Source organism: Candidatus Contubernalis alkalaceticus, assembly GCF_022558445.1.
Classification (GTDB): domain Bacteria; phylum Bacillota; class Dethiobacteria; order SKNC01; family SKNC01; genus Contubernalis; species Contubernalis alkaliaceticus.
Genome location: NZ_CP054699.1, coordinates 403,699 through 519,041, shown reverse-complemented (window position 1 = coordinate 519,041; position 115,343 = coordinate 403,699). Strand labels below are relative to the sequence as shown.

At 42.5% G+C, this 115,343-nt stretch carries 117 protein-coding genes, 1 pseudogene, 2 riboswitches and 1 other annotated feature (2 of these 121 only partly in view); of the genes and pseudogenes, 25 read left to right on the top strand and 93 right to left on the bottom strand.

The features are described 5' to 3' along the window. On the top strand, window positions 1-1,313 hold the 3' portion of the coding sequence (locus tag HUE98_RS02480; RefSeq protein ID WP_241422311.1) for a hypothetical protein. 802 nt of this gene lie to the left of the window's left edge; 1,313 of the gene's 2,115 nt are visible here — the last part of the coding sequence; the start codon falls outside the window, past its left edge; its stop codon occupies window positions 1,311-1,313. After that, complete coding sequence (locus HUE98_RS02475) at window positions 1,300-2,154, top strand: ATP-binding cassette domain-containing protein (RefSeq protein WP_241422310.1); 855 nt, start codon at window positions 1,300-1,302, stop codon at window positions 2,152-2,154. Before HUE98_RS02480 ends, HUE98_RS02475 begins: the two co-directional genes overlap by 14 nt. A gap of 725 nt (window positions 2,155-2,879) precedes the next feature. Here the strand turns inward: HUE98_RS02475 and HUE98_RS02470 are convergent. Then, on the bottom strand, window positions 2,880-3,026 hold the full coding sequence (locus HUE98_RS02470) for a hypothetical protein (RefSeq protein ID WP_241422309.1): 147 nt from the start codon (window positions 3,024-3,026) through the stop codon (window positions 2,880-2,882). A 100-nt stretch (window positions 3,027-3,126) separates the two neighbouring features. Then, a riboswitch (TPP riboswitch) is annotated at window positions 3,127-3,233 on the top strand. 49 nt (window positions 3,234-3,282) lie between these two features. On the opposite strand from HUE98_RS02470, the gene HUE98_RS02465 reads away from it, so the two are divergent. Next, window positions 3,283-4,887, top strand: coding sequence for a thiamine-phosphate synthase family protein (locus HUE98_RS02465; protein WP_241422308.1), 1,605 nt, complete (start codon window positions 3,283-3,285; stop codon window positions 4,885-4,887). A gap of 26 nt (window positions 4,888-4,913) precedes the next feature. Here the strand turns inward: HUE98_RS02465 and HUE98_RS02460 are convergent, their stop codons facing one another. The 9 genes from HUE98_RS02460 to HUE98_RS02420 form a co-directional block, all read right to left on the bottom strand. Beyond that, window positions 4,914-6,365, bottom strand: coding sequence for a sensor histidine kinase (locus HUE98_RS02460; protein WP_241422307.1), 1,452 nt, complete (start codon window positions 6,363-6,365; stop codon window positions 4,914-4,916). Window positions 6,366-6,417: 52 nt separating this feature from the next. Then, entirely contained in the window at window positions 6,418-7,089 is a 672-nt protein-coding gene (locus tag HUE98_RS02455; protein ID WP_241422306.1) for a response regulator transcription factor, read from the bottom strand. A gap of 149 nt (window positions 7,090-7,238) precedes the next feature. After that, window positions 7,239-7,718 (bottom strand): DUF2680 domain-containing protein, encoded by a 480-nt coding sequence (locus HUE98_RS02450; protein ID WP_241422305.1) that lies wholly within the window; start codon window positions 7,716-7,718, stop codon window positions 7,239-7,241. A gap of 231 nt (window positions 7,719-7,949) precedes the next feature. Further along, a complete protein-coding gene (locus tag HUE98_RS02445; protein WP_241422304.1) occupies window positions 7,950-8,615 on the bottom strand; it encodes an ABC transporter ATP-binding protein in 666 nt (221 codons plus the stop codon). A gap of 15 nt (window positions 8,616-8,630) precedes the next feature. Next, entirely contained in the window at window positions 8,631-10,166 is a 1,536-nt protein-coding gene (locus HUE98_RS02440) for an ABC transporter permease (RefSeq protein WP_241422303.1), read from the bottom strand. Window positions 10,167-10,497: 331 nt separating this feature from the next. After that, window positions 10,498-12,042 (bottom strand): ATP-binding protein, encoded by a 1,545-nt coding sequence (locus HUE98_RS02435; RefSeq protein WP_241422302.1) that lies wholly within the window; start codon window positions 12,040-12,042, stop codon window positions 10,498-10,500. A 109-nt stretch (window positions 12,043-12,151) separates the two neighbouring features. After that, on the bottom strand, window positions 12,152-12,697 hold the full coding sequence (locus HUE98_RS02430; protein WP_241422301.1) for a hypothetical protein: 546 nt from the start codon (window positions 12,695-12,697) through the stop codon (window positions 12,152-12,154). A 198-nt stretch (window positions 12,698-12,895) separates the two neighbouring features. Then, entirely contained in the window at window positions 12,896-15,031 is a 2,136-nt protein-coding gene (locus HUE98_RS02425) for a Tex family protein (RefSeq protein ID WP_277623699.1), read from the bottom strand. An 83-nt stretch (window positions 15,032-15,114) separates the two neighbouring features. Next, entirely contained in the window at window positions 15,115-15,519 is a 405-nt protein-coding gene (locus HUE98_RS02420; RefSeq protein WP_241422299.1) for a hypothetical protein, read from the bottom strand. A 326-nt stretch (window positions 15,520-15,845) separates the two neighbouring features. On the opposite strand from HUE98_RS02420, the gene HUE98_RS02415 reads away from it, so the two are divergent. The 6 genes from HUE98_RS02415 (at window position 15,846) to HUE98_RS02390 (ending at window position 19,479) form a co-directional block, all read left to right on the top strand. Beyond that, a complete protein-coding gene (locus HUE98_RS02415) occupies window positions 15,846-16,517 on the top strand; it encodes a hypothetical protein (RefSeq protein ID WP_241422298.1) in 672 nt (223 codons plus the stop codon). 4 nt (window positions 16,518-16,521) lie between these two features. Next, the gene (locus HUE98_RS02410) at window positions 16,522-16,887 is read left to right on the top strand and encodes a winged helix-turn-helix domain-containing protein (protein WP_241422297.1); all 366 of its coding nucleotides are present in this window, start codon (window positions 16,522-16,524) and stop codon (window positions 16,885-16,887) included. 81 nt (window positions 16,888-16,968) lie between these two features. Then, complete coding sequence (locus HUE98_RS02405; RefSeq protein ID WP_241422296.1) at window positions 16,969-17,820, top strand: ABC transporter ATP-binding protein; 852 nt, start codon at window positions 16,969-16,971, stop codon at window positions 17,818-17,820. Continuing rightward, window positions 17,813-18,538, top strand: coding sequence for a fluoroquinolone export ABC transporter permease subunit (locus tag HUE98_RS02400; protein WP_241422295.1), 726 nt, complete (start codon window positions 17,813-17,815; stop codon window positions 18,536-18,538). Before HUE98_RS02405 ends, HUE98_RS02400 begins: the two co-directional genes overlap by 8 nt. A 2-nt stretch (window positions 18,539-18,540) precedes the next feature. Further along, entirely contained in the window at window positions 18,541-19,266 is a 726-nt protein-coding gene (locus tag HUE98_RS02395) for a hypothetical protein (protein ID WP_241422294.1), read from the top strand. A gap of 18 nt (window positions 19,267-19,284) precedes the next feature. Next, complete coding sequence (locus HUE98_RS02390) at window positions 19,285-19,479, top strand: hypothetical protein (RefSeq protein WP_241422293.1); 195 nt, start codon at window positions 19,285-19,287, stop codon at window positions 19,477-19,479. A 260-nt stretch (window positions 19,480-19,739) separates the two neighbouring features. Here HUE98_RS02390 and HUE98_RS02385 read toward each other — a convergent pair whose 3' ends face one another. Genes HUE98_RS02385 through HUE98_RS02375 form a run of 3 tightly spaced genes read right to left on the bottom strand, consistent with a single transcriptional unit; the run spans window position 19,740 to window position 22,522 of the window. Continuing rightward, on the bottom strand, window positions 19,740-21,218 hold the full coding sequence (locus HUE98_RS02385) for a sensor histidine kinase (RefSeq protein WP_241422292.1): 1,479 nt from the start codon (window positions 21,216-21,218) through the stop codon (window positions 19,740-19,742). After that, a complete protein-coding gene (locus tag HUE98_RS02380; RefSeq protein WP_241422291.1) occupies window positions 21,211-21,894 on the bottom strand; it encodes a response regulator transcription factor in 684 nt (227 codons plus the stop codon). The genes HUE98_RS02385 and HUE98_RS02380 overlap by 8 nt, the downstream gene beginning before the upstream one ends. After that, window positions 21,872-22,522 carry a DUF4342 domain-containing protein gene (locus HUE98_RS02375; RefSeq protein WP_241422290.1) on the bottom strand — a complete coding sequence of 217 codons (651 nt, stop codon included), beginning with the start codon at window positions 22,520-22,522 and terminating at the stop codon, window positions 21,872-21,874. The genes HUE98_RS02380 and HUE98_RS02375 overlap by 23 nt, the downstream gene beginning before the upstream one ends. A gap of 253 nt (window positions 22,523-22,775) precedes the next feature. Here HUE98_RS02375 and HUE98_RS02370 point away from each other — a divergent pair, with 253 nt between their 5' ends. Further along, window positions 22,776-23,351: a biotin transporter BioY gene (locus HUE98_RS02370; RefSeq protein ID WP_241422289.1), complete on the top strand. Its 576-nt coding sequence runs from the start codon at window positions 22,776-22,778 to the stop codon at window positions 23,349-23,351. A 175-nt stretch (window positions 23,352-23,526) separates the two neighbouring features. Here HUE98_RS02370 and HUE98_RS02365 read toward each other — a convergent pair whose 3' ends face one another. Then, window positions 23,527-24,240: a LolA family protein gene (locus HUE98_RS02365; RefSeq protein ID WP_241422288.1), complete on the bottom strand. Its 714-nt coding sequence runs from the start codon at window positions 24,238-24,240 to the stop codon at window positions 23,527-23,529. A gap of 436 nt (window positions 24,241-24,676) precedes the next feature. Here HUE98_RS02365 and HUE98_RS02360 point away from each other — a divergent pair, with 436 nt between their 5' ends. The 3 genes from HUE98_RS02360 to HUE98_RS02350 all read left to right on the top strand — a co-directional run bounded on the left by HUE98_RS02360 (window position 24,677) and on the right by HUE98_RS02350 (window position 30,681). Continuing rightward, window positions 24,677-25,456: a metallophosphoesterase gene (locus HUE98_RS02360; RefSeq protein WP_241423488.1), complete on the top strand. Its 780-nt coding sequence runs from the start codon at window positions 24,677-24,679 to the stop codon at window positions 25,454-25,456. A gap of 139 nt (window positions 25,457-25,595) precedes the next feature. Further along, window positions 25,596-28,838, top strand: coding sequence for an SNF2 helicase associated domain-containing protein (locus HUE98_RS02355; protein ID WP_241422287.1), 3,243 nt, complete (start codon window positions 25,596-25,598; stop codon window positions 28,836-28,838). Between the two features lie 28 nt (window positions 28,839-28,866). Then, window positions 28,867-30,681: a MutS family DNA mismatch repair protein gene (locus HUE98_RS02350; RefSeq protein WP_241422286.1), complete on the top strand. Its 1,815-nt coding sequence runs from the start codon at window positions 28,867-28,869 to the stop codon at window positions 30,679-30,681. A gap of 107 nt (window positions 30,682-30,788) precedes the next feature. On the opposite strand, the gene HUE98_RS02345 is transcribed toward HUE98_RS02350, so the two are convergent. Genes HUE98_RS02345 through HUE98_RS02320 form a run of 6 tightly spaced genes read right to left on the bottom strand, consistent with a single transcriptional unit; the run spans window position 30,789 to window position 36,195 of the window. Beyond that, window positions 30,789-31,715: a thiamine pyrophosphate-dependent enzyme gene (locus HUE98_RS02345; protein ID WP_241422285.1), complete on the bottom strand. Its 927-nt coding sequence runs from the start codon at window positions 31,713-31,715 to the stop codon at window positions 30,789-30,791. A 1-nt stretch (window position 31,716) separates the two neighbouring features. After that, window positions 31,717-32,847 (bottom strand): pyruvate ferredoxin oxidoreductase, encoded by a 1,131-nt coding sequence (gene porA / locus HUE98_RS02340; protein ID WP_241422284.1) that lies wholly within the window; start codon window positions 32,845-32,847, stop codon window positions 31,717-31,719. Beyond that, window positions 32,844-33,101 (bottom strand): 4Fe-4S binding protein, encoded by a 258-nt coding sequence (locus tag HUE98_RS02335; protein WP_241422283.1) that lies wholly within the window; start codon window positions 33,099-33,101, stop codon window positions 32,844-32,846. Before HUE98_RS02335 ends, porA begins: the two co-directional genes overlap by 4 nt. After that, window positions 33,094-33,654, bottom strand: coding sequence for a 2-oxoacid:acceptor oxidoreductase family protein (locus HUE98_RS02330; protein ID WP_241422282.1), 561 nt, complete (start codon window positions 33,652-33,654; stop codon window positions 33,094-33,096). The genes HUE98_RS02335 and HUE98_RS02330 overlap by 8 nt, the downstream gene beginning before the upstream one ends. Window positions 33,655-33,691: 37 nt before the next feature. Then, window positions 33,692-34,507: a sugar phosphate isomerase/epimerase family protein gene (locus tag HUE98_RS02325; RefSeq protein WP_241422281.1), complete on the bottom strand. Its 816-nt coding sequence runs from the start codon at window positions 34,505-34,507 to the stop codon at window positions 33,692-33,694. A 23-nt stretch (window positions 34,508-34,530) separates the two neighbouring features. Then, window positions 34,531-36,195 (bottom strand): AMP-binding protein, encoded by a 1,665-nt coding sequence (locus HUE98_RS02320; RefSeq protein WP_241422280.1) that lies wholly within the window; start codon window positions 36,193-36,195, stop codon window positions 34,531-34,533. A gap of 275 nt (window positions 36,196-36,470) precedes the next feature. Between HUE98_RS02320 and HUE98_RS02315 the strand changes: the two genes are divergently transcribed. Continuing rightward, window positions 36,471-36,875: a hypothetical protein gene (locus tag HUE98_RS02315; protein ID WP_241422279.1), complete on the top strand. Its 405-nt coding sequence runs from the start codon at window positions 36,471-36,473 to the stop codon at window positions 36,873-36,875. Between the two features lie 87 nt (window positions 36,876-36,962). Here HUE98_RS02315 and HUE98_RS02310 read toward each other — a convergent pair whose 3' ends face one another. The 4 genes from HUE98_RS02310 to HUE98_RS02300 are packed head-to-tail and all read right to left on the bottom strand — an operon-like array spanning window position 36,963 to window position 39,388. Beyond that, on the bottom strand, window positions 36,963-37,493 hold the full coding sequence (locus tag HUE98_RS02310; protein WP_241422278.1) for an RDD family protein: 531 nt from the start codon (window positions 37,491-37,493) through the stop codon (window positions 36,963-36,965). A gap of 29 nt (window positions 37,494-37,522) precedes the next feature. Further along, a complete protein-coding gene (locus tag HUE98_RS02305) occupies window positions 37,523-38,632 on the bottom strand; it encodes a zinc ribbon domain-containing protein (protein ID WP_241422277.1) in 1,110 nt (369 codons plus the stop codon). A 45-nt stretch (window positions 38,633-38,677) separates the two neighbouring features. Beyond that, complete coding sequence (locus HUE98_RS17535; RefSeq protein WP_277623698.1) at window positions 38,678-38,806, bottom strand: hypothetical protein; 129 nt, start codon at window positions 38,804-38,806, stop codon at window positions 38,678-38,680. A gap of 18 nt (window positions 38,807-38,824) precedes the next feature. Further along, window positions 38,825-39,388: a hypothetical protein gene (locus tag HUE98_RS02300; protein ID WP_241422276.1), complete on the bottom strand. Its 564-nt coding sequence runs from the start codon at window positions 39,386-39,388 to the stop codon at window positions 38,825-38,827. A gap of 435 nt (window positions 39,389-39,823) precedes the next feature. On the opposite strand from HUE98_RS02300, the gene HUE98_RS02295 reads away from it, so the two are divergent. Then, window positions 39,824-40,516: a glycosyltransferase family 2 protein gene (locus HUE98_RS02295; RefSeq protein WP_241422275.1), complete on the top strand. Its 693-nt coding sequence runs from the start codon at window positions 39,824-39,826 to the stop codon at window positions 40,514-40,516. 110 nt (window positions 40,517-40,626) lie between these two features. On the opposite strand, the gene HUE98_RS02290 is transcribed toward HUE98_RS02295, so the two are convergent. The 9 genes and pseudogenes from HUE98_RS02290 to HUE98_RS02250 all read right to left on the bottom strand — a co-directional run bounded on the left by HUE98_RS02290 (window position 40,627) and on the right by HUE98_RS02250 (window position 51,225). After that, window positions 40,627-41,718, bottom strand: a complete 1,092-nt coding sequence (locus HUE98_RS02290) for an AI-2E family transporter (protein ID WP_241422274.1) — start codon at window positions 41,716-41,718, stop codon at window positions 40,627-40,629. Window positions 41,719-42,039: 321 nt separating this feature from the next. After that, window positions 42,040-42,858 (bottom strand): HesA/MoeB/ThiF family protein, encoded by an 819-nt coding sequence (locus HUE98_RS02285; RefSeq protein ID WP_241422273.1) that lies wholly within the window; start codon window positions 42,856-42,858, stop codon window positions 42,040-42,042. Window positions 42,859-42,860: 2 nt separating this feature from the next. Then, a complete protein-coding gene (locus HUE98_RS02280; protein ID WP_241422272.1) occupies window positions 42,861-43,085 on the bottom strand; it encodes a MoaD/ThiS family protein in 225 nt (74 codons plus the stop codon). Window positions 43,086-43,186: 101 nt separating this feature from the next. Next, complete coding sequence (locus HUE98_RS02275) at window positions 43,187-44,326, bottom strand: Ger(x)C family spore germination protein (RefSeq protein WP_241422271.1); 1,140 nt, start codon at window positions 44,324-44,326, stop codon at window positions 43,187-43,189. After that, window positions 44,323-45,423 (bottom strand): GerAB/ArcD/ProY family transporter, encoded by a 1,101-nt coding sequence (locus HUE98_RS02270; protein ID WP_241422270.1) that lies wholly within the window; start codon window positions 45,421-45,423, stop codon window positions 44,323-44,325. The genes HUE98_RS02275 and HUE98_RS02270 overlap by 4 nt, the downstream gene beginning before the upstream one ends. Next, window positions 45,407-46,966, bottom strand: a pseudogene (locus tag HUE98_RS02265) (spore germination protein). The gene HUE98_RS02270 and the pseudogene HUE98_RS02265 overlap by 17 nt, the downstream one beginning before the upstream one ends. 318 nt (window positions 46,967-47,284) lie before the next feature. Further along, a complete protein-coding gene (locus tag HUE98_RS02260; protein WP_241422269.1) occupies window positions 47,285-49,081 on the bottom strand; it encodes an aldehyde ferredoxin oxidoreductase family protein in 1,797 nt (598 codons plus the stop codon). Window positions 49,082-49,682: 601 nt separating this feature from the next. Then, window positions 49,683-50,174 (bottom strand): nitroreductase family protein, encoded by a 492-nt coding sequence (locus HUE98_RS02255; protein ID WP_241422268.1) that lies wholly within the window; start codon window positions 50,172-50,174, stop codon window positions 49,683-49,685. Window positions 50,175-50,196: 22 nt separating this feature from the next. After that, on the bottom strand, window positions 50,197-51,225 hold the full coding sequence (locus HUE98_RS02250; RefSeq protein WP_241422267.1) for a phosphoribosylaminoimidazolesuccinocarboxamide synthase: 1,029 nt from the start codon (window positions 51,223-51,225) through the stop codon (window positions 50,197-50,199). A 309-nt stretch (window positions 51,226-51,534) separates the two neighbouring features. Here HUE98_RS02250 and HUE98_RS02245 point away from each other — a divergent pair, with 309 nt between their 5' ends. Then, window positions 51,535-53,778, top strand: coding sequence for an alpha-amylase family glycosyl hydrolase (locus HUE98_RS02245; RefSeq protein ID WP_241422266.1), 2,244 nt, complete (start codon window positions 51,535-51,537; stop codon window positions 53,776-53,778). Between the two features lie 182 nt (window positions 53,779-53,960). Further along, on the top strand, window positions 53,961-55,901 hold the full coding sequence (locus HUE98_RS02240; RefSeq protein ID WP_241422265.1) for a polysaccharide deacetylase family protein: 1,941 nt from the start codon (window positions 53,961-53,963) through the stop codon (window positions 55,899-55,901). Here the strand turns inward: HUE98_RS02240 and treZ are convergent. Continuing rightward, window positions 55,885-57,696, bottom strand: a complete 1,812-nt coding sequence (gene treZ, locus HUE98_RS02235) for a malto-oligosyltrehalose trehalohydrolase (protein WP_241422264.1) — start codon at window positions 57,694-57,696, stop codon at window positions 55,885-55,887. The genes HUE98_RS02240 and treZ overlap by 17 nt on opposite strands. Window positions 57,697-57,899: 203 nt before the next feature. Here treZ and HUE98_RS02230 point away from each other — a divergent pair, with 203 nt between their 5' ends. Next, window positions 57,900-59,135, top strand: coding sequence for a glycosyltransferase (locus HUE98_RS02230; protein ID WP_241422263.1), 1,236 nt, complete (start codon window positions 57,900-57,902; stop codon window positions 59,133-59,135). Between the two features lie 235 nt (window positions 59,136-59,370). After that, window positions 59,371-60,681: a glucose-6-phosphate isomerase gene (locus HUE98_RS02225; protein WP_241422262.1), complete on the top strand. Its 1,311-nt coding sequence runs from the start codon at window positions 59,371-59,373 to the stop codon at window positions 60,679-60,681. A gap of 30 nt (window positions 60,682-60,711) precedes the next feature. Here the strand turns inward: HUE98_RS02225 and lepA are convergent, their stop codons facing one another. The 7 genes from lepA to HUE98_RS02190 all read right to left on the bottom strand — a co-directional run bounded on the left by lepA (window position 60,712) and on the right by HUE98_RS02190 (window position 69,289). After that, window positions 60,712-62,511, bottom strand: a complete 1,800-nt coding sequence (gene lepA / locus HUE98_RS02220) for a translation elongation factor 4 (RefSeq protein WP_241422261.1) — start codon at window positions 62,509-62,511, stop codon at window positions 60,712-60,714. Beyond that, window positions 62,501-63,883, bottom strand: coding sequence for an MATE family efflux transporter (locus tag HUE98_RS02215; protein ID WP_241422260.1), 1,383 nt, complete (start codon window positions 63,881-63,883; stop codon window positions 62,501-62,503). The genes lepA and HUE98_RS02215 overlap by 11 nt, the downstream gene beginning before the upstream one ends. Before the next feature lie 30 nt (window positions 63,884-63,913). After that, window positions 63,914-64,162, bottom strand: a complete 249-nt coding sequence (locus HUE98_RS02210; RefSeq protein ID WP_241422259.1) for a DUF4321 domain-containing protein — start codon at window positions 64,160-64,162, stop codon at window positions 63,914-63,916. 229 nt (window positions 64,163-64,391) lie between these two features. Further along, window positions 64,392-64,994 carry an SOS response-associated peptidase gene (locus HUE98_RS02205; RefSeq protein ID WP_241422258.1) on the bottom strand — a complete coding sequence of 201 codons (603 nt, stop codon included), beginning with the start codon at window positions 64,992-64,994 and terminating at the stop codon, window positions 64,392-64,394. A 170-nt stretch (window positions 64,995-65,164) separates the two neighbouring features. Then, entirely contained in the window at window positions 65,165-65,680 is a 516-nt protein-coding gene (locus tag HUE98_RS02200; RefSeq protein ID WP_241422257.1) for a ferritin-like domain-containing protein, read from the bottom strand. 154 nt (window positions 65,681-65,834) lie between these two features. Then, window positions 65,835-67,688 (bottom strand): MutS-related protein, encoded by a 1,854-nt coding sequence (locus tag HUE98_RS02195; protein ID WP_241422256.1) that lies wholly within the window; start codon window positions 67,686-67,688, stop codon window positions 65,835-65,837. An 80-nt stretch (window positions 67,689-67,768) separates the two neighbouring features. Continuing rightward, entirely contained in the window at window positions 67,769-69,289 is a 1,521-nt protein-coding gene (locus tag HUE98_RS02190; protein ID WP_241422255.1) for a 2-isopropylmalate synthase, read from the bottom strand. Window positions 69,290-69,431: 142 nt separating this feature from the next. Beyond that, window positions 69,432-69,688: a binding site (T-box leader), on the bottom strand. Window positions 69,689-69,890: 202 nt separating this feature from the next. Here HUE98_RS02190 and HUE98_RS02185 point away from each other — a divergent pair. Further along, window positions 69,891-70,322: a hypothetical protein gene (locus HUE98_RS02185; RefSeq protein WP_241422254.1), complete on the top strand. Its 432-nt coding sequence runs from the start codon at window positions 69,891-69,893 to the stop codon at window positions 70,320-70,322. A 205-nt stretch (window positions 70,323-70,527) separates the two neighbouring features. Here the strand turns inward: HUE98_RS02185 and HUE98_RS02180 are convergent, their stop codons facing one another. From HUE98_RS02180 to HUE98_RS02145, 8 genes are all read right to left on the bottom strand, one after another. Continuing rightward, window positions 70,528-71,211 carry a TIGR00266 family protein gene (locus HUE98_RS02180; RefSeq protein ID WP_241422253.1) on the bottom strand — a complete coding sequence of 228 codons (684 nt, stop codon included), beginning with the start codon at window positions 71,209-71,211 and terminating at the stop codon, window positions 70,528-70,530. A 139-nt stretch (window positions 71,212-71,350) separates the two neighbouring features. Then, window positions 71,351-72,850 carry a B12-binding domain-containing radical SAM protein gene (locus HUE98_RS02175; RefSeq protein WP_241422252.1) on the bottom strand — a complete coding sequence of 500 codons (1,500 nt, stop codon included), beginning with the start codon at window positions 72,848-72,850 and terminating at the stop codon, window positions 71,351-71,353. A 1-nt stretch (window position 72,851) separates the two neighbouring features. Beyond that, a complete protein-coding gene (gene bzaD, locus HUE98_RS02170) occupies window positions 72,852-74,186 on the bottom strand; it encodes a B12 lower ligand biosynthesis radical SAM protein BzaD (RefSeq protein WP_241422251.1) in 1,335 nt (444 codons plus the stop codon). A 5-nt stretch (window positions 74,187-74,191) separates the two neighbouring features. Next, the gene (locus tag HUE98_RS02165) at window positions 74,192-75,742 is read right to left on the bottom strand and encodes a DUF2284 domain-containing protein (protein ID WP_241422250.1); all 1,551 of its coding nucleotides are present in this window, start codon (window positions 75,740-75,742) and stop codon (window positions 74,192-74,194) included. Then, on the bottom strand, window positions 75,739-75,957 hold the full coding sequence (locus HUE98_RS02160; protein WP_241422249.1) for a hypothetical protein: 219 nt from the start codon (window positions 75,955-75,957) through the stop codon (window positions 75,739-75,741). Before HUE98_RS02160 ends, HUE98_RS02165 begins: the two co-directional genes overlap by 4 nt. Further along, a complete protein-coding gene (gene bzaB, locus HUE98_RS02155) occupies window positions 75,958-77,250 on the bottom strand; it encodes a B12 lower ligand biosynthesis ThiC-like protein BzaB (protein WP_241422248.1) in 1,293 nt (430 codons plus the stop codon). It lies immediately after the preceding gene. A 15-nt stretch (window positions 77,251-77,265) separates the two neighbouring features. Beyond that, complete coding sequence (thiC, locus tag HUE98_RS02150) at window positions 77,266-78,564, bottom strand: phosphomethylpyrimidine synthase ThiC (protein ID WP_241422247.1); 1,299 nt, start codon at window positions 78,562-78,564, stop codon at window positions 77,266-77,268. A 171-nt stretch (window positions 78,565-78,735) separates the two neighbouring features. Then, window positions 78,736-78,928: riboswitch (cobalamin riboswitch) on the bottom strand. Window positions 78,929-79,118: 190 nt separating this feature from the next. Continuing rightward, the gene (locus tag HUE98_RS02145; RefSeq protein ID WP_318036515.1) at window positions 79,119-80,285 is read right to left on the bottom strand and encodes a TraB/GumN family protein; all 1,167 of its coding nucleotides are present in this window, start codon (window positions 80,283-80,285) and stop codon (window positions 79,119-79,121) included. A 422-nt stretch (window positions 80,286-80,707) separates the two neighbouring features. Here HUE98_RS02145 and HUE98_RS02140 point away from each other — a divergent pair, with 422 nt between their 5' ends. Beyond that, entirely contained in the window at window positions 80,708-80,983 is a 276-nt protein-coding gene (locus HUE98_RS02140) for a metal-sensing transcriptional repressor (RefSeq protein WP_407080290.1), read from the top strand. A 35-nt stretch (window positions 80,984-81,018) separates the two neighbouring features. Then, a complete protein-coding gene (locus tag HUE98_RS02135) occupies window positions 81,019-81,366 on the top strand; it encodes a DUF3147 family protein (protein WP_241422246.1) in 348 nt (115 codons plus the stop codon). A gap of 7 nt (window positions 81,367-81,373) precedes the next feature. On the opposite strand, the gene HUE98_RS02130 is transcribed toward HUE98_RS02135, so the two are convergent. The 12 genes from HUE98_RS02130 to HUE98_RS02075 all read right to left on the bottom strand — a co-directional run bounded on the left by HUE98_RS02130 (window position 81,374) and on the right by HUE98_RS02075 (window position 97,416). After that, a complete protein-coding gene (locus HUE98_RS02130) occupies window positions 81,374-82,003 on the bottom strand; it encodes a class I SAM-dependent methyltransferase (protein WP_241422245.1) in 630 nt (209 codons plus the stop codon). A gap of 118 nt (window positions 82,004-82,121) precedes the next feature. Further along, a complete protein-coding gene (gene asnS, locus HUE98_RS02125) occupies window positions 82,122-83,516 on the bottom strand; it encodes an asparagine--tRNA ligase (RefSeq protein ID WP_241422244.1) in 1,395 nt (464 codons plus the stop codon). A 289-nt stretch (window positions 83,517-83,805) separates the two neighbouring features. Further along, window positions 83,806-85,146, bottom strand: a complete 1,341-nt coding sequence (locus tag HUE98_RS02120; RefSeq protein WP_241422243.1) for an ATP-binding protein — start codon at window positions 85,144-85,146, stop codon at window positions 83,806-83,808. A 626-nt stretch (window positions 85,147-85,772) separates the two neighbouring features. Next, window positions 85,773-86,675, bottom strand: a complete 903-nt coding sequence (locus HUE98_RS02115) for a DUF1002 domain-containing protein (protein WP_241422242.1) — start codon at window positions 86,673-86,675, stop codon at window positions 85,773-85,775. A gap of 162 nt (window positions 86,676-86,837) precedes the next feature. Next, entirely contained in the window at window positions 86,838-88,670 is a 1,833-nt protein-coding gene (gene glmS, locus HUE98_RS02110; RefSeq protein ID WP_241422241.1) for a glutamine--fructose-6-phosphate transaminase (isomerizing), read from the bottom strand. Between the two features lie 601 nt (window positions 88,671-89,271). Further along, the gene (gene glmM / locus HUE98_RS02105; RefSeq protein ID WP_241422240.1) at window positions 89,272-90,615 is read right to left on the bottom strand and encodes a phosphoglucosamine mutase; all 1,344 of its coding nucleotides are present in this window, start codon (window positions 90,613-90,615) and stop codon (window positions 89,272-89,274) included. Between the two features lie 40 nt (window positions 90,616-90,655). Beyond that, entirely contained in the window at window positions 90,656-91,594 is a 939-nt protein-coding gene (locus HUE98_RS02100; protein ID WP_241422239.1) for a CdaR family protein, read from the bottom strand. Continuing rightward, window positions 91,595-92,410, bottom strand: coding sequence for a diadenylate cyclase CdaA (gene cdaA, locus HUE98_RS02095; RefSeq protein WP_241422238.1), 816 nt, complete (start codon window positions 92,408-92,410; stop codon window positions 91,595-91,597). A gap of 120 nt (window positions 92,411-92,530) precedes the next feature. Next, a complete protein-coding gene (locus HUE98_RS02090; RefSeq protein WP_241422237.1) occupies window positions 92,531-93,889 on the bottom strand; it encodes an alanine/glycine:cation symporter family protein in 1,359 nt (452 codons plus the stop codon). 121 nt (window positions 93,890-94,010) lie between these two features. Beyond that, window positions 94,011-95,036: an AmmeMemoRadiSam system radical SAM enzyme gene (gene amrS / locus HUE98_RS02085; RefSeq protein ID WP_241422236.1), complete on the bottom strand. Its 1,026-nt coding sequence runs from the start codon at window positions 95,034-95,036 to the stop codon at window positions 94,011-94,013. Window positions 95,037-95,067: 31 nt separating this feature from the next. Then, window positions 95,068-96,474, bottom strand: a complete 1,407-nt coding sequence (gene amrA / locus HUE98_RS02080; RefSeq protein WP_241422235.1) for an AmmeMemoRadiSam system protein A — start codon at window positions 96,472-96,474, stop codon at window positions 95,068-95,070. Window positions 96,475-96,699: 225 nt separating this feature from the next. Further along, a complete protein-coding gene (locus HUE98_RS02075) occupies window positions 96,700-97,416 on the bottom strand; it encodes an N-acetylmuramoyl-L-alanine amidase (protein WP_241422234.1) in 717 nt (238 codons plus the stop codon). Window positions 97,417-97,663: 247 nt separating this feature from the next. Between HUE98_RS02075 and HUE98_RS02070 the strand changes: the two genes are divergently transcribed. From HUE98_RS02070 to HUE98_RS02060, 3 genes are all read left to right on the top strand, one after another. Further along, complete coding sequence (locus HUE98_RS02070) at window positions 97,664-98,248, top strand: chromate transporter (RefSeq protein ID WP_241422233.1); 585 nt, start codon at window positions 97,664-97,666, stop codon at window positions 98,246-98,248. Window positions 98,249-98,263: 15 nt separating this feature from the next. Beyond that, entirely contained in the window at window positions 98,264-98,791 is a 528-nt protein-coding gene (locus HUE98_RS02065) for a chromate transporter (protein WP_241422232.1), read from the top strand. A 134-nt stretch (window positions 98,792-98,925) separates the two neighbouring features. Continuing rightward, complete coding sequence (locus HUE98_RS02060) at window positions 98,926-99,132, top strand: hypothetical protein (RefSeq protein WP_241422231.1); 207 nt, start codon at window positions 98,926-98,928, stop codon at window positions 99,130-99,132. 55 nt (window positions 99,133-99,187) lie between these two features. Here HUE98_RS02060 and rpsI read toward each other — a convergent pair whose 3' ends face one another. From rpsI to rpsS, 32 genes are all read right to left on the bottom strand, one after another. Beyond that, the gene (gene rpsI / locus HUE98_RS02055) at window positions 99,188-99,580 is read right to left on the bottom strand and encodes a 30S ribosomal protein S9 (RefSeq protein ID WP_241422230.1); all 393 of its coding nucleotides are present in this window, start codon (window positions 99,578-99,580) and stop codon (window positions 99,188-99,190) included. Window positions 99,581-99,616: 36 nt separating this feature from the next. After that, entirely contained in the window at window positions 99,617-100,048 is a 432-nt protein-coding gene (rplM, locus tag HUE98_RS02050; RefSeq protein ID WP_241422229.1) for a 50S ribosomal protein L13, read from the bottom strand. 143 nt (window positions 100,049-100,191) lie between these two features. Further along, window positions 100,192-100,926, bottom strand: coding sequence for a tRNA pseudouridine(38-40) synthase TruA (gene truA / locus HUE98_RS02045; RefSeq protein WP_241422228.1), 735 nt, complete (start codon window positions 100,924-100,926; stop codon window positions 100,192-100,194). Window positions 100,927-100,981: 55 nt separating this feature from the next. After that, complete coding sequence (locus HUE98_RS02040; protein ID WP_241422227.1) at window positions 100,982-101,779, bottom strand: energy-coupling factor transporter transmembrane component T family protein; 798 nt, start codon at window positions 101,777-101,779, stop codon at window positions 100,982-100,984. Next, entirely contained in the window at window positions 101,776-102,648 is an 873-nt protein-coding gene (locus tag HUE98_RS02035; RefSeq protein WP_241422226.1) for an energy-coupling factor transporter ATPase, read from the bottom strand. Before HUE98_RS02035 ends, HUE98_RS02040 begins: the two co-directional genes overlap by 4 nt. After that, entirely contained in the window at window positions 102,633-103,478 is an 846-nt protein-coding gene (locus HUE98_RS02030; protein WP_241422225.1) for an energy-coupling factor transporter ATPase, read from the bottom strand. Before HUE98_RS02030 ends, HUE98_RS02035 begins: the two co-directional genes overlap by 16 nt. 31 nt (window positions 103,479-103,509) lie before the next feature. Then, window positions 103,510-103,848 carry a 50S ribosomal protein L17 gene (gene rplQ / locus HUE98_RS02025; protein ID WP_241422224.1) on the bottom strand — a complete coding sequence of 113 codons (339 nt, stop codon included), beginning with the start codon at window positions 103,846-103,848 and terminating at the stop codon, window positions 103,510-103,512. Window positions 103,849-103,865: 17 nt separating this feature from the next. After that, window positions 103,866-104,813: a DNA-directed RNA polymerase subunit alpha gene (locus HUE98_RS02020; RefSeq protein ID WP_241422223.1), complete on the bottom strand. Its 948-nt coding sequence runs from the start codon at window positions 104,811-104,813 to the stop codon at window positions 103,866-103,868. A gap of 52 nt (window positions 104,814-104,865) precedes the next feature. After that, a complete protein-coding gene (gene rpsD, locus HUE98_RS02015; RefSeq protein ID WP_241422222.1) occupies window positions 104,866-105,495 on the bottom strand; it encodes a 30S ribosomal protein S4 in 630 nt (209 codons plus the stop codon). 33 nt (window positions 105,496-105,528) lie between these two features. After that, on the bottom strand, window positions 105,529-105,921 hold the full coding sequence (gene rpsK / locus HUE98_RS02010) for a 30S ribosomal protein S11 (protein WP_241422221.1): 393 nt from the start codon (window positions 105,919-105,921) through the stop codon (window positions 105,529-105,531). Window positions 105,922-105,935: 14 nt separating this feature from the next. Continuing rightward, the gene (gene rpsM / locus HUE98_RS02005; RefSeq protein WP_241422220.1) at window positions 105,936-106,310 is read right to left on the bottom strand and encodes a 30S ribosomal protein S13; all 375 of its coding nucleotides are present in this window, start codon (window positions 106,308-106,310) and stop codon (window positions 105,936-105,938) included. 83 nt (window positions 106,311-106,393) lie between these two features. Beyond that, complete coding sequence (gene rpmJ, locus HUE98_RS02000) at window positions 106,394-106,507, bottom strand: 50S ribosomal protein L36 (RefSeq protein ID WP_241422219.1); 114 nt, start codon at window positions 106,505-106,507, stop codon at window positions 106,394-106,396. A 12-nt stretch (window positions 106,508-106,519) separates the two neighbouring features. Continuing rightward, window positions 106,520-106,738 (bottom strand): translation initiation factor IF-1, encoded by a 219-nt coding sequence (infA, locus tag HUE98_RS01995; RefSeq protein ID WP_241422218.1) that lies wholly within the window; start codon window positions 106,736-106,738, stop codon window positions 106,520-106,522. 22 nt (window positions 106,739-106,760) lie between these two features. Then, window positions 106,761-107,045, bottom strand: a complete 285-nt coding sequence (locus HUE98_RS01990) for a KOW domain-containing RNA-binding protein (protein WP_241422217.1) — start codon at window positions 107,043-107,045, stop codon at window positions 106,761-106,763. A 31-nt stretch (window positions 107,046-107,076) separates the two neighbouring features. Then, entirely contained in the window at window positions 107,077-107,832 is a 756-nt protein-coding gene (gene map / locus HUE98_RS01985) for a type I methionyl aminopeptidase (RefSeq protein WP_241422216.1), read from the bottom strand. Between the two features lie 15 nt (window positions 107,833-107,847). After that, a complete protein-coding gene (secY, locus tag HUE98_RS01980; RefSeq protein ID WP_241422215.1) occupies window positions 107,848-109,104 on the bottom strand; it encodes a preprotein translocase subunit SecY in 1,257 nt (418 codons plus the stop codon). 3 nt (window positions 109,105-109,107) lie between these two features. After that, window positions 109,108-109,548, bottom strand: a complete 441-nt coding sequence (rplO, locus tag HUE98_RS01975) for a 50S ribosomal protein L15 (protein WP_241422214.1) — start codon at window positions 109,546-109,548, stop codon at window positions 109,108-109,110. 35 nt (window positions 109,549-109,583) lie between these two features. Continuing rightward, the gene (gene rpmD / locus HUE98_RS01970) at window positions 109,584-109,766 is read right to left on the bottom strand and encodes a 50S ribosomal protein L30 (protein ID WP_241422213.1); all 183 of its coding nucleotides are present in this window, start codon (window positions 109,764-109,766) and stop codon (window positions 109,584-109,586) included. A gap of 10 nt (window positions 109,767-109,776) precedes the next feature. Further along, window positions 109,777-110,289 (bottom strand): 30S ribosomal protein S5, encoded by a 513-nt coding sequence (gene rpsE, locus HUE98_RS01965; protein WP_241422212.1) that lies wholly within the window; start codon window positions 110,287-110,289, stop codon window positions 109,777-109,779. Window positions 110,290-110,341: 52 nt separating this feature from the next. Further along, a complete protein-coding gene (gene rplR, locus HUE98_RS01960; protein WP_277623697.1) occupies window positions 110,342-110,710 on the bottom strand; it encodes a 50S ribosomal protein L18 in 369 nt (122 codons plus the stop codon). 23 nt (window positions 110,711-110,733) lie between these two features. Further along, a complete protein-coding gene (gene rplF / locus HUE98_RS01955) occupies window positions 110,734-111,270 on the bottom strand; it encodes a 50S ribosomal protein L6 (protein WP_241422211.1) in 537 nt (178 codons plus the stop codon). 31 nt (window positions 111,271-111,301) lie between these two features. Continuing rightward, on the bottom strand, window positions 111,302-111,700 hold the full coding sequence (gene rpsH, locus HUE98_RS01950; RefSeq protein ID WP_241422210.1) for a 30S ribosomal protein S8: 399 nt from the start codon (window positions 111,698-111,700) through the stop codon (window positions 111,302-111,304). A gap of 29 nt (window positions 111,701-111,729) precedes the next feature. Next, window positions 111,730-111,915 carry a type Z 30S ribosomal protein S14 gene (locus HUE98_RS01945; protein WP_241422209.1) on the bottom strand — a complete coding sequence of 62 codons (186 nt, stop codon included), beginning with the start codon at window positions 111,913-111,915 and terminating at the stop codon, window positions 111,730-111,732. Between the two features lie 27 nt (window positions 111,916-111,942). Further along, window positions 111,943-112,482: a 50S ribosomal protein L5 gene (rplE, locus tag HUE98_RS01940; RefSeq protein ID WP_241422208.1), complete on the bottom strand. Its 540-nt coding sequence runs from the start codon at window positions 112,480-112,482 to the stop codon at window positions 111,943-111,945. A 31-nt stretch (window positions 112,483-112,513) separates the two neighbouring features. Further along, entirely contained in the window at window positions 112,514-112,837 is a 324-nt protein-coding gene (rplX, locus tag HUE98_RS01935) for a 50S ribosomal protein L24 (protein WP_241422207.1), read from the bottom strand. A 44-nt stretch (window positions 112,838-112,881) separates the two neighbouring features. Next, a complete protein-coding gene (rplN, locus tag HUE98_RS01930; protein ID WP_241422206.1) occupies window positions 112,882-113,250 on the bottom strand; it encodes a 50S ribosomal protein L14 in 369 nt (122 codons plus the stop codon). A gap of 31 nt (window positions 113,251-113,281) precedes the next feature. After that, complete coding sequence (rpsQ, locus tag HUE98_RS01925) at window positions 113,282-113,539, bottom strand: 30S ribosomal protein S17 (RefSeq protein ID WP_277623696.1); 258 nt, start codon at window positions 113,537-113,539, stop codon at window positions 113,282-113,284. A gap of 39 nt (window positions 113,540-113,578) precedes the next feature. Beyond that, window positions 113,579-113,773, bottom strand: coding sequence for a 50S ribosomal protein L29 (gene rpmC, locus HUE98_RS01920; RefSeq protein WP_241423483.1), 195 nt, complete (start codon window positions 113,771-113,773; stop codon window positions 113,579-113,581). After that, window positions 113,763-114,197, bottom strand: a complete 435-nt coding sequence (gene rplP / locus HUE98_RS01915; protein WP_241422205.1) for a 50S ribosomal protein L16 — start codon at window positions 114,195-114,197, stop codon at window positions 113,763-113,765. Before rplP ends, rpmC begins: the two co-directional genes overlap by 11 nt. 1 nt (window position 114,198) lies before the next feature. Continuing rightward, window positions 114,199-114,873, bottom strand: a complete 675-nt coding sequence (gene rpsC / locus HUE98_RS01910) for a 30S ribosomal protein S3 (protein WP_241422204.1) — start codon at window positions 114,871-114,873, stop codon at window positions 114,199-114,201. A 6-nt stretch (window positions 114,874-114,879) separates the two neighbouring features. After that, window positions 114,880-115,218, bottom strand: coding sequence for a 50S ribosomal protein L22 (gene rplV, locus HUE98_RS01905; protein WP_241422203.1), 339 nt, complete (start codon window positions 115,216-115,218; stop codon window positions 114,880-114,882). A gap of 22 nt (window positions 115,219-115,240) precedes the next feature. Then, window positions 115,241-115,343, bottom strand: the 3' portion of a protein-coding gene (gene rpsS, locus HUE98_RS01900) for a 30S ribosomal protein S19 (RefSeq protein ID WP_241422202.1). 182 nt of this gene lie beyond the right edge of the window; only the last 103 of its 285 coding nucleotides appear in the window; its start codon lies beyond the right edge, outside the window; the stop codon is at window positions 115,241-115,243.

Genomic DNA, 115,343 nt, shown 5'->3' with positions numbered 1-115,343 from the left:
GCTTCATTTTACTGTCGGGGATCGGTTTGTTTTCTGTTAGAGGCTCAACATTATTAAGGGACATGAGAGTTGATTCTTATCCTTACGCTGATCCCCATTATTACATGGTTAGACCCAGAGAAGATTACGATGGATATCAAGCCGGTTTCATAATTGAGGAGTATCAAATGGATTTCACCATTAGCAATGAGCTGCACGCTGAAGTGGAAGTCAAAATTGACAATCTTTGTTTGGATAACTATGAATTCACCCTTTATCACGGGTATATTCTGAAAAGTATTCGCACACAAAACGGGGAAATACCTTTCAACCGTGAGGGTGATTACGTAAGTATTGGAAATCTTAACGGTGCGGACAAACTCATTTTCAACTATTACGGTAAATCACCGAAATACTATGCCAACAGGCAAGCAATTACCTTACCCGGGTATTTCGCCTATTATCCCAAGGCCGGCAGAGCTAATATATGGGAGTCGGATCAGTATGGCTATGTTATCAATACCTCTCCAAATGAAAGCAATTACACGGTGAATATCCTATCTAATCTGGAGATAATCTGTAATCTTGCAGGTGGTGATAACTCTTTTCATGGAAAGTCAAACGGTGTTTCGCTATTTGCCGGTATGTATGATGAGGTTGCTGATAATATATTCGCTGAGCCGATGCGAGTGGACTTACCGAAAATAGAGTATATTGGTGAAGCTGAAGAAATATTAACAGACATATTCAATCGATTGGACCGGCCGGATTATTTCATCCATATCTCAGACAAGAAATTCTTTCAAGTACCACGAAACTTTGCGCTTAACTCTAACACTGAGGACACTGTGGTCATGAGCGACCACATTACATCTACTTACTGTAACAATGGGCAAGAATTAGCCGAGGGGATAATGAAATCGATCACTAATCCCAAGTCAGCCAGTTGGTTCCTGTGGAGCTATTTTACTTATCTTTTTAACAGGCAAGATGAAACTGACCTGATATTTCAAGGCACAGTGGACCTGAATCTTCTACTGAAAGAGATAGACGAATTGCGATTTCTAGATGAAAAGCATCAAAATATGAATAGTGAAAAATATTTAAAAATGAATGAACAGGAAAGAGAAGCATTCGAAGCTGATGAAAAACGAACATTTGAATTAAACAATATTGTTAGTGAGAAGGCAGCAAAATATTTATTCTATGAATCCCCCCGCAGAGATGAGAACATGAGCATCTTCCTTGATTATTTTATGTCGGAAATTGAGGAAGACTATTTAGAATTGGTGAAAAAAATTGTAAGGGAGGACCTGAAACATGATTACCGTTAAAAATCTGAGCAAAAGCTTTAAAAATAATGATGTCCTTCATTGTGTTAATCTGCAATTAAACACCAAGGTTTATGGATTATTAGGTGCTAACGGTGCCGGCAAAACCACGTTAATACGGTGCATAGCGGGACTATATGAACCCCAAAAAGGGGAGATATTATATAACAATGAACCAATACGTAAATCTAAAAGTTTTCATCAAGGCCTCGGTTACCTGCCCCAAGTCTTTGGAATGTTCCAGGAGCTCACGTTATATGAAATGATGGACTACATTTGCTCTTTAAAGGGCATAGAAAAAAACAAATGCACCGACGAAATAACAAAAGCACTTACTAGAGTTAACCTAGAAGATAAGGCCGGGGACAAGGTAAAAACATTGTCAGGAGGTATGGTAAGAAGGGCTGGAATCGCACAAGCTATCTTAGGGGACACAAAAATAATGCTATTGGATGAGCCGACAGCGGGGCTTGATCCTGGCGAGAGAGCCAATTTTAAAAACACTATAAGTGAGCTTAAAAAAAACAAAATTATACTGATTTCCACTCACATTGTGGAGGATGTGGATGCCTGCTGCAATAGTGTTATCGTTATTGACAAGGGAAATGTATTGTTTAAAGGATCTTGTGAAGAATTAAGAAATATTGCAATAAACAAAGTATATCAAATCAATGAAGCTGAAGCTGATGCCAATAGTATCGTTGGGGATAAATATAAACTTAAGGTTAACGAGATAGAAGGCAAGATTTATCATCGGATACTGGCAAAGGAAAAACAAGATTATCAAAGCGAAAAGCCTACCCTGGAAGACGGATACATGTGTTTGGTAAAGGGGTTAGCATAGTGCGGAGGTTATATCTTGAACTTAAGAATCAGCAATTTTACTATTATGTGCCGCCCATCATTCTTTTTTTATTAGTACCTTTTACAGTTCTTTCAACTATAAAAAGTGGATCCGGCAGCAATTTCCCGGAATGCTGCACAATATCTCAGTTGTTTATCCCCAGTTTTGCCGCTTGGTGGCCGTTATTTATTTTAAAAGAGTATCTTAATTCACCGGGGAAGGAATTGCTTTTTGTACATAAATTTGACAGGGACAGCCTTTTATTTAAAATGATAATCTTATGGGCATTCTTTGTCTTGCATGTTATGATTGTATTTATCTATTTCACCTTTTTATTTGATTTTGTTTGGTTTTTGTTTATAGCTATAATAATTCAAAGTATGTTTATGATTGCCTTAGCATATCTTCTTTCCCTATTATTTCAAAATACATTTATCCCTCTTATAATAAATTTTTCTTATAGTTTAATTTTTATGCTGGTCTTATTTTATTCCCCGCTAAGCATTTTTGAAGTTGGACCCTTTAATAATGCTGGCAGCTTGATTAAATCTACAATTGTAATTATCATAGCGTTTTTTCTTTTCTACGGAGGTTATAAGATTGAAAAATCGTTATACAAACAAAGTATTTAATAGTTATATGATGCAAAGGACAAAAATCCTTAAATTCTCTAATTGGTTAAAATCTAATAGAATGGATCAATAGCTTTTCAGAAAGCAAACTATTTATTCGAAAAGAGCTTTTTTATTTTCTGTTCTATTTGATACTGACTCTTTGATGTTAACACTGCTGCAGCCGATAAACACCATGCAGATAATAATCAATACCCCGCCATACCAGAATATGTAGGCCAGGGCTGTCACAAAAACCATAATCTTCCTGAAAACAAAACTTTTACCACAGACTCTTAAAAAAACCAAGAGACTGTTGCAAAACCATTTCTACCGGATTATAATAAATATAAGAAAATAGAGTTCCGTCCCGGGGAGCCCAAAATGGGCTGAGAAAGGGCTGAAGTACCTGACCCGTTGAACCTGATTAGGATAATTCCTGCGCAGGGAGAGATACGATTGATAATTAATCCGCACCTTTCCCCCAGGCGGATTCTTTTGTTTGGAGGGAATAATTATGATAGGCAAAATAAACGATGACTTATTCAAAGCTGCTGTGGAGCATCACACGGGAGCAAAACACCCATCGGTGGTAATTGGCCCTCAGATGGGTGTAGATGCGGCCATACTTGATGTCGGAGGCCGCTACATGGCTGTGGCGGAAGACCCGATTTTCCCCGGCCCCACCACATCCCCCGATGATTTTGGTTGGGTGACCATACATATCGGCGCCAGTGATGTAGCAGTAATGGGGATTAAACCGCAGTTTATGACCTATTCTCTGCTGCTGCCCCCCGGCACTCCAGAAGATTATATCACAGAATTAATTCAAAGTATCAGTAAATACGCCAAAGAACTGGGCATCACCATCGTGGGAGGGCATACCGGTTACTACAGTGCCGTTACTGTCCCCATTATCGGTGGGATTACCGTCTGGGGCATGGGTGATGATTATGTAGCTCCTACCGGGGCACTTCCCGGTGACACCATTATCATTACCAAAGGGGCCGCCATCGAAGCTGCCGCCATCCTGGCCTGTGAACTGAGAGAAAGGCTGCTGGCATCAGGTATGGACCCGCAGCTTGTAGCAAGGGCCTGCAGCCGCTGGCGGGAAATGACAGTGGTAAAAGACGCAGAAATAGCAATGTCCACAGCTGGAATCCATGCCATGCATGATGCAACGGAAGGAGGCTTGACCAGGGGCCTCTGGGAGGTTGCCGAAGCCTCGGGAACCGGTCTTCTCATCAATTACAGCCAGGTTCCGGTCCCCCCGGACGTAGACGCTGTCTGTCGGCATTTTGACATGGACCCCTACACCGCCATCAGTGAAGGAACTCTGATTATCTGCTGCGAACCCGAAAAAGCAGAAAAGCTGCTGGACGCCTATGCAGAAGTCGGCATTGAAGCAGCTATCATCGGAAAGGTCCTCCCCCGCCCGGCAGGAAGGAACTGGATTTTAAATGACGGTTCTACAAAACCTCTGGTACCGCCTGAGGTAGACCCCTTCTGGGAGGTTTTTTTCAATGCCCTGGCGGTGAAAGAAGACAAAAGAACTGCAGCAGAAGCAGCTTTATGTAATGAACTCAACGACACCATCACCAGACTTAAGGAAATGAATATCGCTCCAATGATACCGGAAGTAGGCGCCAACCTGGCCTATGCCGGCCCGGAAGCAAAAGACAAATCTGATATAATCGCTATCCCCGGCAGGCTGCTGCGGTTTAAAAACAATGTGGCCATGCTGGGACAACCTGAGCCGGGCTGTTCCAGGTACATGAGCTCTACCCTGCTCACCGCCCGAAAATATTTCCCCGAAACCCGCTGTGTGCTTAACCTTGCCTGCAGGCCCGGGATAGAGGAAATCTGCCGGGAACTAGGCCTTTCCATCGCTGTTATGCCGGCACCTGCTGACTTCCGCCAGAATGATGAAGAATACGAAACTGCCCTTACCCATCTTCTGAAACAACAACAGTTCTGCCCCGACGTTGTCCTTCTGCCGGACAGAATTAACCTGGAGAAAATGATTCTGGTCTTCAGCAAAAAACTGGACAACCTAATAGACAAAGTGAACCGTATCACAAAAAAATGTTCTTATAACGTTATACGAAAGAATAATTGCTAAAATAATAAAAACCAAAGTTTTTAGTTTCACTTCTCATATTGCAGTGCAAACCAGAACACACTGCCCTCCCTGGGTTTCGAGAAAACGCCATATTCTCCTCCATGCAGTTGGATGATAGATCTCACAATGGAAAGCCCCAACCCAGTCCCCGTTACCGCACGCCGATGAGTCTTGTCTACCTTGAAGTACCTATCCCAAATATGGGGCAGGAATTCCTCTTCAATTCCCTCCCCGTTGTCGATTACCTGGATCTTCACCCATGTATCCGCCAAGGTTTGCTTTACTGTTACCATCTTGTCGCTGCCCACGTAGTTGATTCCATTGATTAACAGATTATAGAACGCCTGAGAAATCAGTGACTCATCGGCGTAAACCGTCACCTCTGCATCCCGTAAAAATTCGATAGTATAGCCATCTTTTTTCAAAAGGGCATTTAACCTGTTCACTATATTGCCAATACTTTCTGTCAAACCATAGCGGGCGGGATTGATCTGCTGCATACCGGACTGCAGTTTCGAGATATCCAACACATCGTTGACCAGGGTTGTCAGACGTTTGGTCTCTCCCACAATGATCTGCGCATTCTCCTCGCTCATTTCACCGGGCAAGTCACACATTGCCTCCGCATAACCGCTGATCAAGGTAAGAGGTGTCCGCAGGTCGTGAGAAATGTTTGCGATCAGCTCCTGTCTTAGTTTTTCCACCTTAGACAGTTCCTTTGCAGTATGGTTAAGGGTATCCGCAAGCTCATCGATTTCCCGATAGCCACCTCCGGAAAAAAAAGTGCCATAATCTCCTTTCGCCAGGGTCTTTGCGCTTTCGTTTATTTTTTCAATGGGCGTTGACACCCTTTTTGCAATGATAAAGGCCAAAATAATAGAGAACACCAGCATGAAACCCGTAATATAATATAACTGGATCCGAAGCGTATTCACCGTCGCATCCACAGGAGCGATTACGGAATTAATCAACACCGCCACCGTATTTCCATCTCCATCAGCCATAATTTTTGCATAGATTAAAGAACTCTGTCTCCCGATATCAATGGAAGGAATTCGCCTGGTTGATTCAGCGTTGGGGAATAAAGATTCACGAAGGCTCTCCCGATTGTAGTAAACCATAAGCTCTCCGCCATGTTCCTGTGCGCTGGCCAACAGCCGAACCTTCTCAAAGGGTAACATAGTAAGTATGACACTGTCCCGCAACGTGCCGGAGGAATACAATGCGTTTCCGTTTTCGGATAAGATTTCGATACAAACATCGTTATCTATTGCGATCCGCTCCACCAGTTCCTCCAAATTAGTGCTGTCCAGACTCTTCTCAACGGACGCCGCGCTGCTTTTGATTTCGCCAATCTTAACAAACCTGTAAAACTGATCCAAAAATACAACCTGGGACAGCCATAAGATCAGCAGCAATAAAGCACAGAAACCCAGCAGAAAGAAATAAATTTTCCATTTTATACTGATACTTTTCATGTTTCACCTCTTCCAGCCTCGGTCCCTTACAATCAGGCAGACAATCCATCCATTATCCTTCGAATCGATACCCCACACCACGCAGCGTAGTTATCAAGTTGGCATATTGGCCCAAGGATTTACGCAGCAGCTTGATATGGGTGTCCAGTGTCCGATCATCGCCGCAATATTCATATCCCCACACTTCTGTAATGAGCTTTTCCCTGGTGAGTGCAATATTTTGGTTACGAATCATATAAAAGATGAGATCAAATGCTTTGGGAGGCAGCTCTATGTTGCTGCCGTCAATCATAATCCTCCGGGCGGTAAAATCAGCTTTCAGTCCTTCTTTGACAAAGAGTTCATGCCTGAATTGACTCCCTTTTGTTGTCCGTTTCATAATAGCTTCCAAGCGCATCATCAGTTCCTTAGGTGAAAATGGCTTCACCACATAGTCATCCGCACCCAGTTCAAAACCATGGATCTTATCGTATTCCTCCCCTCGGGCAGACAGCATCAGAACCGGTGTGTCCTGGCTCTTTCTAATCTCTCTGACCGCAGAAAAACCGTCCAGTTCCGGCATCATTATGTCCATAATAATGATGTCGAACTTCTGCTTCTTGCACATCTCCACAGCATCCATACCATTAGACGCCTCAAAAACCTGGTGCCCCTCAAAAAGTGCGTATTTTCTAATCAGCATTCTGATCTTTTCCTCGTCATCGGTTATTAATATCCTATACATATCCATACCTCGCAGATTAATTTATACGAATCAATTATACACTAAAGAAGAATCTCAAACCAACTATACTATCCCCAAAAAGAGCTAAAGCCCTATGCAAACGGGGCATGCCCGTTCACATAGAGCCTGGTTTCAACCATTAAACGGTATCATTCTGTTGTAGCTTCGGCTGGAGGAGCACCCTTAAATCCCCCTCTTCCATGGGCTCCTCTGCCGCCGGGCATGGGCATTCTATCGTTTTCCCGCATCATGAACATACCTTCGGACAGTCGTTCCTTCATCAGTGCTGCCATTTCCTCATCCAAAAGATCCCATTGCAAGTATTTATCAATGATTTGACTGTCAATATCTGCAGCTTTTTCTCTCAGGGCATAAATTTCCTCTTTCTGCTTATCTGTTAATTGTGTCCACTTCTCCTGAGTAGCTTCCATGCTGGCTTTCCTTGCTTCCATTTCCTCCCTCTGCTCATCTGTTAAAGCAGTGCGTTCCCATTTTGCCATTCTGTCACATATAACAGATTCTGTGGTGTCGATTGTGCTTTCAGCAGGTGCAGCAAAGGCAGCGCCAACTCCTAAAATTGCCACAAGAACCACTACACAAATACTTCCGAGAACTTTGTTTGTTTTCATTTGATTCATTCTCCCATTTCTTTGTTTTGTTTGTTTTATTTGTTTGTTTTGTTTGTTCGGTTATCAAGGTCCCTTACACATCACCCTTTCTTTATCCTAGTATAACCAATGTATGTGATGGCTGCATGATGACTGTCTGAATATTTCCCCCCTTGGTATGGTCTCACTGCACCAAGGTATGTGATTTTTAATTAACAAAAAGGCGATCATTAGTTCACCATAAAACAAATATTATACATTAATCAAAGACTCAGATTTTTTCAACTCATAAACAACATCTGACATTCTCGCAACTTCTGGAGAGTGTGTCACAATGATAACACACTTTTGTTCTACCACCACTAGCTTGCGAAATATTTCCATAATGTTTTTTTCAGTTTCTCCATCCACATTGCCTGTAGGTTCATCAGCTAATATTACCTTTGGATCATAAGACAGAGTTCTTGCAATGGCAACTCTTTGCTGCTCTCCTCCAGACAACTTTAAAATACGTCTATTTGCAGTCACTTCATCTATTCCCACAGATTCTAACAGTTCCAATGCTTTCATCTTTTTATTTTCAATTTTCTTTCCAGATACATCTATTGATAAAACAACATTTTCTGCTGCGGTTAGATGAGGAAGCAAATTATAGCTCTGAAAGATTACCCCTACAAATTGGCTTCTATATTTGTATGAATTAATCCGGGTGATATTTGTTTCATCAAATTGTATTGTACCCTTTGTCGGTTTAGTCAGGCCCGAAAGCAAAGAGAGCAAAGTCGTCTTGCCGGCACCGGATTTTCCTACAATTGCATAGATCTTTCCTTCTTCAAATTTATAATTTAAATCGCTTAGGACTTCTTTCGCTTTATTGCCATACGCATAACTGATATTGCTTAAAGTAAATATACTCATATATAAACCTCCCCCTTATGACCTATTGCTTAATATTTCTAAAGGCTCATATCTTAGAATGGATATTACAGCGGAGGCACTGGAGATTAATGCCAGCAGAAAGCCTATAGCCAGAAGCTGCATCATCACAAGCATGTCCACACTGGCGGTAATGTCTGAGACATATTCTGTCGTTTCACTTGTTAATGCATTAATATCGCCAAATCTTCCTTGAAATCCACCCCCAAAATTTTCATTTGTCGTTTCTACACTAGCTATTACCGAGGTAACTTGGCTTTCCAGTAGTACGTCTGCTACCGGAACAGAAACTGCCGAGCCAACAGCTGCTCCAATGACAATTGCAACAAACATCACAAAAAAAGTTTCCATTATGAACTGCAAAGATATTTTAGGTTTATCCATTCCTATTGCCGCTAATACACCGATTTCATATTTTCTTTCCCGGATTGCAAAGACATTGAATACAACTAGGATTATTGCTCCTATTAACAGTACCACTACTAAAAAGGACGCAGCATATTTACTTAAGTTTTCTAATGGCAGCATACTCTGTTCATAAGCAGAAATATCGGAAGATGTAATTGTATACATGGCATCATCCAATCCCATGGATACTGCATCCACTTTAAACTTCTCGTAATCTTCTATAGCTGAAAAAACATATGTTCCAGATATCTGTGTTCTTAGCGCCGTAGTAAATTCAAATCCTGTATCTTCATTTACTTCTACAGTCGCGATTGCTAATGACTTCTCTAAAATAGCACCTACTGCCGCACTGCTCATATAAATCTGGTTAGCAGGGTCGGATGCAGCATTAAATCCAATCATCATATCGCTCTGGTTCACAGAAGATTCACTGTTGTTATAGATTCCAATAATTGTTATTTCGTATGTTTCTTCATCATCGTTGGGATTTGCTAATGTGATTGTATCTCCCACTTCTAAATCATTTAACAAAGCAAGTTCATCGCTTATTACACCTTGCAGCTCCTCAGATGATTCATCAAACACCGTTCCTTCAGTTATTTTAGATGTGCCATTAATAAAGGCTGTCATTGCGTTATGATGGCTATAGCCAATGACTGTAAAATCTCCTTGAACACCCATACGGTTAAAATTTCTGTTTCCCCCTGGCATTTCAAAAGGCTGAGTTTCATCAGTAGTCTCTTCGGTTATGAGTGATATATCTACCGGCTCCAAGGAATCACTTCCATCTAGTGTGGAAGTATTCGTATAGTAAAATTCCTTGACATACTCAGAACCTGCATAATAGGCCATTTCTTCTATGGATAACCCTTCTAAACTGCCTAATGCTTGATTCCTGGCTGCTTGAGTTAGCTCTCTGTCCCCCAAAACCCCTTGCCGGTTTATTCCAATTTGGGCTGTAATCTGCATCAAATCCAAGGAAGCAACTTTTGCTGAGTCCGCACCATTTCTAATGCTAAGAGAAACACAGGCAGATACTGCAATTACAAAAGCGATAATCAGTATTAGAAAATTTCTTCCCTTAGCTCTGCTGATACTTTTAAAAGCATTTTTAACAATGTACATTGAACAATTCCTCTCTATCTATAAATTTATAACAAGTTTCAAACAGTTTTAAAATAATCATACCCTCCCTCCAGTTTCTTCTTATTCTCTCCTTTTTTAAGATAGTTTATTATAACAAGGGTCTGTGAATTCTAGTTGACTAAAAGGTGAATTCCTGCCGAAAAATGTCCAGCTTTACTGTCCCCGGCATAAATATTCTTAAAATAAAAAAAACATAACTTTTCAGCTATGTTTTTCATTTTAAAAACTTCCTGGGCAGTATCTTCAGCAAAATAATGTGAGCTCCCCTCTTAACCAGAGAATCCAACATCAAAAAGGCTGCGTTGACTCTTTAGTTTCCTCCTTCTAACGGATCATTTTGGCGGATATAGGTCAACATATCCCGGACCTTTTCTGATGCCAAAATTATTTGATCATAATCAATCACTATTCCATTAAAGTACTGCATGATTAATAAATCGCCATCAGTGGTTCCCGGTATTATACCCGTAACCAGGAAACCAATTTCTTCCAGTATTTCTGCTGCTTCCGGCGTGGCAGGATCTTTCAAACTCAAAAAAAGCTCAGCTACCTGCAGTTTCTCTTTTTTTATTTGGTAGAGAATTTTATGTATGCAGCTTTTAAAGTCTGCCCCGATTTGTTTAAATCTAATGATAGCGGACATCCTGCGGGGGTTTATGGTAAATTCCTCCATGGTAGCCTGCATTTTTTTCTTTTCCAGTTCTTCTTTAGCAGAATTATGGCCTTTAACACTTATCCCTTCTTCGGCTAATACGGCCGTTACTCCTAAGTTTTCATATATTTTTTTAATAAAGTCCCAATGTTTTAAAGGAGCAAAAACACTTATGGGGTCAGAACTGGGATCATTAACAAACATAAAGGAAACTAATACTGTACCCCTCTGTTCAGTTTTCTCTGTTATACCTTTAAATACAGTATTTTCAGGAGAATGAGCCAGCAAAAACCCACATTCCCTATAACCGAATTTTTTTAATACATGCTGAGAGTAAACATGTTTTGTAACAGCGTTGGCAAATGATCCTGAGAGGCCTCTATTAAGAGCTTCCATGGTAATATTGGGTTGTAGTTTGCTGATTAATGACTGCCCCCTGTATTTAGCTTTAGTAGCTAACATAGCAAATTCGCTAATGCCGGGAAATGCTTTATGATATACCAGGGCCGCATGTGAAGCCACTTCTCCCCAGGGGCTCACCGCAACTGCCGAGTAAATGTCTCCGCTCTGATTTAATGCAGCCAATCTTTCAGGGTAATAGACATTATCATGGACATAAGAATAACCGTAAGCATCAAAAAAACACCTGGACACCTCTACTGCCTCCGTTGATAACATCTGCCGCACATCCACCTTAACCTTTTTATCCTCCGGAACTTTATCCGGTTTTTCATCAGGCGGTGTCTCTCGATCAGCATCATCCATAACTGAATCTGCCGGATAATATTTTTTCATTATGGTTGACTTGCCCTCAGTCCCTAAGTTGCAGTATTCTACTTCATCCATCAATTTTTTTATCATGTAGCTGCCCAGGCCTGTAATCTCCTGAGTTTCCAAATCTCCTGTAAGCTGATATTCTGGGGTTAAGTTTGGGTCAAAAGGAATCCCCTGATCATGGATACTGATTTTTAAACCTGTGGGAGTTTCTTCACAGTTAATATCCAGACTTGCTGTTTCTCCCGGCAGGAAGGCATGTTCAATTACATTGCTGACTGCCTCCTCCGCCGCCAGTTCAATATCCCTGAGTTCTTTCTGACTGAAATTAAAAAGATTTGCAACTGATTTTATATAATTTAAAGCAACAGACAGGTACTGAAAATCATTAGGAATGGTAAGATTACTGCTCAAAAAAATTTTCGTCATACTAAAGGTCAGCTCCTAAATAAATATTTTTAATCATGCTCCCTCTAAACTTTTGAATACTTAAGGCCTGCCTCCTGGTTTTTCTGGGGCAGGCCTTTACTGTCTTCTATTATTTCTTTAATTCTTTTAAATTTGCCAGCTGCTCATTAAGCTTCCTTATTTCACTCATTAATTCCGACACATAATCCTTGTCTTCAATTATAGATATATGGGGTGCGCCTGTTCTAGTATCATGTAATTCTTTATGTACAGACAAGATTTCCTTAGCCTTTGTAAATAAATCAGCCTTAGACCAGGGGAAATTGACCACATTTGGAGCTGGATCCGGTCCAAAATCCGGTTCTTTGCTCTCATCAGGTAACCTGACCTTTCCCTTCCCCTTCAATGGTATTTCAAATCTACCCCTTCTATACACTCTAGAGACATTTCTTCCCACCAGCATCTCATCATAAGAAAAAAAATTGCATTTACCTTTTTTTATAATATAAGCACCTTTATCTGTTACTAATAAAGTTTCATCATTCATTCCCACTACCGCTGCTCTGATATCTTCAGAAATTTTGATATTTTTGTCAATGATGTTTCCAATTTTTTTAGGGATATAATCAAACACTAAGGAATCCGCAACAGAACATATTGTCCTCTTATCCGGCATTGCTCTCATCACTCCTTCATTTTTGTGAAATAGTCAGGGCTTTCACACTTTCAAAAATTATTGAAAAAATTATTAGCAGAAACTGATTCCACCACCTAAATGATAACTCATCTTCCAATAACTATTATAATAAAAAAACATTCTAAAAACTAGTGCTTTTAATAATTTGGTTGGACATGATGCCTTCAGGGCAGCAAATCAAATAGAAGATATTTCCTTCATGGAGAGAGAGATACGCTTTTTTTTCGTATCTACACTCAGCACCCTTACATTCACAATATCCCCTACCTTCACCACATCCAGGGGGTGTTTGACAAAACGATTACAAAGTTCGGATATATGCACAAGGCCGTCCACATGAACACCGATATCCACGAAGGCCCCAAAATCCACGACATTACGAATCACGCCCTGGATTTCCATATTTTCTTTTAAATCCTCCATATTCAAAATCCCTTTTTTGAAAACAGGCTGGGGAAGATCATCCCGGGGATCCCGGCCGGGCTTTTTAAATTCTTCCAAAATATCTTTTAAGGTTGGTTCTCCTACCTGCAATACTGCCGCCAGTTCTGGAATTTGAACCTCAGGAATCTTTCCTCCCTGTCCCAACACTTCTGACCCAATCCCAATCTGGTGCATTAATTTTTCCGCCGTGTCATAGGATTCGGGATGAACGGCAGTGCGGTCCAAGTAGTTTTGAGCAGTAGGAATACGTAAAAATCCCGCACCCTGCTTAAAAGCTGCCGGTCCCAGCTTGGGCACTTTTTTTAATTCTTTACGACTGGTAAATGGACCATTATTTTCCCGGTAGAATACAATATTCTCCGCAACCGTCTTGTTGATTCCCGCCACATGTTCCAATAGAGCCGGCGAAGCGGTGTTCAAATCTACTCCCACCCGGTTAACACAAGACTCCACAACACCTGCCAAAACTTCGTTAAGTTTTTTTTGATTCACATCATGCTGATACTGTCCCACACCGATTGAACGGGGATCAATTTTAACCAGCTCCGCCATGGCATCCTGCACACGACGGGCCAGAGATATAGCGCTTCTTTCAGAGACATCTAAATGGGGGAATTCTGCCTGGCCCAGCTTGGAGGCGGAATAGACGCTGGCACCGGCTTCGTTCACTACCGTATAGGCTACTTCCTGTGGGTACTCTTCCAACAGCTCTACCACAAACATTTCTGTTTCCCGGCCCCCGGTGCCGTTACCGATGGCAATGGCATTTAGGGCGTGTTTTTCTAAAAGAGCCAGAACGGTCCGGGTGGCTTTTTCCTTCTGGTTGCGGGGCGGGATAGGGAAAATAACGGCGGTTTCCAACAACTTGCCCTGTTCGTCCACACAGGCTATTTTACAGCCGGTTCTAAGTCCCGGATCCATAGCCATAATCCTTTTTCCCCGTACCGGTGGAATCATGAGCAGGTTTCGCAGGTTTTCCTGAAAAACCCTGATAGCCTGCTCTTCCGCCTTTTGTGTAAGCTCACTGCGGATTTCCCGTTCCAGTGAAGGAAACAAAAGACGCTTCCAACTATCTTTAATTGCCTCATCCAATTGAAGCTTTGCATTTCCATTGTTCTGCCCATAAAAGGACTGGGCCATGGGAAACGCTTTAGTTTCAGGAACCTGGATTTTAATGTTTAGTATTTTTTCCCTTTCACCCCTGTTCATCGCCAGAATACGATGGGGCTGCACCTTTCTACAGGGTTCACGGTAGTTGTAGTACATTTCATAAGGGCCCGTCTCTTTGTCCTTCACGTTTGCGACAATTTCCCCCTCCTTAAAAACAAGGGACCGCAGCAATGAACGGAGCTTCGGTTCTTCAGATATCAGCTCTGCGATAATATCCCGTGCCCCAGCCAGTGCTGCATCAGCTGTCAAAACTTCTCTTTCTTCATCCATAAACTTACGTGCTGCATCCTCCAAATCTCTATGTCCCTTCAGGATAAGCTGCGCCAGGGGTTCAAGCCCTTTTTCTTTAGCAATGGTGGCCCGGGTTCTTTTTTTAGGCTTGAAGGGACGGTAAATATCTTCCAGCTCTGTCACATTAGAAGCATTCTGAATTGACTTCTCCAGTTCCGACGTCAGCACACCCTGTTCTTCCAAAAAACGATGAATATCGGCACGGCGGTTCTCTAGATTACGATTGAAGCTCAATTTCTCCGCCAGCAGCCTCAAATCCTCGTCTGTCATTCCCCCCGATACCTCTTTCCGATAGCGGGCAATAAAAGGAATGGTATTTCCCTCATCCAGCAGGGCAACCACTTTTAAGACATGGCGCTGATCCAATTTCAACGCCAAAGCGATACGACGGCTAATGATCTCTTCCATTTTTTTATTCTCCATAAACATTAATATACACTTTTATGGCAAAAGCATCAAGAGAACATGGCTCCTATTAAACTCCCAGCCCATTAAATCACTGGTTTATTTTTAAAATTATTTATAATAATCAATGATAATCCCGCTTTTACCAATCCAATAATAAAATATAACACATGCAAAAAAACAACGGAATTTAACATTATGCACTGCACAACGATAAAGATTACCAGAGCCCAGCTGAAAACGCTGCTTATATATCCTTGATATTTTGACTTAAAATGAAACATATACGCACTAATAATATTTCCAATTCCAATTATTGAAAAAAGGATAATTCCAGGTATAAGATAATTACTAAAAGGTGAATTTACTAATAAATCAGCTGGCATACCCAATGGCTCTTGAGGATTACTAATTGCAGCCAACCCTCCAGCTACAGCTCCTATCCCTACAAATACATGTAAAAAAAATAATACACCATATACTGACTTCACTCTTATTCATCTCCTGTTTATAAAAATTTGGATTACCTTCTACAATCTATTAATTGTTAACCCTCTCCTCTGTCTTTTTAGTGTTTATTCCCTATATTTTATCATATTTTTATATGTTAAACATACGGGTTTTAAATCACCAAAGGTATTATCAACATATCCAATTCTAACATCCTCAAGGGATCAAGACCCCAAGGATTCCTGCCGGTATTTTCTAAAGGCATGTGTGGGGAGTATACTTTTTGTTTCAAAAATTATTGACAACTTATATAAAATATATTATATTGTAAATAAGTTTATGATATAAACTAAGGAGAGTGAATCCAGTGAATAAAGAGTCACAAGAACTGCAGAAGGTCATAGCCGACCTGAAGCTAATTAAAGAAGCCGTAAACAAAAATGACAATATAATAAGATTTATCTGCGCAGGAAATGTGTTGAGGGGGATTTTACTCACTACAGGCCTGCTGATTGCTGTATTTTCAGCAATATTTTACTATTTACTGGAGCAGTACGGCTCCTTTGGAGCTGTACCTATAAATCTTAGAATAATCCTGTTTGGGCTGATTGGTTTATCCGTATTAGGCATCGGCTGCCAGAAAATCAGGAATTTTATACGGAACGCTCAAAATAATGGCATAGACATAAATTTTAACAAACTGGTAGAAGAAGTGTCCACCCCCCGCTTCATGGCGCTGCATCTGCCTAATATCATAGTAATTATCCTGGCAATCATCTTTTTAGACAGCAGGGGATATGAACTCTATATCATACCTTCCATAGCAGTGCTGTATGGTCTACTGGTTATATCCCTAAGCTCTCTTATATTTTTAAAGGAATTGTACTTTTTGGGTATATGGCTGATCTCCACAGGAGTTCTAACTCTCTTTACTGCGGAAGCTATCCACCCCCTGGCAGTCCTGGGAATCACTTTTGCAGCGGGCATGCTCTTGGCCTCCCTGCTGTTTTATGTGGGCCAGCCCGGTGAAAAGAGGTAATGCCATGACCGATAGCAGCAGAAAACAGGAAGACTTTATTTTAAACCGTAAAATTCACGAACCGGCCCGCCTGCAAATCATCAGTTACCTGTCTTCAAGCAGCGACCAGATTCCCTTTACTGAATTAAAAGAGAAACTAAACTTAACCGCGGGGAATCTGTCAGTTCAGTTGAAAAAACTAGAAGAGTCAGGCTACGTCTCCATCAACAAATCTTTTAAGGAACGAAAACCGCTGACCCGTGTTTCCTTAACCCGTCAGGGTTTGAAGGCTTTACAACAGTATCTGGAAGGACTTGAAATAATGATCCACCGTTTGAAAAATAATACTGCGCCTTCAGCGAGAACGGAGGAGAATGAAACAAATAGATAAAGAACTCATTTAATAAACGGCTGGAAAAAGGATAACCAAAAGATTTAGAAAGGGTTAACAAGATCAGAGGAGGAATTGCCAGTGTTTAAAGTAAGGAATCTCAAATTTAAGTATCCGAAAAGTAAGGAGTATACCATTGACGGCATTGATTTTGAAATTTCTGATGGAGAGATATTTGGTTTTCTCGGGCCCAGCGCTGCGGGAAAAAGCACCACACAGAAAATACTCATTAAGCTTTTAAAAAATTTTGAAGGAGATATCGAATACTATGGTAAGCCGCTTTCCAGCTACCGTGATGAATTCTACCAAAATATTGGTGTTTCTTTTGAGATGCCTATTTCCTTTTCCAAGCTGACGGCTCTGGAGAACTTAGAGTTTTTTAAAAGGCTCTATAAACAGACAGTAGATGTGGAACCTCTTTTAAAGCGCCTGGGCCTTTGGGAAGATAAGGATAAAAAGGCCGGTGAATACTCCAAGGGAATGAAAATTCGCTTAAACTTTATCCGGGCATTAATTAACAAACCAAAGATGCTCTTCCTTGATGAACCTACCAACGGCCTTGACCCTGCCAATTCTCGTATCATGAAGGATATGATCCGGGAGTTTAGAGAACAGGGAGGAACAGTATTTCTTACCAGCCATATCATGAGCGATGTTGACGAATTATGTGACCGGGTAGCTTTTATTGCCCACGGCAAACTGCAGGAGGTGGATTCTCCCCGTAATTTAAAACTTAAATACGGTAAACGCATGGTAAAGGTTGAATATAAAGAAAAAGGCCAGCTGGTGACAGAAGAGTTTTCTATGGCGGAAATTAAAACCCAGCCTTTCTTTGATTTACTAAAGGGAAAAGATATCGAGACCCTTCACAGCGGAGAAACAACTCTGGAAGAAATTTTCATTAAGGTAACGGGGGTGGCACTGCGTGGATAGGCTGATACCCCTGGTCAAGGGTGAGTTTGACCGGCTAAATAAGTATAACCTGTTTACTGCCAACTTTGTAGTATTATTGTTATGGGTTGGGCTGGCCTGGTTTTTCGATGGCGAAGAACTGAAAATGTTTTTACCCGTCATCTTCCTTATGGATGCCACCATGATGACTATGCTGATGGTAGGGGCCACTCTATTTTATGAGAAACAAGAACACACTTTAAATTCCATCATGGTTTCCCCTGTGTCCGAAGAGGAATACTTGATGACCAAGATCATTGTCAATATTATAAATTCCCTTATTTCCGTGGTTTTTATTTCTGCAGCCGTTTTTTTTGTAAAAGGTGTCACTTATAATTATTTTCTATTGGTTCCTGCTGTTATTGTAATAACAGTGGTGCACACCCTGATAGGCATCAGGATTTCCTATAATGCCAACACTTTTACTTCTATGCTGGTTAACTTTATTGTTTACATTTTTCTATTTCTGTTTCCCAGCCTCTTCGCTATGCTTGATATCATTGGGCCTGAGGTGGCAAAATTATTAATAATTTTACCACCGGAAACCTCCAGAATTTTGATCAGTACCATTGTTCAAGAGGTGGAACCATGGAAACTGGTGTTTGGCTATGGGTACCTGGTGGCATTGACGTACATTTTCTACCGGTTTATTGTAAAACCAAAATTTAACGATTTTATCATGCGGGAAACGGGGGTATAAGCATGCTTTGGACTATGAGCAAATTCGAATTTAAGAATCTTGTTCGGGATAGAATGACTGCGGTTATGATTTTGTATCCACTGATATTGGGTGGGTTGGGCAAATACCTGATAGACAACCAATTGGTGGAAGGGCAGGCTCTGGGCGTTATCGCCATGATGGTTTCTTTAATGGTGGGTTTTGCGTATGGCGCCATGGCCGGCTTTTCTCTTCTGGATGACCGGGATGACCAGGTCTTAACCTCTATCCAGATATCCCCGATTCCCCTGGCTTTCTATCTTTGGTTTAAAATTGTATTTGTCTATATTATTGCAGTGCTGGCAGGATTTTTCTTAATGTGGTTTATAGGAGACTTTGCCCTATTCGCAGGAGAAATTTTACTGGTCTCTATGCTGTCCTCTCTGCAGGTACCCATCGTAGCCTTTCTGGTCAATGCTTTTGCCAAAAACAAAATTGAGGGTTTCATCACCATGAAAGCATCAGGTTTTCTTCTGCTGCTGCCCATCGGGAGCTTCTTCTTTCTGGATGCTAAAGAATGGCTGTTTTCCTTGGCTCCCGGTCATTGGGCCGGGAAAGCCTTACAGTATTCGCTGATGCGGCCGCTGATAGATTCCGGCTTTTTAGAGATGAATCTAAACTTTTATCAGTATGTCGGTATCGGTTTTCTGTATAATATTTTTCTAATTACCGTAATTTACAGATTTTTTATTCAGAAAAACCATTTTTAAAAAGGGAGGTATTTTAACATGACGGTTTGGTCAATTATTTTATTCCTTCTGGCAGCACTCTATATTGTAGGCGGAATCTTCGAATTTCCTATTCTATTTGAGGGTAATCCCAAAACAAGGTTTTTAATATCTAAAATGGGTAAGAAAAACTATAAAATTATGCTTTTTGTTTTCTCAGTAATCTTCCTAGTGTTGGCTATTTTGCTGAAATAGAAAAAATTAAAGTTTTATTGTCAAAAGCCGGTATCCAGCCGGCTTTTGACATATTAATCTTTGTTCTTTTTTTTGCGCAGCTTTACGCTTTCAGATAAATATTCCATCTGACCGCTGCTTTGCTAGAGTGAAAATCATCCTCGCACAAACTACAGAAGAACTCTCTACCTCTATTAGTGCTGCTTTGGAAAATAGAAAAGCCTGCCAACAAAAACTTAGTCGGCAGGCTTTTAACGAATTATGATTGAATACAATATTATTTAATCTCCCTTCCATTCAGGCAGCACCACTGTGGTACGGGTGCCAATATCCACCCGGCTGAGGACTTCAAATTGACCCTCATGACGTTGGATGATCCATTTAGCGATAGACAAACCCAGGCCGGAGCCACCGGTTTTCCGGGCCCGTGATTCATCAGACCTGTAAAACCGGTCAAAAATATGTGAAACATCCTCCGGCGCAATGCCAATGCCGTTGTCCTGCACCTGGATCTTCACCCAGCCTTCCTCTGATAAGGTTTTAATCACGATTTTTTCGCCGGAAGGCGTGTACTTCATACTGTTATCCACCAGGATCCGAATGGCCTGTTTAATTAACTGCTGATCTGCCTCCAGGTAAACCGGCCTGGTTAACTGAGTTTCAAAGATATGCGCTGAATCAATTAATCGGGTTTCCCGGATAATTTCTTCAATCATGTCACCGAGTTCAAACACTTCCAGATGCAGCTGCATGGTGTCGTTATCCCCCCGGGCGAGAAAGAGGAGCTGTTCCACCAGCACCTTCATGTTCTCTGTCTCACTTTTAATGGCGTCAATGGATTCCTGCATAGTTTTTTCATCAAACTTCCCCCAACGGTCCAGTAAACCGGCATAACCCTGGATTACTGAGATGGGGGTGCGCAGCTCATGGGAGGCATCGGAAACAAAACGCACCTGAGACTGGTACGACTGGTTAATCCGGTTAAGCATGTCGTTAATGGCATGGGCCAGGTCTTTTAGTTCATTTTGCGAACTTTCAATAGAGATCCGTCGGTCCAGCTGTCTGACATCGATGGTGCTGATAGCGCCGGCCAGATACTTAATACCGGACCCATCTGCAGCTGAACCCATAGACGCTACCCCCTCATGAAGGGTTCTGGCGGTTTCCGCCATCTCTGAAAGTGGTTTCAATGTTTTTCGGATAACCATGGTATTTTTCCCAATGCTGCCCAAAAGATAGAGCAGTTCCACGGCCAGAAGACCCAGCAGCAAGAAGACATACAGGCGCAGGTCCGTCCCCAAGGCATAGGTAACCTGATAGGGCACACCATCAACTGTCACTATCATATGATAAGCAACCTGTCCAATGTGCTCCATCAGGGTTATATCTGAGTCAAATCCGGGGGCTGTTATATTACGTTTTGCATCCAGGGCTTCCAGGGGCAGCTGCTCCTGCAGCAGTTCAGGCAGAATTAAGCCTTTTAAAGATTCTTCCACCTTTCGTATTTCGTAACCCCCGGCAGCGGCATACTTCTCCTCCACGACATTCTGTGGTATTCCAAAAGTATCCATAAAATTTTGAGCGCCTTCTTCTGCTTTCCAAAAGATAACACCAAAATATAAAATGTTGATTAGAATGTTAACAGCCATAAAGGCCGACAACAGCATACCCAGCATCTGCAGGTTCAACTTCAAAACCAATGACGACCGGACTTTACCTATAAAACTGGTCCCGATATGATGCTTTTCTGTGTCATTCATCCTTAATCACATATCCCACTCCCCGTACCGTATGAATCAGCTTCAGCTCAAAGGGTTCCTCGATTTTTGAACGGAGATAGCGAATATACACATCCACGGCATTGGTTCCTCCTCCAAAATCATAACCCCATATACGATCCAACAACACTTCCCGTTTCATCACAATATTTTTGTTCTCCAAAAGACACTGCAGCAGGTCAAACTCCCTCTTGGTCAGTTCCAGCAGCTGGGCTCCTACCCTAATCTCCCGGCGTTCCGGGTCAAGCCGCAGCATTCCGGCCTCCAAAACAGTGGTAGGAGATACTTTGCCGGTGCCAGTTTTTTTTCTAAGTGACACCCTGATTCTGGCCAGCAGTTCTTCAATAGCAAAGGGCTTAGTTATATAGTCGTCTGCACCACTGTCCAGTCCCGAAACCTTGTCAACCACTTCATCCCGGGCAGTCAACAAAATCACCGGCACTTCAGAAAACTGGCGAATTCTCCGAAGTACCTCAATCCCATTTATGCCTGGCAGCATAACATCCAGCAGAATCAGGTCGAAGGAACGAGCTTTAGCAAAGGCTAAGCCGTCCCTTCCATCCAGGGCTTTTTCTACTTCGTACCCTTCAAACCCCAGCTCCAGTTCCACAAACCGGGCAATTTTCTCTTCGTCCTCAATGATCAGAATTCTCTCCATCTTTATTTTCACCCTTATTTTTGTTGATATCTTTTGAGAAATTCTTGGCCGCGTCAACTACAGTATCCACAGCACGAACAGTGGCATCGGAAACATTATCCATGGCCCGGTTTACTTCTGTTTTTCCAAGGTCAGGGCCTTTAAACTTGAACCTGTACCGGAAAATGAGGCCAATAATAATGAGGGGGAGCACCAGCCAAAAGGCAAAGATTAGAAATAATGCAAACACTGTCAATGAAACCACCATCACATTTTGGCCGTCCTTCACCACCTCAAGGCTGTTGGTATTCCCTTTGTGAAGCACTTCTCCACACCACTGAAAAAAGTTTCCCATTGTTTCACCAAAGGAGCAGCGGTTGGTTTTCTTAGATTGCACCTCTGATACTCTGCTGCTGCCGTTGTCCTCCGTTTCCTGTTTTTCCTCTTTGGAATGATAATACCCGCCTGATTTGGGGGCCTGAATACGGTTCTGCTTTTCCAGATTGATGACCGCTTCCAAAAGATCGCCGTTTGTTTCTTCCAGGGCTTTTTTTGACTCCTCATAAGAAATGCCGGCACGTTCACGTAACTTCTCAACTTGTTCCAAAGTAACCATTATGATAACCTCCCTTTCTTTTATTATGGTCATCATAACCTCCAAAGATTTGAGCACCATTTGGACAACATTAAAATTTGATTATAACTTAAATTAAAACCGTAATTCTAAAAATCTAAAAGTATAGTAGTGCTTACCTATTGCTTTTTTCCCCTCTTTTGTGTATTGTTAGACAAAGATAAAAATTGCCTTACTCTAAACATATGCTTTTTAAATCCTAACGATTTCAGTACCATTTTACTCTAATAATTAAACCAGGACAAGAGGGGTAGGAGGGACCCGGAATATGATGTTAACTACCAAAGATATTACTTTTACCGCTGTTTTTACTGCCGCTGCCTGCATGGTGGGCCTTGCATTGAAAATCGTTCCCGTGGCCTTAATCCCTTTTAGCCTTCTTCCGCTGGTAGCCATGCTGGCCGGAGGGTTTTTAGGCAGCAGATTGGGGGCTTTGAGCATGACCATATATATGGTTCTGGGATTAGTAGGCCTCCCTGTCTTTTCAGTTGCACCTTTTGGCGGCCTATCCTATATCTTCCAGCCCTCCTTCGGTTTTGTGCCGGGCTATATTGCTTGCGCCTTTCTGGCAGGTAAAATCCTGGAAAACAAAAGAGAACCCAACCTTTACCACTGCTCTGCCGCAATGCTGGCCGGGTTAAGTGCACTATATATTGTCGGGCTAATTTACCTGTACTTGATTTTAAACCTGTATGTAGGAACAGCAACAAACTTTGCTGAGATTTTAATGATAGGTTTTCTTCCCTTTATTCTCTTTGATCTGATAAAAGCTGCCTTGGCCGTCAGCCTTACCCAAACTATTATTAAAAGAATAAATATACTGCCGGTACAAAAGCATAGATAACCTTTTGTCCGTTACTGATCCAAAAGAACAAATTATTCATCGTCAATGTGACCCTTTATTATGTATGTAAATTCAGAAACTAAGAGTTCCCTTTCGTGTTTCTTTCGCTTAACTCAAGGCACAAAACGCGTAGTGAGACCTCTCTTTAATGAAATCATCAGCGTTAATCTATTTGCTAATAGTTCATTTCAAAAATTTCGTAATCTGCAGGTACCACAAACAGGTCATCAGAAATTCCACCGACTTTAAGATTTTTTACTTCCATAGTAAAATGATCTTCGGGATCATCACCGGTACTTTCGATTTTCATTGGAATGCCATAATCCCCATGAATCCAAATTTTCATAGTGACATAATCATCTTTATCCAAGATCACATAACACATGACCCCATTGTATTTTTCTTTTCCCAGATATTCCAACCCCTCTAAGTCCATATCTTCCATAAACTCATCTGCGGTAAACCCTTCTTCCATTTCATCATCCCAATTATGTGTCATTTTAAGGGCAGTTTTTTCCTCCGGGTCTAAGGTATAATAATGGTCCTCATCATCAATTATAATGTACTTGTGCCAATCCATTTCACCTTCAGTACGTACCTTCTCTCCTTTAATCCAAACTTTGGAAAAATAATTTTCCATTCCAGCACCGGTCATAGTCATTTCATAATACACCTCTGCCGGATCCTGCATGGAATTGAAGATTTCTTCTAAAGTCTCCGGATCCCCTGTTCCATTGGCTTCCTGTTTATCCTCACCGATTGACTGCTCCGGCTTGCCAACAGCATCCTCTCCTACCTCCTGCTGACTTTTCTCTCCACATCCTATAACCATGATGGATACTAAGATAAGCATTAAAACGATCATTATTGGTCTTTTCATGCTTTTCACGCTTTTCCCTCCTTATTAGTTGATACAAGGTCTATTTATTACCCCGCCAACAAATTAAATAACTCCTCTCCCCCCTCCCTTTTTAAACAGAATCTATAATTGCTCTCTCAGATAACATATTTATAATCCAAGATGGTCCAAGGCATCGGGAAACTATTAAAAACTACTTCCTTTCCCAGTAGTAACTAAAATCGACATAATCGGTTTTATCTACCTACATATAGAAAGAATATCCATAAATCATGTTATAATTATACAATAAAAAAGATGTTAGGAATATATAAGAATGAAAGATAATTAACATAATGGTTATATTACTTTTAAGGGTAATATTTAAAAACAATAAGGAAGAACCTGTAATGTTCAAAATAGTTGTATATTTGAAATGTAAGGAGATGTTTTTAATTTGAAGGTTTCACGGCGCACTTTTCTTATTATGGTCGGTCTGACATTTATATCATACTTGTTCTACGAAGTGAACTCTATTGCTGTAACAAAATACGTTGTCCCTATAAAAAATTTACCTTTATCCTTTGACGGATTTACTATATTACATTTAACTGACCTTCATAGTAAGGAGTATGGCAATAACCAAAAACGTTTGATTAACTTAATTAATCAGCATGAATTTGATATGGTTGCAATTACCGGTGACGTAATAGATAAAGATAATCCGGCAGTAATGCCCACCATCAACTTAATACGAGGGCTGCCCCAAAAACCAATATTTTTTGTTCCCGGAAACCATGAGTGGCGGACCAACTATACAATTAAAGAGCCGCTTCTAGCAGAAGGGATACAAATATTAGAGAATTCAAATGAAAAATTTATAAAAGGCGATAATCACCTCTGGATTATAGGTGTAGATGATCCCTACTTGGAGAAGGATGATTTAGATAAAGCCCTGGAAGGAACCCATGATTCTTCGCCAAGATTACTGTTAGCCCATGCGCCCAATATTTATTCATCAGCAATTCACTCAAATGTTGACTTAGTAATGGCAGGCCATACCCATGGTGGTCAGGTTCGACTACCGTTTGTTGGAGCAATTATTGCACCAGGGCAAGGATTATTCCCAAAGTTAGATTACGGAATGTTCCAATCAAAGGCCACCACCATGATAATAAATGGTGGCCTGGGAGAAAGCGTATTGCCTGTCAGATTTAATAATCGTCCCGAGATTTTACTGATAACTTTAGAGAGGAAAAGTGAATGAGTACAGCAGTATTAAGTAATTCATTATGCCTTGGATTATCTGTGAAAATAAATGTATAGGAAATATCCGGCAGGAAAAAACAGGAAAATGTAGAAATGATTAAATTAAATAGCTGCTTTGTTAGGAGAATTTATTACATATGCTTACATTAACCGAAGGAGTAATAAAAAGTCTATGTTACAATAATAACACCTTCTTTAGAGGGAAAAATTATTACGATTCAGGTTATTTAAAAGAATTATTCTATAATCCAGAAGAAAAATCATTCACTGCCCTGGTCAGGGGAAAAAGAAGTGATTACAGTGTATATGTCTTATTTGATCCTGACGGTCATTTCCTGGATGCTGATTGTGAATGTATCGCCTACTATAATTACCCGGGAAACTGTAAACATATAACGGCCGTTTTGCTGCAGATTTTGAATAACCAGGATACTTATCTTAGCCCGGAATTAAAGGACAAAGGAATAGTAGACTTTATATTCAATTACTTTAAGGATAGAGATAGCATTCAGGGAAGAAAAGAATTAACCTTGGAATATGAATATATTTATCAACAGATAGAATCCAGATACCAGGATATTTTTGTTTCATCTCTCCAGCTTAAGGTGGGTGAAAATAGAAGCTACAAGGTGAAGTATATCTCTGAGTTTCTTAAAGCCGTCAAGGAAAAAACATCTATAAAGTTTGGAAAATTATTTACCTACGACCCTTATGTTCATACTTTTAAAAAAGAAGACACGCCCATCATTGACCTTTTACTTGAAATATTGGATATAGACCAGGTTACTGCTTACACATCCTATAACAGCGCAGGTCGTAATATAATTGCTGGTTCCAAGATGTATTTGCCCCAATCTTATGCAAAAAGAGTCCTTGGGAATTTAATAAACAGAACTCTTAAGGTAACCATATTTAACCAATCTTTTGATAATGTTAAAGTCCTAAATGAACCCCTGCCCCTTAATTTTAACCTAAGAAAAGCAGAAGAGGGGCTTTTGCTGGAGCTTGACAATAAAAAAAATCTTATTTCTCTAACCACCGATGGGACGTTTTTTTTGTTTGATGAAAAAATTTACACCCTTACCCAGGAACAAAGCTCAAGCTTTCTGCCTTTTTACAGCGGCTATATACAAAATAGCGGAAAACCTATACTGGTTCCCATGGAATATCGGGAGAGGTTTGCTTCAGAGTCAATTTCTAGAATCAGGAAATTCGGAAATATTCTGATTGAGAAAGAGTTAGAGGCGGACCTCCACCAGGAACCTCTTCAAGTAAAAGTATTTCTGGATATGAAGGGAAAAGACATTACCGCCCGCCTGGATTATGTTTACGGCAGCCGTGTGATCAACCCCCTAAAAGAAGAACCAAACAACTCAGACCGTGAAATTTTGATCAGGGAAATAGAAAAAGAAAAAAAGGTGATGAGCTCTTTTAATAAAGCAGGTTTCGATATGCGGGAACATATGTTTTGTTTAGACGGAGAGAATGATAAAAAAGTCTATGATTTTGTGTATCATGCCCTTCCTGAAATACAAAAGGACAGCAGCATATTTTACAGCGAAACGTTTAAGCGGTTAAAGGTTAAAAATAATACTAGATTTAAAGGTAGGATGGGAATTAACAATTCATTTAACCTGTTGGAGTTTGAATTTCAATTGGAGGGGATAGACCAAGGGGAACTGCCTGATATTTATTCTTCTCTGCAGGAGAAGAAAACCTTTCACCGTCTAAAAGACGGCAGCTTCCTCCCCCTGGAATCTGAAGACTTGGACAAAATGGCAGAGGTCTTTCAGGGACTGCAGTTGAAAAAATCCGACCTGAAAAAGGAAACAATAACCCTACCCAAGCACCAGGCCTTATACCTGAATCATTTTGAACAGGAGGGGAAGTTAACTCTTTTTAAAAAAGACCAGGACTACAAGGAACTTATTCGAAGCATCAAAGACCCCGGACATCTGGATTTTAAGTTACCCGGCCCACTGGATAATGTCCTGCGGGACTATCAAAAGACCGGTTTTCAGTGGTTAAAAACTTTGGCTGTTCATGGTTTCGGGGGCATCCTGGCCGATGATATGGGATTGGGGAAAACGCTTCAGGCATTAGCTTTCATTTGTTCCGAAACTATTGCCAAACATGATCCTGTCTTAATTATAGCTCCCACCTCCTTGATCTTTAACTGGGAGGCAGAAATTAATAAATTTACCCCAGAACTGAAAGCAGCAGTTATTTCTGGAAACAAAAAAGAAAGAATTGAAGGATTAAAACAGGCGGAAAAATATCAAGTTATTATAACCTCTTACCCCCTGATTCGCAGGGACATTGATAGTTATAAGGAGATGAAATTTAGTTACTGCATCCTGGATGAAGCTCAAAACATAAAAAATCCCAATTCCCAGACGGCTCGTTCCACCAAATTGATACCTGCGGAAAATTTCCTGGCTCTGACAGGCACCCCCATGGAAAATTCCCTTACTGAACTTTGGTCTATTTTTGACTGTATTCTGCCGGGTTATTTGTACTCCTACCCGAGGTTTATGAAAAGGTACGCCGCCATTGCGGAACAGAATGAAAGCCACCCCTTCGGTGAAGAACTGTCCAGACGGGTGCAGCCCTTTATCCTGCGCCGCCTTAAAAAGGATGTACTAAAGGAGCTTCCCCCAAAAATAGAACGCCAGATGATATCGGAGCTGACCAAAGAACAGAAAAAATTATATCTGGTATACCTGGAAAAAATACGAAGCCAGGCCGCATCTGAACTTAAGAACCATGGTTTTGAAAAAAGCCGGATTAAGATTCTGGCGGGGTTAACCCGGCTTCGGCAGATCTACTGTCATCCTTCCCTGTTTTTAGATAACTACAAGGGGGACAGCGGAAAACTAATTCAATTGAAAGATTTATTGAAAGAAGTAAACGGGAGCGGACACCGGGTACTTTTGTTTTCACAATTTACAAGTATGCTGAAGATAATTCAAAAGGTGCTGGATAAAGAAAATTATTCCTACTTTTACCTGGATGGCTCTGTGAAATCCGGGGAACGAATGCGCATGGTTGAGGAATTTAATAAAGGCCAGACTGATATTTTTCTTATTTCCCTGAAAGCCGGCGGCACCGGCCTAAATCTCACCGGTGCGGATACTGTCATTCTTTACGACCTGTGGTGGAATCCTGCAGTGGAGGATCAGGCTGCAGACCGGGCTCACCGTATAGGTCAAAAAAATGTGGTACAGGTTATGAGAATGCTTTCCATGGGCACCATAGAAGAAAAGATATTCCAACTGCAGCAGAAGAAAAAAGAATTGATTGATAAGGTAATCCAGCCGGGAGAGACTTTTCTATCAGCCTTGAGCGAGCAGGAAATTAAAGGATTATTAGGTTTGTAAAAAAAGCAATAGAAAGGAAATTACTCCCTTGAAGAAGAATATTGGTAAAGTTTACTCCCGCAAACAGCAAAATTATCAAAATGAACTGAACCGAACACGAAAAAAGAGTGGAAAAATCTCCACCATGCGCCTTACGTCTTTTCTCCTGGCCTCAAGTTTTTTGGGTTACGGTTATTATGGCCCATATGATGCTCTTATGTACTTTGCCCTGCCTTTTTTAGCGGCCTTTATTTTTTTCATTGTTCAACACGGTGGGGTAAAGCAGCACATTGATTATTTAGAAAAACTAATCTATATAAACAAAATGGCCATTGAGCGTTTAGATGGAAAGTGGACTTCTTTCCCCGAGGATGGCGTTGAATACACGGACCCCGGACACCCTTACTCAACAGACCTAAATCTTTTTGGCCAGGGCTCATTGTTTCAGCACATAAATTCCACCAGTTCCTTTCGAGGAGAAAAGACCCTGGTGGAGCATTTGAGCAGCCCAAGGAAATTTGAAGAAATTAGGCCTCGTCAGCAGGCTGTATTAGACCTGGCTTCCCGGTTAGATTTCAGACAGCATTTTCAGGCAGCAGGAATGGACACTTTTTTTAAACAGCAGGACCCGGAGGAGATAGCAGTCTGGGTGGAAAAGGGGCCCTTTTGGAGCAATCGTCCAGAAAAAAGTGCAGTTCTTTTTCTGCCTTTCTTTACTTTTTTGTTATTCGGCCTGGCTGCAGTGGAACTGATCCCCTTCTGGCCGGCGCTGATCATGCTGACCCTACAGGTTGGGATAGCCCTGGTGGGTGAAAAAGAAGCCCAACAAAATTTTAAAAACACAGACATTGCGGTCCGGAGGATTGCCCGTTATGTAGATCTGATGCGAAGGATTGAACAGGAAAATTTTAAAGCATCTTTTCTAAAAGATCTAAAAAAGAAGCTTTTTCCCGGAGAACTAGGGGCTTCTTATCATATCAAAACTCTGGTGGATATTGCTGATCGAAATAACCTGCGCTTCAGCAGCCCTTTAATCTACTATCCCCTGAACATTTTTGTATTCTGGGACTTGAGAACCCTTAAAAAATTGGAAGGATGGAGAAAAAACTGGGGTATTTCCATTAGAGGATGGTTTGATGCCGTAGGAGAAATTGAAGCACTTTCCAGCCTGGCAGGCCTTTACCACGATCACCCCCACTGGATTTTTCCTATGGTTAAAAATGCTCCTCCGGCTTTTCAAGCCAGAAACCTGGCGCATCCATTAATTCCATCTGAAGAACGGGTAGAAAATGACCTCACACTGCCCCGCCCAGGAACAATATTTGTTATCACCGGGTCCAACATGTCCGGAAAAAGCACCCTGCTTCGAACCATAGGCATTAACCTGGTTTTAGCTTATGCCGGTGCCCCCGTTTGTGCATCAGAAATGACCTGCTCTCTGATGCAGATCTATTCCAAGATGCAGATTCACGATAACCTGGAGGAGCGGGTATCTACATTTTACGCTGAGCTAAAACGCATGAAAATGATTATCGATGCAGCTCAGAAAAAAGAACCGCTGATTTTTCTGCTGGATGAAATATTTAGAGGCACCAACTCCCGGGACCGAATTAAAGCTACCCGTACCGTAACCAGGCAGCTCTATATTTTAAATACTGTGGGACTCATAACCACCCATGACCTGGAACTGGGGGCAATGGAGAAAGAATATCCGGGGTTCATTAAAAATTACCACTTTACTGATGAAATATATGACGGCCGCATTCATTTCGACTACAAAATAAAGTCCGGCATTTCCCAAACGGCCAATGCGGTCACCCTGATGAAAATGGTGGGAATCCAGGTGGAAGAGGAAAAAGATTAAATGGGATTTTACGTCCCCTTTTGTCATCTTTTTGTCTTTCCGTTCCCTGGAAATATAATAGGGAGGTGCTGCTGATGTAATACATCAGCAGCACCTCCCTTAGCAGGCTATAACTTTGCTCTTCCCACCATAAACTCTAATTCCCTGCCAATGTTAGCCTCAATTTGGGCTAACTGCTGTTCTTTTTCGGAACTCTTAAACAAGGTTGAAAATCTACCCTGTGGTTTAAGATAGCTTTCTACCGGGGAGGGTTTTCTCTTACCTTCGGCTAAGGAAGCTGTCACACCATTTAATGTAAGTTTACCGTATTCCCCTTCCCATAACAACCAGGAGCCCGTCTTTACCGCCAGTTTACTCATCCTGATAGTATCAGCAGGTGGAAACCTCCAGCTAGTGCAGCAGGGCATATGAATTTCGATATACCTGAAACCAGTTATTTTTCTCGCTTTCTCCACTTTACGGTACAGATCCATTGGATAAGCCAGAGAGGCTGTGGCCACATAGGGAGGTCGATGCTCCAACATAATTAAGGGCACATTCTTTTGCCCCATCTCTTTTCCCAGGGGGGAGGTGGTGGTCAGCGCATACTGAGGGGTAGCCCCACTGCGCTGATTTCCGGTGTTGGAGTAAGCCTCATTATTGTAACAAAAGTGGAGAAAATCGTCATTTCGTTCTGCTGAGGCGGACAAACCCTGAAAACCTATATCGTACGTGCCGCCATCCCCAACCCAGTTAAACACAACAGGCTTTTCCCCTTTCAATTTCCCTTTTCGGTAAAGAGCGTCCAAAGCCATGGCCGCCCCCCCTGCAGAGGCACCGGCAGAAGCAAAACAGATATTTAAAGCTGAAAAAGTATAACAGGTTTGGGGAGTTAACCCCATACTGGCCACGGCACAGGAGGGAGTTAAAAAACCTATAGCATTTTCTCCTAAGGCTTTACCAATAATACGCAGGCCGGTAGTTAATGGACAGCCGGCACAAGCACCGGTGCCGGGGATAATATACTCAGTTGAAGGTAGTTCTTTTATTTTCATGCTATTTTTCCACCTCCTGTATCATTTTCCGGGCCCTATCTGCCAACAAAGTGGCAGGGAGGTCCTGGCCTCCAAGGCCTATAGAAATACCGGTTATCCCAAGGTCATGGGAACGATGGAATAGTGCGGCACGGGATTCCTGCAGAAGGGCCCCGGCAGCGGAACCATAGACCAGGTTACGGTCAAAGACCAGAAGTTTTGAACCGGAGGGCAGTATTGCAGATAATTCTTCCTTGGGAAAAGGACAAAAGACCCGCAGCCTTAAACCTGCCGCCGATATTCCTTCTTGACGCAGCATATCTACTGCCATCTCCATTTCTTTGCCCATTGAACCCATGGAAAGGAGAAAGAAAACAGCATTTTCAGGCCGATAAACATCAAAGTGACCTCCATGCCAGCGTCCGGTTAATTCTTGGAACTCTTTGGCACAGCGAACAATTACCTCTCCAGCCCTTTTCACATCCTGAGTTAAGCTTTCCCGATAAAGAACATACTGTTCAGAATAGGTTACATTGCCAAAGGTTCCTCCCCACTGAGGATGAAGCCTCCAGGAGGGTTCATATGAAGGTAAAAATTCTTTTATCTTGCTTTCTTGTAACGTTTCAAAAAGCATTAAGGAGTGGGATACCAAAAAACCATCATAATTTACCATCACCGGGATCTGGACTTCTTCGGCCACTTTAAATGCCAGCAATATAGTATCGTATATTTCCTGGTTGGAAGCGGTATGAAGCTGAATCCAACCGGTATCCCGCTGAGACACAGCATCTTGATGGTCGGCATAAAGGCACCAGGGTGCATTTACTGCCCTGTTTACGTTGGCCATCACAATGGGCAGCCTGCCCCCCGCAGCATAATGAAGTATTTCATGCATATAAAGCAGGCCTTGAGAAGAGGTAGCTGTAAAAACCCTGGCCCCAATGGCAGAGGCGGCAGCAACTGCACTGGCAGCGCTGTGCTCAGATTCCACAGGGAGATAATTGGCATCCATGGTTCCCTCAGCAACATAGGAAGCAATCTTTTCAGCCACAGCGGTCTGTGGAGTAATGGGATAAGCAGCAACAAAATCTACATCAGCATCTCTCACCGCCAGAGCACAAGCAGTATTTCCGGAACCAAATATTTTGCTCATTTTACCTCCTCCTTAACCATTGCTATAGCATTCTTGGTACACTCCACAGCACAGATTCCACAGCCCTTACAGTAGTCATAATTTATTAAACGATCCTCCCGAGCGATGGCCGCTTCGGGGCAAAAAAGCCAACAAAGTAAACAACCATTGCAGAGGGCGGCATCATAAACAGGCCGTTGTGACCTCCATGTACCCGTAGGCCCACAGGCTCCTTTAGTTGGATAGGATACAGGCTGAAGTATTTTTTTATCCATGCTTAAACCCTCCTTCAAGCTGAACTTCTCTTACTGTGTCATATGCTTGTCCAGCAGTGGCAATATTAGGCGTCAACTTTGCCCCGCTCCACTGTTCACTGAGGGTAGCTTCCAGTACTTCAAAGGGTATACCTAATACTCGGCAAATAGCTCCCACCATGGGAACGTTAACAAAAGGTTCCCCTCCAATTACCTGGCCATTTTCAATGGCAATGGAGGTGGCACTAACAATCCACTGCCTCATGTTTACAGCCAAAGGCTGTTCGGCGTTAACAATAATAATGGCATTATTGGCCTTCCCGCCGTCAAGGGCAATCTCCAGAAGGTTTTCATTCAAAATTACTAAAAAATCAGGGTTGTAGGACTGAGAACGGACCTTAATAGGGGTATCATCTATGCGGACAGCTGCTTTCACTGCAGCACCCCGGCGTTCTACCCCGAAAAAGGGAAGGGTCTGGGCTTCTTTTCCAGTTTTAATGGCGGATTTAGCCAGGAGCTCTCCTAAAGTTACCACTCCCTGTCCACCTCTACCATGTATACGTATTTCCTGCAACGATTTTTCCTCCTTTATTTCACTTCTTGCCTTTTTATCAGTTGGTTTTTTCAGGCAGCAGCTTTTTAATTGTATTTATATAATGGGGAAAAACAATTCCCGGCTCTTCTAAATCACTATTCCATCGTTTTACCCATTCTAACACCAGATAGCCTAAGTAATTGTCAGCGAATAGAAGGGATACCACCTCTGCTGCCGGTATGTCCCCACAGGTAAGCATCCGGTACTCTACACTGCTGCTTGTACGAACAGAGTCTTTCATGTGAACATGCTTAATCCAGGGTTTAAGCTCATTATATGTCTGGGCTATGGGTTCACCATGAAAACGATATGGATGATGAATATCCCAAAGCACCCCTAAATTTGGGTGATTAATCTTTTCCAGCAGTGCTTTCATTTTAGCACTGGAAGCATAAACACCGTTGGTTTCCAAAAGTAAGGTCACATTTTTTTCCGCAGCCAAAGGCAGCAGGAAAAGAAGGTTCTCCTCTACCAGGGCCTGGTCTACTGTACCTGGTTGGGGGTTGGCATCCCCTAGAACTCTTATATAGGGAGTGGCAAGGGCTGATGCCAAATTCAAATAATCTACAACTTCCTGTCGGGCAATTTCTAACTTTTCAGAATCAAACAAAAAGGCATTGGTGGTCAGACATGGAATTTGTAACTTCAGTTCCTGCATTTTGGCACACAATGCAGGTATCTTTTCTAGAGAAAACTCTTTGACCCGGGGGAGATACATCTCGCTTCCAATACCCCTGAGTTCCACCCCATCATAACCCAGGTCAGAGGCGGTTGTTATAATTTCGCTCCAGGACCAACCGGGACAACCTATTGTTGAGAAACCAAATTTCATTATCTTTTCCCTCCCTATTTTTTTTAAGCCGTTTCAATTGCTGCATCATCCTGCAGATTAAAATCTTCAATGGCTTTATCCCGAAGTTTATATTTTTGTATTTTACCACTGGCTGTCATGGGAAAACTATCAACGAAATCAACATATTTAGGAACTTTATGCCGGGCCATATGTCCTTTAACAAATTCTTTAACCTCTTCAGCTGTAAGCTCCGCCTTTTCTTTCAAAATAATATAAGCCATAATTTCCTCTCCATAATCCCTGCTGGGAACCCCAATCACCTGAACATCCATGATCAAGGGATGGGTATAGAGAAATTCTTCTATCTCTTTTGGATATATATTTTCACCGCCACGGATTATCATATCTTTAATCCTTCCGGTAATCCGATAATAACCGTTTTCATCACAGGTTGCCAGATCCCCCGTATGAAGCCAACCATTTCCGTCAATGGCTTCAGCTGTAGCCTCCGGCATATTGTAATAACCTTTCATGACATTATAACCACGAACAATAAATTCCCCCGGTTCTCCTACCGGGCTATCTTCCCCTGTCTCCGGATTAATGACCTTACACTCCATAAAGGGTAAAGAGCGGCCTACAGTGGAAACCCTTAATTCTATGGAATCATCGATTCTGGTTTGGGTACAGACAGGGGATCCTTCAGTCAAACCATAGGCTATAGTTATCTCTGTCATATTCATTTTATCCACCACTTCCCGCATGACCTTAATAGGACAAGGGGAACCTGCCATTATTCCGGTTCTAAGATTAGAGAAAGAATAATTATTAAACTCCGGATGCTGTAAAATAGCGATAAACATCGTAGGTACTCCGTGTAGGGCTGTGCATTTTTCGTTACTTACAGCCTCCATTACAGCTAAGGGCTGGTAATATTCAACCAATACCATAGCTGAACCATGGGTGATACAAGCCGTAACACCTAAAACACAACCGAAGCAATGAAAAAGAGGCACCGGTATACACAGCTTGTCCTTCTGTGAAAATGCCATACAGTCCCCTATACTTTTTCCGTTGTTCACAATGTTGTAATGGGTCAGCATCACACCCTTGGGAAAACCTGTGGTGCCGGAGGTATACTGCATATTGATCACATCATGTGCATCCAGTGAATTTTGCACAGCTTGAAGTTCTTCATCAGAAATGCCGGTGCCCATTTCATACAGCTGCTCCCAGTTGTATGCACCATCTGGTTGTCCTTCTCCAATATAGATAAGATTCATTAACCCGGGCAAAGCCTTAGAGGTCCACTCCCCCGGCTGTTTCCCTTTCAGTTCGGGGATCATCGATTGAATAATTTCTAAATAATTGGAATCTTTAAAGCCATTAATAAATATCAAAGTGTGGGTATCCGACTGCCGCAGCAGATATTCCACTTCGAATATTTTATAATTTGTATTAACTGTTACCAGCACCGCTCCAATTTTAGCCGTGGCAAACATGGCCAGCAGCCATTCAGGGTAATTAGTAGCCCAAATAGCAACATGATCACCCTTTTTTATCCCCATTTTCATAAAACCTTTAGCTGTAAGATTTACTAAATCACGAAATTCTCTATAGTTTTTTCTAAAAGGCCTATTGTGAAATATTACACAATCCCTCTCAGGATGTTTTTCCGCCATTTCATCCAGGATGTCACCCAATGTAACATCCATAAGTTTTTCCATATTTTAAAATGCCCTCCCTTTTTATTTTTTTTGCCTCAAAGTATCTTTCTATCTTTTTGTACTTCAAAGGCCATAATAATTTCCCACACCCTTTTATATTATGCTTTAAAAAGAAAAATTCTTCAAGACAAGTAATAAAAATTAGAATATTCAAAAAGAACTATAAATGTCACCTTTATGTCTGTAAAGAAATAACATAATAAAGAAATATGTTGTTTTTTTCTAAAAGTTTAACACAATTATAATTAAAAAAATTCAATAAGAAGGTGGTAAAAATGGACGATTTTCTAAAACACCCGAAGGTTCAATATATACCTTTATCAATTAACAACCTGACGGAGGGAGATTGGAAAAAACCTTACTATAATGATCCTGAATTTTATTTATACCTTGACCATGAAGAACTATCAGCTAAGCTTTCCCATTTAGAAATTCCTAATAACAATATCCCCCTTCCGGAAGAAATGAAAGAGAGCATGATAATAATAGTTATAAATTTTCGAGTATTGAGGGGATATTTCCGCTTCCTCACTACTAAATTTATAGGGGAAGAAAAAAAGGGTTATTTTCAAGTATTTTATGTTACAAAAAAATATTTCCCCAAACGTGTTCTTTATTTCACCCTTTACAACGAAGAGGGTGACAGAGTGGCCTGGGAAAATATTGAAATTATAAAATAATAATATTTAACTCTTCCACTCAGTAAATTTTAACATTATTCTACTATATTCCTTGATTTCCTGTTATTACAGAAGCCCAGAAAAAAATTATTTATGCTGTTTTATATCAATCACCTGAGTTCGAGCCCAGCAGTCTCCAATACGCTGTCCTTTCAAACTTCTAAATATTGTTACAGGTTCTATCAGCAGAAATGGAAAAGTAAAGATAGGTAAAAAATAGTTTAAAAGAATAAAACCAAAACCGGGTAAATTGCGCATAAATGAATCTCCAGGACTACAGGAAAGGCCGTTATCCAGTTTGATTACCTTTAAACCAAATAATCTTTTTCCAAAACTCTGTCCCTTCCCAAAGGAGTCCCGAAGGAGGATGTAGGCAATAAACCATATATAACTGAGCATCATGACCAGGAAGTAGATAAAAACGGATCCCTCGCCAAAACCGTGTAAGAATTCTACTTCCTGAAATGACATAAGTTTAAAAATTACATATATACCAAAAAGCGAACCGGTAGTAGAGATCAGCCCGGCAATAACCATATCCACTAGAAAGGCCCATACCCTTTTCCACCGGGATGCCATGGGGAAATTTACTTCAATTTTTTCATTGACAATGTCCAATATAATCATCCTTTTCCTTAAACTAAAACCTAATCTTCAAATAAGGCGGGAAGTATCTTTCCCCGGATAGAACGCCAGGAAAACCAGACCAGGTAAGCCAGGCCGGCAAAGGCCAAGAAAAGGACAAACCAATCATCACCGCTAAATATTTCATAGTTGTGATACGTGCCCAGGGAAGAAAACATGCTTTCTTTAACCTCCAGGCTGATGAGCAATATTTCCAATGCTATAAAAAATGCACAACCAATTACCACATACCCCATGAAGGGCACCAGCCAAACGGTAGCCAGGGCGAATAACAGCATAAGCAGTGGAATAAAAATATCCATATCAAAGGGATAAGGGAGAAGAAAAACCTGCGCAGACGCCAATAGTACCAGGAATGTCCTAAAAAGTAGTTTAGGAAGTGGGCTTTTCCTCTTCTGGGAGAGGGCTTCTGCTTCTTCAGTGGTTTGAAATTTTCCCTTTACAAAATCAACCACCATGTCGTAATTGTCCGTAGTACAGACCAACATCATCACCGGCCTCCAGCTATTTCGTAGAGTAATCATGGTCTGATTCTGATTATATTCAGCGCGGTTCATTTCCTTCCAACTCACAAACTCCTTTTCCCGGGACATGGCCAGGGTCCCAGCACCGGCGGCGGGGAGGCTGCGCCCCAAAATCCCTAACACTACTGCCAGGCGGCTGCCGGTTTTAGCCCTCTTATCTATAGTTTCCCACAGCACTCCTTTATGGTCCACGGTGAAGCGTACCTGAAACCGGCCTCTGAAAACCAAAAGGATGGCCAAAAGCATCAGAACCCCTAACACCGACACCGCAATTAAAGTTCCCACCAGTATACCAGGGATACCCTCCGGTTCCCCCGTAACCAGTAAAAGGAAAGAAAGAAACAAAGCCATAAAAAGGCCGGAAAACAATATCGCCATGACAAACTGTTTTACTACCAAGGGATTGGTTAAAAGAGAAATTTGCGTTTCCCAGGAAATGGATCCTCCCTTGCCAACAGCATATCCCGTTTCTTCATCCCGGGCATCTACCTCTGCCATAGCAAAGGGGTGGCCGCACCCCTGGCAGAAGCTGTCCTGTTTTTCCAGAGATGAGCCGCATTTTTCACAATAATTCAGTATTTTTTTCATGAGCAGTCTCCTCTTAATATATTATATAAACAAACAATGCTATCCTTAATACAGCAGCTCTTTACTTAAATAAGGTGAAGTAATCTTCAAGACAATACATAATAACCCCAAAAAAAATCCCATAGTAATCAGAGTAACCACCACGGTAATCCCCAGCTGTCTCCAGAAAGTCATAATGATTCTTTCCTTCCTTTATATAAAGTGATTGGGGTTAATGGCCGGGCTTTTGCAGCGAGAGCATTTATCCTCCCCGGCGTTAAATATGGATCCACAGGTTATGCAAATCTGTTGCTTTCCATCCCGGTCAATTTTCTCTGGGTATTCAAAGCCCTTAATCTTTACTGCCCGATCCCCTTTTTTAAAGTAATGAAGCAAACCGGCAGGCACTGTTATTTTTCTCATTTTCCCCTGGTCTGTTCTAAATATCAGATAATTCCTGGGAACCATTTCCACATATTCCCCCCGATTAACTCTAACTTCTTTGACGTATTTGTCCACCAAAGTTCCCTGCCAACCCCGATTGGCACCCTTTGAAGTAATTAAAGCCAAAAATCCGGTAACAACCACAAAACCCATTAAGCTGTATACCACCTCTATTGAAAGTCCTTCCTCAGGATGAGAAATCCAAATGACCACAAAGATAATCGGAACCAGTATAAAGAAAAAAATCCAGGCCCAGGCCCTTCTTTTCTTACGAAAGGCATCCAACTGCCTGCGGCCCTCCTCCGAAGATATCAATTCCTGCGTTTTGCCCATTTGCTTCCTCCCATTCTTTGCTAATAATACTACAATTTTTTTTCAAAAAATACTTATCTTTTGAAACTGAAATTAAAGAAACTCTAAGGTGACCTATTTACTATAATCATAAAGTTACTAGGCCTGCTAAAGATATCACCCCAAGGGGTGAAATTTAAGAAATACTGTTAACCCTCTCCTTTTCCTTGAGGGTGAATAACCATATTCAAGACTTTTTTAAAGGAAGAAAGTAAATTTTAAAAAAAGTTTGGATAAATCAGTCAAAGAGTTGTAAATGAATTACATTGACTTAGTTTACATAATACCCTATAGTTATACTAAAGACAAAGTAAACCTATCCAACATAAACATCCATACCTCCAGGGTGATTTTTACGCCTTCAAATGAGGTATTGCTTTACAATAATAATAATAATAATAATAAGAGGAGAAAAAAATGACCAAAGAAATAGTTATCCTTATTCCTGCGCTTAATGAAGGAAAAAGAATTGAACCTGTTTTGGATATTGTCTGCAGTTATAATCGAAAAGCAGAAGTTGTGATAATTGATGACGGTTCCGTTGATGATACTAAAATAAAAGCCCAGCAATACCCGGTGCAGGTAGTATCCCATAAAATAAACCGGGGGAAGGGAGCTGCCCTGCAGACAGGTATTAATCATGCCGGGCCTGCAGATTACTGGCTTTTTCTTGATGCTGATTTAATCAATCTAAAACACGAGCATTTGGATCAATTATTAGATCCACTGATGGAAGACCCAAAAACAGCAATGACTGTGGGAAGGTTTGTACAGGGCAGGAAAAATGTAGATCTGGTACAGCGCTTTATCAGTATAACAAACGGACAGAGGGGCCTATCCGGGTGGTTCATATCCCAGCTTCCAGATCTTGACTGGTGCCGTTTCGGAGTAGAAGTTTTCATGACCCGGCTGACGGAACACTGGGATCTACCGCTTAAAACCCCACATCTAAAAGGGATTTCACACTATGGTAAGGAAGAAAAGTTTGGTTTAGTGTTGGGATTTTATTATCGTATACTGATGTACCGTGAATGTCTCAATGCCCATTTTGTTTGGCGTAATCATTTAGGTGCAGAAGAAACTGCTAAAGGCTTAAGTACAGGACAATAATCTAATTTTGTCGACATAACTGATCATTTCCTGCTATTATCAAAAAAGAGAGTATCGCTCTCTACTTAAAAAAAGTAAGCGATACTCTTTTTATTATACAGGTAATGAATCTATGCCTTTTTTGTGGATTTGGCTAAGTTATAAATATGATTGGTGATAATTCTTAAAATCACAAAAGTAGGCAGCGCCAGTATCATTCCCAAAAGTCCTGCCATGCTGCCTGCTACCAGGATTACCAGTATGATTGACAGGGGGCCTACGGCTAGTTTTTTCCCCATAACCTGTGGAGAAATTAAAAGGCTTTCCACCTGCTGAACTACTACCACCACAACCAACACTTTGAAAATCATCAGAGGAGAATGAATAATTGCTACAATTATTCCTGGCACTGTTCCTATGATGGGGCCCACAAAGGGTATTACATTGGTAAACATGGCAAAACTGGCTAAAAGCAGTGGATAGTTTAGTCCGATGATTTGATAGCCTATATAAACCAACACCCCCACACAGATACAGACAACAAATAATCCCTGAATATAAGAACTAATGGCACTTCCTATCTTTTCCATAGTAGTTTTAATATCCTCCGCATGATCTTCCGGAAGGTACCGATAAAAAACCTGAGGCCATTGACGTCCGTCCCTGAGCATGTAGAATAAAATAAAAGGGATGATAACGATGGACAGCAATAAATCAGCAGCAAATTCAAAAACAGAAAAAGTGCTGTTAACAACCAGAACAAATAAATGGTTCAAGGAATCGGTGAGCCATTGAGCAATGTTTTCTATCTGTCCCGGGTCCTCTTCCATCAGCCTGACAATAAGGGGATGGTCCTGCAGAGAAACCAGTATTTTTTGGAACTCATTTAAAATCTCCGGAGCATCATTTAAGAGCCGGGTAAATTCCCTCTGTAAAATAGGCCCGGTAATGACTGCTAAAAGGGCGATTATACCAAAAAAAGCTAAATATATGAGTAAAATTGACAGCCCACGGGGAATCCTTTTTCTTTCTAACCAATCCACAAAGGGATTAGTTAGAAAATACAGGAACCCGGCAATCAAAAAGGGGAAAAACAACGTTTGAAAAATAATCACCAAAGGAACAAACACAAAAAAAATCTGCGTTCCTACCAATATTATTAAGAATACCAGCAGTATCCAGACTGCAGCCCTAAATAGTTTTGATTTGAACATTTCAGACATTTAAAACCACCCCTTGTAATATTTCGACTCCTAAAACAACAAAACCTTCTAATCTATGCCTTCTGCCATCATAATTATGCAAATTTTTTAATTGTAATGGGTTCAATTCCCGGTTCAGCCAGTCTCAACAAAAATTCGTTTAAGGTAATCGTAACGGCCTTCCCGCTGAATTATCATGCTGGTTATACAATATCCCCAAAAAGAGCTGAAAAGGAAAGAAGAAAGCGGTAAATGCAAAAAGCAGGCCTGCCGGCCTGCTTTGAAGATTCAATACAATGGACTTTATATGACGTATTTTGTTTTTAATCAAAAGAAAAGTAATTATAACGGCACCTCTTCAAATTCCATATCCAACAAGTCGATGTACAGCACTCTTCCCCGGAGTAAAGACCCCACGTTAAGCAGCACCTTACAAACCTCCGCAGCCTGAAGGCTGGCTACCAACGCAGGGGTAAAGGGTAGGTTTCCCAGTTCCTTTTCCCTCCCTTTGTCAACTATACTTTTTCCGTAAAGGGTCTCCAGAGAGTTTTCCCCAGGGAATTGAGTGAGTACCTGACCATACCATCCTGCAATGGCTCCGTGGACCAGAGGGACTTTCAACTGTTTACAGACCTCCGCCAGCTCCAATCGGATGGAAATACCGTCCAAAGCATCAGCCACCACCTGTGAATCTAAAATCATTTCAGGGCCTTTTATTTTACTAAACTTTCCCTCTATTCCTTTTACGGTGACCGCCGGGTTTATCAATTTTATTCTTTCCACAGCGGCGCTGACTTTGGACCGGTCCAGAGTCTCCATGTTGGAAAAAAGCTGCCGATTCAGATTGTGCTCCTCAAAAATATCGTGGTCAATGACGGTCAGCCTACCTACTCCCAGGCGGGACAGTTCTTCTATGACATAGCCCCCCAGGCCGCCGCACCCCACCACGGTAACTCTGCTTTGAAACAGCCGCAGCTGCTGCTTCGGGGATATAGTGCTTCCATTTCTTAGATAGCGGAAGGGCAGCAGGCCTTCCCTTAAAGCCGTTTCCTCCACCTGACCTAAGGTATGGGAATATTTTTGAGCCGCCTCCACCTGAACCGTCCACGGTAAATGTCCCGCATCTGCCCGGGAATGCAAATATCCTGCCAAATCCTCCATTCTTATCCCCCTCCCACCGGTGGAAAAAGAGATAAAGTATCTCCCTCTTTCATTACATGGTCCAATGAAGCATCCCTGCCGTTTACCAATATCAAAGCCAATTCCTCCCGAGGAATCTTTAATTGATCTGCCACCTGTGCCAATGGGGTTTCTGCCTCAACCTCCAGAGAAGAAACTTTAAAACGCCCCTCCCGCAGGGTAGCAAAGAGTTTTACCGTAATCTGCATATAAATCCCCCTTGTTTCATCTTAAAAAAGCCGGGATGGACTCCCATGACTTTCCTACCTTTTTTACCTGATTAAATTATACCAGAAAGATTGGAAAAAGTTTAATAATTGGGATTTAATATATCCATCATCCGTTTTATTTTTACGGACACCTCCACATGGATTTCACTTTCCCCATATTCCTTAGGCCAATCTATTCCCTTGAACCAACGGGCATTCTGAACCCGGACATGTTGGCCCAAACCCATTATATCCGATTCCCAGCCTTGAGTTTTTTTCAAAACTCTCAGCACGTTCCCCTGAATATTCCGGGCCAGGGCCTGTTCCAACCCGCTGAATACTTCGCCTTTTAGATGGGTATCCAAATAAAGGTCCGCGTCCAGTCCGTCTATGGAAATTTCCATATTTATATTTATTACCGGCTTATCATTGACAATTTTTGTATTCACTTTAGAAGAGTTTTTTTGGATAAATGCAGTAATTAACCTGTCCTTCTGTTCTGCAAAATCTATTTTTGTATAGATTCGGCCCCGCTGAATATTATCAGTTAAAAGCATATACATGATGGTTTCATTATCCGTTATAGAACCTCTCATCCTTCCTCTTTCATCCACCACGGCCAAACCGGCTAAAATAATTCCTGTTTTTTCATCTTCTGTACCGGTAAGTTCTATGATGGGCACCACCGGACTAATCCCCCGGGTGTGGTACTGAAACCAGTAATTAGAAGCAGTGACCCGGGGAGCCCTCCCATTCATAATATTTTGTTCCAGGAGGTCTGTAAGAAATACCGCTACCCTGGGCTGTTGAGTAACCTTTAGGATAAAAACATCCCGTGCAGAGGCACCCCTTATGATACACAGCAGTGCATTGGGATTGTTTTCTCGAATTTGGTCCCACTGCCTCATGATTTTATGCATCCCACCATTACGGGCTATTTCTTCGGAAAATAGCAATATATTCACTTTACCTATGGCCGGACGCTGATCTTTTTGGTGCTGCAGGTTCATTAAGGCCTGATCCAGGGAAAAACCTGTTACCATATTTATTACCCTGATATCCTCAGCCTCCGGGGTGAAAGTTGGGTTGACAAAGGTAAATCTAAAAACTTCCGGATCCGTTTCCACCGGATCAATACCAATGCCAAAAAGTATTGCCTGCTGGTCAATAATACGCCAATCCCAGCAGCCCCCTGCACAAAAAAAGAAGAGAAGCAGGAATAGTGCCACTATCTTTTTCATTTTTCAGGCACCCCCTTTCCTTCATCCAACCCCCGAATTACTGCCACCATCAGCAGCAAAACCACCAGAAATAGTATAAATACAACCCCCCAGTTTCCCACAATACGAATCATATCAAAAGACTCCAACTGCCGTCCTGGCAAAAGGGCGATAGCATATATAATCGGTATAAAAAGCAGTGTCCAAAGGCTGTAATAACGTCTGCTGGTCAGGCTGGCCGCAGTAAAAGCCGCCGCATAATAATGAATAGAAATTAATCCTACAATTTTACCGGTCCAGTAAAACAGAAAAAGGTTATCAATTCTCTCCACCACCGGCAGCCTTCCGATTCCCAGGTATTCCATTACCGGCCAGACCTGAATCTGTACATGTTCCACACCCATAACCCCGATAACCAAAAAGGTCGTACCGGCAAAAAAGATCATCGCTACCAAAATTCCCTGCAGGTACAGGCGGACTATTCTCTGCCGGTTAAGAATCATGGGGTAAAAAATTAACAATACCTCAAACCCCAGGTAAGAAAAAGTGGTTTCTGGAATAGCACTCACTACAGCTCTCAACCCCTCCTGCCCCACCGGCCTTAAGTTTAGTAGATTGAACTCCCTTAAGGGGAGCAAGAAAAGCAGCAGTACAAAGAGGGAAACATAAATTACAATTTCCATGAGGCGCGCCAGGGGGATAGGTCCCAATCTAACAATATAAACTACAGGAATCAGTAAAAATAAAATGAAAAACCAGGCCGGTGTCCAAAACATAGTCCAGACTTTAGCTACTTCCGTATATATTCGCAGGGTAGTACCTGCTAAAAACAATGCATAGACAATATATCCGGTTGATACCATGGTACCCAAGGGCTTACCCAATATCAGTATGCTGAATTCCGGAAGAGATCGTGTGGGGAAACGGCGGCATAAAATGTAAACCAGCCCGGCAGCCAGCCAAACCAACAGCCCTGCTAAAATGATACTGATCCATCCATCCCTTCCCGCCTTTTCAGCAACAAAAACCGGCAAAAATATCATATTGGCCCCGGTCATGGCCGCTATAATAATGGCTACCACCTGGAAATCCGTCAAGCCATTACTCCGGCTGGTCATTCTTTTCAGCCCCCCTTCTATTCTGCCGGCGGATATCACCCTTTGCTGTTAACCTGGGCCTGGTAATCATCCCCCGCCAGGAACGCCGATAAAAATTATCTCCCATATCCTTCAGCCTCAAGGGTGCCACAGGTGCCAGGTAAGGTACCCCAAAGGATTCTAAGCTGCACATGTACGCTAAGATCACCATCCAGGTGACTACAGTTCCAAAACCTCAGAGAAATGCCGCCGAAAGAATCAAAGGAAAGCGCAGGTAGCGTAAAGGAAGGGAAGCTTCATAGTTGGGGATAGTAAAGCTGGTCATGAAACCTATGGCTACTACAATCAGCATAACCGGACTTACCAAACGAGCGTTGACCACCGCCTGCCCCAGGACCAGCGCCCCTACGATACCTATGGTCTGGCCTATGGGACCCGGCAGGCGAAGGCTGGCCTCCCGGATGAGCTCTATGGAAAACTCCAGGAAAAAAGCTTCAATAAAGGGCACAAAGGGTACTCCGGCCCGGGTTTCGGCGATAAACACCACAATATCCCGGGGGATCATCTCATAATGAAAGGTAATTACGGCTGTATATACCGCGGTTATAGAAGTGGAAATAAAAAAACTTACAAAACGCATAAAACGGTTCAGTGTAGCAAACACAGGATGGATATAATAGTCCTCGGGAGATTGGTTAAAATCTGCAAAGGTTACGGGCAAAAGCTTAGCATAGTTACTGCCCTGGACCACAAGTGCTAATTTCCCCTGCATCAGTTCCCCCACCACTTTATCCGGGCGCTCGGTATTTAACAGCAGAGGAAAGGGAGACCCCCCCTGATTAGAGATTAACTCCCCTAAGGCCCCCGGATCCAAAATACCATCGATATCAATGGCCTGGATTCTATCCCGGATCTCCTCTACCACATCAGAATCAGCCACATCCTCCAGGAAAATCAGAGCAATTTGACTGGCAGTCCTCCTGCCTACCTTCATGAATTCTACCTTTAAAGAGGGGGTAGGCAGCCGACGGCGGATTAATCCCAGGTTTATCTGTAAGCTTTCGTTAAAACCCTCCCGGGGCCCATGAATAACACGCTCCTGTTCAGGTTCCTCCACCGACCGGGTAGGCCACTGCCGCGTTTCTAGCGTCAGCGCCCTGTTACTGCCCTCTAAAAGCACCAAAACCATCCCTGTCATTACAGGATACTTTATTTCCTCCAGGCTTTCATGCCAGTTGGCTTCGCCCACGGATATCAAATCCAGGACATTCTCTACAGATTGACCGGCATCATGAGATTGGTCAATCAACCCGGCAATCACATCCCGGTTCATGGTTTCCTGGTTTACCAAAGTATCCACAAAAACCAACAAAGCTCTGCGGTTCCCCAGGGCCGGGATCTTTAGACTGCGGTAAATAACATCGCCACAATTTTGAAAAGTGGCACGAACCTGTCCTTCGTCCACTGATAAATCGCCAGTGAAAGCGGTACCTGTTGAATTTTCTTTTTCCTTTTTCTCTTGTCTATAGCCTTGAATAAGTTTATTCAGCAGTTTTTTCAGCATTATTTCTCCAATTCTCTTTCAAAATTGCAACCCCTGGCTTTCATAATCTTAAAACAAAGTAAAATACTGCTATATCCTTAATCTTTCCAAATTGGCCAACAGATAAACATATAACCAATTAATACTTCTATATCAGTTAAGAAATATAAAAAGCTGCGGGAAACCCCTCAGCTTTTTAGTGAATTCTTTAAAACAATAAAACTTCCTTATCATTTTACTAAATGTCAACAACAAATAAAACCAGGGGCTTTCACTATAGAAAGCCCCTGTATACAAACAAATACTAAATACTAATTATTTTATCTTATTAACTTCTTACTAGAGCCCCAGCTCATTTTTTCTTTCAGCGGTGGGCACTCCATCTTTGCCCCAACCCCTTAGTTCATAATACTCAGGCAGTAATTTGTCCAACTGATGAACATTACCCTTGGAGGGGCCCTCTGGCATAGGGTCTTCCAGAAGACGCCTGGGCAGTGTATCATCTTTGGCAGTATACCCTTCCTGCAGGTTAAACAGCCTCTCCAGATTGTAGATACGCTCACCACAGGCCAAAAGATCTTCGGCGCTAAGGTTTTCTCCGGCAGCCGCGTTATACATGTCTGCATAATCCTGTGCTCCCATAGCAAAAGAAGTAAAGAGACAGAGCCCAAGACTGTCTATAACTGCTGTCAGATCCTGAAAAATCTTGGTCCACTGAGCCTTTCCTTCCAAGGCAAAACGATCCAGCTTTTCAGGGGAACCTAGTATTTCGGGTGAAATCATGTAACCCCGAACATGGCAGCCTCCCCGGTTAGCCGTAGCATACTGCAGCCCATGCCCCATAATTCCCCGAGGATCATAGGCAGGAAGCTCCAATTTTTTGACGGACATGGACAATTCCGGTGCCCCATACATTTCACAGAGCCGAGCGGACCCTTGAGCCAGCTTGGCTCCCAGACCCTCAGCCCGCCCCATCTTCTCCAACCACTTTACAATAGCATCAGCGTTACCGAATTTCAATTGGGGTCCATCCACTTCCTCCGGCTTAATATAACCCTTTTCAAACAGCTCCATGGCAGCGGCAATAGTAGCACCGGCGGAAATAGTATCCATTCCCATCTCATTGCACACTCTATTGGCTCTTATTATTTCTTTCAGGTCTGAAATACCACAGTCCGCTCCCATAGCCCAGATAGTTTCATATTCAGGCCCACCACCGCCTACACCGTCTACTTCACAGTATCGACCGCAGGCAATGGGACAGCGATAGCAGGCATCCTTTTTCTTCAGATACTTTTCTGCCAGAGTTTCTCCGGAGGTCTCTTCCGCCCCTGGGAAAACTCCGAATTGAAAATTATTGGTAGGAAAAACACCGTTTTCATTAATAATATTAACCAGTACGGCAGTTCCATAGGCCGGAAGCCCCTGGCCTGTCACACCATTTTCTTTAATTTTTTTCATATTTTCTCTAACCACTTCTTTAAACTTGTCAGGCTGAGCCACCTCTGCTTTACCGCTTCCCCGAACCACTATGGCTTTTAATTTTTTGGACCCTAAAACGGCTCCTACACCAGAACGTCCCGCTGCCCGCCACTTGTCATTCAATACTGCAGCAATGGGAGATAAGTTTTCCCCTGCAGGACCGATATTCAATACCCGGGCTTTAGGATCGCCTACTTCTTCTTTTAAACCTTTGTCAACAGCAATAGAGGTCATACCCCAGTAATTATCTGCGGGGCGAATTTCCACTTTGTCATCGTTTATATAGAGGTATACAGGTGTCTCAGACTTCCCTTCAACTATAATCATATCATAGCCGGCAAATTTTAATTCCGCTCCCCAATAACCACCGGAGTTAGAAGAAGCAATTACGTTATTTAGAGGAGATTTAGTGACTACCATGTATCTTCCGCTGGCAACAGCCGCGGTTCCGGTCAAAGGTCCAGTAATAAAGAATACTTTGTTTTCTTCACTCAAGGGATCAATTCCAACCGCTATTTCCTCTGACAGCATTTTAGCCCCCAGTCCCCTACCTCCCAAAAAGGCTTTAGCTTTATCCATGGGTAAGTCTTCTTTCACAATACTGCCCTTTGATAAATTTACTCGCAATACTTTCCCTGCATAAGCACTGACCATATTGATCATCTCCTTTTTATTTTTTCAGAAGTTTGGTTTGCGGTTTAACTTCTTTCTTCCCACCTTTTTCATATGAAAATAGACTTTTAAGCTATTCTTTTTTGTTTTTCTTGGATGCATATTTTTAAATTTCCATTTTATACTTTTATACTTATATATACTTCTGTATAAACTGATTTATATCCTTTATTATTATAAAAACGTAACCTTTCCTCTTGTATGCTTTATTTTTCAGGTTTTTTGGCTGACATAAATATTATCAAAGCTTCAATATTTAATCCTTCCATGTTAGTAAACTAACTGCAGCACTTTTATCATACACTTACTCTACTGGTGGCAAACATTTCCGATCATGCTTCGGCTTTGTTCTTAATGGATAAACCCCAGGTGCGAAAAAATACCGAAATCATTTATTTTTAATACAAAAAGCCCCTTGTCAAGGGGACTTTTTGTATTAAAATGGCTAATTTCTATTTTTCTATTTATATTTTAAAAATAGTTTGAGCAAAAGATAATTATTTCACATACAATTTGTTAACTTCTACACTACAATCTAAAAACTTCAAGAATTACCGTGAAAGAAAAGCTGGCTTTATATTAGTTATTGAAAACGTTCCCGGCAGATGACCTCCTCCAGGGTCTTTTTACTTTTTGTCCCTGGTAACTCCACCGGATATCCTACAGCGATTAGAGATACCAATTTAAAACCTTCAGGTACCCCTAGAAGCTTTTGAACTGCAGGCCCATAGGCCTTTTTATCCCCAGCAATCCAGCAGGCACCCAGGCCCATGGCCTCTGAAGCCAGAAGAATGTTCATTGTAGCCGCGCATCCATCCTCAAGGTAGTATTTGGTGCCCTGACAGAAAACGGCAATGCAAAGAGGGGCTCCCGAGACAAAACGAGCGGTATCCAACATTTGAGAAAGAATATCCCGGGTTTCTTTATCTGTCACTACTATGAACTTCCAGGGCTGCACATTCCGGGCCGAAGGAGCCAAACGGGCACAATCAATTAATTGTAATATTTTTTCCTCTTCTACCGGGGAGCTTTGAAAATTCCTAATACTTCTCCGGGATTTAATCTTCTCTAACATAATCATCACCTCATTTTTTCATTTATTCTTTTAAGAAATCTTTTATCTCTGCCATAACCTCATTTATTGGAGGTGTATCTGTAAACCAATTTGTCCGGGTGATTTCATTGGTACAGGCACAGTAAATCTGTGAGACTAATTCTTTTAGCCGGAGGGGCAGTGGTTCCGGAGCCAGCGGACAAATTTCCTTCCATCGCTGCCTGTCCTTGGCCTTGGCCTCCTCTGCTGCCAGATGCCACGGAGAGTTGCGGTAGTATATCCGCAGGATCTCTTTGCTCACGGGAAGGTCCTCAAAAGTGAACCGGCATTCATCTAAAGTACCCAAAACATCCACCAGCATCAAGCCCCTGCTGTGATCAAAACCCACTTCTATCTTGCCGTCCTCGTTAACCAGGCCAATTTTTGCAAATTCACTAGAGATAAGCTTATTTACGGTATTTGCCATTTCCTTTAGATCATTTATTTCCACCAGGCTTAATCCGGAAATCTCCCGGGCCTCCCCCCAGGTCATATAACGATCCGTTATCTCTAATTTCGTAGAAACATCGAGAATGGGAATTTCCATCTTCTGATTAGGGACAGGCATCTCCGACAGGCCCAGGTCCTCAGGTTTTGCTTCCCCGGTTTGCAGACGTTTAAAAACGCTGGACCCCGGCGGCAGAGAATTTCTGTAAATTACCTCCAGAGGAATTAAAAAGCCTCCCTTTTCCTCCTGGTATCTAGCGTAATTATACCGATTCCCCTCTAATTCAGGTTTAATTACCTGGAGCATTTTTACCTCCATGGTGTTCACAGGACTTTTTATATGGGAAATTTTATTCGCTCGATCTTCTTCCACCAGGCCTATATAATGAGTGGGAATCCCCATCTCCTCCAGCTTCTCAAAAAAATAGGCACCCAATAGAGCAATGGCCGCTCCTTTATGATCAATCAAGTCCGGCATTTCTCCCCAGTCGAATACGGAATAACGGTCCGAAAAAACAAACCTCCCGCGACCGGGCCGTTCTTTTGTTGGTCCCTCTAAGATTTTTAAATCTTTAACACTACCCATTCTAAAATTCCTCCCTTTTTTATCCAGGTTACCGACCTAAAGGTCTGATCCTTACGTTCCCTTTGAGAATTTTATATACAACCATTATTATTTTTTCTCAAAAATTACCTGGTATTCCTTCTTCTCTTACTCAATAGCAAATATTTCAACTTTTTTTGCCCTTTCCCTTCTTAAACTTCAATAAAAATATTAATGAGTTGTTTTTTAGATTTAGGCTAAACAGTATTACTATTTATTTATAACCTTATTTTTTATAAAAAACAACAAAATTGCAGAAACTATTCATATGCCGTTTAAAGGAGGTTTTTCATGTTACACAAGATTAGAATCCACTATGACAATAAAAATAACTTTTTAGACCCCCGGCTTTGGGTTTGGGTCAGCGACGGGACCAGCCTGGAAAAAGAAATAACCCCGGCGGGAAAAGACAACTATGGGGTGTTTTATGATTTTTACCATCGGCGGAGCAGATTTCACTTTAAATTTAAAGACCATGGAAAAAAGAAAACCATTTGGGAAGATGAAAAACTGAACCGTTACTACCAGCGGGATTTGGGAGAAGAGATTTGGGCTATGTCCGACAGACATAATATTTACAATGTGCTTCCGGCAGCTCCCGTAGGCACCACAAAACAATACTACAGCAAAATTCAACACCTGGTTCCCCAGGAAAATTTTTATCTGCCCCATACAGATGTTTCGGGTCTAGAAATCCCCTCTCTTTTGGGGGCCAATATATTAAAAGATGGTTCCATATTGTTCGGCTTTTTCCATCCCCGGGCAGCCAGGGTGTACTTAACCGGCAGTATGAACAACTGGCAGTGTCCAGGAATTCCCCAGCCCCAAAAGGAAAAATTTTTAGAAATGAAACTATACCGAGGATATTATTACCAGCCAAATATATGGTTAATTCGCATCAAGCCCCGCAGTTATTATTTTAACCCTGAAATGTTAGAATATAAATTTTTTATTCAGGGTGGGGCCGTGGAAACAGAAAGATTTGTCTCCGACCCTTATACCAGAGTATACAGCGACAATTACAGGTTTAAAAACTCCCAGGTGGTAAACCCAACCCGGTTTGGCTGGTCCGACTACAACTGGAAAACTCCTGCGATAAAGGATTTAATTCTTTATGAATTGAATGTATATGGCTTTACCGACAATGACCCCGATATCCCCGAAGAATATCAAGGGACCTTCAAAGGTGTCACCCACCGCATATTAAAGGGATATTTCAACAACCTGGGAATCACGGCCATCGCTTTGATGCCGGTAGCTGAGGTACCCAGAAAAGGGGGGATGGGCTATGAGCCCTGTACATTTATGGCGCTGGAGAAAGATTTCGGCACACCGGAGGATTTCCGAGAAATGGTGGACACTGCTCATAACCATGGGCTGGCGGTCATCGTAGACAAAGTGTTTAATCATACCTCCAACGATTTTAACCCCCTTTGGAATTTGGTAGATGATGGTTCCACCGATGGCGGGTTTTACTTTTCCGGAGAGACCATGTGGGGCAATAAAGTGGCCACCGGTAAGGATGAGGTAGACAATATGCTTATTGATGCATGTAAGCTGTTCCTTAAAGAATATCATATTGACGGCTTTCGTTTTGACGCCACCCACAGTTACTTTTTAGATCACAAGCTGCTGCACCGTATTGCCCATGAGATAAAAGATAAAGGGTTCAAAAAAAATGCCATCCTCATCGCCGAAAACCTACCCAACGAGGAGGATCTAAACCTGGAGGGGTACAACGGTTACGCCCAGTGGTCAGATATATTTCATGATAAAATAAAAGCTCTCCTCAGGGAAGGAGAATTCGAAGGAGTGGACAATAGTCCGGAAAACTTGGGCAGTATGTTTTACTTCAGCAAAGACGCCTATGCTGCCCATACCAACAATACCATAAACTACTGCGAAAGTCATGATGAAAACAGCGTCCAGTATGAAGTGGCCACCGGAGGAGAACACCTAAAATGCCCGGACCTGAAGAACCGGAAGGCCCGGCTGGGACTAATGGCTACCATGTTAGCTCTGGGGCAGCCTATGATTTACATGGGTCAGGAGTATGGAATCGAGAGGGAAAGAAACCGTATAGACATTAATTGGGTAAAAAAATCTAAAAACATAAACCAGTTTTTTCTATGGACCCAAGACTTAATTAAGCTTAGAAGACATCATGAGGCTTTACGACTATGCGGATATAACCCAATAGAAGAGGGCGCTTTCTCCTGGATGTTAGGTCCTTGGATGAAGAAAAACAAAGGGGGAGGAAAAAGAGTGATCGGCTGGAAAGCAGAGTCTAACGGCCGAACTACGGAAAATATAGCAGTAATGATGAACTTCGAAGATCATGAGGTGCCGGTGGATTTAAATTTAGACAAAGAAGGATGTTGGTATAAGCTGGCGGATATACAAAGGGTGATACCCATGAACAGCGAAGAAAAAAATAACCCCTGGAACAGTATCCATGCTGAAGGTGGCACCTTTAAACATTTCCTCCTTCCCCCTTATAGTGGGTTTATTTATAAATATGAACCTGGTGAATAAAACCCAACCCTGATAAGCCCCTGGAAAGTTATAATGAACTTTTTTTAGCAAGCTTTAACATCGGGGAATCAAGTGGAGACTCAACTCCACCAGATTTTAAGCCCCACCTACGCTAACCCTTAGAGGTGGGGGTTTTATACCCTAAAAAAAAAGATTAAACAAAGAAAGAGGTTAAATATATTATGAAAAATATTTATGTAATCCTGGCTTTTCACGCCCATGAGCTGCTGTGGGATCTTCCAAAAATGCTGCTCTCCCCCCTGGAGGAGGGCAATCCCATGAAGGACACCTTTCAGGATGAAAATTACATTAAAAAAAGAAAAAAGGAGGGGCGGGATATTTATGCCATGTGCAGTAAGTTCGGAGACCGATTGGAGGCACCCCTCTGCGTAGAATATACCAACGAGCTTTTGCACCAGATTAAAGAAGTAATCCCAGAGACCTTTAAAATGATGCAGGAGGACTACCGCCGAGGCAGGCTGTACCCCCTGTACGGCCATGCCCATCATACCCATGTTTCCCTGATGGAAGAAGAGGAAATAACCCAGGAAACTGTGTGGAACATGCAGTACCTCCACGACTTTATGGGAGTTCCTTATCCCAAATACAAAGGACTCTTCCCCAGTGAAGCTTCCCTAACCCATCATAAGCTGGCAGGTATTTCCAAAGCAAATATAGACTATGTCATCTTTCCGCACCTGGAGGAGGGAAAAGTGCCTTTTTCCCTGGAGGGAGACGGAGACCACCAATACCTGCCCTTCCTGCTTCGTACGGAGACTAAAAATCTGCTGGCTTTCCCCCGAAATTTCCCTATATCCCAAGAAATCTGGCGTCCCATTACTAAAATGAAAAGAGATAAAGTAAAAAACCAGGGATACATGCTGGGTGACTATGCAGTATTTAAAGAGGAATACTTTTCTGACCAGCAGGAACAATTTCCTATTGATATGAAAGATGGGGTGGAGCTGTACAAATCGGTGCTCAGGAAGGAAATGGAAAACTCCCCCCCTAACGGAGTTCTTGTGTACATTCAAGACCTGGAACTGATGGATTTCGGGGATATAGCCCTGGAAATAATGGAAAAAGCCTGGAAAGAGCTGCTGCAGGAGGAATCCCAGCGCTTTAATATCAAATTTGTTACCCCTGACCAATATATAGATAATGTGCTGAAGCCAACAGGCATTAAAAACCTTCCGGAGGTTAAGTTTTATGACATAAACTGGGCTCCGGAAATCAGGCTGGTGTTAAGAGTAGACGGTCACTATCCACCCATTGGGGTAACCGGGGTAGACAGATATGACCGGGACAAAACAGGACTGTATCAGTATCCCCATGCTTTCTGGGAATATGGTAAGTACTACTGCCAAATATTTGACATACTTTTGAAGAATTTCAATGTGAATATCCACCTGCCTATTCACGGCGCCTGGATGAACCACATGGAACGGGAACTGGTCTTCCGGGACAATATAGAGGTTAAGACTGTATTGTATCACCGAATTATGAAGAGGGCCTGCAACTGGGGTTGGCGGCCCACCGAAGGCAGACAAAAACTCTCATGCCTGAAAGGATATTTAATCTGTTCCGAACTTCTTGAAAAACTGAAAAAACATCCACCAGAGCTGGTACTGAACCGAAGGCCAGAGGCCATAAACTTGAAAAATTTTGTAGGGCTGTTGGAAATACTGGACACCATTATAGATGGACGGATAAACTACCTAAAATTCGGTTTAGAACAGATGACAGCCCAAAAAGGTATAGATTTAAAAAGAGCTTATACCCCCATTGAATCCGTTTTCCAATGGAAAGAAAAAGCTGTGAGAAAAATAGTTGAACTATATGAAGTAAATAAAAAGGATACGGATTTCCTATCCGAAACGGAGGAAACCCTGACCCTGCTGCAGGAATATTCTCAAGCAGTGTTTATGTCTACTGATTATATTCAAAAGATTTGGTCGGAGGTGCCTGATGTAGAGTTTATGGTAGATCATATGTATTACTATCTTTACAACCTCTATCCCCCCTCTTTTCCAAAAATGATGGAAAGGGTTGATCATATGTCCACGCAAGAGATTGACCGATATTTTTCCAAAAAAAAGGAGCTTATTACAGCTCCAGTATAACCATGCTTCCCTTTAAAAGGCGGCTGCTGCCTTCACCCTCCTGCTGAGCACCGCCGTATAATTTCCATTCTGAGCTCAAAAGACATTTCCCGGTGTGGTGATGGTAGGTATCATTTTTCCCCAGGTTAAACAGGCCAACCAGCTTTTTTCCTCCTCTTTGGCGGAGAATTTCTACCACCCGGGTTTCTCTTTGTACACTTACCGTAAGATTCGTTTTATCCAGGGCTTTCAGAACAAAATTTGTTTTCCTTAAATTAATTAGATCCCGGTAGAAATTGAACATCCACCGGTTCTGCTGATTCCATTTTTCTGGGGGGGTTAAGCGAGATCGATAGAAAGTATCGTCTTCTTCGGGATCTGATATATCCTCCCACCCAAACTTTTCAAATTCCTTTCTTCTTCCCTGGGATACAGCCTCCTTCAACTGGGAATCTTCAAAATCTGTGAAGAACAAGAATGGATTTTTTTCGGCATACTCCTCCCCCATAAATATTAGAGGGACGTAAGGGGAAAAGAAAATCAATCCGGCCGCTGTCTTTACATAGTTATAATCTACTAGAGATGATAGACGCTCCCCTTTAGCCCGGTTACCCACCTGGTCGTGGGTCTGAAGTGCTACCACAAACTGCCTGCCCGGGTTTATATGAGCATCAGTTCCCCGGTCTCTACCCCAAAAATGAGAATACTCTCCGGTATAAAGATAATTCTTATATAACTTGACCAGGCCTTCGATTTTGCCATAGTCCATATAGTAACCTTTATCTTCTCCAGTAAGTATGGTGTGAATGGTGTGGTGCAGGTCATCCATCCACTGGGCGTCTATACCGTAACCACCATTTTGGGGTGGGTTGATTACCTTTACGTCATTTTCGTCCGTCTCCGCAATCACCCATTTTTTTCTCCCAAGCCTTTGGGAAAGATCCTTCGTCAAAGAAGCGATTTCCTGAAGAATATGTAATAGACTCTCATCTTTTATGGCATTTACTGCATCCAGCCGGAGGCCGTCGAAACGATATACCTCCAGCCAATGCCGCAGGTTTTCCAGGACCATTTGACGAGTTTTATTACAGTATTCATCGTCAAAATTCACTGCTGAGCCCCAGGGAGTATCATATTTATCGGTAAAATAAGGGCCATACACCGGCAGGTAATTTCCCTCAGGGCCCAGATGGTTGTATACAACGTCCAACAGAACAGAAATTCCCTTCTGATGACAGCTGTCCACCAGGAATTTTAAATCATCAGGGTCCCCGTAATTATTATTTACACTAAAAAAATTAGCTCCGTCATAACCCCAATTCCACTTCCCCGGGGTCTGAACCACCGGCATTAACTCCAGCGTGTTTATCCCCAAGTCCAAAAGATAATCAAGACGGTCTACCGCAGCCCTAAAGGTGCCCTTTGGAGTAAAGGTGCCAACATGCATTTCGTAAATAATCATTTCCTCCAGTTCCAGCCCTTCCCAATGATCGTCCTGCCACTGATATGTATCGTGGTCTACCACCTGAGAAAAACCATGGATTCCCTGGGGCTGGTAATGGGAGCAGGGATCAGGAAAATCCCCCTCCTCTTTAATCCGATACTTGTATAATAACTCCAATCCTTTTCCTTCTACCACAGTACTGTAAATGTGGGGTTCCTCCTGCTTCATAGTAACCAACTGTTCTTCTTCCCCGCTTTTTATTAAAAGGCTAACTCCTTTTTTATCATAAGCAAAAACCCGAAACTCAACCATCTGTTTCTCCCGGTCCAAAATACTTGCTCCCATTGGTTTTTCAGCTACTAATGATTTCATAGATTTCTCCTTCTTTGAATAAAATAATAAAAATATAAGAATACAATTAACCTTCCTAAAAAATAATATAACCAGAGCCAGTAATCTATAATCATAAGTACACTTAAAAAGGCTTGGGGTATTCAATTTTTTGTTTTTTGTTTCAACGAATTTAATCGCCGCTCTATGAATATCTTAAAAATCCTTACTGTGGAGGTAATAATTTGAAAAAAGTTCAGGTTTTAAAAAAAAGTTATAAAGATTATCTGCAATTTTTGGAGGAAGATGACCGTGAAGAAATGGATCAACTGTTAAAAAAGCTGCAGGGCAAAAAAATTGCTATGATCAACGCCACGGAATTTGGCGGCGGAGTGGCGGAAATATTACATTCCTTCATACCACTAATGCAAGATATGGGCCTGGATATAGACTGGTGGGTTATGCATGGAGAAAAAGAATTTTTCAATGTAACAAAAGCATTTCACAACTGTCTCCAGGGGGATGATGCCTGCCTGGAACAGCAAACTATCGATACCTTCTTTAAATACAGCCAGCTAAATGCCAATAAAATATTGAACTGGGAGTACGACTTTGTAGTAATTCACGACCCTCAGCCCTTGGGCCTGGTGGCCTGGAGAAAAGCACCGGATATATCCCGCTGGATATGGAGATGCCACATTGACACCTCCACGCCAAATCTTGATTATTGGAATTATCTACAGCATTACATCCAGCAGTATGACGCTGTTATTTTTACCATGGAGGATTTCGTTGGAGAGGGATTGGATGCGGGCCGTTTATACTTCATCACTCCCCCCATCGATCCCTTAAGCTATAAAAATATCCCCCTGGAAAAGGAAGAAGCTAAAAAAATTATCGATCGTTTCGGGATTGATAGTAACCGACCTTTAATTACCCAGATTTCCCGGTTTGATCCCTGGAAAGACCCCTTGGGAGTCATCGAAGTCTATAAAATTGTCCGAAAGGAATTCCCCAGCGTTCAGCTGGCCCTGGTAGGCTCCATGGCCAGCGACGATCCTGAGGGTTGGGATTACCTGTACATGGCCCTGCGCCGGGCCGGGGAGGACTACGATATAAAAATTGTAACCAATTTCAACGGCGTTTCCAACCTGGAGGTTAATGCCTTCCAAAAGGCTTCGGATATCGTTTTGCAAAAATCCATCAAAGAAGGTTTTGGTCTTACGGTATCAGAAGCCCTGTGGAAAGGTACCCCGGTGATTGGAGGCAATACCGGAGGAATCCGCCTGCAAATTGAAGATGGGATAACAGGCTACCTGGTGGATACTGTTGAGGAATGTGCCGAAAAGGTTCTTACCCTGCTGAGAAACCCCGCTCTGGCAGAGGAAATGGCTGCTGCAGGCTTTGAAAAAGTCCGGAAGGAATTTCTGATTACCACAAATATATTAAAATATTTGAGATTATTTAATGACCTGCTTTAAATTACTCTGAAATGATAAAAAAGAAAAAATCATCAACAGCATTTAAGCGATTAATAATATTGGAATATTTAGGATTTAAGATGTATAATGAAAATAAATCTATTACCTTGAATTAAGAAATAGGTTTTATCTTTTCTAAAGGATTGTCAATTAAAACCAAAAACACTTAGCTTCTCACCAGGATTAAATTCAGCTTACCAAAAACCAAAAATGTTAAAATGTAAGGGAGATTATAATGGAAAATAATATTACCTTGGATTGCAGCGGAGCAGAGGATTATTTTAAGGAGCATGAGTTAGATTACTTAAGACCCAAAATAACTGCAGCTCACCAACTGCTGCACAACCTGGAGGGCCCCGGCAGTGAATATGCCGGTTGGATTGACTGGCCCCTGCGCTTTGATCAAGAGGAATTACAGCGAATTCAACAGGTAGGACAAAAGATAAAAGAAAAAGCCGAAGTGTTTGTAATAATCGGCATCGGGGGTTCATATCTGGGAGCCCGATCGGCATTGGAACTGTTAACTCACAGCTTTTATAACGGACTTACCAGAGAAGAACGTCAAGGTCCGGAAATATATTTTGCTGGTCATAATATCAGCCCCCTTTACCTTACCCAATTATTGGAGGTCATAAAGAACAAAGATGTCTATATCAACGTGGTATCCAAATCTGGCACCACTCTGGAACCAGCCCTGGCTTTCCGAGTTTTAAAAAGCTTAATTGAACAGCAGCACGGTAAAAAAGGGGCCGGAGAAAGGATTTTTGCCACCACCGACCAGGCAAAGGGAGCCCTGAAGATACTGGCGGAGAAGGAAGGCTATGAAACCTTTACAGTACCTGATGATGTAGGGGGACGATTTTCCGTGCTGACGCCGGTGGGCCTTTTGCCCATGGCTGTAGGAGGCATAAACCTGGAGGAAATAATGGCTGGAGCCCGCAGGGGCTGTGAACTCTTTAGTAAAAGCGATATAGAAAATAACCCCAGCTACCTGTATGGGGCTATAAGAAATTTACTATATCAAAAGGGGAAAACTATAGAGCTTTTAGTGAACTATGAACCCTCCCTTTATTACTTTGGAGAATGGTGGAAACAACTATTTGGGGAAAGTGAAGGAAAAGATCATAAGGGGATTTTCCCGGCGGCCATGAACTTTTCTACAGACCTGCATTCCCTGGGACAATATGTTCAAGATGGTTACCGAAACCTTTTTTTGACCACCCTTTGGATAGAAAAACCTGCGGTGGATATGAACATTTTTGAACAGGAGGATAACCTGGACGGACTGAACTACCTTTCTTTGAAAACCATATATCATGTAAATGAAAAAGCCTTCCAGGGCACCGCTCAGGCCCATATAGAAGGCGGTGTTCCCAACCTTAAAATCTCTGTTCCCCAGATCAGCCCTTACTATTATGGTCAGATGGTATACTTTTTTGAAAAGGCCTGTGGAATGAGCGGTTATTTACTGGGAGTTAACCCCTTTGACCAACCGGGAGTAGAGGCCTACAAGAAAAATATGTTTAAACTATTGGGGAAACCATAAAATTAAAGATGATATTCTCCCCTTTTTACGCTATTTGTCAACATTGAGCACAGCCATAAAGGCCTCCTGGGGGATTTGAACATTGCCCACTTGTTTCATTCGTTTTTTCCCCATTTTTTGTTTCTCCCAGAGTTTCCTTTTTCGGGTAATATCTCCACCATAACATTTGTCGGTGACATTCTTTCCTAAGGCCTTGATGGTTTCCCGGGCCAGAACCTTATTTCCCACCACCGCCTGAATGGGAACTTCAAACAACTGCCGGGGGATCATTTTCTTCAGCCGCTCCACCATATCTTTCCCCCGCTGAAAGGCTCTTTCCCGATGAACGATAAAGGAAAGGGCATCTACTTTTTGGTTATTAACCAGGATATCAACCAGTGATAGATGGGACATCTTGTAACCTGTTAATTTGTAATCCAGGGAAGCATACCCCCGAGTTTTAGATTTTAATTGGTCGAAAAAGTCGAAAATGATTTCCGCCAGAGGCATAGAATAGGTAAGCATGACTCTGCCGGTTTCCATGTAATTCATAGTTTCATAATTACCCCTCTTGTCCTGACAAAGCTCCATCACAGTTCCTACGTAATCTCCGGGCACTAGAATACCCGCCTGAACGAAGGGTTCCTCAACCCGCTCTATATCCCCTACTGGGGGGTAGTTTGAGGGGTTATCGATAAAGGTTTCCTGCCCGTCTTTAAGGATAATCCTGTATATTACATTGGGAGCAGTAGTAATCAAATTTAGACCGTATTCCCGCTCCAGCCGTTCCTGAACAATCTCCATATGCAGAAGGCCCAAAAACCCACAGCGGAAACCAAAACCCAAAGCAGCTGAAGTTTCCGGTTCATAGGAAAGGGCCGCATCGTTTAATTTTAGTTTTTCCAGTGCCTCCCTCACCTCATCAAATTCTGTGTTCTCCAGAGGAAAAAGGCCGCAGTATACCATGGGCACCACTTTGCGATAACCGGCTAGGGGAGTCTGCCCAGGATTAGCCTCAGAGGTAATAGTATCCCCCACTTGAGCCTCCGCCACATTTTTAATTCCGGCGATTACATAACCCACATCCCCTGAAGAAAGGGAGGAAACCGAAGTCATGGCCGGCAGAAAAATTCCTGTTTCACTCACTTCAAAGACCTTGCCGGTATTCATCAGCTTTATTTTCTGTCCCTTTTGAATTGTCCCTTCCTTTACTCTTATATAGGCTATAACCCCCCGGTAAGGATCATAATGGGAGTCGAAGATTAAAGAACGGAGAGATTCCTGGTCTGAATCCTCAGGAGGCGATATTCTCTTTACAACAGCCTCCAAAACTTCTTCGGTTCCCGTACCTTCTTTGGCAGAAACCAAAAGGGCTTCGGAGGCGTCCAGGGCCAGAGTCTCCTCCAATTCCCTTTTTACCCGCTGGGGGTCAGCACTGGGCAAATCTATTTTATTGATTACTGGAATGATTTCCAGGCCATGTTCCAGAGCCAGATAAGCATTGGCCAGAGTCTGAGCTTCCATACCCTGGGCGGCATCCACAATCAAAAGGGCCCCTTCACAAGCTGCCAGGCTTCGGGACACCTCATAGGTAAAATCCACATGTCCAGGGGTATCTATTAAGTTTAAAATATATTCCTCTCCATCTTTAGCCCGGTATACCAGACGAACCGCCTGTAGTTTAATAGTAATACCCCGTTCCCGCTCCAGGTCCATGGAATCCAAGACCTGTTCTTTCATTTCCCTTTGGGTCAGGGCTCCGGTTTTTTCCAGGAGACGGTCCGCTAGAGTAGACTTTCCGTGATCTATATGAGCAATTATACAAAAGTTTCTTATATTTTTAGGTGACATCTTGACGCTCCTTCCATTGGCCGTTGAGAATCATTTCATTTTTAAGCAGTCTCATCTCTCCCCTTACCAAGAAAAAGGTTACTGTAAAGGCTAGAATATCTGCCGCGGGAAAGGCCACCCAAACCCCCTGCAGATCAAAGAATAAGGGCAGCAGCAGCACCATGGGGATGAAGAACAGCACCTGCCGGGACAAAGACAAAACCATGGCAGGCAGGGGTTTCCCCAGAGCCTGATAAATACCGGCTCCAATCAATTGATATCCTAAAACCGGAAAAGCCAGGCAAATGATGCGTATAGCTTGAGTCCCCATCTCTATCAGCTCCTGTTCCGTGCTGAACAATCGTATAAGATGCTCTGGAAAAAGCATAAAAGCTAAAAAAGCAAAAACAGACATACCCGTAGTTACCAGAATAGAAAGCTGGATAGAACTCCTCACCCGATCCGGCTGACCGGCACCGTAGTTAAATCCTAGAATTGGCTGTAATCCCTGCACTACTCCAAACATAGGCATGAAGGCAAACATCAAAAGCCGATTTATTACACCGAAAACGGCAATAGTCAAATCCCCACCATAAAAGGCCAGACTGTTATTGATGATGACCACCATAATACTGGCAGAGGCCTGTCGGGCAAAGGAACTGGCCCCAATGGTCATGGTTTCCTTAAAAATATCCGGAATAATTTTGAGATTCTTGAGCCTCAAGACCAGAGTACTGTTACCGCTCAAAAAGTAGTATATCAGGTAAATACTCATAGAAGCCTGAGAAATGACTGTAGCCAGGGCAGCCCCCCGAATTCCCATGTTAAAACCAAAAATAAATATCGGGTCTAAGATAACGTTCAAGCCGGCAGAAATCAACATGGTATACATAGCCACTTTGGCATTCCCTTCTGCCCGGGCCACGTTGTTGCAGGACACCGCAAAGACAAAAAAGAAAGTTCCAAAAAGAATAATACCTAAATACTCCGCGGCGTAAGGTAAAATAGACTCCGTGGCCCCAAAAACCTTTAGGACCGGCTCAATAAACAAACCTCCCAGGAGCATCACTACTATGCTCACCATTATTACCAGAGAAACTATGTTCCCAAAGGTTTTATTGGCCTTCTCTAAGTTTCCTGCTCCCAGGCTTCTGGAAATGATAGATGATCCACCGATTCCGATAGTCTGTGCAAAAGCCATGATTAAAATCTGAATGGGAAAAACGATAGTCAACCCGGCAATCCCCATAAAACCCACGGCTCTTCCTACAAAAATAGTATCTACAATATTATACATAGCCTGAACCAGCATCCCCACCATGGCCGGAGCAGACAGTTTATAAAGCAGTTTTCCTATTCTTTCTTTTGCCAGCATTTCACTATGTTCATTCATTTATATCCCTCGCATCTCTCACATCTTATACTATAACTTCCGGTATATATAAAAAACCAAAGCAAGGCCCAACACACTGGCCAAGTTAATTCTCAAAAGTATATTAATATCCCAGACCAAAATGGAAAAATCCCCCGAAGGGCTCCAGCGGATTTGTGTGGATTCAAAAATATACGGCACCCCTAGTTTTGATAATATATCCCCTAGAATACTCCCCAGCAATAAACCAATTACTAAAAGAACCACCAATAAAATGGCTGATTGTTTTACCTTTGCCACTTATGTTCCCCCTAAAGTTTTCTTTTCAAAACTTATTACTGAAATTAGTGCATCATCTTTTAGATACCTGCCTTTTAAGCCAATGTATACCCATAGCCCCTGCTCAATCATATCAACCTATTAAGCATAACCTAATTATTTATGAAAGCATAAAAAAAGGGCCTGATTACAAAAAATTTAAATAAGCCCTCAGTGCTTATTGAACCCAAAGCTTCTTTTAAATAATCAGTTAACATTTTAATACTTTCAATTCAATCTCTTCTCCCTCATAGGGTTTCAACAAGCTTTTCAAAAGGCCTACATCCTCTAACTCCGGGTTCAGCCACAATTCTTCCTCCTGCCGAGAAAGAATTACCGGCATACGGTTGTGAATATTGACCACCTGATTATTGGAGGCGGTGGTGATAATCACAAATGCCTCATATTCAATTCCACTGCTGTCCTTAAACCGGTTATAAATACCGGCCATGGAAAAAATAGAACCATCCGCCAGGGTAATAAAATGCTTTTCACTACTCTGGCCATCCTTTTTCCATTCGAAGAAACCCTCTGCTGGAATCAGGCATCTTCCTTTTAAAAAAGCCTGTTTAAAAAGAGGTTTAGTATCAACCGTCTCCCCTCGGGCATTTATGACCAGGCCCTTCTTAAAGCCCACAGTAAAACCCCATTTGAACAATTGCAGCTCCCTCTCCCCCTGCTCAACCACTGCAGGGACAACTTGGGAAGGGAACACTTCATTTAACGGAGTATATTCCTTTTGTAATTCTTTGCTGATCAAGTACCTTTTCATCAGTGCATGCAGGGCAGCTCCCTGCTTATACCTTCCACACATCGGCTCCTCCTGTTTATTAGAAATACAAAAACTTAAAACCTGCTGATATATTCATTTTATCATATTATGAGCTAATAAGTTTTCATTTTTGTGAAAAACCACCTTCACTAATTTTACAGGTCCGAGGTTAAAAAAAGAAGCCCCTCAATTTAAGAAGGGCTCTTTCCAACTTATCTGTATACACTGGATATTTTCAGATGCTCAGATTCAATTTCCGAAAGGGCTCTAAAAATCTCCTGAACTCTGGGTTCCGGCGCTCTGTTAGCTGCCTCCTGATAAAACTTAATGGCCCGGCTTTCCCTCTTGTGGGCATCCATCATATTTTCTGAATCACTTTCACTGCATTGAACTTCTGGAAGATCAGGTTCATCCTCTCCAATCATTTTACACAGAAGTTCCGCATGTTCCATTTCCTGCTTAGATAATCTTTTAAAGATAGACTGGGTAATTTGGGTTTCTGCACGTCCGGCAGCACACTTGTAAAAGGCACTGTTGTTAATCTCTAAATTAATGGCCTCCTTACAATCCTTGTAGCTCTGTTCAGACATCTCCACTTTTCCATAATCAATCCATTCTGCAGCCGGGACAAGATGTCTAAAAGAAGCGCCACAAAATGGGCATCGATCGGGAATCTCCTGGCCTAAATAAGTTTCACTGCAAACTTGACAACGATATGGGTCTAACATATTCAATCTCCTCCTTCTTATAAGATAATAAAATAAGAGCAAGACAAGTAAGGTAAAAGGATACTTACATACCTTTCAGACAGGTTATCGATACTATTTATTATATCATAAATATTTTTGCCTAACAATTTAAACCTGGAGAAGTTTGTCATTATTACTGCAGTTTAGAACCGGGGGAAATGGCCCTTTGAGCCGCCTTTTCCACTATTTCATGAGGATAACCTAAAAATTCCAATAGCTTAATGGCATTCATTGATTTAGATATACCCTCTTTAAGCCGGTAATCAAACTCCAGTCCACTATCCCCTACTTTTTCGCTAAAATGATACAGATTGTATAAACTTTCAAAACTCTTGGCAATTTCCAGGTCATGGCTGGCCACTACCGTTAGACAGTTCTGCTTCGCCAGATAATTCAAAATTTCCACCCCGGCACTTATCCTTTCTACTGTGTTGGTACCCCGTAAAATCTCATCAATGACATAAAAACTAGGCACAGAAGCCTCCACTTCTCTGAGCATTTCCAGCAGCGATTCAGCTTCCACTAGATAATAGCTCTTTCCAATGGTAAGGTCATCTCTTTTACTGATAGATGTCATTATCTTAAAATAGCTGGCCTGATAATTATCGGCTAAACAAGCACAAATAGTTTGTGCAAAAAGGGCATTTACCGCCAGGGTTCTTAAAAAAGTTGACTTACCGGACATATTGGAACCGGTGATAATGGCTCCCATTCCCTTCAAGGTTACAGAATTTGGCACCGCCTCCGGTATGAGAGGATGTCTTATGTTCTCAGCGCAAATCTCCGGTTCGCTTTTTTTGTTCAAAAGTGGTTCTACATAATTGGTTAAGCCCGTTCGGTAGGAAGAGAAAGAAAGCAGTGCATCCAATTGCCCTATCAACAGATACATTTTCTGCAGTTCTTTCCGACGCACCTTTATTTCTTCTAGAGCATTTTGAAAACCCCTGGCTTCAATAAGAAAAAAGATATTCACATATTCATATAATCCAACAGAATCAGCGCTTTCTAAGCCCAAAGTTTTAGCTTTTCTAGTAATTCCTCGACAGGCAGAGGCGAAAGTCTTTAAGGGTCCTGTTAATTCTTCAATCCGGGAATCTTTAATTTCCCCCATATCCCGGGCAGCCCGAATTAAAGCATGCAGGTAACCCATGGTAGATACATAGCCCATGGAAAACCTTTTAGCCATGCTATGAAGATAATAATTTATGATAAAAATCGGAATAACTACAATCAAAAGAGCCTCCAGCCCTAAAAAATAAATAAACGCCGGAGACAGCAGGGCAGCAGCAAACATCAAACGGTAAAGCGTTAAATACCGGCTTTCAAAAGAAATTTCCTCCCATAAAAGCAAGCACAATAAACTGGAATCCTGTCGATCAAACTGCCGAAGATTGAATAGAAGCCTCTCTCTCAACCCCTGTTCCTTTTGAAAAAGGTTCAGCCAGGTCAAGCGTTCTTTATATTTTTCCTCCTTTAGCAGCGGAGTCCTGAGCATATTGTATAGAACCTGTTCCCCTGGGGTAGTCAGAGTCCTGTCCACCTGGGAATAAATCTGGTCCATATTTAAATCATCCCAGGTTTGCTGGTTTATTACATGCCTGTCTTCCTTATCAAAAGTAATAAAACGAAAAAGCTCCTGAATTTCTTTAAAATCCCTTTTCCTCTCCTGAAGAAGCCCCCATTGACTTCTCAATTCCTCTTTAATTTTCGCTGTAAACATTTTGCGATAAATCCACCAGCATAAAAAAGTCAAAGGAAACAGAACTACTAGTCCATAAAAATATTCAGGGTCTCTATTCCCTCCAAGGTAGAGAAAACAATAACCAATAACAACAGTAATTGCTGCTGCTGCAATAAGAATATTCTGCCAAAGAGAATGGTTCATTCCCTGGCCGGCTGACTGGAACCTTAAAAAAAAGTTCCAATATTTTCGATTTAGGTAATACATCAAAATTAAAACGAGAACCACTATAAGATATTTCGTCATTAGTTTCTCCTTACAGTTGTCAAGGTTGTCAAGGGGTTGTCAAGAGATAGGGGACGGTTCTTCTGACAACCCTTAACACTTTACCCTTGGAACTCTTTTATCTTAGACAAAGCATTTACATAAGCACGGGCGCTGGCTTCAATGATATCTGTGCTGATTCCCCTACCCACTACTACAGTGTCTTTTTCTCCATAACGGAGTTTCACTGTGGCATCTCCCAGGGCTTCGCTGCCTCGACTCACCGATTTCAGGGTATAATCCTCTAAATGCACTGGTTTCTTTACTACCCGGTCAATAGCTTTAAATACCGCATCCACCGGTCCAATACCGCAGGCTGCATCCGTCTGGGTTTCACCCAATATTTCCAAGGTAATGGTTGCAGTAGATGTAGATGCAGCATCTCCTGAGGTGTTGACAGAAACCTTCTTGAAACTTATCTGACCGTTCTGATCTGCTCCGGTGGAGCCCATCAGGGCATGAAGGTCTTCATCGAATACTTCCTTCTTCTGGTCCGCCAGCCGTAAAAATTTCTGGTAGATCTCCTCCAGCTGGTCAGTTTCCAGAAAGTAGCCCAGCTCCTCCAACCGGTGTTTCAGAGCGTGATGCCCAGATCTGGCGCTTAAAATAATGGTATTTCTAGGAATGCCGATAACTTCCGGATTAATTATTTCATAAGTGGAGGTCTCCTTTAAAACCCCATCTTGATGAATGCCCGAGGCATGCATAAAAGCATTGGCCCCTACGATGGCCTTGTGGAAGGGAACTGGGACTCCGGTAATTCGAGATACCAGCCGGCTGGTTGCAGAGATTTCCTGGGTATTCACACCCAACTCTATCTCATATCGCTCCCGTTGGGTATACACTGACATAATTACTTCTTCCAGGGAGGTATTGCCGGCCCTTTCTCCTATTCCGTTAATGGTTCCCTCCACCTGGCTGGCTCCTGCCTTAATCCCCGCCAAAGAATTTGCCGTGGCCATACCCAGGTCGTTATGACAGTGAATGCTGACCACAGCTTTATGGATATTGCTTACATGGTTCATCACATAAGCAATTAACTCCCCGTATTCCCAGGGAGTAGCGTAACCTACGGTGTCGGGTATATTTACGACCGTAGCCCCAGCATTAATCACCTGTTCTAAAACTCTAGCCAAAAAAGCAGGTTCGCTTCGAAAAGCATCCTCCGCATAGAATTCTACATCCTCCATGTACTTCTTTGCATGCTTTACAGCAGATACTGCTGTTTGCACCACCTGGTCCGGAGTAAGTTTCAACTTCCTCTCCATGTGTATGGGAGAAACCGCTATACCGGTATGAATTCGGGGCTGGTCAGCTTCCCGTAAAGCCTGGGCACAGCAATCTATGTCTTTCTCTACCGCCCGGGAAAGACCACAGATTATTACGCCTTTCACTTCCCGGGCTATAGTTTTCACTGAATCCATGTCCCCGGGAGAAGAGGCGGGGAAACCAGCCTCAATTACATCCACTCCCAGCCTTACCAGCTGTCGGCCGATTTCTAATTTCTCTTTAACATTTAAGGTTAAACCCAGGGACTGCTCCCCATCCCTGAGGGTGGTATCAAAAATAAACAGTTTGCGCATATTTTTATTGCCTCCTTTGGCATTAATTCTGTCCCAAATAGCCTTTCATAAATAATTCATACTTAAAGGTCATCCTAAGGTCAGCTAGATCTAATTCCAAATAAACCACCACCCTCTAAAAATATAAAAACCCTCTCATCTCTTTTGAGACGAAGGGTTATTCTCCGTGGTACCACTCAACTTAGGGCATAAACATGCCCCCTCTTACAGGATACAGGAATTCTCCGATATCCCCTTCCTTGTAACGGCGGAAGTTCCCGTCCGAGCCTACTTTCTTTTAAAAATTTCGGTCGGCTACTCAAGGGAGAGTTCTGTGCCTCGCCTGGACCGCCTCGCACCCTCCGACGGCTCTCTGACTCCCAGCGTTAAACACATACTATTCCCTGTCATCGTCCTTTTAATTCATTAAATTCTAACAGTATTTATAACGAATGTCAATCCTTTCGGGGAAAGAATAAGTAAGCTTTTAAAGAAACATATCTCAATTACTCCTGGAATCCAAAAATCCAAAAAACAAAGAATTTCTTCCTTGCTATTTGCCTGATTAAGGAAAATAAGATATGATTAGAATAAATCATAAATAAAGGAGAGTGAGATTGGGATGTCTGATAAGAGCTGTCTGGAAACTGTCGTTGATTATATTCCTCAATATATGAAGGACATGATTAACGAACATATAGGTGAAAATGAAGACATAAAGGCTATTGTTAAAGGAAGATCTGGAGAGGCCGTAATTGTAACCAACCAAAAGGTATGCACAATTAATAACGGAGAGATATTTCAACCCTTTGAAAAAGATGAAATTAAAGGGGTCAAGCTTTCTAGAAAAAACAGAGTTGGAAGGTTTGAACTCCTTGTTGAAAACCCAGAAAAATATATCGTCAAATTGGAAGAGGGTCAATGTAAATACGGCCCGGATCTGTCAAAAAACATAGTGAACTTTCCTTACAGCAAATTTCCCATGTTTAATGTCGTTGAAAAACATATCAACGTTATGATTGGAAAAGCCAAAATAAAATATGATTTTGAATAATTACATAAATTAATCCCTGTAAATTCAAGAATATCTTCTTTAGTGTGTGATACTAAAACAAAGTGGTGGTCCTAAAATATAAGAATCACCACTTTGTTTTTTTATATAGTCTTTTTCTCCGCCTTGGAACTTGCTGCAAAACTAAACAGCTGCCTTTAACTGTTCCTATGTTCTAGAAACCTTTTTAATTTTTTAGCAATTACAGTTATTTGCTGCTGGACTGAGGAAGATAACTGAATATATCTGCAGCCAAATTTTGAATAGGCATGGTCTGCAGCCAAACCGTTCCAGGGCCTATCAGGGTTGTCAAAAACATCCCTTCTCCGCCAAAAAACATATTTTTAAATCCTTTCACCCGTTCAATATTCATCTGGACACTTTCTTCAAACATGGCCACAGCTCCTGTCTCCACTTTTATAGTTTGTCCCGGAGCCAGTTCTTTTTTTACACATTCCCCATCAATTTCTACAAAAGCTAATCCATTTCCGGAAAGTTTCTGCATGACAAAACCTTCGCCGCCGAAAAAAGCCGTCCCCAGCTTTTTTTGATAGGTAATATTTAATTCTACTTCATCAGTAGAGCACAGAAAGGAGCGTTTTTGACAAACAATTGACTTCTCTGAAAGGTCTAAAACTAAGATATTTCCAGGAAAAGTATGTCCAAAGGCAACAATTTCTTTGTCCTGAAGAGCTGAAAAATAATTCATAAAAGCTTTTTCCCCTGACAGGGTTCTCTTCAAAGCCCCCTTCAGCCCCCCCTTCATAGAGGTTTCCATCTGTATTCCAGAGGTCATCCATTTCATAGCTCCTGGTTGAGCAGTTATTCTTTCCCCTTTTTCCAACTTCAGTTCTGCCATAGGCATAGTGGTCCCGATAATTTTGTACTTCATGCATCCACCCCATTATATGATATTTTGATAAATCTATTCCTCTTTTTCTATTTTTTTTACCACGATACCTTTTTTTTGAGGCCTTTTTGCAGGTTGGTTTGAATCTCAAAAAGTCAAAAAAAATTGTCAAGGGGGAGAATTATGAACCAAGTATTTTATTTATCTTTTTCATGATATCCTCGGCAATAGATTCCTGGGATTTTTCACCTGTAAATTTATCTCTCTCCAGGTGGAATAAACTGCTTTCAAAAAGATTGACCAACAATTGGTTTATCTCATTGGTCTTCTCCTCAATATCCTGGGTTTCTGGGACTTTTCCGCTCCAGATTCCTGACATCCGGGCAAAAAGGTGATTGGTAACCTTCCTCATAAGGCCTGCCAGGGCACTTACTTTTTCATCTTCCAGGACCGCCGTCCCTTCATAATCTGAGGAGCTGGAAATCTGCAGACGTCCTTCTTTTTTTAGTTGTGAGTATGCCCTTGTCCCCTTTAAGATAATTTGGTGGTGATAAAGCAGATTGGCCGTTATGGCAAGATTATCTAAAAGCCTGTTTCTTTGAAGAAATTCAAAGTTCTCCCGGATATCCTCCAGGGTTGAATCCGGCTCAAACATTATAAATCCTATGTTGGGCTCAATGCCAAAACTTCTTAATATTTGAAGGGCTTTTTCATTTTGTGCTACGGATGTCATCTTATTCATCCTTTTCAAGGACTTGTCACGGCCGCTTTCCATTCCAATGAGGATGTGGCGAAGTCCGGCATCCACCAGTGCTTTTATGGTATCCCCGTGGATATCATTGACCCGGGCCTCTATGCCGAACTGAATATGTTTGGATTTTAAAAGCTCTGCCATCTGCCGGGCACGGAACTGTCCTTTTTCCCCGGGCCCAAAGAAATTGGGGTCCGTGAAATAAAACTTATCTGCCCCGGTAGAGGAGACTACTTCATCAATTTCCTTACTAATATTCTCTGGGCTTCTCCCCCGCCACCGGGACTTACCGTAAAAGTTGTTAATGTAGCAGAAGGTACAGGAACCGTAGCATCCTCTGCTTCCCTGAATATTCACTTCAGAGATCTTCATCATCGCCTCTGTTCTTACGGGAGCAGGAAGGCTGTCCAGGTCCTGAACCGGTTCCCGGCGGGAAAAAATGATTTTACCGGCAGTATTTTTTTCCGCCAGGCCCTGAACCCCAAAGGGCTTTTTTCCAAAAGATAAGAGTTCAGCCACCTCTGCAAAGGTTAGTTCAGCTTCCCCCAAGATAACGGAATCCACCGCAGGGCACCTGCTGATTATTTCCTCATAATTTAAAGTAGGATAAAACCCGAAAACGGTAATATAGAGCCGGGGCAAAAATCTTTTTATCTTTTCCAGCAGTTCAAAAAGGGCATAGTCGGTTTTCCAGTGATAAACCATGTGTACTCCCAGTATATCCGGTTCAAATTCCTTGATACTATCTTCAATATTTTCATAAGAGAGCCTATCCAGATATCCCTCCAGAATCTTCACCTGGTGACCCCTGCTCTGCAGCATGCCGGCGGCATATCCGCTGAGCAGGCTGGAGGAAAGGGGAGTATTGGCAATATCATTACATCTTTCGGGACAGATTGCCCGGGGATGCTCCAGTAATAATATTTTCATCTTACACACTCACCCCATTCCACATAAAGATATTTTGATGCAGATGAAAGGCTTCCAATCGGTATCTGAGAGTCTCAAAAGGCCTGGGATTGTAATAAACGGGATAAAGGAGATCGGTTTGCTTATGAATTACTCCATTGGCCCTGGCTGCGGCCTCCATGGAAGTCCCGGGGAGAATCCGAATGTTGTTTAAAACCATGGTGCCCAGGTTCTGTTTTCTGCTGTGAAGTTCAAAGATTTTTTCCATTAATTGAATCCCCTGGCGACAGGTCTCTTCAGTTTCTCCGGGAACATTGACCATAAAATGATACACGCTGAGCACGTTGCTGCCGGCTGCCAGCTCTGCAGCCTTCAGCACCTGATCCTGGTTTAAATTTTTCCCCAGCACCTCCAAAGAGTTCTGACAAAGGCCATCAGGAGAAAAAGAAAAACACTCACATCCTGCCCTTTCAAAAAGAGAGACATTTTTTTCATCCAGGTAATCCTCCCGCATAAAGCCGCTCCATTTCAGCGGTAACCTTCGCCTCAGCAGTTCCCGGCAGATGTCCTCCAGATGACCCCTGGGGGCGTTTACGACCGGATCAGTAAAGTGAAACCGGTCAATGCCGAATTCTTTGTAGAGCATTTCCATCTCCTCCACAACCTTTTCGGGAGGGCGGCATCGGAAATTTTCTCCCTGGAGAGCAGGATACACACAGTACCCACACGTAAAAGGACAACCCCGCTTGGTCTCCACGCCCATAGAAGGGACATAGCTGTTATTCTCCAGATACGGCCCGGGGTCCAAAAGCTCCCGGCTGGGAACTCTATAGCAACTAAAATCTAAATTCCTGGAAGGTGAATTCACCATAACCCTTCCGCCCTCTCTAAAACAAAGGCCCTTTAAAAAAATGGAGGGGCTTTCCAAAGTGGATAACAGGGTTGGTAGTGATTCCTCCGCCTCCCCTACGATCCCGTAGTGAATTTCCGGCATATCCTCCATGAGGCGTTGGGGGAAAAGTGAAAAACCGGTACCTCCCACAATTAACCAGGCCTTTGGCCTTAAAGCAGCCGCCATTTTAACCATTACCTGAAAGGGAGGAATCAGGGAACTGTTTTTATTAGCTAAAGGATCAATATTTCTCAGGGAAATACCCACCACTTCCGGTTCAAAGGTTAACAGCCTTTCCTTTAGCGCTCCAAAAGAATCTTTTTCCATGTTCATATCCAAAAGGCCTACTTCATGCCCTTCATTTTTAAGGGATGTGGCCAGGATAACAATCCCCAGGGGGTATACCTTTTCTGCGGAAGGTTCCTCCATGGAAAGAGCTTGAACCAGTAATACTCTCTTTTTCATATTCATCACTCCAGTAACAGCAGGGCAAAATACTTGATAAATTCCCCCTGCTTTTTTAGGGTTTCTACTGTTAATCCTGCCCGTCTTACGGTTTCAAAAACATCGATTCCCGCTCCCTCCATAGAGGGCCTGGCGTTTCGGGTATTGCAGCATCCCCCTTGCTTGCCTTCACAAAAACTGCAGAGGGAACAGGGACCAGCCCAAAAAACAAAGGCTTTATAATAACCCGCCTGGAACGCCTCTTTTTCCGCCTGCAGAACCAGGGATTGGAAATCTCCCGTGGGAGGTTCACCCTGAAGAATAAGTGCCCGGGTGTAATCCCTTAACACTTCTTTAGTTTTTTCCGGGGAAGGGCTGTGGGGAGGACAATGGGAATCTCCATATTGTCCACAGCCGTAACGACAGCGCAGGTCTCCCCAGTGGGGGACATGTACCGAGTCCACAGAAATGGGACAGACTTCAGCAAAGCCCAGTTCTTTAATTTCTAAAGCCAATAGAGACCTGGGGTCCAGGGACAGTTTTTCCAGGTCCTTTGGGTCTTTAGCAGCGATGAGCACAGCAGTATCCGACTCCAGGGGGACCAGTCCGGTGCAGAACAGGTTTAATGACTCAAGCTCTTTTTGAATCCACTTTCCTTCAAAAACCTCTCCATTGTACGTGTTGATAAACATGTTCAGGTCAAAAAGAGCGGCTTTTGAGGGAATGTGTTCCCGGAAAAAATCATGGACAACCAGGTATCCCCCCGGCTTCAGGCTTTCTACCGCGCTTTTTAGGTTGTGCCGCCCCTCTTTTTCTCCGTAGGCATGGATAATGTTTGATAAAATCACCAGTTGATAGCGTTCCTTTTCAAAGGGCCAGGGTTCCAGGAGATTGGTTTCTGTAAAAGTAAACCTCTCTCTCAGGCCCTTCTCCTTAAGGCCCTCTTTAGCAAATTGTAAAACTGTAGAAAGGTCCGCCAGAGTAGCCTGAAGGGCAGGAAACTTTTCTAAGAAACCAGCGGCAACAGCGCCGGAACCGGCACCCACATCTAAAATCTCCCCCTCCAGAGGCAGTCCATGAAATATCGGCAGAATTTCCTTTACTTTCATCCGGGCAACAGAGTCCATACCCCGGATATATCTACGGGTCCTCTCCTCCAAAGTTCCTTTCTCTTCCGATGAAAAAGAAACTCTCCCTCCCTTTTTTAGACATTCCGTCAGATCCCGCCACTGAGAAGAAAGATACTTGCGCCAGAGGATGGATTCCCCCTGGTAATTTTTTCTGCCCTTTACCAAAAAGTCAGAAGAAACTTTGGTGTTAAAATACCTTCCCTGGTCAACCACCACCAGGCCCAAAGTACAAAGAACCTTCAAGAAACGCTGCAGCCCTACGGGATCCAGGGCAAGCTCCCGGGAAAGCTCTGTTGATTCCCTGCCCTCTCCCTCCAAGACAGTAAAAATGTCCAATTCAACGGCGGTAAATAAGGCTTCTGAAAACCAATAGCCGGTGGCTAAGTCCTCCAGATACTGGGGGCCTGCCTTTTGGGGATCATGATTAAAATAGGGTGGAAACTTCATGCCGCTGTCACCCTATCTTCGTCCCCGTTTTCAACGGTCTCTTTAAAGTTAGGATTCTTTTCTATGACTTTATGATATTTATACTTAGTCACAGCCAGTGCCGTCCCCTGAACCTCCCCCAGTTGGAGCTTCAGGTTCACAAAGGATTTAAGCCCCGGTTCGTCAAGCGTGTTATTAATAGGATATAACCTCCCTATCACGGGTTTAAATTTCATCTATAGACCTCCTACTTGAAAATACCTGCCGGCAGCTGAAGCAGCACACTCCTTTCCGCAGACCGCACAAACAGAGGAGTCATCTTTCCCTTCCGCTGCCAGCTTATTAAGTTCCTTGGCCTCTAAAGCCAGAGATGCCTGGAGATTTATGTCCTGTTCAACCCGGGCCCGGGCCATTCTTAAATTTCTATCCCAGTCACTGCGGCTTCCCCTGGCCAAATCTGCCGCATGGGCAGCAATTCTGGCAGCAATTACCCCGTCCTTGACATCTTGTTCCGTAGGAAGCCCCAGGTGTTCCGCAGGGGTTACATAACATAAGAAGTCTGCTCCCGAAGCTCCGGCCAAGGCTCCGCCAATGGCAGAGGTAATATGGTCATACCCCGGAGCTATATCCGTAGCCAGGGTGCCCAGTACAAAATAGGGAGCCCCATTACACAGCCTTTTTTGAAGCAGCATGGTAGGTTCTACATGGTGCATGGGAACATGCCCTGGACCCTCCACCATAACCTGAACACCGGCAGCCTGAGCTCTGGCAACTAGTTCCCCGGCAATAATCATACCCTGGAGCTGGGCTCCGTCCAGAGAATCCGCTGTGGAACCTGGACGAATGGCGTCCCCCAGGCTCAAGGTTACGTCATAAGCTTTTAAGATTTCCAGCAGCCGGTCAAACTGTTCATATAGTGGATTCTCCTTGCGATTATGCAGCATCCAGCCGGTCAGGAATGCCCCTCCCCGGCTGACCACATCGGTAACCCTGCCGGTGGTCTGGAGGCGCTTTATTACCTCAAAATTAAGGGCACTGTGGATGGCCATAAAATCTACTCCATCTTCCGCCTGTTGTTCCACCGCTTCAAATATATCCTCCCCGGTCATTTCCACAATACTTCCTCTTTTTTCAATGGCTTGGATGCCTGCCTGATAAACCGGCACACTGCCTACGGCCATATTGGCTTTTTCCAGGGTCTGACTTCTCATCCGGTTCATATCTCCCCCGGTGCTCAGGTCCATAACCGCTTCACATCCGGCCTCCTGGGCAATGGCCAGCTTCCTTTCTTCCATTTCAATCTCATCCCGGTCACTGGAGGTGCCAATCAGAGCATTTACTTTAATTCTCAGGCCCTTTCCAATCCCACAGTAATTAAATTCTTTCCGGTTTCTATTTCTAGGAATCACAATAGTGCCTTGAGCCAGTCCTTCCCGGATAAACTCAACATCAACATTTTCTCGGAAAGCCACCCACTCCATTTCCGGAGTAATGGTACCCTGACGTGCCCATATTACTTGTGTTGTCATTTTTTTTCATCTCCTTTAGCAGTTTATTTTAGCAGTCCCTAAATACTCAGAAACAATTTCCATGGCACAGTATTTGCCGCACATGGCACAGGCAGAGGAGGATTCCTTGCTCCGATCTTTCCTGATCTGTTCCGCCCTCTGGGGATCTATAGCCAGCCTCATCTGCTCTTCCCAGTCCAGTTTCTTTCTAGCCCGAGATAACTCCAGGTCCCATTGATCCGCTCCCTTCAGTCCCTTAGCCAGGTCAGCAGCATGGGCGGCAATTCGGGAAGCGATAACTCCTTCCCGAACCTGTTCAAGGTTAGGGATGCCAATATGTTCTGCCGGTGTTACATAACAGATAAAATCTGCCCCAGCCCAGGCACTTACAGCACTACCGATTGCCGCGCTGATATGATCATATCCTGCTGCAATATCGGTGACTACGGGGCCAAACACAAAATAGGGCGCTCCATGGCATAAACTTTTTTGCAGTATTACCGTAGCCTTCAGTTGATCTAAAGGCACATGCCCCGGCCCCTTGACCATAATTTGCACCCCGGCTTCCCTGGCCCTTCTTACCAGCTCACCAATCACTACCAATTCCTGTACCTGGGGGCCATCCAGGGAATCATGAAGACACCCGGGCCTCATACCGTCGGCTATGCTGATGGTTATATCATAGCGTCGGGCAATATCCAGCACACGATCATAATTTTCATAGAGAGGGTTTTCCTTTTGGTTGTGAAGCATCCATCCCATCAGATGAGACCCTCCATAACTCACCAGAGAGTCAATCCGGTGATCCGTCTTAGCCCTTTCCACAATATCCATGGTCAGGCTTGAATGAAAAGCTAAAAAATCAACGCCTTCAGCTGCCTGCCTTTCAATCACTTCAAATAGGTCTTCTTCTTTCAGGTTTAATGAAGAACCTTGTTTTTCCCCGGCCTCGGCCAGAGCCTGATAAAGGGGCAGCGTCCCCACCGGTCTGGAGCATAATGCCAGAGTTTTTTTCCTCATGGCATCAATATCTCCGCTTACACTTAAATCCATGATAACGTCAGCTCCAAAGTGGATGGCTGCCTGAACCTTGGCTGCCTCTTCCTTCAACACTGCATTCTCTCCATACAGACCAACACTGGCACTTACCTTGGTCTTCAGCCCCGGGCCAATTCCTGTGGGGACTACGCTTTGGTGCAGAGTATTTCTAAGGATTACAATCTTTCCCTCTGCAACCCCCTTCATTACCAACTCCGGAGATACTCCCTCCCTTGATGCCACCTGTTCCATTTCAGAAGTAAAAATACCTTCTGCTGCACTGCATAATAATGTCATTTGTTATTCCTCCTATCTCTTCATAAAATGTGAATACTTTGGCTGCTCTTCCCACTCATGTCCGGTCCAGTCATAGAACAAGGCACATTACATAAAAAAAGTCCACACCAAATAAATTGATGTGGACTTTACCATTATCCTTAAACATCTACAAAACCTTACACACGAGGCAGAGTAGTCAAGTTTCAGGCAGGTTTCCTGACTCACGGATTCGCACCCTTTCCTTCCTTCCCGCCTGCCTTGCCCCATGGGGACGACAAGCGGTGGTTATAAGGTGGGCTACCGTTTACAGTGGCGGGACCGTCCGGGACTTTAACCCGGTTCCCTATTATCCTAAACAGGCACCTGAAACAAAATATTTAATTATTGGTTCAATTCTATAAACTATCCATACATTTGTCAAGAGGGTTTTTTTTACAGATTTCTACCCTCCTTACATTTACTGCCACCAACCCGGGCTAAATTAAGAGCCTGCAGAACCTGCACCCTTAGTTTTTTCAAATAATTTAATAGAACCATCCCCTTGACACTTTGACAGCTTCTCTGTAAACAAACTATATATTCTCTATAAACAAACGAATTACATCGGCTCCACCAATTATTGTCCCCAAGGTACTCCCTAAATTTGTTAAGGCTACTGTAAGTAGAATACGGGTTACCTTATTGGTCCAAAATCCTTTTACAGTAAAAACATCCTCCGATAGGCTTTCAAAAGCTTCTACACTGGGCCGGCTGATATAGGCTTGGACTATCCCCGCAAACCACCCGGCAGCCATGAGTGGATTTAAAGAGCTTAAGGGAGCTACAATAAAGGCAGTAATAATGGTCAGGGGATGTCCAAAAGCAATGGCCGCACCGATTGCTGAAAAAAATCCATTCCACAGCACCCAGCTCACTGTTTGATTGACTCCAGCAGAAGGATTCGCGAAAAAAGTATAACCAATGATAGCAAGAATAATTATTGGTATGGCCCAAGCAATAATTTTAGGTGCTTTGGATTTTGGAGGAAGCTTGGATAAAGCTGCTAAATTATGTTCTTTTTTAATTTCTTCCTTTATCCCGGGAACATGAGCAGCCCCTAAAACTGCAACAACCTTACTTCCCGGAGCTTCTTTTATCTTCTGAGCTAAATATTGATCCCGCTCATCAATCAAAGGAACTTTTAATTTAGGAAAAAACTCTGTAAAATCATTAAGCATAGCATCAAGCATATCTTGAGACTTTATTTTCTCCAGTTCCTCTTCTGAAAAACTCTCGTCATTAAAAATACTAAAGAAAATAGAAAACATAAGCTTAACTTTTCCCCACAGCCCAATTCCATGCCAAATTCGTGAAAAGGTTACCTGTATATTTCTATCGGCCAGTACTAGAGTAGCACCTACTTCTTTAGCTGATTCAATTCCCTGAATCATTTCTTGCCCAGGCTTAATGCCAAATTGCTTTGCCAGCCGCTTTTGAAAAGAAGATATTAAAAGATTAATTAATAGAAGAGTAGCTTTCTTTTCTTTAATAATCTTAAATATGTCCATCTTCTTCCATCTGTCTCTATCCATGACAGTTTGATATCTCTGTTTATCCAATTCTATACAAACACAATCAGGCCTTTCGGCTTCTATAACTTCCTTCACTTGTTCCGCACTTTTTTTGGATACGTGAGCAGTTCCAATGAGTATAAGTTCCCTGCCATCCAAATCTACTCTTGTAATATTTTCTTCAAACATAATAATAGTACCTTCCCTCTACAACAAATTTTATGAATGTTTTATCTCTTTTTTTTAGGGTATAAGACCCCCACCTCTAAGCGTTAGCGTAGGTGGGGCTTTTAATCAGGTGGAGTAGAGTCTCCACCTGATTCCCCGATGTTTCAGCTTGCTGAAACGAGTTCACTGACCACTTTTCTTTTTCTTCATTATACCCTTTTTACGATTATAACCTGGATTAGCATAATAAAAAATTGTGACTTATGAGAATTTTAAAGACATGGGATTAAAAGAGCAGCACATACCCTCCTTTTAAGACTACCTCTATATAGAAAAGAAAGCAAGATAATTAATCACACTTTTTTTCCTTAATATCTCTTTAAATTTTTTCTAATGTATGATACAATATCCCCCATAGGGGGATATTGTATCGGGAGGTGTTTATTATTAATACTCATAACCACGTAAATAAAAAAAGTATTGTAAACAGGATGTCCCGCATCATAGGCCACATGGAGTCTGTCAAAAGGATGGTAGAGGAAGACAGGGAATGCAGTGAAATACTGATTCAGATGTCTGCAGTAAGGTCTGCATTAAACAATGCCGGAAAACTTATTTTAACCGACCATATTAACCACTGTGTAGTGGATGCCATTAAAAACAACGATACCAAAACTTTGGAAGACTTAGATAAAGCCATTGACAAATTTATCAAGTAAATAACCTTAACCCGTATCAAAGGAGTGATAAATCTATGGAATTTCTTTTGAAAACCGTTGTATCCGCCCTGCTCATTGCCCTTGTATCCGAAGTCAGCAAAAAATCTACTGCCTTTGGTGCCATTCTTATTTCCCTGCCCATCACTTCAATGATTGCCATGACCTGGTTATTTGTTGAAACCAATGATTCCGGCAAAGTTTTACAGTTTTCCAACCTTATAATCTGGATAGTAATTCCATCTATCATCTTTTTCATAGTTATGTCTTTTTTACTCCGCTACAACTGCAATTTCTATTTGGCCATGGCGGTATCCTCTGTGGTCATGATCTGCAGCTATTGTCTGTATGTTAAGATTATAAAGTATGTGGGTATAAACATTTAACATTCTTTTATTTTTCACTTACACAGCATAACCAATTTTTCTCTTCCATCAAATCTATAGTAACACTTTTAAAACCGGCTTTCTCCAATAATTCTTTAAGTTTTTCAGGAGTATGTAATATCATCTCACCTGCTGCTGTAAACTTGTCATTTCTTTCTTTAAACGCTTCATTTACATACATTTCATTAACAATAACAAATTTTCCTGAGGACTTCAAAACTCTCCTCACTTCTTGAAAGCATTTAACAAGGCCAGGCCAAAAATAGACTGTTTCCACCGCCATGACAATATCGAATTGATTCTCTTCAAAGGGCATCTTTTCAACGCCAGCATGAAGGATTTCCACCCGGCCTTTAGATATCAGCTGCTTGTTATGTGCTTTTGACCAGTTCACGCAGTCTGGCGAATAATCAATTCCGTAAACCTTACCCCCCACTGCCATGGATGCTAATCTTGCCACGGTGCTTCCTCCACCACAGCCGATGTCCAAAATAATACTGTTTTCTTCAATATGAACTTTTTCTAAGCCCCAACTGGTCAAATGAAAATGGTGCTTGTTCATCTCCTCAACTACCTGCTTCCCCATTTTGCCGGATGGTTTTTTACATTGGTTTAATTTCTTTTCAAGATCGTTCATAACCCATCATTCCTCTTTTACAAATATTTAATACTATCACTGTAGATATCAATAGTTTATGCCAATTATCCCTTAGTTATTTTTAGTTATAGAAAATACTTGGGGCTGCTCTGACTGCTTAAAATTCGCAGGTATTAACCGTTCTTGGAAATGGGATGACATCCCTTATATTGCTTACTCCTGTAATATACATAACTGCCCTTTCAAAACCCAATCCAAAACCGGCATGCTTAACTCCTCCATATTTCCTCAGCTCTAAATACCACCATAAATCTTCTTTTTTAATATTAAACTCAACCATTCTTTCTTCTAACTTTTCTATTCTTTCTTCCCTCTGGCTGCCTCCTATGATTTCTCCTACTCCCGGAACTAATAAATCCATAGCTGCAACAGTTTTTCCATCATCATTCAAACGCATATAAAATGCCTTAATGCCTTTGGGGTAATCAGTTACAAACACCGGTTTATTAAAAGCTTTTTCTGTCAAATATCTTTCATGCTCTGTTTGCAAGTCTTTACCCCATTCAACGGGATATTGGAACTTTTTATTAGATTTCTTTAGTATCTCTATGGCTTTTGTATAAGTTATCTGTTCAAATTGAGAATTTATAATATTTTGCATCCTGTCTTTTAATCCCTTATCCACAAATTTATTGAAAAATTCCATCTCTTCAACGGCATGATCAAGGATGTAACCTATTATATATTTCATCATTTCTTCTGCCAGCCTCATATTATCTTTTAAATCTGCAAAAGCGACTTCAGGTTCTATCATCCAGAATTCCGCCGCATGCCTTGGTGTATTTGAATTTTCCGCTCTAAAAGTTGGCCCGAAGGTATACACATTTCTAAAGGCAAGAGCAAAGGCTTCTGCTTCTAACTGACCGCTAACCGAAAGATTTGTCTTTTTGCCAAAAAAATCTTCAGAATAATTGACATATCCATCCCCTGTAATTGGAGGCTCCTTTGGGTCCAAAGTTGTCACTCTGAATAATTCTCCAGCACCTTCTGCATCATTGGCAGTAATTATGGGTGAATGAAAATAAATAAAGCCTTTTTCTTGAAAAAATTTATGAATAGCGAAGTTAAGCAGTGACCGGACCCTAAAAACTGCCGAAAAAAGATTTGTTCGAGGCCGCAGATGTGCTACTTCTCTTAAAAATTCCCTAGAGTGCCTTTTGGGTTGTATGGGATAATCCTTAGGGGAATCCCCTTCTAAGATAATTTCTGCTGCCTTTATTTCAAAGGGCTGCCTTGTCTGTGGTGTCAGCACAAACGTTCCCCTTACCGTTACAGCTGCACCTGCTCCTAACCCTGCCACCTCATCAAAGTTTGATAGAAACTCCTTTTCATATACTATTTGAATTGAATCAAAATGGGTTCCATCATTTAAAGAGATAAAGCCAAAGGATTTTTGATCCCGGTTACTTCTAATCCAACCGTTTACCTGGATTTGTTTGTTATCAAAACGGTTAGTGTGGCTTACCAGTTGTCGTACTGTTATTTTTTGCATTTCCATTCCTCTTTTTTTAGTTTATTATACCCAAAAACAGGTATAAAAGCCAAATATATTGATGGAATATCCAAATTGTTTTTTCAAATCAAGACTTAAAACTAATATAGTTTTCATTTCACTTACTCCTATTATCAATATAACATCAGAAATTATTATACCTATCCGATATTTCATGCCACAATAACGCAGAGTTAATGATACATACATTAATATTTTTAAGGGGGCGGTAAATATACCGCCCCCCTTCTTAATTACTATCCTCTTTTGCCCTTAAGCTGTCTCTACACTATCTTTTGCTATTACTTATTTCCTGCCCATCAACCCCAATATTTACACTCTGCAGAAGGGCCTTTGAATCTGCCTCCTCCAGGGCCTTTTCCACCAGACCGTACAGCCCGGAGCAGCAGGGGATTTCCATATATACTACCGTAACTTTTTCATAGTTATTGGTTTTAAAAATCTCTGTCAGCTTGGTAAAATACAGTGTGGTATCATCTAATTTGGGACAACCGATTAACAGGGGCCTTCCCTTCAAAAACCTGCGGTGAAAGTTCCCAAAGGCAAAGGGCACGCAGTCTGCAGAAATTACCAGCTGGGGTTTCTTCAAGAATTCCGCCTCAGGGGATACCAGCTTCAGCTTTACCGGCCAGTTGACCAGCTCTGAAAAATCTTCCCCGGCATCATTTGTTTCAATCCCGGCTGGCATTTCTCCCCGGGGGATTTCCTGTTCCACCGTGGATGCACATGCTGTGCTCTCAGTGTCTTTTAGTGTCTCCAGGTATTTCTCCACCGCTTCCTCATCAAAGGGTTCAGCCTCTCTTTCCTCCATGCTTATGGCTCCCTGGGGGCATTCTCCCAGACAGGCGCCTAAACCGTCGCAGTATATCTCACTGACCAGCCTGGCTTTCCCGTCAATAATCTGTATGGCACCCTCGGCACAGGAGGGGACACACTCCCCACAACCATCACACAGATCTTCATCAATTTTAATTATTTCCCGCTTAACTCTGGCTGCCATTTCCGGTTCATCTTTCTGCTCTGTGTTGACAGGAATTCTTTCTCCATAAAGGGTTTCATAAACTACCCGGGCGCTGGCATTTTCAAAGATTTTCTTCTCAACCTCCTCTGCTACCTGAATGGCCTGGTCTGCCGCCAGACGAGGAATCTCCGCTTTCTTGCGTATATTTTGAAAGAGCCTTTCCCCTTCCCCACTGCCATATTGATCCTTGATAACCTTGTAAGTAATGGAGAGCACTACTATCAAAAATTCGGCATTATCCCTCTCGGCAATTTCCCACCCTTTTTCCAGAGCTGCCAAAATCATTTTTGCTGTTTCATCATTTAAGTCATGCTGCACCTCTACCTCCAGCTTCTTCCTCAATGAATCCGGTTTTCCCAGTCCCCGGGCCACATCCCCTAAACACTGTGTGGCAAAAGAGCACCAGGCGGCACAGGACAGGTTAAAATTGGGGTTGGTCACAATTTTTTGACAGTTGGGACACTTTACTCTTATATCAGTTTTCCAAAACTCTATGGGCTGCTCACAGCCCGGACACTTGGCATCCTGAATATCCTCTGGTTTCCAATACCGGGTATCCTGCCCGGGACATTTACTCATAATAGCCATTCGTTCCACCTCCGGATATTGTAATTAAACCTCTTTCCCTGGATTCCAACAAATCTGTTCTTAAATCAGATTAAAGCATACTTCAGTTTTTTTACTATAAGCAAAAGAATAAACATAAGCATCACCCTAAATTAATTAGTTAGTTACTAACTTACTTATTATTATATTCTTCTTTAGTTTCCCTGTCAAGGGAAACTAAAGAATTCTTGCAAAAATAGCTCAGCAGCATCACATAAATTCACTGAGAGGAATGAATTACCACCCACACAGTTTAGCAAACTTGAAAAGGGCAGCCTGTCTTAAAATATGGTAGAATCCTTATTTATCCACACTAGAGAGCATTAACTTTAGCATTTTTAAAATGCCTTTCTTTGCTTATGCTTATAATTTGTCAAGAAAAAAGCATCGGTCGTTTAACCAATGCCTACTTTGTAATGATAATATTTTTGGGAACAGAATATTTTTTTAAAAATTAGTGAAATACCTGTTCTTTTATTCATTTTTTAGGGTATAAGACCCCCCACCTCTAAGGGTTAGCGTAGGTGGGGCTTGTAATCAGGTGGAATAGAGTCTCCACCTGATTCCCGATGTGTTTTGAGCTTGCTGAAACCAGTTCACTTTCGTTACTATGAAAATATATTTTTAATTGCATCTACAATTTGAGCAAAGAAGTCCTTAACAACTTCCCAAAAATCTGTGTCACCACTAATTTCTTGCAGCCTATTCTGGATGCTTTTAGTAATGTCTTCTAACTGCTTGGTTACTTGTCCAAAATCAATATCGATGGAACGCATCTTCTCAAACAAATCTGATAATTTTTGAATGTCTGCTTCACTGAGTTCTAAATTCAATTTATTTAATTGCTCAATAACTATTTGCTCTACTTCTTCACGTGATGCTGGGTTTTGTGCAGCAATTTGTTTTTTGATTTCCGTTAATAACTGGGTGATGCTTTCCTTGTCGACACCCTCTAGATCGGCTAATTCTGTAACAAGTTCTAACTCTTGGTTTGCTACTTCCATTCGGTCTTGATCTAACGATTCACCATCAACATTAAATGCTTTATATATTCCCGTTAAGGCAGAATGTCCAGTTACTTTGACCGGAGACGCGACCTCAACATAGGCATTTTCGACACCGGCTGTCAACAGCGCATTGGCATACATTTCACTAGTAACTTGAGTAATATTCTCCACGCTTACAATTTTAATGACAATACCATGCCCTTCATTTTTACGGGTGATTATGGCTGAAGAATACATGTTTGATCCTCCATCCCCACCAATATACTGTACAAGGTCCGCAGCTGTAACAATATATTCTCTAACCATATCTCGGTCAGTAACATTTAATAATCGCCGCACTTCTTCTTGTTGTGACTCTGACAATGACTCTCCATAGACTACACGAGGTAAACCGTTTTTCTCATCAATACCATCTTCAACTGCCATCACTGCTGCTGTAAAAATGAACATACTTAACATAATTAGTATAGTGCCAATCACTTTTATTTTCAATCGTTTTTTCATTTAACGTAGGCTCCAATCTAATTAAATTTTTAGTAAAACGACCTCCTTTGGATAATTATACCACAACAAAGGTTGTTATTGGACTACCTTAGAATAACTGGTATTAACCGTTCTTGAAATTGAGTTCATCATTCATTCATTCAAGGCTGACCCTTTACTCACTTACTCAACCGTAACACTTTTTGCCAGGTTCCTGGGTTTATCAACGTCACAGCCCCTCATCAGGGCGGCGTAGTAAGAGAGCAGCTGCAGAGGGACCACGGTCAAAAGCGGCATTAAAATGTCCAGGTTTTCGGGGACATAGAACACTTTATCTACTTCAGTTTCTATAGACTTGTTGCTCTTTAATGTCACCGCAATAACATAAGCATCCCGGGCTTTTACCTCCTTGATATTGCTTAAGGTCTTTTCATAAATATTTTTTTGAGTCAACACTGCCAATACCGGGGTATCTTCAGTCACCAGAGCAAGGGTGCCGTGCTTAAGTTCCCCTGCTGCATAGGATTCGGCATGAATGTAGGATATCTCTTTTAGCTTTAAAGAACCCTCCTGAGCTACTGCATAGTCCAAGCCCCTCCCAATGAAGAACAGGTCATCTTTTTGGTAGACAACTCTAGCAATGTCTTCTATTTTTGATGTCTGTTCCAGAATACACTGCACCTGGCTGGGGATGCACCTCAGCCCATCCATAATTTCTTTAGTCTCTTTTTGAGACAGGCTTTCCTTCAACTGAGCAATATAAAGACCCCAAAGATACATAGCCACCAGCTGGGTGATATAAGCTTTGGTAGAGGCCACGGCAATTTCCGGGCCTGCCCAGGTGTAAATAACAGAGTCTGCCTCCCGGGACACGGAGCTGCCGACAACGTTGGTCACCGCCAGAACTTTGGCTCCCATGGACTTAGACAGTTTCATAGCTGCCAGGGTATCTGCTGTTTCCCCAGACTGACTGACTACCATCACCAGGTTTCTCTCCGGGTCTACAATGGGATCCCGGTAACGATATTCTGAGGCCAGTTCTACTTCAACGGGTATACGGGTCAACTTTTCTATAACATGTTTTCCCACCAGTCCTGCATGATACGCAGTGCCGCAGGCTACAATGTTTATCTTGCTTAGATTTTTCAGATATTCTGCTTCTAGAGTAATATCGTTTAACTGGATCCGATAGTTTTCAATGTCTAACCTGCCTTTTAGGGTTTCCTTTATGGCTGGAGGCTGTTCATATATTTCTTTAAGCATAAAGTGGTCAAAGCCGTCTTTTTCCGCTGCCTGCTGGTCCCAATTCACATTGAATACGCTTTTATTTATTTTCTTTCCGGTTCCATTAAAAATTGAAACATCTTCATTTTCTACCACCGCTATTTCATGATCATCCATAATATACGTTTTCCGGGTGTGGTTGAGTATGGCTGGAATGTCTGAAGCAATAAACTGTTCCCCTTTACCTAAACCAATTACTAGAGGGCTCTCTTTTCTAACACAGACAATTTTATCCTCTTCCTGGTCTGTCATGACCGCCATGGCGTATGAACCCTCTACTTTAGAAATTGCCTTTCTAACGGCTTCCAACAGGTCACCCTGATAGAAGTTTTCCACCAGATGGGCCAGCACCTCGGTGTCCGTTTCAGAGCAGAAGATATGGCCCTCTGAAGCCAACCAGCCCTTCAGCTGCAGATAATTTTCAATAATCCCGTTATGGACCACTGCAAAATCACTACTGCAGGCTTTGTGGGGATGGGAATTAACATCTGAAGGACGGCCATGGGTAGCCCAACGGGTATGGCCAATACCAATACTACCCCAGGGAGAATATCCGTTCAATTTCTTTTCCAGGTCATGAAGTCTTCCCACCGATTTTACAATTTCTATATTTCCACCGTTTAGAAGGGCAACTCCTGCAGAATCATACCCCCGATACTCAAGCTTTTTTAAACCTTCTATAAGAATGGGACATGCCTGCTGCGTCCCAATGTACCCGACGATTCCACACATATATTTACTACCTCCGATTTTTATTTATTCTTTGTTTTTAGGATATAAGACCCCTACCTCTAAGCGTTAGCCCAGGTGGGGCTTAAAATCTGGTGGAGTAGAGTCTCCACCTGATTACCCGATTTTAAAGCTTGCTGAAACCAGTTCACTTTTCACCAGCCATTAAGTATAAAAAAAATCCAAAATACGACCACCCCAAATAACATTAAATGTTACTTAAAATGAGCGTTTTTCCGGATTCATCCACCCAATTCCCTTTGTCCTGAAGATTTCTCCACAGCTTTAAAGAATTTTTAACGGTCGTGGCAGACCGGGAGGCACCCGCCGAAAACTCGATAAACCTCCTCCTCGTCAACATGTTGATAAAACATGTTCAGGCGCTTTTAAAAAACATAAATTAAACAACCCGGAAAATGTTTCCTTACCATAAACTCCTGGACTTTTAGTATATTTATTCGTCTTATAGTCACCCCCTGGATTTATTCTTTTTTTATAGTATAACCTCCCCACCTCTATGCGTTAGCGCAGGTGAGGCTTTTAATCAGGTGGAGTAGAGTCTCCACCTGATTCCCCGATTTTAAAGCTTGCTGAAACGAATTCACTAATGAGAAAACTCTTCCTTCAGCACCTTAATAATCTCTTCTGCCATTATATGCAGTTCCTGCTCATTTTGTCCCTCCAGCATAACTCTGACCAAGGGCTCAGTCCCAGAAGGACGAACCAGAACCCTACCTTTGTTACCCAACTTCTTTTCTGCTGCCAAAACAGCTTGGTTAACTCTAGGATTATCCGGTAGATACCCTATTTTCTTTACCTGGGCATTCTTTAATACCTGGGGCAGTTTGGACATTATTTCCGTCAGCTGAGAAAAGGGCCTTCCTTCCAAAACCAAGATTCTAGCTAATGTCAGGGCAGTTAGAATACCGTCGCCGGTAGTATTATAATCTAAGAAAATAATATGTCCCGACTGTTCCCCGCCAAAATTATAACCATCCTTTAGCATAGTTTCCAGGACATAACGATCCCCTACCCTGGTTTTTACAAGCTGTAAACCCACTTTTTCCGCAGCTATATCCAACCCCAGATTGCTCATGACAGTGGTCACAATGGTGCTTTTGTCCAATTTCCCTTGATCTTTTAAATGTTTACCACAAATGGCCATTATATAATCGCCATCAACTACTCTGCCTTTTTCATCTACAGCAATCAGCCGGTCTCCATCACCATCAAAAGAAAAACCCACCTGTGCCCCAAAGGCCTGCACCGCTTCCGCCACCCTTTCAGGGTGAGTAGAACCACAGTTCACATTAATGCTTTTGCCGTCTGAACAATCATTGAGGACAATTACCTCTGCTCCCAGTTCCCTAAAAAGAAATGGTGCAGTATTGTAAACAGCCCCGTTGGCACAGTCCAAAACTATTTTATAACCGGTTAAATCTACTTTTACAGAACTTTTTAAGTAGTCTATGTAATAACGAACTGAATCTTCAAGGGGATACACTCGACCCACCTTTTCCCCTATAGGACGAGGAAGTTCATCGGTATTAGAATAATATAATGCCTCTATTTTTTCTTCCTGATTATCGCTTAGCTTAAATCCCTGGGCATTGAAGAACTTTATCCCATTATCTTCCAAGGGATTATGGGAAGCGGAAATCATAACCCCTCCATTTGCTTTCAGATGTTTAATCAGGTAAGCCACCCCAGGAGTTGATATAACCCCCACCGTATAGACATTTACCCCCAGTGAAGTCAACCCTGAAATAATGGAACCTTCCAGCATATCCCCGGATATTCTGGTATCCTTACCTACCACCATAAAGGGTTTTTCTTCTTCCAAAGTAAGATAATAAGCTGCTATTTTAGATATTTTAAAGACCAGTTCGGGGGTAAGTTCACTGTTGGCTACCCCTCTGATCCCATCTGTTCCAAAAAGTTTCCCCATAAAAGCTTCCTCCTCAAACTTCCATTATTATATCATATAACTATTCATCTTTGGTACCTATTACAACATTTACCAAAATATTACTCTCTGTTTTTAAGCTTGTCCCAAGAGGAACCTCCAGTTCCACTTCATAAGTAAAGCTCTCCTCCCTACCTTTAAGGCTTATCGGTAGGCTCTTCACTGTTTCAAAATTTTCCAAAATTGTCTTGAGCCCTACAAGAAATACAGTTTGGGGATATGCCGTCACCTCTATAATCTCCAGGCCTTCCGGTAGTTCCCCTTCCATAACCACTTCAATGGGAAACTGTTCCTCCGGTAAATGCACATTTACGTAAACTTCCACCTCCGCCGGCTGAATCTCCAGGCCCTCAATTTCTCGCCCTTGAGCATTTACTACCTTTAGAGGAAGTATCTTCTGAATATCCGAATCAGCACCCTCTACATCTATTATTACCATGACTTCATCCACCAGGGAATGCCTGCTCCGGCTGCCTTTTATCAGTACATTTTGAGGATCCACCATAACTTCTCCCGTAACATATCCTTCAACCGGTTCCCCCGTCAGTACCGGCACCACTTCCATCTGGCTGGTGATTACCTCTTCTATAACTACAGTAACTCTGGAGGGGCTAATCTTTTGAATTCTTAAATCAGGAGGAGCAGTACTTTTTACCGGCACAACATGCTCTCCTTCCTTCAGCCCACTGAGATCTACAAATATTTCCATATCCTCCGGTGCAATCTCTGCCAATGCCTCAGAACTGCCCCGCACCATAAAGTCTACCTCCCGCTCCATCTCCGTTATCACATGATATTCCGCCAGGTTGTGAACCACAATAGGAACCCTTGCAAAAGGCCTGCTGAGGTCATTACCGGCTGCATCACGGGTATCCCCGGTAATGTAGAACCATATTATAAAAGCTAAAAAGATTGCTAATATTTTTGCCGCTGTGTTGTTTTGTAATAGGCGGTCAATCATTTAAGAGGACCTCCACTGCCAGAAATAAGTACTATTAGAAGGGGGCTTAAAAAAGTTTAAAAGCATTTTTACCAGTGTTTTATTATCTAAATACCGGGTCAATTTTCCATTGTTGGCTAAGGAAACTGCTCCAGTCTCTTCGGAAACAATGATGGAAACGGCATCGGACTGTTCCGATATACCTAACGCTGCCCGGTGACGAGTACCCAACTCCTTACTCAGGTGAGGATTCTCAGTCAGAGGAAGATAGCAGCCGGCGGCCATTATACGGTTTCCCCGTAATATTACTGCTCCATCATGAAGAGGGGTTCGGGGCATAAAAATGTTGATTAGCAGTTCTGCAGATACCAGGCTGTCAATACGAATTCCGGTTTCAATAAATTCATTAATACCCGTCTGCCTTTCCAAGACGATCAAAGCCCCTATTCTATTCTTAACCAATACCTGAATACATTTTATAATTTCTTCTGCGGTCTGTTCTACATCCCTTTCGCCACACTGGTAAGAGGTCCGTACAAAAATTTTGCCCCTACCCAACTGTTCCAGCCCCCTTCTTAATTCAGGCTGGAAAACGATGGGTATGGCAATTATCCCAATGGTCATAACCTGCCGCAGCACCCAGTCTATTGCGGTCAACCCCAGCTGACGTACCACTACAGTGACGATAAGAAGAAGAATTAAACCCTTTAATAACTGAACCGCTCTGGTCCCCCGGATTAAAATAATCAATTTATAAACAATAAAAGCAATAATGGCAATATCTAAAACATCCCGCCACCCAAATTGCATAACAATAACCTGGATTTGTTCCAGCATTATGTTTTGACCCCCGTCTATATCTCTTTATCCTTTAATATTTCTACTAAGATTTTGAAAAAACCTTCTGCAATTTGTTAAAGTTTCTGTTAAATATTAAGAAGTTTTTTAAATTTTTGATTATCTTTTAAAATATTCCTTGGTAAGCTTTACTACTAAACCGCTAAGGCCCACCAGTCCCACCAGGTTGGGGACAGCCATGAGGCCGTTTAAGGTATCAGCCAGATTCCAAATCCCCCTCAAACCACCCACTGCACCCACCAGGATAAAAGGGATCCAAACCTGCCGATATCTCAGGGAAGCTCTGGTTCCAAAAAGAAATTCAAAACACTTTTCACCGTAAAAAGACCAGGCCAAAAGAGTGGTAAAGGCAAAAAAGATCAGCCCAAATGCTACAATTAGGCCTCCAGGACCAGGCAGCCCCCGGTTAAAAGCTTCTGTAGTCAGGGCAGCCCCCTCCAGTCCTGATTCTATAGAACCGGTCACCAAAATAACCAAAGCAGTCAGGGTACAGATTACCAGGGTATCAATAAACACTTCTATAATGCCCCAAGCCCCTTGGGCTGCCGGATGGTGCGTCCTGGCGGAGGCATGGGCGATGGAAGCGCTGCCAAGCCCCGCTTCATTGGTGAAAATACCTCTGGCTACCCCAAATCTTACTGTCTCCCTTATTCCAGCTCCCACAAAACCGCCTGCTGCAGCTTCCGGAGTAAAAGCCAGGTTGAAGATGCTGGCCAATGCTCTGGGAATAAATTCCATGTTCAATAGTAAAATAGTGACTGCCCCCAGTACATATATCAGAGCCATAACAGGCACCAGTTTCTCCGTAAAGGAGGCGATTCTCTTAATTCCTCCTAAAATTACCGCTCCCGCTATCACCGCCAGGATTATACCCGTCATAAAGGGAGGAACGCCAAAAGCCAAATTTACAGCATCCGCCACCGAATTGGCCTGCACCATGTTCCCAATACCAAAGGCTGCCAGGGAGCCAAAAAAAGCAAAGAGCACCGCCAAAATGCGGCTATTTAACCCTTTTTGCAAAAAATACATAGGGCCGCCTACAATGCGGCCACCGGGCTTCTTTTCCCGAAAATGAACAGCCAGAACAATTTCACTGTACTTGGTTACCATTCCAAAAAAAGCAGAAAACCACATCCAAAACATGGCACCTGCCCCTCCCAAGGAAATTGCCGTAGCTACACCGGCAATGTTACCTGTGCCCACAGTAGCCGCCAGTGCTGTAGTCAAGGCCTGAAACGGTGAAATGTCCCCTTCGCCTTTTTTTTGATATATAAACCCCGAAACAATACTTTTAGCTATAAGCACGATTTTTGTCACCTGAATAAAACCGGTGCGGTATGATAGGTAAACCCCGGCACCCAATATTAAAATAATAAGAGGCATACCCCATACAATTTCATTTAACGCCTGATGAATATGAGCAAACAATTCTAACATGGAGAAGGCCGGATTTTTCATTTCAAACTGATCTCCTTTGAATTCATTTATATCTATTCAAATTCTATGCCTAATCCCCTGATATAATACTTGCTCTTCTCCGGCCATATTTCATTATTTTTTATATGACTATGCTTTTAGCTTACCCTAAAATTAATATTTTTTCACCACACTTCCTGCATTTATGGTCATCATCAATCCCCTGATTTTTTATAGAAAAGCCCCTTCTGTTAATCAACAGCAAACCGCACCTGGGACAATAGGTGCTGGCATAGTCGCTTTCAAATAGATTACCGATATAAACATAGCGGAGCTTTTCCAGTGCAATTTCCCGAGCCTTTTTTAATTTCTTTTCTGATGTGGCTTCCTTCTCCATGCGGTAGCTTGGATAATAACGGGAAATGTGAAGGGGAATATCCGGGCTTATTTTAGCAATCCATTCAACCATCCTTTGAATATCATCATGGGAATCATTTAATTCCGGAATCAACAGGTTGGTGACTTCCACATGACAGTGGGATGCTGCCAGTTCCACCGCCTTCATTACCGGCTTCAGGCTGCCGCCGCAGTATTTTTGGTAAAACTCTTCTGTAAACCCTTTAATATCAATGTTCATAGCATCTATGTAAGGAAGCAGCTTTTCCAGGGGTTCGGGATTAATAAAACCATTGGTGACCAGCACATTTTTCAATCCCTGCTCCTGAATCAACCGGGAGGTGTCGTAGATAAATTCGTACCAGACCGCAGGTTCATTATAAGTAAATGCTACTCCCAGCCGTTGTTCCACGGGAACCCTCTTCTCCATAATTTCCGTAATATCTTCAGGGGTTACCATAACTGTATTGGCCGCCTCAAACTGCTGGGCAATATTCCAGTTTTGGCAGAATTGACAGGTAAAATTGCAGCCCACTGAACCTATAGAAAAAATATGACTTCCGGGGTAAAAATGATAGAGAGGTTTTTTTTCTATAGGATCCAAACAGTAAGAAGCACAGACCCCGTAATTCAGGCTGAACAACTTTCCATCCTTACAACCCCTGACTCTGCATTTTCCCCTTTCGCCTTCCTTAATACGACAGTAATGGGGACATAAACGACAGAATACCGATTCTTTTTTCTGGTCGAAGAAATAAAACCCGGCTTCTTTGACATGCTTTTCCCCAAACATAAATAATTCCTCCCTGTTATTGATGTAATAATTAATAATGTCTTTTCACTTCAAAACGGTATAGCTCAACCTGCTCCCGGGATGTGATCCCGGCCTTTTCCCGGGCTATAGCCAGCTGTTCATCTACCGTATTCACCCCCTCAAGTTGAGGGAGCAGCAGCCCTTTTTTAGAACCACTTTTTACGATTACTCCATATTTTTGAGGATCCAGTTCATCCTGTCCCGTCACCGGTTCCGGAGGCATTAATATGTCTACAGAAATTACTAAGTAGGGAAGTTCCTCGGGACTGACAGGAGGAAAACGAGGGTCAGATAAACCTGCACTCAAAGCATTCTGCTGTATTTCTTCGGCAATGTTTTTCCGGGTAGGTTCAATGGTACCGATGCAACCCCTAAGCTGTCCCTGTTTTTTGATAGATACAAAAACACCGGCCTTATCCTTCAGTTCCTCCGGCAGTGGACTGGGCGCTTGAGGTTTTTCACCCTTCTGCACAGCTTTTTCTAATGTATCCCTGGCAAGCTTTACATAAATGCTTTCACAATCATGAACAACTTTCAACTTTTCCTGCTCCAACCTATAGTAACGGTCCCCCGCTTCATTTTCCTTTCTAAACTGACCGGCCTTAAGAATACCTACCAGGTAGCCTACCCCAAAGGGTCCTTCGTAAGATATAATATGAGACTCTACCTTACATCCATCCAATGATCCCAGTGCCATGATAATTGGCCTTAACCCACATTCCGCAGCATTTTTAACCAAATTATCATCCATGGAAATAATTTCCTCCACCCGGTATTCCTCCAACAGCTTCTTAAGCTTCTGATCAAATGCCTGACCGGCAGGATGGTACTGGGCCGGAGCCCCGGGAATGAGACAGTGAGACAGATCCCCGCTGGCCAGAACCGCAATTTTTCTGTCTGCCCTATGCGCTGCCATCTGAATCGCCTTCCCAAAGGAATATAGTTCCGGATAACTTAAAAAACCAATAGTGATATGTACAAATGAAGCTTTAACCAGCTGCTTCTTAAGAAAATACATGGGTACTAAGGCCCCATGGTCCAATTCCAGAGACAGATCATACTTTTTAGCCTGCTGTTTATCCATCTCAATCCCCAGCACCTGTTCCTTAGCTGCTTCCTCTATAATATATTTAACCATTTCCAGGTCATTAGGCACTTGAATTATGACCTGGGGAGCCCCGAACTGCTCCATGGAACCTGTTAATTCATCTTCACCGGTTACAGCCACCGCATCCCTAAAAACAGGTCCGTGAGGAGTAATAATAACTACAGTTTCCGGTTTACTTATTTTAACTTGAGCTGCCAGTTCTTGAAGAGATTTTACAGTGTTCTGTACTTTCTCCGCTTCTAATCCCCCCACCTCAGGGATGATTAAAGGTGGATGAGGGGTTATCCCAACCATTACAATATTATTCATATAAACCTCCCCTTAATTCTTGTTATGCAAGGGTTGAATTGTCTTTAATCAGCTTTATCCCCAGCATTGTTAGACCCATTATATATACAAAAAATGGTTGGTGCAAGTTTTGAAGTGAATCATATATTTAACTTAAAAAAGAACGGCTAATTGCCGCTCCAGAATTTTTTCTATACATTTACAGGACAGTATTCCTTTTTTAAAAAAGATGTAAAAAAAAAGAAATTAATCTGACTCAAAGTAATTCACCAGACCCCCGTAAATACTCCAGGCCAATTTTATTTGGTATTCTGGGTCCATTAAAAGCCTGGCTTCGGTAGGATTAGACAAAAAGCCTAATTCGATTACAACTCCAGGCATAGAAGATTCCCGAAGAAGAACATAATCACCGGGCTTTATCATTCTATCCGTATTCTGAAGAACCCTGATCATCTCCTTTTGGATTAGCTCAGCCAAAGCTTTTCCCTCTTCGTCCCCCTCCTGGTAAAAAGTCTGGGCACCGGACCAATAACTAGAAGATATTGCATTAGAATGAATGCTGATAATTAAGTCAGCTTTGCTCTCTTCAATAATAACCAGACGATTTTTCATGTCCAGCTTCTTTTTTGGGCCTGCTGCAGCCTGTAAAAAATCCATATCAATTTCCCGGGTCATCACCACCCGGGCTCCACCCTGCTGAAGGTAATCCCTTAAAACCAGAGAAATCGCCAGGTTAACATCCTTTTCTGCAAAATCATTCCTTCCAACTCCCGGATCGTATCCACCATGTCCTGGATCCACCACAATTGTTCTGCCCTGCAGGGGCAAAAAAGTGACTGCCGATTCAATATTTTTTTTAGCAAAATTCCACACCATTGAACTGCCTATCATTAAAATAAATAATAAAATAATGGCCAATTTTTTGGAACGCTTTTTTGGAGAAAAGAAATATACTATTTTCACTCTACTCCATCCCCACCTTAACTAAATTCTTTGTTATAATCTATTATATGAAAACGAGAATAATACCTGACTTTGTAAACATATATCCCTAGTGTTATAATTAATGGTGGACTCATTTCAGCAAGCTGAAACAATCGGAGAATCAGGTGGAGTCTCTACTCCACCAGTTTTTAAGCCCCACCTACGCGAACGCTAAGAGGTGGGGGTCCTATATCCTAAAAAGAGATAAATTTCAGGGAGAACAAACATGTCCCAAGACAGGGAATTATCATCTGAACAAAAGGAAAAGGAAAGTGTTTACAAGAAGTTTCTACATATTTTTATTATCTTTTTTAAAATAGGTGCCTTTACCTTTGGGGGAGGACTGGCTATGCTGCCTTTAGTTAAGCAGGAGATTGTAGATAAAAAGAAATGGGTATCCCCCCAAGAGTTTGTGGACATTGTGGCCGTTGCCATGACCGCTCCAGGTGCCATCATTATAAACAGTGCAGTATATGTAGGTTATAAGATTATGGGTGCTTTTGGCTCACTGGCAGCTGTTCTAGGTGCTGCAATCCCTTCCTTTACAGTTATTTTAATAATTGCTGCCTTCTTCCTGCAGTTTCAGAATCTTCCCGGGGTTGAAGCGGTGTTCAGTGGGATTCGCCCGGCAGTGGGAGCTTTTATTGCCGCTGCTGTCTTTAAAGTTGGCAGGCCCACTGTAACCAATATAAAAAGCCTGGCATTTATTATCTCGTTCTTACTGATTGCCCTGTTTTTAGAGTTCAATCCTATATTAATCATTGTAATAGGGGTCCTCACCGGTTTATTATTTTATCGAAATGAAGAATAGCACGGGGGATTGTTTATGCTGCTTTTAAATATTTTTATGAGCTTTCTAAAGGTAGGTTTGTTCAGTTTTGGAGGAGGCTATGTAATGCTGCCCCTTATTGAAAAAGAAGTGATTCGGACAAACGCCTGGCTCACCTATAATGAATTCATAGATATTATTGCCATAGCAGAGATGACCCCAGGGCCCATCGCCATTAACCTGGCTACTTTTGTAGGTTTTCGGGTTGGCGGCATCCCTGGAGCCCTGGCTTCAACCCTGGGGGTAGTCCTCCCTTCCTTCGTTATTATCCTAATTATTGCCCGGTTTTTACAGAAGTTTTATAAGCTCCCTTTAGTCCAGGCAGCCTTTAAAGGGCTTAGGCCAGCTGTCATTGCTTTGATCAGCCTGGCAGCCATCACTATTATCCAGTCCACTGTTACCCTGGAAGACCTGAGAAGCGTTTTCATCGCTCTAGGAAGTTTTTTACTATTAAGTTTAACCCGTCTTAACCCCATACTAATCATCATGGCAGCCGGCGTTGCGGGTTTTATATTATACGGTTGAACCTCCTACTACACATGTGCTTAGAGGTGGGGCCTTTAAGGTTTCACTTTCAAAAACATCTAAGAAAAAGCTCTGTTTTAATGATTTTGCTATATTTAGTATGATTAATTTTTCTAAAGAAAGGAGGACTGGATATGACTGTCCCCAAAAAAATTGAACCCCTCCAGTGCGGACTTATTTTTGGCATAGCAGGGGGTGCCACTTTTGCTATTTCTGCAACTTACTTTAATTACTTGAGAGATGGGAGTTATTCCTGGATAGGCCTTGTGGGTGGTATCGTATGGTTTATAACTACTATGGCAATTTCACTTTATGCCTCAAAAATCTCGAAAAACAAGTAATTTTTTCAAAATAAGTACAATAAAAAAATACCAGCGCTCACTGGTATTTTTCTCTTTATCTTTTGGAAAACTGAGGGGCTCGTCGAGCTTTTTTTAGTCCATATTTCTTTCTTTCCGTCATTCTGGGGTCCCGGGTCAAGAAACCTGCTTTTTTTAGCATGGGACGCATGTCCTGATCCGCTAACAAAAGGGCCCTGGCAATTCCGTGCCGGATTGCACCTGCCTGACCGGAGTTTCCGCCCCCCTCAACCTTGGCGATTACATCAAAACTATCAATTGTTTTTGTTAAAGTCAGGGGCTGTTTTACAATAAGTTTAAGGGTTTCCAATCCAAAATATTCATCCAGGGGTAAATCATTTATAATTATGCGACCGTCGCCGGGAACCAACCGGACCCTGGCAACTGATCTTTTCCTTCTTCCAGTTCCATAATACTGTACCTGTGCCATTTCTCTCCTCCTTTCTTGAGAAATCTAAAAGGTCATCTAAAAGCTCCAGACTTCAGGTCTTTGAGCTTCTTGAGTATGTTTGTCGTCCCGGTACACTCTTAACTTCTTTAACATCGCCCTTCCTAGACGATTATGGGGAATCATTCCTTTAACAGCCTTATACATGGCCAGTTCAGGTTTTTGTTTCATAAGAACATCATACCCTATCGTCTTTAATCCGCCGGGATATCCGGTATGACGGTAGTATTTTTTCTGCTGCAGTTTACTTCCTGTCAACAGTGCTTTTTCTGCATTGATCACGATTACATGATCCCCTGTATCCACGTGGGGCGTAAATATGGGTTTGTGTTTGCCTCTTAGAAGCCGGGCAACTTCAGTAGCAACTCTTCCCAAGGGTTTGCCTGCAGCATCAATGATGTACCATTTTCTTTCCACTTCATGTGCTTTTGCCATTTGAGTAGTACGCATATATTATCCCTCCTTTAACACCGCTTTTAGCTGGGGTAATGTTTTTATAATTTAATCCACACAAACGTATTTTATTATAATTTAACCTTAACTGTCAAGTAGAAGCCATTTTAAATGACTACATTTATCCACTTTAATTTTATCTAATAGTATACTTTTTCTAAACAAAGCCCTCTGGCCGGCACTGTGGGACCAGCTGCCTGCCTGTGCCCCGAGGTAATAATTAAAGAAACATCCCGGGGACTCATTCTACCCTTACCTGTTTCCAAAAGGGTTCCGACAATAATTCTGACCATATTATAGAGAAATCCATCCGCTTCAATAACAAAACGCAGCATATGGCCTTCCTCTTCCCAAAAAGCTTTTTTTATTTCTCTCTCTTTATTTTTTACACAGCTTTTAGATGAACAAAAAGCTGAAAAATTATGTTTCCCCAAAAAATATTTCGAAGCCTGGTCCATACTACTGACATCCAAGGGTCCTGGCAGATGATATGAATAAAGACGATTCATTACTGAATGAAATTCTGCCTGATCTACAAGATATGAATATATTTTACTCCTGGCATCAAACCGAGCATGAAATTCTTTTGAAACAATTTCCGCCGTTAAGACCCTGATATCACCTGGAAGCAGAGAATTTAGAGCATAGGAAATTCGGTCTATGGGAATTTCAAAGGGAGCATAGTAATTTGCCACTTGACCCCGGGCATGAACTCCGGAGTCGGTCCTTCCAGATCCAGTTACTGGAGTAACATCACCATAGACTCTATGAAGGGCTCTCTCTAAAACCTCCTGAATACTTATGGCGTTTCTCTGCCTTTGGAATCCATGGTAGAGGGTACCGTCATAGGCCAGGGTAAGTTTCACATTCAACATATCCCTTCCACCCCTTAACCAACAGATAATAAATACATACTACCGGCTGCATCCACTATAGCCCAGTCACGATAAACAGCATAAAAACACTGGCCACAAAGGTTAATGCATAGTAGTCCCTGGGGGAAAGCTGCAGATTATGCAGTCTGGTTCTACCTTCCCCACCCCGGTAACATCTGGCTTCCATGGCTGAAGCCAATTCATCAGCTCTTCTAAATGCACTTACAAACAGCGGCACCATCAGTGGGATCATGTTCCTGGCCCTCTCCACAATGCTGCCCCGGTTAAAGTCTGCTCCCCTGGCTAACTGCGCTTTCATAATCTTATCACTTTCTAAAATCAGTATAGGTATAAAGCGCAGTGAAATAGTCATCATCATAGCCACCTCATGAGCAGGCACCCCAATTTTTTTCAACGGGCTCAGCAGATACTCAATCCCGTCAGTCAAGGCAATGGGCGAGGTAGTCAAGGTTAATAAGGAAGTAGTGATTACAAGTATTATCAACCTCAGTGTCATGAATAGGCCGGTCACTAACCCATCGGCTTCTACAGTTAAGGGTCCTATGGACAATAATACCTCTCCTCCCTTAGTGAAAAAAGCATGAAGGAAAAGAGTAAAGCTGATAATAATTAATATAGGTCTTAAACTTTTTAAAAAAAATCTTACGGGAAGCCGACTTCCCTTTATCATCCCCAAAGTGATTATCCCAATGAAAAAAAACCCATAGAACGTCTTCACAAAAAATATTAACACCATATAAAAAAACAATAACACTATTTTCATGCGTGGATCCAGGTCGTGCAGTAAAGATTTTGCCGGATAATACTGTCCCATGGTAATATCTTTAATCATGGTTTTTCACCCTGCTTTTCCAGAAACTCCGTTACTATTTCTCTCCTGGCTTCCTCTACACTAAAAACCTCAGTCCTGACTCCTTTGCCTTTATTTTTTAGCTCCAGCATCAGTCGGGTGACCTGAGGTATCCCTAGCCCTATTGACATTAATTTTTCTGCTTCTCTAAAAACCTCCGCGGGGCTTCCATCCATTACAATTTGACCCTTCTCCATAACCACCAGTCGATTGGCCAACTGGGCTACCTCTTCCATGTTATGGGAAACAAAAATCACCGTTATGCCAGCTTGTCGGTGGAATTGTTTCACCTGCTCCAGAAGCATTTTCCTGCCCCGGGGATCAAGCCCGGAGGAAGGCTCATCCATGACCAGGATTTCCGGCTCCATGGACAATACTCCTGCCATGGCAGCTCTCCTCATTTCACCCCGGCTGAGGTTAAAGGGAGAACGTCCGCTAAACTCCTTAAAATCAAGGTTAACCATCTTCAGTGCTTTTTCTACCCTTCGTTCCACTTCTTCCTCCTTCAAGCCCATTTTCCTGGGGCCGAAGGCCACATCTTCAAACACCGTCTCGCCGAAGAGCTGTTCTTCAGGATACTGAAATACCAATCCAACCTTCTGTCTAATTTCTCTCCAGTCTACTTCCTGCTCCCCATAAAGATCCCTGCCCTTAAACAGTACAGTTCCCTCCGTAGGTTTCAAAAGTCCGTTCAGGTGCTGCACCAATGTAGTTTTTCCTGAACCGGTGCGGCCGATCAGGCCTAAAAAATCCCCCTGGCAGACCTCCAGGTTTACTTTATTCAGAGCCCAATGCTCATAAGGGCTTCCGGACATATAAATATGGGTCAAATCCTTTACCTGGATGAGCATAAATAGTTCACCAGTTCCTCAGTTTCTAAAATATCTTCCGGCAGTTCATGAAATCCCTGTTCCTTTCGTAAGAGAAGTGCCAATTCGGTTACCTGGGGGACATCTAAACCCAGTTCCCTTAATTTTTCTACCTGGGGAAAAATTTTTCTGGGAGACCCCTCCATGACAATTCTTCCCTGCTCCATAACCACAATACGGTCAGCAGTCACGGCCTCTTCCATGAAGTGCGTGATATAAACCACGGAAATATTTTCATTCTCATTCAATTCCTTTACCGTCTGAAGCACTTCCAGTCGGCCCTCTGGATCCAGCAGTGCCGTAGGCTCATCTAAAACTAAACACCGAGGGCGCATAGAGATTACTGCGGCAATAGCCACCTTTTGTTTTTGTCCCCCAGACAGAAAATGAGGAGGCCGTTTTGCTAGCTCTGGAATTCCTACTCTTTTTAGGGCTTCATCTACCCGTTCCCTAATAATTTTTGAAGGAAGCCCTAAGTTTTCCGGACCGAATGCCACATCATCCTCCACCGTGGTGCCTACAATTTGATTGTCTGGATTTTGAAATACCATCCCTGCATTTTGTCTGATCTTCCAAAGGCTTTGGGGATTATCCGTGGACAAGTTGTCCACTATTACTCTGCCCCTGGAGGGGATTAGAAGGGCATTTATTAGTCTGGCCAGTGTGGACTTTCCAGAACCATTATGTCCCAACACCACCAAAAACTCCCCTTCTTCAACTTTTAAGGTGACATCCTCCAGGGCTAAAACCTCATCTTCCCTGCCTTGATTATAGATATAACTAACCCCTTGAAACTGGATTATTTCCTGCAAATTTAATCACCTTATTCTATTGAATCTTAAATTACACCAATTCAAGGATGGCCATAGGGGCAGAATCTCCCCTGCGGGGCCCTTTTTTTAACACTCTGGTGTAGCCACCCTGACGGTCCTCATATTTGGGCGCAATATCGTGAAACAATTTATATACGGCATCTTCGTCCAGCATATAGCTTAAAGCCTGGCGCTGAGCATGCAGATCGCCCCTCTTGCCCAGGGTAATCATCTTATCAGCAATTCTTCTAACAGTTTTTGCCTTGGCCTCTGTAGTTTCAATTCTTTCCGCAAGTATCAAGGAGGTAACCATATTTCTAAGCATTGCCCTCCGCTGATTGCTGCTGCGGCCAAATTTCCTGTAAGCCATTTTCATTCCACCTTTCCTTATTCGTTGCTGGCCTTTAAGGACAGGTTCAACTCTGCCAGTTTGTTCTGTACCTCTTCTAGAGATTTCTTACCCAGGTTACGTACTTTCATCATATCGTCTTCGGCTTTAAGAATGAGTTCCTGTACGCTGTTAATGCCTGCCCTTTTCAGACAGTTGTAAGAACGAACTGACAAGTCAAGTTCCTCTATGGTCATTTCTAAAATTTTGCCCTTTTCATCCTCTTCTTTTTCCACCATTATTTCCACATCGTTAATTTCCTTGGTGAGGTTTACAAAGAGATTGAAATGTTCGTTGAGTATCTTGGCGCCCAGGCTGATGGCTTCGTCCGGTCGGATACTTCCGTCGGTCCATACCTCTACCGTAAGCTTATCATAGTCGGTTATCTGACCTACTCGGGTATCTTCTACCTGGTAATTTACTTTGCTGATAGGAGTAAAAATGGAATCAACGGGAATGATACCAATGGGCTGGTTAGGTTTTTTATTCCTTTCCGCCGGGATATACCCTCTTCCATTTTCTGCCACAATCTCCATATAGAGACTGGCCCCTTTTTCCAGAGTAGCAATGACCAGATCAGGACTCAATATTTCCACCGAGGGAGGTAATTTAATATCCCCAGCAGTAACAACCCCATCCCGATCCGTTTCCACAATTAAAGTCTGTGGTTCGGAATCACTAATTTTCATGGACAATTTTTTTAGATTGAGGATAATCTCAGCAGTATCCTCCAGTACTCCGGGGATAACTGAAAACTCATGCAGAACACCCTCAATTTTGATGGAAGTTATTGCAGATCCAGGAAGGGAAGACAAAAGAATTCTTCTCAGGGAATTCCCTAAGGTGATTCCGTATCCTCTCTCCAAAGGCTCTATTGTAAATTTACCATAAGAGTTACTCTCGTCCGTATAGACACACTCAATTCTCGGTTTTTCAATTTCAATCATTCAATCAAACCTCCTCTAATAAGTTCATAAAAACCTTCTGAGGGGCATATTTTTAACGGGAGTAAAGTTCGATAATTAAATGCTCACTGATAGGAATATCAATTTCCTCTCGAATAGGCAGACGAACTACCCTGCCCTTCCAGTTTTCTGCATCCAATTCCAACCATTCCGGCTGGGACCTTTGTTCAGCAATTTCCCAAAGCTCCTTAAATCTGGGGGAGTTACGGCTTTTTTCCCGTACAGAGATTTCATCCCCAGGGCTTACCAAATAAGATGGAATATTCACCTTATGATTATTTACCCGGAAATGGCCGTGGGTAATCATCTGTCTGGCTTCATTCCTAGAGCCGGCAAAACCCAAACGGTAAACTACGTTGTCCAGCCTGCTTTCCAGGATCTGCAGCAGAGTTTCCCCGGTTACCCCTTTAATTCGCTCAGCTTTCTTAAAATAGTTTCTAAACTGTTTTTCTAAAACTCCATAGATTCTTCTGGCTTTCTGTTTTTCCCTTAACTGTAGTCCAAATTCTGATACTTTGCCCCGCCGGGACTGTCCATGCTGACCGGGGGCATATGTTCTCCGGTCAACGGCACACTTATCTGTGTAGCACCTTTCACCCTTTAAATAGAGTTTTAGTCCTTCACGGCGGCAAAGTCTGCAAACAGACTCTTTGTATCTCGCCATACGTTACTGTTGCACCTCCTTAGATATTTCTATTTATACCCTTCTTCTCTTGGGCGGCCGGCATCCATTATGAGGTATAGGTGTTACATCCTTAATGAGATTAACCTCAAGACCTGCTGCCTGCAGCGATCTGATGGCAGCCTCTCGACCTGCTCCGGGCCCCTTCACAAAAACCTCTACCTCTTTCAATCCATGCTCCATAGCTGCCCTGGCTGCGGCTTCAGCTGACATCTGGGCGGCATAAGGTGTAGACTTTCTGGAACCTTTAAATCCTACCGTCCCTGCGCTGGCCCAGGATATGCTGTTACCCTTCAAATCGGTAATAGATATTATAGTATTATTAAAGGTTGACTTGATATGAGCCACCCCATGTTCAATATTTTTACGCTCACGACGACGGGGTCGAGCGGTTCTTCTTTTGGCCATTCATTGTCCCCCCTTTATATTTTCTTTCTCCGGATTCCTACAGTACGCTTAGGGCCTTTTCTGGTCCGGGCGTTATTTTTTGTGGTTTGTCCCCTTACCGGTAACCCCCGGCGATGGCGAATGCCCCGGTAACTTCCAATCTCAATGAGCCTTTTTATGTTCATGGTTACTTCCCGACGAAGGTCTCCTTCGACTTTGTGCTGTTTCTCAATTATATCCCTGAGTCGAGCAATTTCATCCTCCGTAAGATCCCTAACCCGGGTACTGTCTTTAACCCCGGTCTCACTTAAGATATCTTGAGAAGTTTTCCTCCCAATCCCATATATATAGGTAAGGGCAATCTCCACCCTTTTATCTCTTGGTAAATCCACTCCGGCTATTCTTGCCACATTTCCACCTCCTTTTAGTTATAAAAGTAGACAAATTAATAAAGTACCCCTTTTTAACATAAAATATACATAATTATTAGCAGCTAACCCTGTTTTTGTTTATGCTTAGGGTTTTCGCAAATAACCATGACTTTTCCTTTTCTTTTGATTATCTTGCATTTCTCGCAGATTTTTTTAACGGATGGTCTGACTTTCATCCCTATGCCTCCTTATTTATAACGATAAGTGATGCGGCCCCGGGTCAAATCATATGGTGATAACTCCATTAAAACCCTATCCCCGGGTAGTATTCGAATAAAATGCATTCTTATTTTACCGGATACATGGGCTAATATTTTGTGTCCCCCATCGATTTCTACCCTGAACATGGCATTAGGTAAAGGTTCCACCACAGTACCCTCAACTTCAATCACGTCTTTTTTGGACATCAGGTAGTAAAAACCTCCCTTTTCAATGCTGCCTGGTTTTCTTCTGCAGCAGCTTATTCAATGTTTTAACCAGCTCATGGTCTTTTGACTGGTTTAAGTCCAGCCCCTTCCCTAACTCAAGGTCTACATAAGGGTAAATTTTAAGATGTTTAATATTTTTACGTTTTGAGCTGTTAATCTTACGGCTGCTTCCGTTAGCTACCTCCACAAACTTATCATCGATAATACGGGTTATAATATAATAACTTCCCCTGTCTCTTCCGGCATTTGAACAAACTAATTGGCCTATGACTGCAACTGAATTCATAACCAACACTCCTCTATCCATGGCCTGCCAATCAGCCGCCATTCAATTCCGTAAGAATTTCTATTCCTTCTTCCCCTATAGCCACAGTATGCTCAAAGTGCGCAGAAAGGCTGGTATCCTTGGTCACCACTGTCCAGTTGTCCTCCAGTGTCTCTACTTCCCAAGTCCCGATATTGATCATGGGCTCAATGGCCAGAACCATCCCTTTTTGTAGTTTAGGCCCACGACCCGGCCTTCCAAAATTTGGTATTTCTGGTTCCTCGTGCATGCTGGTGCCTATTCCATGGCCCACGTAATTTCTGACTACATGGTAGCCCCTGTCTTCAGCAAAGGTCTGGACCCCATGGGAAATATCAGATAGCCGATTGCCGATCCTGGCAAACTGGAGAGCATTGTACAGGGACCCCCGGGTTACCTCCAACAGCTCAGCTGCGGAATCATTAATTTCTCCCACCGGCAGCGTAACTGCGGCATCCCCATAATATCCCTTGTAGCATACACCCACATCAATACTGATAATTTCTCCACTTTTAAGTTTACGAATACTAGGAATACCGTGCACCACCTGTTCGTTGATGGAAGTGCAAATGCTGGCGGGGAAACCATTATATCCTTTAAAGGCAGGCTCACCCCCATGGGCTCTGATGTTTTTCTCTGCAATAAAATCCAGCTCAGCAGTGGTAATTCCCGGCACCACAGCCTGTGCCAAAATTTTATGGGTTAAGGCTACTATTCTGCCTGCTTCCCTCATAAGTTCAATTTCATGATCAGACTTTAAAGTAATCATCACCCAAAACCCCCGTTACTTTAAGAAACCTTGATAATGCCTGACTAAAAGGTGGCTTTCAATCTGTTTAACTGTCTCCAGAGATACACCTACTATGATTATAAGTCCGGTTCCGCTGAAAATCAGATTTAAATCCGTAACATTCTGTAAAATAATAGGTAACGTTGCGATTGCTGCCAGGGAAACAGCCCCCACCAGTATAACTCTAGACATGATTCTCTCTAAATACTCTGCCGTAGGCCTGCCGGGCCGCAATCCCGGAATAAAACCACCATGCTTTTTGACATTTTGAGATACTTCCACCGGATTAAATTGAACTGCCGTATAGAAGTAAGTGAAAAAGATAATGAACGCAAAATATAAAATCGTATTAATTGGAGAACCCCAATCCAACACCTCCGCAATACGTATGGTTATGGGGTGATTCACAAACTGTGCGAGGGTGGGTGGAAACATGAGAATAGATGAAGCGAAAATTACGGGAATCACTCCGGCCTGATTCACTTTAAGCGGTATATGCGTTGACTGGCCGCCATATACCTTGCGCCCCACAACCCTTTTTGAATACTGTACCGGAATACGGCGTTCTCCCTGGGTGAGCATAATGATAAAAACAACTAAAGCTAAGAAAAACAAACCGATAGCTAAAACTGACAGGATAGAGGTCTCTCCTACCCTGATCCTTTCAAACATCACCGCGGCTCCCTCAGGAAAACTGGCAATAATTCCGGCGAATATAATCAGTGAAATACCATTACCGATTCCCTTTTCGGAAATCTGTTCCCCTAACCACATTAAAAATGCTGTTCCCGCAGTCAGGGAAAAGATGATGGTAACGTAAGAAAGGAAACCGGGATTAATGATGGCCCCTCGGATAAGTCCGAAAGTCATGGCTGTGGCCGTAATAAAACCTAATACCACTGTAAGATAACGGATATATCGATTGATAATCTTTCTGCCCTCGTCCCCTTCTTTGGCCAACTCTTCCAGCTTGGGAATCACTACCTGCAAAAGCTGCATAATAATGGAGGCATTAATGTAAGGCGTAATACTCATGGCAAAGATTGTAAAGTTGCTGAGAGCGCCTCCTCCGATTACATTCAAAAAGCCAAACAAATTATCGCCCCGAAAGAATTCCTGCAGCTGAGCTACGTCGATTCCTGGAACCGGGACATGGGAACCCAATCGGAAAACAATAAACATCCCCAGTGTAAAGAGAATTCGGGTACGAAGCTCAGTTATTCTCCACGCGCTCCGAATTATATCCAACATAACTTATATCACCTCAGCCCTGCCGCCTGCAGCCTGGACTTTTTCTACTGCGTTTTTACTGAAATAATGCGCCCTTACTGTTAATTTCTTATTCAAATCTCCGTCCCCTAATATCTTAACACCATCTTTAACTGATTTAATAATACCCTCTTCCATCAACAGTTCAGGGGTAACTTCTGTGCCATCTTCAAAACAATTTAAAACCTTTATATTTACTTCAGCAATTTGTTTTTTGAATATATTGGTGAAACCTCTTTTGGGAAGCCGCTGCTGCAGAGGCATCTGTCCACCTTCAAAACCCGGCCTTACACCTCCACCAGAGCGAGATTTCTGCCCTTTATGGCCCTTACCGGCTGTTTTTCCCAGCCCTGAACCCAAACCACGGCCCTTTCTTTTGGCTTTCTGTCTAGCTCCCGGTGAACTCTTAAGCTCATGCAAGCGCATCTTGAACACCTCCTTTTCATGGTTGCTTCCTAAATTTAACCAATTTCTTCAACTTTAACCAAATGTTTTACTTTATTTATCATCCCTCTTATTTGAGGTGTGTCATTGTGATCTTTACTTTTGTTCAGTTTGGTAAGCCCTAAACTAATTACAGTATTTTTCTGATCCTCTGCATATCCAATAGAGCTTTTAACCAGGGTTACCCGCAGCGTTTTCATATTTACCCTCCTAACTAAAGAGCTCAGAAACTGATTTGTTTCGAAGTTTGGCTACTTCTTCTGCTCTCTTCATTCCCTTAATACCCTCCAGGGTGGCCTTTACCATATTAATAGCATTGGCAGAACCCAAGGACTTGGTCAAGATATCTTTGATCCCTGCTGCCTCCAACACTGCCCTCACAGGACCGCCGGCGATCACCCCGGTTCCCTTGGAAGCAGGTTTTAGAAGTACTCTCCCTGCACCGAATCTTCCCATAATTTCATGGGGGATACTATCTTCCACGATGGGCACAAGAATCATATTTTTCTTAGCGTCTTCAATGCCTTTTCGGATGGCTTCCGGTACTTCACCGGCCTTACCAAGACCGGCACCTACTTTGCCTTTCCCGTCTCCTACCACCACCAGGGCACTGAAACTAAAACGTCTTCCGCCTTTGACCACTTTAGCTACCCTGTTTATTTGAACTACTTTTTCTATAAATTCGGATTCTTTAGGATCTTTGCGTCGTTTATCCCTTTGCAAGCTTTTCCCTCCTTTATCAGAAAATATAATGCTAACAATTTTCCATATTTATTTAAAATTTAAGCCCCACTTCTCTGGCTCCGTCGGCTAAGGACTTCACCCTGCCGTGATATCGATATCCTCCCCGGTCAAAAATTACGGTTTGCACACCTTTATCCAGAGCTCTTTGGGCCAGTAATTCTCCGACTTTTTTTGCTTTACCCTTTTTATCCAGACCCTCCAGTTTTCCAGCTAATTCATGATCAAGACTGGAAGCACTGACTACAGTTGTTCCGCTCAAGTCATCAATAATCTGGGCATAAATCTGACTGGAACTGCGAAAAACGTTTAAGCGGGGCTGATCAGCTGTTCCAGATATTTTGGATCTGATACGCATATGTCTTTTCTTTCTTAAAAGATTTCTGCTTTCTTTCCGGAACAATATTATTCCTCCCTTCCAACAGACTACTTACCGGCTTTACCAACTTTACGCCTGATTTTCTCATCCAAATATTTTATTCCTTTGCCTTTATAGGGTTCCGGTCTCCTTATATCCCGTATATTAGCAGCTAACAATCCTACCGCTTCCTTATCGATGCCCTTTACTACAATCTTATTGGGCGTCGGAACATCCAGTTCAAGTCCCTCCTTAGGCTCAACCAGCACAGGATGAGAATAGCCGATAGCAATGTTTACGTTATTTCCCTGCTTGGTGGCCCTGTAACCAACACCCACCAGTTCCAGGGTTTTCTCAAAGCCTTTGGTAACCCCTTCCACCATGTTATTTATCAGGCTTCGGGACAGGCCGTGCAGAGCACGATGCTGACTGCTGTCTGAAGGACGGGTTACCGTCAGGATGTTTTCTTCAATCTCAACACTCATGTCCTTAGGAATCATTTTCTGAAGCTGTCCCATAGGACCTTTTACCGTGACCAGGTTATCGGAAACCTTGATTTCTACGCCCTGGGGAATGTTGATAGGTTTTTTGCCAATCCTGGACATTACTTAAGCCCTCCAATCACAAAAATTACTTTTACCATACGTAACATAATACTTCTCCGCCGACTCCGGTTTTCCTGGCGTCTCGATCGGTCATCAATCCCTTTGACGTGGAGACAACAGCAATCCCTAGACCCCCTAAAACCTTGGGTAATTCATCGTTATTAACATATACCCTTAATCCCGGCTTGCTGACTCGCTTTAAACCGGTAATAACTCTCTCTTTAGACGCTCCATACTTCAGATAAACTCGAATTATCCCCTGTTTGCTATCTTTTCGATATTCAAATTCCCTAATGAATCCTTCACTCTTCAATATCTCTGCCAGGGCCAGTTTCACCTTAGACGATGGTATTTCTACTTGGTCCAGATGAACTCTGTTGGCGTTTCTTATTCTGGTGAGCATATCTGCAATCGGATCCGTCATGCTCATACAAGGATACCCCCTTTCACAAATACTATTTACCAGCTGGCTTTTCTAACTCCAGGTATTTTACCTTCATGGGCCAGCTTGCGAAAGCATAGACGGCACATGCCAAATTTTCGCAGATAAGCATGGGGACGTCCGCAAATCATACAGCGGTAATATCCTCTTACCTTAAATTTTGGATCCCGCTTTGCTTTAGCAATTAACGATTTTTTGGCCACCTTTTTCCCTCCCTAAATGCAAATTTCTTAAACCTTAAACGGCATTCCAAAAAGCCTAAGCAATTCTCTGGCTTCTTCGTCTGTTTTAGCGGACGTAACCACAGTTATATCCATACCCATGATTTTTTCCACATCATCGTAGTCTATTTCCGGAAAAATTAACTGTTCCTTTAATCCCAGGGAATAATTTCCCCTACCATCAAAGGATTTGGGAGAAATGCCCCTAAAGTCTCTTACCCGGGGTAGTGCTACATTAATCAATTTTTCAAGGAAATAATACATCCTCATGCCTCGCAAGGTTACCTTACAGCCGATGGACATACCTTCCCTCAACTTAAAGTTAGCTACTGATTTCTTGGCTTTGGTAACCACTGGCTTCTGGCCGGAAATGATTGAGAGGTCTCTAACGGCAGCATCCAAAAGCTTTGGGTTTTCCTTGGCTTCACCCACGCCCATGTTTATTGCCACTTTCTCTAATCGCGGCACTTCAAAAATATTTTTATAATCAAACTTCTGAACCATTTCATTTCTAATTTCGTTAATATATTTATCCTTAAGTCCGGACAAAACCCCTACCTCCTTTCAGCCCAAATTAGCGTTAGATCGTTTCTCCGCATTTACTGCAGCGTCTAGTTTTTGTTCCATCAGCCAATATTTTTTTACCTACTCTGGTTGGCTTTTTACAGGAAGGACACACTAACGAAACTTTTGAACTCCTGATTGGGGCTTCCTGTTCCTTAATCCCTCCTTGGGGAGACTTCTGTGTAGGACGGGTATGTTTCTTAACAATGTTTACCCCTTCCACCACAACTTTTCCTTCTTTAGGGAGGCAGGAAATAATCTTTCCCTTTTTACCTTTGTCTTTTCCGGACAGAACGATTATCTTATCTCCTTTTTTCACATGCAGCTTAGGTGTTGTCATCCTTCCACCTCCTTATTGCTCAATAAAACTATTACTGTTGATTCCTAAAGTACCTCCGGTGCCAAGGAAACAATTTTCATGTATTCCTTATCCCTCAGTTCTCTGGCCACCGGCCCAAATATACGGGTTCCTCTGGGGTTTCCCTGATCATTAATAATTACTGCCGCATTTTCGTCAAACTTAATATGAGATCCGTCGTTTCTATTCAGTCCCTTTTTAGTTCTGACAATTACAGCCCTGACCACATCACCTTTTTTCACCATGCCGCCGGGATTAGCCTCTTTGATGGTAGCGACAATGGTATCACCGATACTGGCAAATTTCCGTCCAGAACCGCCTAAAACTTTGATACACATAATTTTTCGGGCTCCAGTGTTGTCTGCAACATTTAGATAAGATTCACTCTGAATCATTGGTGCCCCTCCTTTCCTACGCTAGCCGCCACTACAGCTCGGATTTTTCCAAGACTTCTAAAACCCGCCAATTTTTATCCTTGCTCAAAGGCCGTGTCTCAATAATTCTTACTTTATCGCCCGTATGGCAGGCATTGTTTTCATCATGAGCCTTAAACTTTTTGGTCTTCCGCATAGTTTTTCCATACAACGGATGCCGGGTAATTCTTTCTACCGCTACTACGACGGTTTTATCCATTTTATCGCTGACAACTCTGCCAACCCGGACCTTCTTTTTTCCTCTTTCCAAACTACAGGCCTCCTTTCTCTAAAAACTAAATCCTTGGATTTAGCCGTTTAACTCCCGTTCTCTGATAATGGTTTTTACTTTGGCGATACTCTTTTTAACATCACGAATACGCATGTGATTTTCCAACTGGCCTGTAGCCATCTGAAAACGCAGGTTAAACAATTCTTCCTTCAGTTCCCCAACCCTATTTTGTAATTCTGTATCAGTCATGTCACGAATTTCTTTAACTTTCACGCGTATCACCACCCAATTCTTCCCTCTTGATAAACTTGGTTTTAATAGGTAGTTTATGAGCAGCCAGGCGCATGGCCTCCCGAGCAGTTTCTTCATCCACACCGGCCAGTTCAAACAGGACTCTGCCAGGCTTCACTACAGCCACCCAATATTCCGGTGAACCCTTACCGCTTCCCATCCGGGTTTCAGCAGGTTTTTCCGTAACAGGTTTATGAGGGAATATTTTAATCCAAACTTTCCCTCCCCTTTTAATAAAACGGGTCATAGCAACACGAGCTGCTTCAATCTGCTGACTGGTTATCCAGGCCGGTTCCAGGGCTTGTAAGCCAAATTCACCAAATACAATGGTGTTGCCACCTTTTGATATGCCTTTCATGCGTCCGCGATGCTGGCGGCGATATTTTACCCTTTTGGGAATCAACATACTAGTCGCCCCTTTCTTTTCCTACATTTTTACCTGGAATTTTCTTTGCCTCAGGTAAAATTTCTCCTTTATAGATCCAAACTTTAACTCCAATCTTGCCGTACGTAGTATCTGCTTCTGCAAAGCCATAATCGATATCTGCCCGTAAGGTCTGCAGGGGAACAGTCCCCTCGTGATAAACTTCAGCCCGGGCAATTTCTGCACCGCCCAAACGACCGCTGCAGCCTACCTTAATCCCTTTAGCCCCAGACCTCATGGTCCGGTTCACCGACTGTTTCATGGCTCTCCTGAAAGCAATCCTGCGCACCAGCTGTGATGCTATATTTTCAGCCACCAGCTGTGCATTCAGTTCAGGGACTTTAATCTCCAAAATATTAACATGCACTTGTTTTCCAGTTAGTTTTTCCAGGTTTTTTCGCAGCTGTTCCACACCGGATCCGCCTCTTCCTATTACCATACCTGGCTTACCGGTATGAATGGATAATCTGATCCGATTAGCAGCTCTTTCTATCTCTACCCTGGATACACTAGCCTGGCTCAGGTTATTTTTAATGAAATCCCGAATAGCCAGATCTTCGTGTAATAATTCTTTATAGTTGCTTTTGGCATACCACCTGGCATCCCAGTCACGAATTATGCCCAGACGCATCCCTATGGGATGTACTTTTTGCCCCACTGTGTTCTATCCCTCCCTTTCTTGTAAGATTACGGTAATATGACTAGTTCTTCTTCTAATCCTACCTACCCGGCCCATGGCCTTGGCACGCCAGCGCTTTAATGTCGGACCTTCGTCTATATAGGCCTTGGCCACGAACAGAGCGTTAACATCCATCTCATAGTTGTGTTCTGCATTTGCTATGGCCGAAATTAAAACTTTTTCCAGTACTCTGGCCCCTTTATTGGGCGTAAACTTTAATATAGAAAGTGCTTGATCCACATTTTTTTCCCTGATAAGGTCAGCAATGAGACGCACTTTGCTGGGTGTAACTCGGACATATCGGGCTACTGCTTTTGCTTCCATGACTATCCCTCCCCTTCGCCAATTATTTCAGGGCTGATGACCTTTCGGTGTGGTGACCATGACCCCTGAAAGTCCTGGTGGGGGCAAACTCTCCCAGCTTATGTCCCACCATATCTTCCGTAATA

Bases quoted from the DNA above. Each gene is read 5' to 3' on its own strand.
- HUE98_RS02090 (WP_241422237.1), bottom strand. From the start codon at position 93,889: ATGAAAAATCCGGCCTTCTCCATGTTAGAATTGTTTGCTCATATTCAT.
- bzaD (WP_241422251.1), bottom strand. From the start codon at position 74,186: ATGAAAAAGAGAGTATTACTGGTTCAAGCTCTTTCCATGGAGGAACCT.
- HUE98_RS02260 (WP_241422269.1), bottom strand. From the start codon at position 49,081: ATGGTCAGTGCTTATGCAGGGAAAGTATTGCGAGTAAATTTATCAAAG.
- HUE98_RS02430 (WP_241422301.1), bottom strand. From the start codon at position 12,697: ATGCCGGATAAGAGGACAATATGTTCTGTTGCGGATTCCTTAGTGTTT.
- HUE98_RS02295 (WP_241422275.1), top strand. From the start codon at position 39,824: ATGACCAAAGAAATAGTTATCCTTATTCCTGCGCTTAATGAAGGAAAA.
- HUE98_RS02300 (WP_241422276.1), bottom strand. From the start codon at position 39,388: ATGGGCAAAACGCAGGAATTGATATCTTCGGAGGAGGGCCGCAGGCAG.
- HUE98_RS01990 (WP_241422217.1), bottom strand. From the start codon at position 107,045: ATGAATTCAGTTGCAGTCATAGGCCAATTAGTTTGTTCAAATGCCGGA.
- HUE98_RS02280 (WP_241422272.1), bottom strand. From the start codon at position 43,085: ATGCAGATTACGGTAAAACTCTTTGCTACCCTGCGGGAGGGGCGTTTT.
- HUE98_RS02065 (WP_241422232.1), top strand. From the start codon at position 98,264: ATGCTGCTTTTAAATATTTTTATGAGCTTTCTAAAGGTAGGTTTGTTC.
- cdaA (WP_241422238.1), bottom strand. From the start codon at position 92,410: ATGCTGGAACAAATCCAGGTTATTGTTATGCAATTTGGGTGGCGGGAT.
- HUE98_RS02120 (WP_241422243.1), bottom strand. From the start codon at position 85,146: ATGGCTATTATGAGTAAATGTCCCGGGCAGGATACCCGGTATTGGAAA.
- HUE98_RS02445 (WP_241422304.1), bottom strand. From the start codon at position 8,615: ATGAGTATATTTACTTTAAGCAATATCAGTTATGCGTATGGCAATAAA.
- glmS (WP_241422241.1), bottom strand. From the start codon at position 88,670: ATGTGTGGAATCGTCGGGTACATTGGGACGCAGCAGGCATGTCCCATT.
- HUE98_RS02175 (WP_241422252.1), bottom strand. From the start codon at position 72,850: ATGAAAATATTATTACTGGAGCATCCCCGGGCAATCTGTCCCGAAAGA.
- HUE98_RS02470 (WP_241422309.1), bottom strand. From the start codon at position 3,026: ATGGTTTTTGTGACAGCCCTGGCCTACATATTCTGGTATGGCGGGGTA.
- HUE98_RS02290 (WP_241422274.1), bottom strand. From the start codon at position 41,718: ATGTCTGAAATGTTCAAATCAAAACTATTTAGGGCTGCAGTCTGGATA.
- HUE98_RS02390 (WP_241422293.1), top strand. From the start codon at position 19,285: ATGACGGTTTGGTCAATTATTTTATTCCTTCTGGCAGCACTCTATATT.
- HUE98_RS02410 (WP_241422297.1), top strand. From the start codon at position 16,522: ATGACCGATAGCAGCAGAAAACAGGAAGACTTTATTTTAAACCGTAAA.
- rplM (WP_241422229.1), bottom strand. From the start codon at position 100,048: ATGCGTACTACTCAAATGGCAAAAGCACATGAAGTGGAAAGAAAATGG.
- HUE98_RS02180 (WP_241422253.1), bottom strand. From the start codon at position 71,211: ATGAAGTACAAAATTATCGGGACCACTATGCCTATGGCAGAACTGAAG.
- HUE98_RS02395 (WP_241422294.1), top strand. From the start codon at position 18,541: ATGCTTTGGACTATGAGCAAATTCGAATTTAAGAATCTTGTTCGGGAT.
- HUE98_RS02375 (WP_241422290.1), bottom strand. From the start codon at position 22,522: ATGACCATAATAAAAGAAAGGGAGGTTATCATAATGGTTACTTTGGAA.
- HUE98_RS02425 (WP_277623699.1), bottom strand. From the start codon at position 15,031: ATGGAAGAGATCATTAGCCGTCGTATCGCTTTGGCGTTGAAATTGGAT.
- HUE98_RS02360 (WP_241423488.1), top strand. From the start codon at position 24,677: ATGGTCGGTCTGACATTTATATCATACTTGTTCTACGAAGTGAACTCT.
- HUE98_RS02275 (WP_241422271.1), bottom strand. From the start codon at position 44,326: ATGAAAAAGATAGTGGCACTATTCCTGCTTCTCTTCTTTTTTTGTGCA.
- truA (WP_241422228.1), bottom strand. From the start codon at position 100,926: ATGTTGAATGTGAAACTTACCCTGGCCTATGACGGTACCCTCTACCAT.
- HUE98_RS02145 (WP_318036515.1), bottom strand. From the start codon at position 80,285: ATGTTTGAAGAAAATATTACAAGAGTAGATTTGGATGGCAGGGAACTT.
- HUE98_RS02040 (WP_241422227.1), bottom strand. From the start codon at position 101,779: ATGATTAAAGATATTACCATGGGACAGTATTATCCGGCAAAATCTTTA.
- HUE98_RS02315 (WP_241422279.1), top strand. From the start codon at position 36,471: ATGGACGATTTTCTAAAACACCCGAAGGTTCAATATATACCTTTATCA.
- rpmJ (WP_241422219.1), bottom strand. From the start codon at position 106,507: ATGAAAGTCAGACCATCCGTTAAAAAAATCTGCGAGAAATGCAAGATA.
- HUE98_RS02385 (WP_241422292.1), bottom strand. From the start codon at position 21,218: ATGAATGACACAGAAAAGCATCATATCGGGACCAGTTTTATAGGTAAA.
- rplX (WP_241422207.1), bottom strand. From the start codon at position 112,837: ATGACAACACCTAAGCTGCATGTGAAAAAAGGAGATAAGATAATCGTT.
- HUE98_RS02475 (WP_241422310.1), top strand. From the start codon at position 1,300: ATGATTACCGTTAAAAATCTGAGCAAAAGCTTTAAAAATAATGATGTC.
- HUE98_RS02250 (WP_241422267.1), bottom strand. From the start codon at position 51,225: ATGGGTAGTGTTAAAGATTTAAAAATCTTAGAGGGACCAACAAAAGAA.
- HUE98_RS02215 (WP_241422260.1), bottom strand. From the start codon at position 63,883: ATGAATGAACATAGTGAAATGCTGGCAAAAGAAAGAATAGGAAAACTG.
- rpsD (WP_241422222.1), bottom strand. From the start codon at position 105,495: ATGGCGAGATACAAAGAGTCTGTTTGCAGACTTTGCCGCCGTGAAGGA.
- rplF (WP_241422211.1), bottom strand. From the start codon at position 111,270: ATGTCCAGGATTGGCAAAAAACCTATCAACATTCCCCAGGGCGTAGAA.
- HUE98_RS02165 (WP_241422250.1), bottom strand. From the start codon at position 75,742: ATGAAGTTTCCACCCTATTTTAATCATGATCCCCAAAAGGCAGGCCCC.
- HUE98_RS02435 (WP_241422302.1), bottom strand. From the start codon at position 12,042: ATGACGAAAATTTTTTTGAGCAGTAATCTTACCATTCCTAATGATTTT.
- amrS (WP_241422236.1), bottom strand. From the start codon at position 95,036: ATGTTTGGGGAAAAGCATGTCAAAGAAGCCGGGTTTTATTTCTTCGAC.
- rpsK (WP_241422221.1), bottom strand. From the start codon at position 105,921: ATGGCCAAAAGAAGAACCGCTCGACCCCGTCGTCGTGAGCGTAAAAAT.
- HUE98_RS02205 (WP_241422258.1), bottom strand. From the start codon at position 64,994: ATGTGTGGAAGGTATAAGCAGGGAGCTGCCCTGCATGCACTGATGAAA.
- HUE98_RS02035 (WP_241422226.1), bottom strand. From the start codon at position 102,648: ATGCTCATCCAGGTAAAGGATTTGACCCATATTTATATGTCCGGAAGC.
- HUE98_RS02115 (WP_241422242.1), bottom strand. From the start codon at position 86,675: ATGAAAAAACGATTGAAAATAAAAGTGATTGGCACTATACTAATTATG.
- HUE98_RS02060 (WP_241422231.1), top strand. From the start codon at position 98,926: ATGACTGTCCCCAAAAAAATTGAACCCCTCCAGTGCGGACTTATTTTT.
- bzaB (WP_241422248.1), bottom strand. From the start codon at position 77,250: ATGACAACACAAGTAATATGGGCACGTCAGGGTACCATTACTCCGGAA.
- HUE98_RS02100 (WP_241422239.1), bottom strand. From the start codon at position 91,594: ATGATTGACCGCCTATTACAAAACAACACAGCGGCAAAAATATTAGCA.
- amrA (WP_241422235.1), bottom strand. From the start codon at position 96,474: ATGAATAATATTGTAATGGTTGGGATAACCCCTCATCCACCTTTAATC.
- HUE98_RS02450 (WP_241422305.1), bottom strand. From the start codon at position 7,718: ATGAAAACAAACAAAGTTCTCGGAAGTATTTGTGTAGTGGTTCTTGTG.
- HUE98_RS02190 (WP_241422255.1), bottom strand. From the start codon at position 69,289: ATGCGCAAACTGTTTATTTTTGATACCACCCTCAGGGATGGGGAGCAG.
- HUE98_RS02200 (WP_241422257.1), bottom strand. From the start codon at position 65,680: ATGTTAGACCCATATCGTTGTCAAGTTTGCAGTGAAACTTATTTAGGC.
- HUE98_RS02305 (WP_241422277.1), bottom strand. From the start codon at position 38,632: ATGAAAAAAATACTGAATTATTGTGAAAAATGCGGCTCATCTCTGGAA.
- rplP (WP_241422205.1), bottom strand. From the start codon at position 114,197: ATGTTGATTCCCAAAAGGGTAAAATATCGCCGCCAGCATCGCGGACGC.
- HUE98_RS02255 (WP_241422268.1), bottom strand. From the start codon at position 50,174: ATGTTAGAGAAGATTAAATCCCGGAGAAGTATTAGGAATTTTCAAAGC.
- glmM (WP_241422240.1), bottom strand. From the start codon at position 90,615: ATGGGGAAACTTTTTGGAACAGATGGGATCAGAGGGGTAGCCAACAGT.
- rpsI (WP_241422230.1), bottom strand. From the start codon at position 99,580: ATGGCACAGGTACAGTATTATGGAACTGGAAGAAGGAAAAGATCAGTT.
- rplN (WP_241422206.1), bottom strand. From the start codon at position 113,250: ATGATTCAGAGTGAATCTTATCTAAATGTTGCAGACAACACTGGAGCC.
- secY (WP_241422215.1), bottom strand. From the start codon at position 109,104: ATGTTGGATATAATTCGGAGCGCGTGGAGAATAACTGAGCTTCGTACC.
- HUE98_RS02160 (WP_241422249.1), bottom strand. From the start codon at position 75,957: ATGAAATTTAAACCCGTGATAGGGAGGTTATATCCTATTAATAACACG.
- HUE98_RS02070 (WP_241422233.1), top strand. From the start codon at position 97,664: ATGTCCCAAGACAGGGAATTATCATCTGAACAAAAGGAAAAGGAAAGT.
- treZ (WP_241422264.1), bottom strand. From the start codon at position 57,696: ATGAAATCATTAGTAGCTGAAAAACCAATGGGAGCAAGTATTTTGGAC.
- map (WP_241422216.1), bottom strand. From the start codon at position 107,832: ATGATTACTTTAAAGTCTGATCATGAAATTGAACTTATGAGGGAAGCA.
- HUE98_RS02245 (WP_241422266.1), top strand. From the start codon at position 51,535: ATGTTACACAAGATTAGAATCCACTATGACAATAAAAATAACTTTTTA.
- HUE98_RS02195 (WP_241422256.1), bottom strand. From the start codon at position 67,688: ATGACGAAATATCTTATAGTGGTTCTCGTTTTAATTTTGATGTATTAC.
- HUE98_RS02130 (WP_241422245.1), bottom strand. From the start codon at position 82,003: ATGAACGATCTTGAAAAGAAATTAAACCAATGTAAAAAACCATCCGGC.
- HUE98_RS02240 (WP_241422265.1), top strand. From the start codon at position 53,961: ATGAAAAATATTTATGTAATCCTGGCTTTTCACGCCCATGAGCTGCTG.
- HUE98_RS02370 (WP_241422289.1), top strand. From the start codon at position 22,776: ATGATGTTAACTACCAAAGATATTACTTTTACCGCTGTTTTTACTGCC.
- rplV (WP_241422203.1), bottom strand. From the start codon at position 115,218: ATGGAAGCAAAAGCAGTAGCCCGATATGTCCGAGTTACACCCAGCAAA.
- lepA (WP_241422261.1), bottom strand. From the start codon at position 62,511: ATGTCACCTAAAAATATAAGAAACTTTTGTATAATTGCTCATATAGAT.
- HUE98_RS02460 (WP_241422307.1), bottom strand. From the start codon at position 6,365: ATGAAAAGTATCAGTATAAAATGGAAAATTTATTTCTTTCTGCTGGGT.
- rplQ (WP_241422224.1), bottom strand. From the start codon at position 103,848: ATGGCTTACAGGAAATTTGGCCGCAGCAGCAATCAGCGGAGGGCAATG.
- rplO (WP_241422214.1), bottom strand. From the start codon at position 109,548: ATGCGCTTGCATGAGCTTAAGAGTTCACCGGGAGCTAGACAGAAAGCC.
- porA (WP_241422284.1), bottom strand. From the start codon at position 32,847: ATGAGCAAAATATTTGGTTCCGGAAATACTGCTTGTGCTCTGGCGGTG.
- HUE98_RS02185 (WP_241422254.1), top strand. From the start codon at position 69,891: ATGTCTGATAAGAGCTGTCTGGAAACTGTCGTTGATTATATTCCTCAA.
- HUE98_RS02225 (WP_241422262.1), top strand. From the start codon at position 59,371: ATGGAAAATAATATTACCTTGGATTGCAGCGGAGCAGAGGATTATTTT.
- HUE98_RS02455 (WP_241422306.1), bottom strand. From the start codon at position 7,089: ATGTATAGGATATTAATAACCGATGACGAGGAAAAGATCAGAATGCTG.
- HUE98_RS02355 (WP_241422287.1), top strand. From the start codon at position 25,596: ATGCTTACATTAACCGAAGGAGTAATAAAAAGTCTATGTTACAATAAT.
- thiC (WP_241422247.1), bottom strand. From the start codon at position 78,564: ATGACATTATTATGCAGTGCAGCAGAAGGTATTTTTACTTCTGAAATG.
- HUE98_RS02325 (WP_241422281.1), bottom strand. From the start codon at position 34,507: ATGAAATTTGGTTTCTCAACAATAGGTTGTCCCGGTTGGTCCTGGAGC.
- HUE98_RS02285 (WP_241422273.1), bottom strand. From the start codon at position 42,858: ATGGAGGATTTGGCAGGATATTTGCATTCCCGGGCAGATGCGGGACAT.
- HUE98_RS02020 (WP_241422223.1), bottom strand. From the start codon at position 104,813: ATGATTGAAATTGAAAAACCGAGAATTGAGTGTGTCTATACGGACGAG.
- infA (WP_241422218.1), bottom strand. From the start codon at position 106,738: ATGTCCAAAAAAGACGTGATTGAAGTTGAGGGTACTGTGGTGGAACCT.
- HUE98_RS02320 (WP_241422280.1), bottom strand. From the start codon at position 36,195: ATGGAAAAACTTATGGATGTTACATTGGGTGACATCCTGGATGAAATG.
- HUE98_RS02345 (WP_241422285.1), bottom strand. From the start codon at position 31,715: ATGAAAATAAAAGAACTACCTTCAACTGAGTATATTATCCCCGGCACC.
- rpsH (WP_241422210.1), bottom strand. From the start codon at position 111,700: ATGAGCATGACGGATCCGATTGCAGATATGCTCACCAGAATAAGAAAC.
- HUE98_RS17535 (WP_277623698.1), bottom strand. From the start codon at position 38,806: ATGACTTTCTGGAGACAGCTGGGGATTACCGTGGTGGTTACTCTGATT.
- HUE98_RS02440 (WP_241422303.1), bottom strand. From the start codon at position 10,166: ATGTACATTGTTAAAAATGCTTTTAAAAGTATCAGCAGAGCTAAGGGA.
- asnS (WP_241422244.1), bottom strand. From the start codon at position 83,516: ATGCAAAAAATAACAGTACGACAACTGGTAAGCCACACTAACCGTTTT.
- rpmD (WP_241422213.1), bottom strand. From the start codon at position 109,766: ATGAAAACGCTGCGGGTAACCCTGGTTAAAAGCTCTATTGGATATGCA.
- HUE98_RS02465 (WP_241422308.1), top strand. From the start codon at position 3,283: ATGATAGGCAAAATAAACGATGACTTATTCAAAGCTGCTGTGGAGCAT.
- HUE98_RS02380 (WP_241422291.1), bottom strand. From the start codon at position 21,894: ATGGAGAGAATTCTGATCATTGAGGACGAAGAGAAAATTGCCCGGTTT.
- HUE98_RS02270 (WP_241422270.1), bottom strand. From the start codon at position 45,423: ATGACCAGCCGGAGTAATGGCTTGACGGATTTCCAGGTGGTAGCCATT.
- HUE98_RS02335 (WP_241422283.1), bottom strand. From the start codon at position 33,101: ATGGATAAAAAAATACTTCAGCCTGTATCCTATCCAACTAAAGGAGCC.
- HUE98_RS02135 (WP_241422246.1), top strand. From the start codon at position 81,019: ATGGAATTTCTTTTGAAAACCGTTGTATCCGCCCTGCTCATTGCCCTT.